We start from the raw sequence: 115,343 nt of genomic DNA on the forward strand, positions 1-115,343 counted from the left end.
TTTCGATCGATCAACCGGTAAAAATCCACACAAGTTGTTCTTCATAATCTCTTAATGATCTTCTTGCTACTTCGTCAGCAGCAAGCTAGGTCGGCTATATTACTCTCTATCTCTAGAAAGTCAACAGGTTTTATTGATTATTTTCAAACTTCTTCAAGACTTCCAGATTCAAACTCTTTAGGCTAAATCCTTGTTTCTTAACAAGTTTTAATCAACATCACCGCCGATGGATGTGCATTCTACAGTATTTCAGGCCAGGCGCAACCCCTTTTCCGCTTTATTTTAGAAATAATGCTTCAACTGTTTATTTATTCTACAGAATAAAGGGTTTTTCTTATTTTTAAAGTTAAATTCACAAAGTTTTTCAGTTTAAAACTTACAAATAGGTCAAATAACCCCCATACTATTTTAATTATTTTTACCACCTTCTATTCTCTATATTCTGCATCACTCCCTCTAATTCCTAAACCCCTATTAAATACAATATGTACAGACAATCAAAAACACACAGAACAAAAAAGAGTCGCTGGATTTAAACCAAAACACCTATCAAATAAATCAACACAAAAGAGCAATTTAAATTTTTTGGTTTTATTTTTACTCAAAGCAACTTATTCACATCTTTAATAAGTTCAACCCACCCACCCTCAATTGGTTTTATATTGCCCCATCGGTAGAGCGATCAAATTGCTTCTGATATTTAAACCGAGACCACCAAAGCCCATTCAAACCATGTTGAATGTTGAATGTTGAATGTTGAATGTTGAATGTTGAATGTTGAATGTTGAATGTTGAATGTTGAATGTTGAATGTTGAATGTTGAATGTTGAATGTTGAATGTTGAATGTTATTATTAAATTTTAGGCATAAAAAAACCGCATTTAAGCGGATTATTTATGTCATCTTTTAGAAAGATGGTCGGAGCAGTAGGATTCGAACCTACGACCCCCTGGTCCCAAACCAGGTGCGCTACCAAGCTGCGCCATGCTCCGAATTGGGGTGAATGATGGGGCTCGAACCCACGACAACCGGAATCACAATCCGGGGCTCTACCAACTGAGCTACATCCACCGTTACAACATTTTCAGATTCTAAAATATCAAGCTACCGTAAATGGTGCGCCTGACAGGATTCGAACCTGTGACCATCCGCTTAGAAGGCGGATGCTCTATCCTACTGAGCTACAGGCGCATGACCTATGATATCAAATACCATGAAACCTTCGCCTTGAAGAATTGGTCGGAGCAGTAGGATTCGAACCTACGACCCCCTGGTCCCAAACCAGGTGCGCTACCAAGCTGCGCCATGCTCCGATTCATCTTAGCTTCATACTGCACTTCATGCGGTACGGTGTGCATTCTAGGCGTGACGCTTAGCAACGTCAACACCTATAGTCAAAAAAAATCAAAAAAACGCTTCGAATGTATATTTATCAAGCACTTTAGCTATTTTATATACAATTATTAACGTTTTAAATTGGCACTGAAGTTCAACATGCGATCAAGAGGTAATTTAGCCCGTTCCGCAAGGGCTGGATCAACGTATATTTCTTGATCACCCTTTTGTAAAACCGCTAAAATTCCATCCAATTCATTCATCGCCATCCAAGGACAATGCGCACAAGATCGACAAGTTGCCCCCTCACCTGCTGTTGGAGCTTCAATCAGAATCTTGTTTGGCACAGCTTGTTGCATTTTATAGAAGATGCCACGGTCGGTTGCCACGATTAAACGCTCATTTGGCAGTGTTTGTGCCGCTTTAATCAGTTGCGAGGTACTTCCTACTGCATCTGCAATATCGACCACTGATTCTGGTGACTCTGGATGCACCAAAACGGCCGCATCTGGATAGAGTGCTTTCATATTGGCAATGCCACGTGCACGAAATTCTTCATGCACAATACAAGCGCCATCCCAAAGCAACATGTCTGCACCGGTTTTCTTCTGGATGTAACGACCGAGATGCTGATCTGGCGCCCAGATAATCTTTTCACCCAGACTATCTAAGTGTTCAATAATTTCGACTGCACAACTCGATGTCACTACCCAATCAGCTCTGGCTTTAACTGCTGCAGACGTATTGGCATACACCACAACGGTATGATCAGGATGCGCATCACAGAACGCAGTAAACTCATCGACAGGGCAACCCAAATCCAAAGAACAAGTGGCTTCTAAGGTTGGCATCAACACTGTTTTTTCAGGAGAAAGGATTTTTGCTGTTTCTCCCATGAATTTCACACCAGCAACAACCAAGGTTGAAGCTGGATGGTCACGGCCAAAACGTGCCATTTCCAATGAATCTGAAACACAACCGCCAGATAGTTCAGCTAACTCTTGAACTTCAGGATCGCAATAGTAATGAGCGACAAGGACAGCGTCGCGTTTTTTGAGTTCTGCCAGAATTTGCGTAAACTTTTCCTGTTTGACCTCATCACTCAAATGAATATCTTTAGGCTCACCTAAACGATCTAAATGCGCCTGCACAATCGATTTAGCCTCATTGGCAATTAAATTGGTCGCATCATTCATAAACGTCATCTCTATCCTTAGTGCTCGTTAGATCACAAGCAGTACACTCAATTTACTGATCAGAATGGCATCTTGCTTTTTTGACCAGTCATTAAAAACTTTGCATTATAAAAAAGCCTCACTACGGAGGCTTTTTTCATTCAACTAAACTTAAGAACGGTAATCTGCATTGATCTTGACATAGTCATAAGACAGATCACAGGTATAGACCGTGTCTTTTGCCTGACCTCGCCCTAAATCAACACGAATCGTCATTTCAGCTTGAGACATCACGCGCGCGCCAGCTTCCTCCGTATAGTCCGCTGCCGCACCACCATCTTTGCAGATCTGTACATCATCTAACCAAACCTGGATTTTTTCAACGTCTAAATTTTTAACGCCTGCATAACCAATCGCTGCAAGGATACGTCCCCAGTTTGGATCGGATGCAAAAAATGCAGTTTTCACCAAGGGTGAATGTGCAATGCTATAGGCAATATCGCAACATTCTTGGGTATCTGCACCGCCTTCAACTGCAACCGTAATGAACTTGGTTGCACCCTCACCATCGCGAACAATCAATTGTGCCAAACGTTTCATCACACGGGTTAAAACATCAAGAACCGCAGCATAACGTGCATCATCAGTCGATGTGATTTCTGCACCACCGGCTTGACCTGTCGCCACAAAAATACATGAGTCATTGGTTGAGGTATCGCCATCCACCGTAATACGGTTGAATGAAACGTTTACCGTTGTTTTTAATAGCTGCTGCACTAATTCACGGCTGATCGGTGCATCGGTAGCGACATAGCTCAGCATGGTCGCCATATTCGGGCGAATCATGCCTGCGCCTTTTGAGATACCGGTCATGGTGTAAGTTACACCATCTAGCTCAAATTGTTCAGATGCACCTTTAGGCAAAGTATCTGTGGTCATAATGCCGGTCGCTGCATCTAACCAGGAATCATCGCGTAATGAATCAAGTGCAGGTTGCAAACCATTCATCAAACGCTCAATAGGCAATTGCTCGCCAATCACTCCGGTTGAAAAGGGCAAAATTTCGTTATCTGACACACCAGCAAGTTCAGCCAGTTTCGCGCAAGTCGCTTGTGCATTTGCCATTCCGACTTTGCCGGTACCTGCATTGGCATTGCCGGTATTAATTACTAAATAGCGCGGATTACCTACCTGAAGATGCGCTTTACAGACATGCACAGGTGCAGCACAAAATGCATTTTGAGTAAATACACCAGCAACATTTGAGCCTTCAGCAAATTCAAAAATGACAAGGTCACGTCGGTTCTGATAGCGCACATAAGCTTCAGCTGAACCAATTTTTACACCTTTAACCACATGCATCTGTGGCATTGTTACGTCGCCCACCGCCATTTTTAAACTTCCAAATAAGTTCGTGATAAAAAGACAGCTTAGTAGAAATTGACTAAAAAATCGAGCAGAACACTTTGTTTGATTTATTTTTTATTGGATTGATGTTTCCAGGCACAAAAAAACCAGTCCGCAGACTGGTTTAAAAAACAACATAGCTTTAGTTTGACGCTAATTGAGTCGCTTCTGACAATAATGCCTGTTTGGCTTTTTCTTGACTTGCTGTAGATAAAGCAGGATTTGAAGCCACAATACGATTCGCATTGGCTGCATTGGCTGCAGTCACCGCTGTAGTTTTCAATACCACCGGGCGCTGATTCGGATTAGCAAAAGTATAACGAATACCAGTGCGTGGGCTTGCGACTGTAATGTTACCGTCCTGAGTAACTGCTGGAGCTGTGGTTGCGCCACGAGCAGCTTGTACTTTGTCTACGGTTGTTGTTTGATTTGCAAAAGTCAAAGTAGGAATAGCTAAAGCTGCAATCATCAATGGTTGTAATACTTTTCTCATTGTCTTTCCGCTTTTCATCAGTGTTCGATATGCAACTAAATAGCACTTAATTTGCTTCTCTGCAAACGTATTCACATCTTGAAAAACTAAATAATATATTTAGATGCAATTAAAAAAGCCACTTTAGATAGCCCCTCTCAATGAACAAGAGGAATATTTAAAGTGGCTTTACAGTCTGGGTAAAATTAAATTTTACCGTGACATTGTTTGTATTTTAGACCTGAACCACATGGGCAGGGTGCATTACGGTTTGCAGGTGGAATAATGATTTGTTCATCCACTGGAGTATATTGTGCATCTAGATCTGCAGTCATATCACCGGTTAAACCATCCACTTCAGCATGAGAAAGATTTAAATGCATCGCTTCAGCTTGCGCCTGTTTCTGTGCTTCCATTTCAGCTAATTCTTCAACTGTAGGCACATGCACACGCGAAAGATCGGTAATCACATCCGACTTAATCACTGCAAGCATATTCACGAACAAGTTAAATGCTTCTTTCTTATACTCTTGCTCTGGATTCTTTTGTGCATAACCACGCAAGTGAATGCCTTGACGCAAGTAATCCATCGCCGCCAAATGTTCTTTCCAATGACGGTCCAAAGCGCTCAACATGAAGTGACGTTCCAGCATTGCTGCAGATTCATCCCCCATTTGTTCACGACGATCACGATAGCGGTTCACGATTTCATCAGAAATACGTTCAACCAAAGCTTCTTCATCTAAACGACGGTCTTGTTCCAACCATTGATTCACCGGCAAATCGATACCCAGATCATCACGTAATGCACGTTCTAGACCATCAATATCCCATTGATCATGAATTGATTCAGGTGGAATGTAATTTGCAATCACACCCTTGATCACTTCGTGATGCATTTCTTCGATGTAATCTTGCAAAGTACTTTCAGCAAGCACTTCGTCACGTTGCGAATAAATGATCTTACGTTGTTCGTTATTCACGTCATCGTATTTCAACAAGTTCTTACGAATGTCAAAGTTACGTGCTTCTACTTTACGCTGCGCATTTTCGATTGAACGTGACACCATTTTGTGTTCAATGGCTTCATCTTCTTGCAAGCCCATTGCACGCATCATGCTGACAACACGATCACCAGCGAAAATACGCATCAAGTCATCTTCAAGCGACAAGTAGAAACGTGAAACACCCGGGTCACCTTGACGACCGGCACGACCACGTAACTGGTTATCGATACGACGTGATTCGTGACGTTCTGAACCAATAATATGTAGACCGCCAGAATTAATCACCATTTCATGGTTTTGTTCCCATTCGGCTTTTAAGCGGGCTTCATCTTCAGCGGTATAGTTTTCAATTTTCGCAAGTTTGGCTTTCCAGTTACCGCCCAGCAAAATATCGGTACCACGACCTGCCATATTGGTGGCAATGGTCACCGCATTGGGTGAACCTGCTTGCGCAATAATGTCAGCTTCGCGTTCATGTTGTTTTGCATTCAACACTTCGTGGGCAATACCGGCTTCTTTCAGTTTATCCGAAAGAATTTCACTGGCTTCAATGGTTGCAGTACCAATCAGGATAGGCGCAACACCGGCTTCATGAATATTTTGAATCTCTTGAATAATTGCGTTGTATTTACCATTACGGTTTAAATAAATTAAATCGTTTTGGTCATTACGAATCATTGGACGATGGGTTGGAATCAGCACCACATCCAGACCATAAATTTCTTTCATTTCCGCAGCTTCAGTATCAGCAGTACCTGTCATACCTGAAAGCTTTTTGTATAAACGGAAATAATTCTGGAAAGTGGTTGTTGCAAGGGTTTGGTTTTCAGGCTGGATTTCCAGACCTTCTTTTGCTTCCACTGCTTGGTGCAAGCCGTCTGACCAACGACGACCCGGCATGGTACGACCAGTATTTTCATCGACAATAATCACTTCGCCATCATTGATGATGTACTGAACGTTACGTTGATAAAGATAATGCGCACGAATGGCAGCCGTAACATGATGAACCAAGTTCAAGTTAGCCGATGAATACAAGCTCTCGCCTTCTGCGAGCAAGCCCATTTTAATCAATTCATCTTCGACTGTTTCATAACCAATTTCTGTCATTTCGACAGAACGTTGCTTTTCATCAATCCAGAAGTGACCACCATCGGCTACTTTTTCTTCTTTTTGCGGGGTCAGTTTTGGTGGAATGCTATTGATTGCAGCATACAATTGTGAAGAGTCATCACTTTGACCAGAAATGATCAATGGGGTACGTGCTTCATCGATCAAGATCGAATCAACCTCATCGATAATGGCATAAGTCAAGCCACGCTGTTTTTTCTCAGCCAGCGAAAACACCATGTTGTCACGAAGATAGTCAAAGCCGAATTCGTTGTTGGTACCGTAAGTAATATCGGCACGATAGGCTTCTGCTTTTTCGGTCGGATTTTGCATGGAGTAAATAATACCAATGCTTAAACCCAAGAATTCGAATAATGGACGGTTTAACTCGGCGTCACGTTGTGCCAAATAGTCATTCACGGTGATGACATGCACCCCTTGACCACTAATCGCATTTAGATAACAAGCCAAGGTACCCATTAAGGTTTTACCTTCACCGGTACGCATTTCCGCGATTTTACCTTCATGAAGCGTAATACCACCAATCAGCTGTACATCGTAATGACGCATCCCCATGATTCGTTTTGCCGCTTCACGACAGACAGCAAATGCTTCAGGCAATAATTTATCCAGGCTGTCGCCCTTGTTATATCGTTGTTTGAATTCTTCAGTTTTTGCAGATAAGTCTGCATCGCTTAGTGCAGATATCGTCGGCTCGAGCGCATTAATCTTATCTACGATTTTACGCATGCGTTTGAGTTCGCGCTCATTTTTGGTACCGAAGATGCCTCCGATCAGACTTGCCAACATGAATAGACTCTCTAAATCTTGCTTGTCGAATGAATAAATTTTTTCTCAGTCGTTATTATGGTGCTAGAAATTTGAAGTACAAGGGTTTTGCACAAAAGCAATAAAAAAATTCTGATCACTCGTTCTAGCACGTGACAGCTAAGGGAAATCAATGTAACAAATTTTAAACAGCCAATATAGTCATAAAATCCGTGATTTATACAGATTTTACAAATCAAACCAGCCAGGTATATTCCATTTCCTCATAAAGAAATACAAAAACGCTATTTTCCTTGGAAAAAAAATTGCGCCATATTAGACCTCATCCAAGTTTATAACAAATAATTTGAGGCTATAAAAATGACATTACGTTTAGGCGATACCGCACCGAATTTTGAGCAAGACTCAAGTGAAGGCCCAATTAACTTCTATGACTACCTCGGTGACAGTTGGGGGATTTTATTTTCCCATCCTGCTGATTACACTCCGGTATGTACCACTGAACTTGGCTATACCGCAAAGCTGAAAGATGAGTTTGCAAAACGTGGTGTAAAAGCGATTGCACTGTCTGTTGATGATGTTGAATCGCATAAAGGCTGGATTAACGACATTAACGAAACTCAAAACACTTCGGTAAATTTCCCGATTATTGCTGATAAAGATCGTAAAGTTTCTACTCTTTATGACTTTATTCATCCGAATGCCAGTGAGACCCTGACTGTTCGTTCTTTGGTGATTATTGATCCAAACAAAAAAGTTCGTTTAATTATTACTTACCCTGCATCTACGGGTCGTAACTTCAATGAAATTTTACGCGTTGTAGACTCGCTACAACTGACGGACAACCATAAAGTTGCTACGCCTGCCAACTGGCAACAAGGTGAAGATGTGGTGATTGTGCCTTCATTGAAAGATGAAGCTGAAATTGCACAGCGTTTCCCTAAAGGCTATACAGCGGTTAAACCTTACCTACGTTTAACCCCACAACCTGAGTAAAACTAAAAGCACTGCTTTTTAGTTTTTCGCAAGGCAAACGAAGTGCGTAGTAAAGGATGAGTGGAGCAGTGCTCCACTCTGAGAAACATATTCCACAAGAAGATGAAAAATAATGCTTCAAGTGTCAGGGAATAAGCGAGTGATGCTCGCTCCAAACGCAATATGAACAACAATGCTGCAAATCAGGACTAAAATGACGAGCCAGTCCTGATCTTCCTGAAAGCCTGTCTGATGACAGGCTTTTTTATTCTGCTAAACAATTGAATTACAAAATCAAGTTGGTGTTTATTTCACAGCCAGTTTATAAATACGCCTAATCATCTTAAGAATAAATATTGTGATTTATAATATTCATCATTTGCACTGCGGCACCATGTGCCCTGTTTGCGGCCCTCTGTTTGGGCAAAAAGGCTTGCATGCCAAAGTGGTTTGTCATTGCCTACTGCTTGAAACCGATCAAGGACTAGTTTTGGTAGATACCGGTTTAGGGATACAGGATTATCTGCATACCAAAGCCCGCTTAGGCAATCTCGTTTCACGACTGGGTCGGATAGAAAACAATTTAGAACTGACTGCCATTGCACAAATCCAGCGCCTAGGCTTTAGCCCTCAAGATGTCAGGCATATTCTGGTTTCACATCTGGATTTTGATCATGCTGGTGGTATTTCAGATTTTCCGCATGCCACCGTACATGTGCTTTCCAGCGAATATAATGCAACGCAAAATTTATTCTCACTGAAAAATAAAGCACGCTATAAAACCCAACAATTTAAACAGCATCGTTATTGGAACTTCATCGAACCAGAGCAAGGTGAAGCCTGGTTTAACCTGCATCAAGTGCAAGGCTTTAATTTATTTCAAGATGAAATTTTATTGATTCCGCTCTTGGGTCATAGCAAGGGGCATTGCGGGATTGCCATTAAGCAAAATGATGGTTGGCTGTTCTTCTGTGGCGATGCTTACTATTCACATCTACAGCTTGACCCTAAAAACAAACTCCGAACTTTGGATAAACTGGAACGTGTCTTTGCCGAAAATCATTCAATGCGTTTAGACAACTTGCACAAAATTCAACAGTTGGCACAGGCGGAAAAAAATATTGAAATCATCTGTGCGCATGATCCTATTGAATTGGAACGTTATCAAGCATGATTAAAAGAACCGCTCTTGCCCTTTTACTGAGTAGCTCAAGTTTGGTGGGATGCATAACCGCCCCCACAATTTCATCGCAACAGCGTCCTCAATACTGGGGAACCATGCTGAATCAAAAAGATAATTTTTATCAAATTAGTGAACATGTGTTTCGTAGCGAGCAACCCACAGCTGAACTAATTCCACAATTAAAAACACATGATATTGATGTGGTCATTAATCTAAGATCACGAAATAAGGATCTGGCTGTCCTGCCCTCCACAGATTTTAAATTGGTTCATATACCCATTCACACCTGGGCCATGTCCCGTGAAGATTTATTGCAGATCATGCGACAGATTCAACAAGCCAAAGCACTCAATCAAAAGGTCCTGATTCATTGTTATCATGGTTCAGACCGAACTGGTGCAAGTATAGCCATGTATCGAATTATTTTTGAAAACTGGAAAATTGAAGATGCACTCAGTGAAATGAAACATGGTGGTTACGGTTTTCATCCAGTATGGATTCATATTGAAAAAATATTCAGCCCTAAAAATGTAAAATGGATTCAACAGCAGCTGTCGAATCCATTTTAATTTTTGGCTTAAGCCCGATTTAGCGCTTGTCTAAAGGCACCCATTCAATCACCCACGCAGACTTCATTCCCAAGCTCTCATCATTGTTGATTTTCTTGCGCGCAGCATCTGCAGCATCTCTATTTTTCGATGGTCCAACCATAATTCGAACACCTTTCGATGTTGGACTCTTGGTGACCTTGTAGCCTTTGGCACGCAACTTAGATGCAACTGCATCTGCATTGGCTTCATTGGCTGCCAATGCCACTTGCACCATCCACTGTTTATCTCCATTTTCCAACAGATCACGTGCTTTTTCAGCCTCAGCTTTTTTAGCAGCTTCAGCTTTTTTCTTTTCCGCTAAAGCTTTCTGTTCAGCCTCTGCTTTCTTTTCTGCTTCATGCTTTTCGGCCGCTTTACGTTTTACTTCGGCATCATGTTTGGCTTTATCGTCAGCTGCTTTTTTCTCTACTGCTTTCTTTTCAGCCGCTTTCATATCCGCTAATTTTTTATCAGCTTCTGCTTTACGTTTATCTTCAACTGTTTTTTTATCAGCATCAGTTCGCTGTTGTTGAGCTTTCTGCTGATCTAACTTTTTTTGTGCAAGCAGCTTTTCATCCGCTAAACGCTTTTGTTTCACTTTTTCATCTTCCACCAGTTCAGGTGGAATATTATCCGAACTTTGCTGTGCACCGCTACGATGAGCATTTAAAGCCGCATATTCTTCTGCCGCTTTACGTGCAGCATCTGCTTCAGCCTGTTGCTGCATCACTAAAAATTCAGCGGCACGTGCTTCTTGTTCTGCAACTGCTTTTTCACGCCCACGACGTTGCTCTTCAAGTAAACGCTTTTCGGTTTCAACATCGACTGTTAAAGCCTGCAGCTGAACCATTTCGCCTTCTGGAGCCGGCTTTTGCTGCGTGACTTGAGCGGCAAGCTCGGGGGTTTTAAGTTCGTTTTGATATATTTCTTCTTTGCCTTTCAGGAGCAATGCTGCCAATAAAACACCACCACCTAATAAAACAACGCCACCCATCCAGCGTTGTTTGCTATTCATTGACATTCTTCCAAATACTCCCACACCGCTTCTAAGGTATGAAATGAACCACATACCAAGATCAGCTGATTATTTTTAGTTTCATTCAGCGCTGATTTAAAAGCCAATTGAACACTTTCGAAGTGTTGTACTGTTTCACCTTGTAACGCTTCATCGAGCTGTTCAATTACAGCTGCTCGCGGAACCGTTAATGGCGCAATTTTCCATGTTAAAACAATATCTTTCAACAACTCTGCGACGGAATTAATATCTTTATCCGCCAACATGGAAAATACAGTGATCACTTCTGTGTACTGTTTATTGTATTCCAGGAATTTTCGCAACTGATTTAACAAAAATTCTACGCCATGGGGATTATGTCCGGCATCAAAGATTACCGTTTTGCCCTGAATCTGGCGAATTTCAAAGCGACCTGGCAATTTTGCATTTTGAATGCCTTGCGCAATTGCTTGTTGAGTCACCGTTAAGCCACTCACTAAAATTGCAGCAACCGCCGTGGAAATATTTTCCAGTGCCAAAGAACCTTTCGGTAATTTTAAAGTTGTACCTGAAGATGCAAACATCCACGCCTGACCATCGTCAGTATATTGATAGAAGTAATCACGATCAGCCGCATATAAGGTCGCCTTGCATTCATCGACTTTATTTTGAATGGCTTGTGGAAGTTGCTGTAAACCACCGAAGATCACAGGAATATCCGGACGAATAATCCCGGCTTTTTCAAAGGCAATTTTCTCAATCGTGTCGCCCAGCCAATCGGTATGGTCTAAACCAATATTGGTAATCACGGCAACATCTGGCTCAATCACATTAACCACATCTAAGCGACCACCAAGACCGACTTCCAGCACCCAGACATCACATTGCTTGGTTTTAAAAATAACAAAGGCTGCCAGTGTGGTGGCTTCAAAGAAAGAAAGCGTTAAATCACAATCACGGCGGGCTTGATCCACTTGCACAAACGCATCCACCAAAGTCTGGTCATCCACTTCAATGCCGGACAATTTCACCCGTTCATTAAAACGGTAAATATGCGGTGATTGATACAATCCGACTTTATAGCCCTGCGCATTTAAAATGGCAGCTAAAGTGGTTGTGGTTGAGCCTTTACCATTGGTTCCCGCTACGGTCAGAACTTTTGCCTGTGGACGTGTCACACCCAGCTTTTCAGCCACTGGAATGACACGTTCCAGACCTAAATCAATCCCCGTAACGTGAACATGGCTCCAATAATCGAGCCATGTGTTTAAAGAGTCTGTTGCAAGTGGTGCTGTGTTCAAGGCAAATTCATCAGTTTCGCGACAATACGATATACAGTATCACGTAATGCGTGACGATGAACAATTTGATCGATTACACCATGATCAAGCAAATATTCTGCACGCTGGAACGGTTCTTCCAGTTTTTCACGTACGGTTTGCTCAATTACACGTTTACCCGCAAAACCAATCATGGCTTTAGGTTCAGCGATATGCACATCACCTAACATTGCAAGTGAAGCTGTTACACCACCGTAGACGGGATGGGTCAATACCACCAAATACGGCAAACCTGCATCTTTCATGCGTTGAATGGCTGCTGAAGTACGTGCCATTTGCATAAGCGACAACATACCTTCCTGCATACGTGCACCACCAGATGCCGCGAAGCAAACTAAAGGTTGTTTCTCTTTAATTGCACGTTCAGCCGCTTGCACAAAACGGTCACCGACCACAGTACCCATTGAACCGCCCATAAAGTCGAATTCAAATGCACATGCGATTAAAGGAATGCCTTTCAGTAAACCTTGCATCACCACTAATGCTTCAGTTTCACCGGTTTTCTTTTGCGCTTCAGACATACGGTCTGGATATGCCTTGCTGTCCACAAATTTCAGTGGATCTTTCGCAACAAATTCCTGACCCAGTTCATTTTGAACTTGATCGAAGAACCAGTTTAAACGGTCGCGTGCTTTCATACGCAAATGTTCGTCGCACTGCGGACAAACATAGGCATTAAATGACATCGCTGTACGTGTAACCAGTGCGTGACATTCAGGACACTCAATGGTTGGCTCTGTAAAGGTTGCTTTGAGTGCGGTTTGCTCATCGGGTGTGTGAATACCCGGAACATGACGTTCCGTCCACGGCGTCGCTGGGCTAAGAATTTGGCCTATTTTCACTTCTTGATTCATACTAACTCATCGAGCGCGGCTCGAAGCTCCTTGACTTTATTAACCGTTTCAACAACAGCTTGTTCTGGCGCCAGGTTCGCAAATTGTTTGACAAAAGCACTGCCCACAATGACCGCATCAGCAGCTACACCCATTGCTTTCGCAGAGGCAGCATCGCTAATACCAAAACCCACACCAACAGGAATATCAGTCACAGCTTTAATTTTCTGGATACGCGCCGCAGCTTCAGACACATCTAAAGTTGCTGCACCGGTTACCCCTTTCAAGGACACATAGTAGATAAAGCCACTGGCTTGTTTCGCCACATACTCAATACGTTGATCAGTAGAGGTCGGCGCAAGCAGGAAAATTTGATCCATGTCGAATTTTTTCAACACTTCATCTAAATCTTTTGCTTCTTCAGGCGGTAAATCCACCAGAAGTACACCATCTACACCGCATTCATTCGCATACGATACAAACTTTTCATAACCAATCACTTCAACCGGGTTTAAATAACCCATCAAAACCACTGGCGTTTCTGTATCTTTCTGGCGGAACTCTTTCACCATGTTCAAAGCATCCAGGGTATTTGTTCCACCTGCCAATGCACGTTCTGCTGCAAGGGCAATTACTGGACCATCTGCCATAGGGTCTGAAAATGGAAGACCAAGTTCAATCACATCTACACCTGCCTCAACCATTTGATGTAACAATGGAACGGTTACTTCTGGATGAGGATCACCAGCCATCACATAAGAAACTAGCGCTTTACGCTGCTGAGATTTAAGCTGTCCAAAACGAGTGGCTAAACGTGACATAAGGCTATGCTTTCCTTGAATTATTTAAAAACTGAGGAGTTGGCTTTGTAGAAATACAAGACAACGCATTGTAACGCTATTTTTTACTCATTGAATAGAGTGCAAACATTTCACGCTACATTAGACTGACAATCTCATTTTTTCAGAACAATCCGAGAACCCCATTTACTGATATTTACGATTTTTTCTCAATGATCAAAGATGCCTAATTTTGCTATTTTAAAAAATATCCAACATTAAGATAAACTTATTTTTATTAGTAAAAAAATGATAAAAATAATTGGGTTAGCTTTTACATTTAATGTTTTATCTAATAGCAAAACCTGCTCTATACTACGCACGATTTTCCTTTTTCTTATTTTATATGACTCCCGAATCCCAAGGTGAAGTGCACGCTCGCGCGCTGGCATTGCTACCTCTTATTGTATTTTTAGCCATTTTTTTAGGCAGTGGTATCTATCATTCCATCATTGGTACTGAGTTAGCTTTTTATCAGGTTAAAGCACCTGTGGCGGCTTTGCCTGCCATTATTCTTGCCGTGCTGATTTACCGTGGAAAATTAAATACAGCCATTGATGAGTTTTTAAAAGGCGCCAGTCATCCCAATTTAATTCTAATGTTTATGGTGTTTATGCTCGCAGGCGCATTCGCCAGTACCACCAGTGCTATTGGCAGTGTCGATGCAACCGTGCAATTGGGCCTCTCGATTATCCCGCCGTCCTTTGTCCTTCCGATGCTATTTATTATTTCGGCATTTATCGCAACAGCGATGGGGACCTCAATGGGCACCATTGCTGCCTGTGCGCCGATTGCCTTTGGTTTCTCCCAAGTCACCAATATTGAAGCCGTCTATGCCATCGGTGCGGTGGTTGGCGGTGCCATGTTTGGTGATAACCTGTCGATGATTTCAGACACCACCATTGCCGCAACCAGCAGTCAGAAAGTTCAGCTACGCGATAAATTCAAAGTCAATGTCTGGATTGCCGTTCCTGCCGCGATCCTCAGTATTTTGATTTATGCATTTGTCAGCCATGATTCACAAACCATTGCATACAAAACTTATGACCTATGGCTGATTTTGCCTTATGTAGCGGTGTTCTTTCTGGCTTTCTCACGCTTGCATGTACTGGCAGTTTTAACCCTAGGCGTTGTACTTTCTGGTCTGATTGGGATTATGGTCAGCCCTGATTTTGGCGTCTTAAAACTCAATAATGCCATCTATGATGGTTTTGTAGGGATGTTTGAGGTTGCGCTACTTTCGATGTTCTTGGGTGGCTTATCTGCCATTATGCAAAAAGAAGGTGGACTACAATGGCTCATCCAACGTATTTACAGTATTACCCGTTTATTTAAAGTGGGACGTCAACGTGCTGGTGAATTAGGCGTGAGTTTTCTGGTGATATTCGCGAATTTGTTCGTTGCCAACAATACCGTTGCGATTATTTTGTCTGGTGACATGGCGCGTGAAGTGGCCAAAGAATATGGCGTAGAACCGAAACGTGCTGCAGCCTTGCTGGATATTTTTTCCTGTGTCGTTCAGGGTATTATTCCCTACGGCGCTCAATTACTGCTTGCCTGCTCTATTGCGAAAATGTCCCCGGTAGAACTGATCGGTAACATTTACTATTGCTGGGTATTGGCAATCGTAGCGATATTGGCCATTGCATTTCGTTTCCCTCGATTCAATCCCGCTTAATTTTAATATCCATGTCAAAAGCGACCCAAATGGGTCGCTTTTTTTATGACTCAGGTGGAGCTTTTAACTGTTGTTTCCGGTGCAATAAGGTCTGACCAGCAAAAGCCTTATAAGCACGAGCCAAAGCAGATTGATCTGAATAGCCCAATTGCATGGCAATATCAGTCAATTGCATATCCTGCTGCAACAATTGTTCACAGCGTTTCATTCGCTCAGTCTCAACAATCTTTTTAAAAGATGAATTCAGGTCATTCAATTGCCGCTGCAATGTCCGTGCAGAGACATGCAATTCATTGGCAATCTGCTCAATTTTGGGCACGCTATTTTGCACGCGTAAATATTCAGCCACCCTCATATGAATGTGCTGATCTAAACTTTCATAACTGGGCTTGGAAGCAATCGCTTCTTCGGCTTGGCGCAGTAAAAGCTGCATTAAAGAAGGGTCAGCCAGTTCCGATTTTAAATCCAGACTGTCAGAACTAATCACAAAAGAATATTGGACATGACCAAAGCTGACTTCACAGCCAAAAAACTTTTCATAATGATAACGCGCCATCTGCGGTGCATGCGCAAACTGCATACTCAGCAATTGCAACGATGCTGGAAAAATTTGCTTGGCCAAATGTGCCATACATGCTGAAGTTAGCTCATTAATCATCGCATATCGTGCATCATGTAGCGGCCAAGAGAGATAAATCTCTTTATCCTGATGCAGCATTTGCATAGGAATGACTGCTGCGCCATCAATCACCAACCGGCTAAAGCGAATAATATTTTGCAAAGCTTCAGCCACGCTATTACTACGTGAGGCCATATAACCCAACACACCAAAATGCTCGGGTCGTATATAACGTGCCATTTCAAAAACCAGTTGCGGGCAATTGAGATGTTGCTGGGTACGCTGGATAATCTCTAAGAAAAATGTATACGGTGATTGGGTATCAATCGGCAAGTTTAAGACATGACCTAATTGCGCATGGTAATCTTGCAGAAAATCAAGTTGCAATCCATCCAGCCCCCGATCTGACAAAAACATTTGCCACAGTTGAAAGTAGCCATTGGGTATCTGCAGTTCTTGCACAATGCATCCTTGTTTTTTGACATTTTAAATTTTCATTCTGTCGTAAAATGTATAAAAAATGGCAAGTACTGTCAAAACAAAACTGAAAAAGTCCGACATACTGCAATTATCCAAGGCGATTTAAGTAAAATAAAATGAATGCTATTGCCCAATATCAAGTCGAGCCTGTGGTTCGCAGTAATCTTGATTTCAAACTGAATGAAGTGCCGCGTTTTTGGTTCGGTGGTGATCCCTTTATCACCCGGATGTTTGATGCGCTCAGCCTGACTTTTCCGGATGGTGAACGCTATTTTATTCAGTCGGTACGTTTGTTCCGCGACCAGATTACCGATCCAGACTTAAAACGGCGTGTGGCTGATTTTATTCGTCAGGAAGCGCAGCACGGTATAGCACATGACAAAATGAATCAGGTCATGAAAGAGCAAGGCATGCCGGTCGATCAATTTATTCAGCGTTTAAATAAAATTTTTAAATTCGAACTGGAAAAACGCTCCCCTCAATACAATATTGCCATGACGGCTGCCGCTGAACATTTAACAGCGCTGATGGCAGAAACTTTCTATGGTCATAAAGATACATTGCGAGATGCACATCCTTATGTCCGTGCCCTGCTAGCATGGCATGCAATTGAAGAAATGGAACACCGTGATGTGACATTTGACGTGATGAAACAGGTTGGCAATGTGCCTGAAAGCACACGCAAATTTGTACTGGCATGGACAACAGTATTAATGTTTGGCTTTACCATTTACCGCGCTAATGTGATGTTAAAGTATGATGGCTTCACACCCGTACAACGCCTGCAAATGAATATTCGCGGCCTACCGTGGTTCTTTGGTAAAAACGGCATGCTCACTAAAATGAGCAAGCAATATCGCGACTGGTTTAACAAAGACTTCCATCCTAGCCAGCATCCAGTAATTGCCCAATATGATGTCTGGGTAAAAACCCTAGAAGAAACAGGTGATCCAATCCAAGCCGGAGAAGCTTTTTGGCAAGCAGCTAAAGACTAATAATATTTATTGTATTTATCACTCACCTAGTCTGTATAAATACGGACTGGGTTTTTATTATTTTGCAATGCATCACCACTTGGCATAATGCTGTTCTAACAAGCCATATTCATTTAACAAGATAATTTCCTGATCACCTTGCTGAATGGTGCCGCTAATTTTGGCTTGCCATTGACTGAACTGGCTACCGACCAATCTTAAATTCAGATTTTCATAACGTCGCCAACCCGTCTTCACATCTAAATTGAGTTTTTCATCCAGTGAACGAATAGTCCAATGATCATCCCCCTGATGCTGAAATAAAATATCGCTTAACGGATACAAAACCCCATTAATCCACAAGCAGTTTTCATTGCCAAAACTTTCATTCACACCTGATGCCAAATTCAATCCGATACGATTATTTTGCGAATCCCAAAAATTACACGACAACCAAAACCAAGCTGTTTCAGGCCGTAAAAAACCACAGGTATCATCGAGTGAAGCAAAGGTTTTTTCATGAAACTGTATGGTTGCCCCCTGCTTATTAATAAAGAAACCTTCACAGCCCAAAGTCGTGAGCTTTTGGGTGTAGGTCCAACCATTAATCCCCGTCGGGCTACACATACTGAGTGGATCTGTACCTGCGCAAAAGATTCGCGCACTCAGCTTAATTTCACCATGTTTAGTCACATGAATATAACGCACGCCATTGGCATGTTGAATATCAATTTGAAAAGGTGACTTGGAGAAAAAACTCTGGTTATAAAGTGGCTGCTCATCAACAACGGTATGCCGCGACAAAAAGTTAATTGCATTCCACTCTAAAACTTCAGAACGCTGATGATTATAGATATAGAAAAAACCATGCCCTGCCCATGCAATATCAGCAATGGCCAGACCAATGGTGTAATGTTCATGTTGAATGCAGCAAAATTTAAATTTTTTGTATTTTAATCGCTTACGCCAACCTGTTAAGACCTCCCCATAAGGCGTCTTATATTGGTATTTATTTAAATAGATGGTCTTTGGGAGAGTACTAAAACGTCCATAATGCGGTTGTCCATTTGATTGAATCAAATCCATTTATCAAATTCCATCTAGCTAAGAGATCACAAATCCTTAATCTTATTATGCCCATATAAATTTAACTTAAAAGTATCAAAAAGCATCTTTTCATCGAAAATATACAAAAATATATATTATTTAATTTGGTTTGATATCCAATAAAGATAAGTTATTAATCAAATAGATATAAATCAACTCTCAGATAACATTAAATAGGTATTTTCCCAGTTATTTCCGCTGAATTCACCTTCCACCAATTGTACATAACGACCATGCACTTGATCGATCGCAATACAATCATCTACATCTAACACACGGTCTGTATGCTGTTTTTGCCAATGCTGTGCAAAGTAAGCTTTACCCCGTTGTTTTGCCAGCATGGCATTTTGTGCCACCACTAAAATATAACGATGCAATTCACCAAACTCACGAGCATCATAACCACCCAAATTAATTAAAAAGAGCTTTTGTTCAGATGAGTTTGGCTGTGCATTACTGAATTGAATTTGATATTTTTGCCCCTCGAATTCTACGCCATTCATTTGTGCCCAAGCATCAATGTGTAAGCCTTTTTGCTCACCAAACCATGCATTTTTCAGTTGAGGATAGACTTCTTCAAGAGAATCACCGACTGCCAGTACGACATCATGAACTTCTGTATTGGCACGTGCATGACGACCACCGAGCATGACGATAAAAAGACTGGGCATGGTTTTACTCCTTAGAACTCAGGAAAATGAATAGCTTTTAATAACTTACAACTTGTAGTCACAATATGATACGTGTTGACGACAGGGATGTCGCCCGTAAGACTGAGGTATATGGATATACCTTCAGTCTTACAAAAGATTTTTGTTACTTTTGATCTTTCAAAAGTAAATTAGAGCTAATACTAATAGATGAAAAGTTGATTTCAATTTCACTCAGAGTATTGACTGTTTTTATAAAGGATATTTCCTCCTTTTTTATATACTTCCTTACTTTTGTTTTGGCAAAAGTAACAAAACCATCTTGTTGAGCAGACATTACATCCATGTAATGCTGCTCAACTGGCGACATCCATATCGCCTTCCCGAACTGTAAATTAAGGCAATTGTCCTAAATTTAATACTGATTTAAATAATAAAAAATCGTGCTGAATTGCTTCAACACGATTTTTTATTATCCTCCCACCCCTCCTAAAAGTAAAAGGAGGACTTTCACTCTCTATAAAAGAGTGATGGATTCATTTACATCTCAACCATTTCGACACCATCAATACGTGCCACAGTCATTAAATCTTTATCACCACGACCCGAAACTGTCGCAATAATAATTTGATCTTTAGACATCGTTGGCGCAAGTTTAGTCACATAGGCCATCGCATGTGAACTTTCAAGCGCAGGAATAATGCCTTCAATCTGGGTTAAATCACGGAAACCTTGAAGCGCTTCTTGGTCATTTATGGGCACATATTCAACACGGTGCATATCTTTCAAGAAACTGTGTTCAGGACCCACACCTGGATAATCCAGACCAGCTGAAATTGAATGCGTTTCAATGATCTGACCTTGATCATCTGACATCAAGTAAGTGCGGTTACCATGCAATACACCAACATGACCCGCATTTAACGGTGCAGAATGTTTACCCGTTTCAATGCCATAACCTGCTGCTTCAACGCCGTACATTTTCACGTCTTGATCATTCAGGAATGGATAGAACAAGCCCATTGCATTTGAACCACCACCGACACATGCAACCAATGCATCAGGTAATCGACCTGCTTGCTCTTGAATTTGACGGCGCGCTTCACGACCAATAATCGACTGGAAATCACGAACCAATTGCGGATATGGATGTGGACCTGCCACCGTACCAATCACGTAATAAGTTGAATCGACATTAGTAACCCAGTCACGCATCGCTTCATTCATGGCATCTTTTAATGTTTTTGAACCGCTTTGCACAGGCACAACGGTTGCGCCTAACAAACGCATACGATACACATTCATGGCTTGACGTTTTACGTCGTCTGCACCCATGAATACCACACATTCAAGTCCTAAACGTGCAGCGATAGTTGCTGTTGCAACACCGTGCTGACCTGCACCTGTTTCGGCAATAATCCGTTTTTTACCTGAAAGTTTTGCAAGTAGGGCCTGACCAATGGTGTTATTAATTTTATGCGAACCGGTATGATTCAGGTCTTCACGTTTTAGGTAAATTTGTGCACCACCTAACTCTTTCGACCATCGTTCAGCATGATAAAGTGGACTAGGACGACCTACATAGTAGGCTAGATCACGGTCGAATTCTGCCAAAAACTGTGCATCATTTTTCATACGGAAATAGAGCTTTTCTAAATCCTCTAATGCTGCCATCAGTGTTTCTGACACAAAACGTCCGCCATGGATACCGAAATGCCCACGCTCATCGGGGAATTGGGTATAGTCAGTCACCTGATCTTTCTGATTAACAGTTTGCTGATCCACGTTGGACTCCTTGCATAAAGTGTTCAATGAGTTGTTGGTCTTTTATACCTTTTGCGGACTCTACGCCTCCGCTGACATCTACTGCATAAGCCCTAGTCGTCTTTATAGCGTCTTCAATATTTTCAGGTTTTAAACCACCTGCCAAAATTAAAGGAATATCAAGTTTCGGGAACTGCGACCAGTCAAACTGGTGCCCTGTTCCACCTTTAAGCTCAGGATGCCAAGCATCCAATAATACTGCGCTTGCACCTGCTTGTTGGTAGTTTTTTATGGTTTTTATGACATCTAGCTCAGGTTTAACCTGAATGGCTTTATACCAACGGCGTTTGGTGTGTGCTGCAATCTGCTGACATTGCTCTGAAGTTTCATCACCATGAAACTGCAAGATATCCAAAGGTACTTCTTCTAGAACCTGAGTGATTTCGTCAGCTGTTGCATTCACGAACAACCCCACGATTTGTACATAAGCAGGGACATGCTTTGCCAATTCTTTCGCTTGTTCGAGGGTTACACTTCTTGGACTGGGTCCGTAGAATACAAAGCCAATTGCATCAGCACCTGCATTCACAGCAGAATGTATATCTTCTATTCGTGTTATTCCGCAAATTTTGGCACGGGTTCGCATACACTTCGCTCTAATTCTTTGGCTTAAACTTTGCCCGACTTATAGTCAGTCTATAAATATTGGGGCAAATCATTGTAATGCAATTTTGCTGAGTTGCGTGCAAATTCAACAGGCTTTCCACAGAAACCTTATAAAACAAAAAGCCCTTATTTAAATAAGGGCTTTTCATCAAATCAATATTACTTCATGGCATAACGAAGCGTTACCCAAGCAGTACGACCATCTTGACGATACAATGAACCATCCCAATTACTGTTGGTGTAATATTCTTTATCAAACATGTTGGCTAATTTTGCTTGAATAGAAAATTCAGGGGTTGCCTGATAAGCTACACGTACATCAGCAATAGCGAAACCACCTAAAGCCTTGGTATTTGCTGCATCAGTATAGCGTTGATCTTCTGCATGGACGGATGTACCCACTGTCCATTTATCCATCGTGTAATCTACATTCGCATTAAACAATTGCTGTGCACGATATGTAATTTGCTTGCCTTTTAAACCAGTATTGCGGTTTTCAGGATCTTGATAGGTATAGTTCATATTCCAACTTAAGGCATCATGCGTTTTGCCCAATGAAACTTCGACACCCTTAATCTTCGCCTGACCATTGTTACTATTAGCAATCATGTTATCAATATCATTGATAAAACCTGCAATTTCCCAATCTAGCCATTGTGACCCTTTAAAACCCAGTTCAATATTTTCAGATTCTTCAGGAACAAGGTTTGGATTGGCCCAACCTGGGTAATATAAGTCGTTAAAAGTCGGTGAACGGAATGCTGTGCCATAAGAGACATAAGCATTGTAATGATCATTAAAGCGATAACCCAACGCAGCATTACCGGTGGTATGATCACCAAACTGTTCGTTCTCATCCAAACGTAACGCAGCTTGTACATCGAATTGACCAAATTCACCCAAATATTGTGTGTAGTAACCTAAGTTATCACGCTCTTTTTCATCGTAATTGGTTGAACCTGTCACTTTGTCATTTAAGTAATCGAAGCCCACCAACAAGGTATGATTTGGATGAAGTTTAATCGTGTTCAACCATGTAAAGGTATCTTTAGCGGTGTTAAATTCACCGGTGGATTGATCCCCATCAAAAGTTTCATATTGATCTTCTGCACGACCAATTTTAAATTTAGCTGTCCATGCTTCAACTGGACTATACGTTAAACCAATACCATAGATATTTTGCTGGATTTGATTGTATGGGTTTACACCGCCATCGTATTCAGTTTCGCCATTCACGTGTAATACATTGGCATCTACAACAACTTGGTCATTAATTTGATGACCCGCTTTTAATGAAACTGAATAGTTTTCATAACTATCCTTATCCGTTTCTGTGCTCGATGTCGTAACATCCATGCCTTGGGTCTTCAGACCGGCAAGACTGACATTGGCCCAACTGTTATCTTGTCGAATATCCACACCAACATTGGCATTATAGGTTTCATGTGAACCATATTTAAATGATGCAAATGGTTTTACACCATTTTGACTCCCTTTACGGGTATAAATCTGGATCACACCACCCACAGCTTCAGAACCATAAAGACTCGAACGTGGACCACGTACCACTTCTACTCGTTCTATCTGATCAATTGGTAAATGTTCAAACGCAGTTGTACCTAAAGTTGCCGAACCAAGTTTTTGCCCATCCACCAAAACTAAAACGGCATTAGATGCCGTACCACGGATTGAAATACCTGTGGTTTGACCTGCACCACCAGCATTGGTGTAAGCAACACTTGGAATCGTGCGCAATAATTCTTCTAAAGAATTAAATTGTTTACGCTCAATTTCTTTACGATCAATCACTGTAACAGCAGCAAGCGTTTTACTATTTTCTTGCTCAGTCAGGTTGGCAACAGTATTGATGGTTGGTAATTTGACATTACTTTCAGCAGCTATGGCTAAAGAAAGTGGAGATAAAACAAAGAAAGAACCAAGAATGGTTTTATGGATGAGATGCATGAATCTTTTCCCCACCGCACCGCCCGTGCGAGTTAAATATATGAAGAATGCATAGGCGGGTATGGGGTAAGCACAACTTTAATAAGATAAGCTATGCAATCCCAGTTATAACGCCCACCGCATTAAATTAGGTTTGCAGCAGGCCGGTCTCCGGACTTAAGTTATAACAAGATAACTATTCACCGTTGCGGGGGCAGTGTTAGCTTTAAATTCAAAAATTTAACTAACTTCCCAGTTTCACTTCTCTATGGAAGCACCTGAAGCGCACGCAGAGTAGTTTCCGAACATCCTTAAGTCAAGCTGAAATCTATTTTTAGCAGCCAAATCCACAAATAGAATATTCAACTGTTCGTAAATTTACACTTGTACGTGTATTAAATAAGTTCTTTCGAAACCTTTTCTCTCCAATTCAAGTGCTCTTTATTGTTTAGCGCTTTAGCTCTCTTTATACTGATTGATAGTTGTGACAGTTAAGGGAAGTTGAAAAACACACTGCCCCCGCAACGGTGTTTATACATGCTTTTAACCCGATGTGTATAACAGTCCGGAACCTCACTGTTACGTTCTTTCTCTCAAACATTCACGGTGGGGTGAATGCCTGGAGTTCAAGCAATGTCTCAATGCTTTCACCGTACATCTTTAGTCGGTGCAATTGCCTTTACTATGGGTGTTTCACACACTCATGCACAACCAAACAATGATTTTCAACCAACTGTTAAGACCACCTTAAATACTCTGGTTGTTACAGCAACACGTTCTGAAGAAGACATTAAAAATGTCCCTGCTCGCATTTCCATTATTGAACCGCAAATTTTAGAACAATCACCGATTGGTGAATTACCTCACTTGCTGATGAGTGATGCTTCTATCAACATGGTACAAAGTGGTGGTTTCGGACAACTAGCCTCTATTTTTACTCGTGGCACGAACTCAACCCATACATTAGTTTTACGTGATGGCGTTCGTTTAAATGGCGCATCTGCAGGTATGCCTCCATTATCATTTTTAGATACCACTGATATTAAACAAATCGAAATACTCAAAGGCCCTGCATCTGTACTTTATGGCACAGATGCTATTGGGGGCGTCGTACAACTGGTAACAAAAATACCTGAAACGAATGCAGCCTTTCTAACTACAGAAGTTGGAGAAAATCATACTTATAAAGCGGTTTTAGGTGCAGATGCCAAAGAAAATGATTTTTATGCACAGATTCGTGCTCAACGTTTAGAAACCGACGGTACTATTCTAACGAATGCAGCGAATAGTAAAAAAGCGGACTACGATCAAAAAGGTTACAGTGCAAAATTCGGTATAGATAAAGAACGCTTTGCAACATCAATTGACTACAGTACCAATCAAGGTGGTGTTGCTTATGATAATTATGGAACATTATTATTTCAGAACTTTGAAAATGAAATCATCAATTTAAAAGGTCGATTGAAATTAAATGATTCACTTGAACTCAGCACGCGCTTGTCACAGTTCAATGATGATTTAGACCAAATCAATTCAGTAAACTTTGTTCACAACACTACGCAAGAAGCTGAACTCTATGGAAAATGGCAGTTTGCCCCACAACAAAATATATTAGCAGGTGTTGCGCATAAAACTCTTGAAGGCGATGTTCTTTCTAACGGTATGCGTTACCAGAAAGATATAAATAGCACAGGTTATTTTATTCAGCATCAATACCAAACTGATGCAGTTAATACCCAACTTGGGCTTCGTGTTGAAGATAACGAACAGTTCGGAACACATACCGTTGGACAAGCTGCGATACGTTATCAGGTTCTGCCATCTACCAGTATTTATAGCAATATAGGGAGTGCATTTAGAGCACCTACAACAAATGACTTATATGCGATCGGTTGGGGAGCAAATCCAAACTTACAACCTGAAAAAAGCATGTCCTATGAATTGGGTATAGATCAAAATTTAGCATTTAACCTAAAAACAGGCGCATCTATTTTTCATACCGAAATTGAAAATCTGATTACTTCAATATGTATTGCTGACTGTGATGGCGATTTAATTACCGTGTTTCCAGTCTATGAAAACAACAATGTAGATAAAGCCTCTTTGACTGGTGGCGAGCTCTATCTCAATTGGCAACAGGATGCATTATTTCTCAATCTTTCTTATGCTTATGTGCGAGCCAAAGATGATGAAACTGGTTTAGATTTAATGCGTCGTCCGCGCCAAAGTGCAACACTAACTGCGGGCTGGCAGGATGAACAATTTGGGATCAGCACTTCTGTTTCTGCCAAATCCAGATCAAAAGATTTTGCCGACTGGCCTGACACAAAACTTAATTCAACGCCTGGTTATGTCACAACTGATTTAAATGCTTATTGGAATATTAACCCTCATCTAAAAGCTTTTACCAACATTGAAAATATTGGTGATGTGAAATACAAAACCTCCTACAACGGCTATGGCGTGCATTATGTAAATGGTGGACGATTGGCATCTGTGGGCATGACTCTCAAATACTAAGCAATATTCTTCAGATCAGATCATGTTATTTTTATGACATGCTCTGACAAATAAACCAACTCAATTTAATAAACTTCAGGAAAATCAAATGGGCCACCGTTTAAGTAAAATTTATACTCGTACCGGCGATTCAGGCACAACTGGACTAGGCGACGGTTCTCGTGTAGCCAAAGATGATTTGCGCATTGCTGCTTTAGGTGATGTTGATGAACTGAACTCTTGTATCGGTATTTTACGTTCACAAATTGCAGTCAGTTCAATTGAAGACAAAGCTGCTTGGGATAAATCGCTTAGCCTGATTCAACATTGGTTATTCGACCTTGGCGGTGAAGTCTGCATTCCAAACTACAATATGGTCTTACCTGTTTCAGTTGAATTTCTGGAAAATGAAATTGACCGTATGAATGAAGCTTTGCCGATGCTGAAAGACTTCATTTTACCTGCAGGAACACTTTCATGTAGCTATGCACATCAAGCACGTTCAGTATGTCGCCGTGCTGAACGTAGCCTGATGACCGTACAAAGTCGCGATCAAAATATTCAAGCGACTTCATTGCAACTCATAAACCGCATTTCAGACTGGTTATTTGTGGCATCACGTACTTTGCAACGTGCTGAAGGCGGATCTGAGGTGCTTTGGCAAAAGAATATTAATGAGACGATTTAAATTTTTATTCATTAAATAACAGCTCCTTAAAACCGCGGATCAACCCCTAAAGGTGTTCCGCGTAAATGCCATTCACAATTGTTCGAGGCATGAGGTGCATTGCACCGCAAGATTAAAAGTTTAATGTTTCTGCGATAAATGAATACTCTTGAGAATATTCGACGAGTTTTGTGAATGGTAAAGTTTTCGGTCACTTTTTTTTAAAAGTGACATAATGAGTTCCTGTCATTTAACACTTTAAATAGTAAGACTCCGTCGTAATAATAAAAACTCTGTATTGGAAAAGTCAGATATGAAAATTATTGGTCATCGTGGCGCACGTGGTGAAGCCCCTGAAAACACACTCGGTGGCTTTCAATATATTCATGACTTAGGCATTCGAGCAGTTGAATTCGATGTTCGCCAACTCAAAGATGGCGAACTCGTGATCATACACGATGACAATTTCCTTCGTACTACAGGTATCGATAAAAATATTTACCAATGTTCCAGTTCTGAATTACAGCCCTATAACCAAGCTTCCATTTGGCTAGACTGGAAAAACTTTGAAGTTACACCTACCCTGCAACAATCCCTTAAAATCATGCAGGACTTTGAGCACATTGAAGTTGAAGTCAAAGCGGTTGCAACTATGGCTGAAGCTGAAAAACTGGTTTTAGAATTACAAAAACAATTACATGGTTTTGAACAAACTGCCGTGATCACCAGTTTTGATTTAAAAATTCATCAAGCTTTAAAACAGCAATACTCCATTTTCAAACGTGGTTTACTGATTGAACAAGACATTCAAGAACAGGCCATTAAACAGGCTTTAGAACTAGGTTGCTGTCAAATTGGCTGGATGAACCCACTGGCAACAGATGAAATCATTCAAGCAACACAGCAAGCACATTTAAAAATAAGTGTTTGGACGGTGAATGAGGTTGAACGGGCCAAACATCTGCAAAGTTTAGGCATTGACGGATTGATTACTGATTTTCCTAAAATGATGCTAGAACACTTATTTTCATGATATAAAAAGATGGCGAGATGGCATGCTTTGACAGGGTAAAAACAACGAGATTTAATAATTCTAGGCAGAACAAGCCCTTATTCTATGGTTTAAATATCTTTTTTAAGCCCTATCGTAGATTTATAAATAAGATGTCTAAGCCTTCGATAAAATCAATCAAGACTCGCAGGTATTCTGTTACTGTTTAGTACAATACGACTGTAGAATAATGCTAGTGAAGATTTATTCGCTCATGTTAATATGGTAAGTCTTAATCCTTATAAATTGTATTGAATTAAGAATTCACTTATACCTTACCTTTACCTTTTAGAAGGTTCTAGGAGTGCTGTTGGAGATGAATGCTCCCCTACCCAAAGCCCCAATTAACTGGATTGCAGTGTTCGCATTGGTTTTTTTACCCATTGTGGCTGTAATCGCTATCCCTTTATATGCTTATCATCATGATTTTAGCTTAGGCGCATGGATCAGCTTATTTGTACTACTCGGTGTGAGTAGTTTGGGAATTACTGCGGGTTATCACCGCTTATGGGCACATCGTGCTTATGAAGCAACTTTGCCATTAAAAATTATTTTAATGCTTATGGGTACTTTTGCCGTTCAAAATAGTATTTTGTTCTGGGCTTCAGGTCACCGTACCCATCACCGTCATGTTGATGATATCGAACAAGACCCATATTCAATTAATAATGGTTTTTGGTATGCGCATATTGGATGGATGCTTCGCAACTATCCAGCAGCAGAAGCAAACTATAAAAATGCACCCGATTTGTTAAATGACAAAGTGGTGATGTTCCAAGACAAATATTACATCCCTCTTGTTGTTGCTGTACATGCCGTGATTCTCACTACTGTGGGTTGGGCTGTTGGCGATATGTGGGGCGTATTGTTATTGGGTGGTTTACTCCGTCTGATCTTGAGTCATCACGTCACCTTCTTCATTAACTCTCTCTGCCACATGTGGGGCAAACGTCCATATACGGATGAAAACACTGCGCGTGACAATTTCGTTTTAGCGATTGCAACTTGGGGTGAGGGTTATCATAACTATCATCACATCTTCCAGTATGACTACCGAAATGGTGTGAAATGGTGGCAGTATGATCCAACGAAATGGCTCATCTGGTCATGCTCAAAACTCGGTTTAGCAAAGAACTTGCGTCGTATTCCAAGCTTTAATATTAAAAAAGCAGAATTGGCGATGCGCTTTAAATATGCTGAACAAGATTTGGCGGTTTATGGCCACAATGTCAATGAAGATATGGCGACTGCAAAACTCCGTATTGCACAAGAGTATGAAGCATTTACCCAAACCTTAAATGACTGGGCAAAGCTGAAAGAACAAGAGATTCAAGCGAAGAAAGCCTCTGTTGCTGAAAAGATTCACCAAATCGACAGCAAACTTAAAGTTGATTTTCAATTGGTTGAACAGCGTCTTTCACATCATCGCAATACCTTAAATATCTTGATGCGTAATATTAAAAAGAATCCTGTGTCTGAATAAAACCGGATTCAATATAAAGCCCCATTGTTGGGGCTTTATTCATTTTGGTCGTTTAAATTTGCTATAGTGATTGCATCTCCCCCATTTTTTAGATTGTCCTATGCAATTTAATCCTCGTTATCCATCGCTCAATTCCAAGCTTTTTCACCATCAAATGCCAGTTCCTTTAAAAGGAGCAAAAGCGGGTCATTTTAATGAGACACTCGCCAATGAATTACAGTGGTCAGATGAAGACAAAGCCCAATGGGTCGAAATCTGTAGCGGGCAAAAAACCTTTGCTGAATTTGAACCACTGGCGATGGTTTATGCGGGACATCAGTTTGGGCAATGGGCAGGACAACTGGGTGATGGGCGCGGCTTATTGATCGGGCAAATTCTGGATAAAAACAATCAAACCATCGACCTACATTTAAAGGGTGCAGGTTCAACGCCTTACTCCCGTATGGGTGATGGCCGTGCCGTTTTACGCTCAGTTATTCGTGAATATTTAGCAGGTCATGCGCTAAATGCTTTGGGTATTGCATCAAGTAATGCCGTTGGGTTCACCTCTTCAACGCAAGGCATACAGCGCGAAAAAATGGAACCTGGGGCAATGATGTTGCGTACTTCAGACTGCCATATTCGCTTTGGTCATTTTGAATGGATCAATCAATATCAGCCTGAATTATTGCCTGAGTTCGTAGAAAAATGTATTGAATGGCATTATCCAGAATGCCTCGAGGCTGAACAGCCTGTTTTGGCTTTTGCAACTAAAGTCATCCAGCGTACCGCAGTAATGATTGCCAAATGGCAACTGGTTGGGTTTGCGCATGGCGTGATGAATACTGATAATCTCAATATTACAGGATCAACGCTCGACTTCGGCCCTTATGGTTTTATGGAGCGTTTCCGTCCGAACTGGATTAACAACCACTCGGATTATCAAGGACGTTATACCTATCAGCAGCAACCGAGTATTGGTCATTGGAATTTATGGACATGGTTGAATAATCTGATTCCATTCGTTAAAGATCCTGCTGAGAAAGAACAGTTCAAAGAAGATCTGTCGAAGTGCTTAGAGCATTTTGAAGCGACTTTCCTAGAACATTACACCCTTGGTTTATGTCAGAAAATGGGACTACCAAGTTTCCATAAAGACAGTTTTGATTGTGGAATGGCTTTCCTTCGAATTATGCAAGCTGAACAACTGGATTACACTGACAGCTTCATTCGTCTACAAAACAAAGCCTACACCGCCCTTCGTGATGATTGCCTAGATACCCATCAGTTCGATGCATTCCTTACACAATATCAAGCCATTCGAGCAAACCAGGAAACGGCTGAACTTGATGCTGAAATGCTTAAAGCCAATCCGCAATATATTCTACGTAACCACATGGCGCAGACAGCGATTGAACTGGCTGAACGTGATGATTATTCTGAAGTAGAACGACTTTTTAAATTACTAAGTCAGCCTTATATCAAGCAGCCTGAATTGGAAAAGCCTGAAGACTTAGCGCCATTGCCAAATGATGTACCTGAAGTGATGGTGAGTTGTTCTTCTTAAACTTTTAGCTCTGCAATAAAAAAGCTCCTTTATTAGGAGCTTTTTTTGATTAAGAAGATAGATCTTAATCCTCAGGATATTCAAAACGATAACCCACACCATAAACAGCCTGAATCCATTCATGGCGGTTACCGGTTTCTGCAGCATCTGAAATTTTACGGCGCAAGTTTTTAATATGACTGTCAATCACGCGATCTGCCACATCAAAGCTATCAGGGTTAATATGATCAAGTAATTGCGCACGTGAATAAACTTGTCCAACGTGTTCCAGGAACAACTCTAATAAACGGAATTCAGTTGGGGTTAAGTTCAAGGTTTTTTGCTGATACCAGATTCGTTGTTGTGCTTTATCCATACGAAATAAGCTGTTTTGTTCGGGTTCTGCATGACGGTCTAGGCGACGTAAAACCGCTTGTACACGCGCAACCAGTTCTTTTGGGCTAAAAGGTTTACAAATGTAGTCATCTGCACCCATGTTCAAGCCCAAGACACGGTCAATTTCTTCAGTACGTGCAGTCACCATAATAATCGGCAAATCAGACTGTTCACGCACTTTACGGCAAATGGTTAAACCATCCATACGCGGAACCATCAAGTCCAAAATCATCAAACTTGGTTTTCGCTGAATAAAGCTGTCATAGGCTTCTTGACCATCATGAAACATACTGACTTCAAAACCCGCAGCTTCCAGATAGTCTCGCACCAGTTGTGCAAGTTCCACTTCATCTTCAACCAGCATGACATGTTTCATGAATCTCATCCCTTTATTTGTTTAACTGTTTTGGAAAAGTCAGTTTGCAACGCAAACCACCTAATGGAGAGTGTTCAAAACTCAATTTTCCACCCAATGCCTGCGCAATTTTACCAGATAATGCCAAACCTAAACCTGTACCACCGGTACTACGTGTCCGTGAATCATCAACACGATAGAAACGCTCGCCTAAACGTGCCAATTGTTCATCACTCAATCCAAGCGGACTATCATCGACAATCACACTCCAGTGTGTCGCTGATTGCTCTGTATGCACACGTACTTCACCACCCGCTTCAGTATATCGAATACTGTTACCGAGTAAGTTGACCATAATTTGTTTAAAACGATCTATATCTAATTGTAAATTCGCACCTTCGCCTTGCACTGAAATAGACAACTCCGCTTGGGCAAACTTGGGTTTGAAGTTTTCCACTTCCTGTAGCACCACAGTCCAAGGATTTACCTCTGCCATATAGCATGTCAGTTGCTGTGCTTCAGCTTGAGCCAAATCTGCCAAATCTTGAGTCAGTTTTTTCAAGCTGGTGACTTGACGAAGCATCGATTCAAAATGTTCCGGCGTCGGTTTACGAATGCCATCCTGCATCGCTTCAATTTGCGCTTGCAGTACTGCCAGTGGTGTTTTTAATTCATGTGAAGTATCAGCTACCCACTGGCGACGTGATTGTTCATGTTGATCCAGAATCACTGCCAGTTGATTAATTTCATTCGACAAATCACCTAGCTCATCATTACGGTTAATTTTCACCTGATGCTGATAATGCCCTTTGGTCAATTCACGTGTCGCATTTAACAAGCGTTGAATCGGCTTCTTGAAATAGGTCGCCAACAATAACGCGGCTATTAAACTGGTTAAAAAAGTTAAGCCATAAATCAGCAGTAAATAGCGTTTTTGGTTACTAAAGAAATTAATACTTAAAGCATCATCTTTATCCAGTACCGGTTTTAAACCTAAATAGCCGACAATTTTATCATTCACCATAATCGGGCGATACGAAACAGGAATATCGGATGGCTCACCGACTACAAATTGTTTATTGGCATCATATAAGGATAATCGTGAACTTAAGCCCAAACGGTCGGGCATGGAAATAAACTGCTTTTTCTTGCCTTGATTTTGGGTTGAATCTGCTTGCGCACCATCCGCTTTTTTGTCCGTACGAAATATATTTTGATTGGAACTTAAAGGGAATTTGAGCCCTTCAAAAGGCTGATATTCAGAAGGTAAATTCAACTCCATCATCCGGAGTTCTTCTGCATCCAAGACCGGTTTGCTTTGTTCCGCCTGATTTAAACTGGGTGAAACACTGAGTAGGGTATTTTCCTGAAAATAACGCTGCTGCAAGGCAATGTCATATTGACGACGTAACCACCAGCGTGACAACCTGTCATAATCGTCGGGAGCTGCAGTGCCTTCAATCTGCAAAATCTGCGCCTGAATCGCGTTACCCCAGTCATGATAAACCGTATACACCCCTGCCAAATTGCTGATGACATGATCCAGCTTTTGCATTTCAACATCCGCCACATATCTGGCGAAGTTCTTTTGCATGGTCCAATGCAATACACCCAAACTGACAGTGGTAATCACTAAAGTCGTGAGTAATACGGTCAAAAACAGGCGTAAGGCAATCGGAACACGGCGAATATTCAAAAGCAAAATCTCAATATTTTCTTCTCAATTTATTATTGTAACCAACACTGTCTGAAAAAACTCTTCATTGTTTCTTCATCATTATTGTTTAATCTTAACCTAATAAATTGATACTATTTTTCGTTGGAGATAAAAACAATGAATTCCATGACAAAAATTGCTTTAGTTAGTGCAAGTGTTCTCAGTATCGGAGCTTTGACAGCTTGCCAATCCCCCCATTCGGTTAAAGATAAAGATGGCGACCACGCTCGCATGATACACGACGATCGTCATCAAAAGCATGATCATAAAATGACGCCAGAACAACGTGAACAGTTCAAGCAAGCACGTGCTGAACGTAAACAAGTATTTGAACAAATTCAAAAAGCATGTGACAACAAAGCTGTCGGTCAATCCGTACAAATTAAAGCCGGTGACAAAACCATTGATGGTACATGCAGTATGCGCTTCAAAGCGGACCGTCAAGATATGAAGCGCATGCATAAAGAGATGATGAGCATGCATGGCGAGATGAAAGATACGCAAATGAAAGGCGGCCATCACCCTCTGCGCGGTGAAATGAAGGCTATGCAAATGCAAGGCATGCCAATGCAATCAGCAGAACTGCTTACTGATGCAAAACGTGCAGAACTGACCAAGCAATTTGATCAGCGATTGGCTCAACATCAAGCGCATCAGCAAGCCATTTTAAAAGCCTGTCAAGGTCAAGCAAATGGCAAAGCGGTTCAAATTAAAGTTGGTACTCAAACCATCAATGGTAAATGCGAAGTTCGCTTCCAGCCTAAGGCACCCGTAGCTGCTGCACCGGCTCCAGTTAAATCTGCCGCATAAATAGTTCTACCTAAATTTAAAAAGACGCTTTCGAGCGTCTTTTTATTGGACATAAAAATGTATCTATTTGACTATTTATGACATCGAATAAAGCATAAAAACATTTACACTCAAGATACTTAGCAATTTCAAGGCAGAAATCTTTGACTTTACAGTCACTAAGAAAAAGCATGTAAACGCTTGTACCAACCCAGAAGATGTTGCACGATTAAGCCATACAAATACGTGTCATAGAAGGCACGTTCAAATGTTGATTAGGATTATAAGCTGGTTAAACCAGTATTGAGGAAACCGATATGCCACAATACAAAGCGCCCTTACGTGATATGCAATTCGTTCTCCATGAATTACTAAATTCTGAAGAACATTATGCAAAACTCCCTGCATTTCAAGAAACCGTAAGCCGTGAGTTGGTTGATCAATATTTAGAAGCTGCTGCTGACTTCTGTGAAAATGAACTTTCTCCTCTTAACCAAGTGGGCGACCGTGAAGGTTGTACTTGGAATGACGGTGTTGTAACAACGCCTACCGGCTTTAAAGAAGCATATAAAAAATATATCGAACTTGGCTTTCCATCGTTATCTGCTGAAGAGCAATATGGTGGTCAAGCTTTACCGAATTCTTTAGGTATTACCATTTCTGAAATGGTCGGTACTGCAAACTGGTCTTGGGGCATGTATCCGGGTCTTTCCCATGGTGCGGTACGTACTTTGGAACACCACGGTTCTCAAGAACAAAAAGACACTTACCTACCTAAACTTGTTTCAGGTGAATGGACAGGCACCATGTGCTTGACTGAATCTCATGCAGGTTCTGACTTGGGTATTACCCGTACCAAGGCTGAACCAAATGCTGATGGTAGCTATGCAATCTCTGGCGAGAAAATCTTTATCTCTGCTGGTGAACACGACATGGCGGATAACATCATCCATATCGTTCTTGCTCGCCTTCCTGGCGCACCAAAAGGCACGAAAGGCATCTCGTTATTCATTGTTCCTAAATTCATTGTAAATGCAGATGGTTCACTGGGTGAACGTAATCCTGTACGTTGTGGTTCAATCGAACACAAAATGGGGATCCATGGTAACGCCACGTGTGTAATCAACTTTGATAAAGCTCAAGGCTTCTTGATTGGTCCTGAAAATCGTGGCCTAAACTGCATGTTCACCTTTATGAACAGTGCACGTATTGGTACTGCTGTACAAGGTCTTGCTGCATCTGAAGCATCTTTCCAAGGTGCCCTTGCCTATGCCAAAGATCGTTTGGCAATGCGTTCACTTTCAGGTGTTAAAGCGCCAGAAAAAGAAGCAGACCCAATTATTGTTCACCCTGCTGTGCGCAACATGCTTTTAACTCAAAAAGCATATGCAGAAAGTGGTCGTGCGCTGGTCTACTTATTGGCTCAATATTCCGATGTGGTTGAACACGGTACAACTGAAGAAGAACGCAAATCTGCAGACAACATGTTGTCTCTTCTTACCCCAATCGCAAAAGCATTCTTGACTGAAACGGGTTCTGAATCTGCGAAACACGGTGTTCAAGTGTTCGGTGGTCATGGCTTTATTTCTGAACATGGCATGGAACAGATTGTTCGTGATACACGTATTGCGTGTCTTTACGAAGGTACCACTGAAATTCAGGCGCTTGACTTGTTAGGTCGTAAAGTTTTGGGTACTCAAGGTGCAATGTTGAAAGACTTCACCAAGATCATCCACAAATTTGCTGAAGCAAACAAAGACAATGCTGCAATGAAAGAATTCGTTGAACCACTTGCTGCTCTAAATAAAGAGTGGGGTGATTTAACCATGCAGATTGGTATGCGTGCAATGCAAAACCCGGATGAAGTCGGTGCAGCTGCAGTGGATTACCTCTACTTCTCTGGGTACGTAACCCTTGCTTACTTATGGGCTCGTATGGCGCTTCTCGCTCAAGAAACGCTTGCTGCTGGTACCACAGAAGTTGACTTCTACAATGCCAAAGTAACCACAGCACGTTTCTACTTCAAGAAAATCCTTCCACGTGTACGTTCACACGTAGACGTGATTGCAGGTGGTGTAGAGCCATTACTTGCTTTAGATGCTGAACACTTCGCATTTTAATTTTCATAAAGTTTTAACTTGATGAACAGGAGAAGGACAGTCATTGATTTGACAGTCCTTTTTCTTTATAAAAGATGCAAAAATTAATCTTTAGTCGTCTAACAACAATATTTTTCATCGCTTAGACTCAACTAAAACCGAACTGACTCAAACAATAAACAGGTAACACTTTATGCCAATTTATAATGCCCCTCTTGCAGATATGAAATTCATCCTGAATGATGTTTTTAATGCAGAGCAATTCTGGCAAGCCAACGAAAACCTTGCCCATGTGGATGCTGCAACAGCAGAAGCTATTCTTGAAGAAATGGCGAAGTTCGCGCAAAACGTCACTTTACCGATTAACCGTAGCGGTGATGAAGAAGGCGCTAAAATTGAAAATGGCAATGTAACAACTCCTGCTGGCTTTAAACAAGCATTCAAACAATATGCAGATGGCGGCTGGATTGGTTTAGGTGCAGACGAAGAATGGGGCGGTCAAGGCATGCCAAAAATGCTGACTGTGCTTGCGGACGAAATGCTGTTTGCAACCAATCCATCATTCCTGCTCTACCCGCTTCTTTCTGTGGGTGCAGGTATGGCGCTCAACAGTTACGCATCTCAAGAGCAAAAAGAAACTTATTTACCTAAAATTTACTCTGGCGAATGGTCAGGCACCATGTGCTTAACCGAACCTCATGCAGGTACAGACTTAGGCATTATTAAAACTAAAGCTGAACGTAACGAAGATGGTACCTACAACATTACCGGTACTAAAATCTTTATTACTGGTGGTGACCACGACTTAGCAGAAAATATCATTCATTTGGTATTGGCTAAAACGCCTGATGCACCTGCAGGTTCACGCGGGATTTCATTGTTCATCGTGCCTAAATTCATGGTCAATGAAGATGGTTCACTTGGTGAACGCAATGCGGCAGGTCCAGGTTCAATTGAACACAAAATGGGGATTAAAGCCTCTGCAACTTGTGTAATGAACTTCGACGGTGCCAAAGGTTACCTTGTAGGTAAAGAAAATGAAGGCTTAGCGGCAATGTTCGTGATGATGAACTACGAACGCCTGTCTATGGGTATTCAAGGCCTAGGTGCTTCTGAATTTGCCTACCAAAATGCAGCGCAATATGCGACTGACCGTATTCAAGGTCGTAGTGCTTCTGGTATTCAATCTCCAGCCAAAGCAGCAGACAGCATCCTTGTGCATGGTGATGTACGCCGTATGCTGTTAAATGCGCGTGCAAATAACGAAGCATCGCGTGCGTTTGCAGTTTACGTAGGTCAACAACTGGATATCACCAAATTCTCTACCGATGCTGAAGCAGTGAAAGCTGCCAACAATCGTGTTGCATTACTTACGCCAATCGCAAAAGCATATTTAACCGATACTGCTTTTGATGCAGTGATTGATGCGCAAATGGTGTTTGGTGGGCATGGTTATATTCGTGAATGGGGTATGGAACAATGCGTACGTGACTTACGTATTGCACAAATTTACGAAGGCACCAACGGTGTTCAGTCTCAAGATTTAATTGGTCGTAAAACCATTAAATGTAAGGGCGAATTCATTGCTGAATATATTCAGGAGATTCGTGACTTCGCGAACAGCCTGGATGCTGATCTTAACTTCATTAAAGATGCAACATTAGATGCAGCAACTGAAATTGAATCAGTGACTCAATACGTGATTGAAGCTGCACGTGAAAATATTGAATTCCCGAACTCTGCGGCTGTAGATTATCTACATGCGGTAGGTCTTTTAAGCTTCTCTTACATGTTCGCAAAAATTGCGAATGCAGCTAAAGCGAAAGAAGGCGAGTTCTATCAAAACAAATTGGCACTTGCTCAATACTTCGTGCAACGTATTTTGCCTGAGCTTGCACTACGCATTACCAAAGTAAAAGCAGGTCCAGAAGTGATCATGAACTTCAGTGAAGATTACTTTACTAACCAATCTTAATTTAAATCAGATATAAAAAAACGCCTGCATTGTCAGGCGTTTTTTATATCTAAAATGACTTAGATCTTTTCAACAATAATGGAATCTGAAGTTTTTTTGCTATTTTGTTCGTCTTGATGAATTTTCACAATTTTTATCACTCCCTCGGATTGTAAATTTTCACATAAGGCAATCAGCTTCTGCATTTCATCTCCCTTAATACCCGAACCTAAAATGAGTTTTTTACCATTTTGTAAACTATTAATTTTTGTTTGAATTGTTTCTAACATTTTCTTTTCCCTGATCAATGAAATAACCATTCATACAATATATCAATTCCGTATAAAAAAAATACAGTCCATTGAATTATTTATAACATTCATTTTTTTACCTTTTAATGTGCATGAAAATTGCATACTGTTTAATACCAGTTTCATACAAATGCTCATCTAATATAAAGGAGGAAAAACATGCCAAAACCTGATGCCAAAGTTGAAAAAATTGAAACCCTCCTCGACCGTTTCGGAAATATCGCTGTAGAAAGTTTTCATTATATTGCGCTATTTATTATTGGCTGTATGGTGATCTGGTCTGCAGGTCATACCGTATTCCACATACTTACAGTGAAGCAATTCGCTACCATTGACGATATTCTGCTGTTATTTATCTACCTAGAACTGGGCGCCATGGTCGGTATCTATTTCAAGACCAATCACATGCCGGTGCGTTTTCTGATTTATATCGCGATTACGGCACTCACTCGCCTACTCATTTCGGATATCCAGCACGACCATAAAGCGGATATGGACTTGGTAATTATTACCGGTTCGATTCTGATTCTGGCTTTTGCAATCTTGGTGGTGCGTTATGCATCCTGGACTTATCCATCTGTTATTCGTGACAAACATAGTGAAAAGTCATTACCCGAAGGTAAAACGCCACGTCCACAAGATGATGAGTTGGCTTAATGCTCTTTAATTCCCTCTCCTTCCAGGAGATGAGAATCCTCAGAATATATTCTGAGTTCGCAAGGGACAGGCCAAATTCCAATTTGAATATAAAGGCAAAATAAAAGCAGGCATATCGCCTGCTTTTTCACTCTTTACTCTATCGATTCGGCACCAACACATAGCGCCCATTTTCAAAGATCCAGTACGTTCCATTGGGCGGTGCAGGCAAACCTACGCGTTGCCAATCCAAAATTAAGGTATAGCTTGAACTTTTAATCCGTGCCGTGGGATCACCATTCACCCAGCTATAGCTTTGTGAGTTATGGGTGATAGTCGTGGGAGCGCTATATTGAATACTGATGCCATTTTGTATCGGTGGATAATAACCGCCATGTGGTGGACGTGATGGATAATGTTGGTCATTGGGGTGATTTTGCGGATAGTGATTATATGGATAGCTATTTCGTGGATAACTATGTTTTGAATAGCCAGGACGCTGCTGTGGATAGTTATTTTTTGGATAGCTAGTTTGAGGATAAGCAGGCCGATGCTGATACTTGCTAGTATCCAAACCACGATAATTGGACCACTTATTTTCCGCTTGCGTCGTTGCAGAAGCCCCCAAGAGCACGATGCCACCAAGAGCACAAACCACCGCTACTTTCATCAGAGCCTCCGAACGATGTTGATCGCATCATATAGTTTATAAACTCATTTTAATCCCTAGTTTAGGATAAAAAATGAATAAAAAAGCATCTAATGCAACGTTTTGTAAATTAAATTTTGCTGTAATTTCATGCTTTCGTGCATCTGGGCGCTGAATATGTTTATGCTAGGATATTATTTTTTGTTACTGGATCAAACAGAGTGGCTGATTTAAGTTTTGACCGCCTACATCAATTCTTTTGCAAAGTGCCGAGCGTACAAGAAGCATTGATTGATGCTTATGGTTCAGATGGTCAACATGCATGGTGGTTTAAATTTCAGATTAATGTCGATCACCCGCTTGCATGGCAAACCGTTCAGGAATTGGGTCATGTGCTAAATTACATTTCCAAGAATGAACGTCTTCCAACCCAGTTCTTGCCTGTTTCACCACCACCCTATATGAATGGTGAAGCGAAAGATTTTTTGGCGTGGGTAATTCAATGTAATCATCCTGACTTTCCACCCGATGTGGTGTGCGACTGGTTAGAAGCGCGTTTGCCGCAACCGGTTGAAGATGAAAGTCAGTGGAAAATTAAAACGGATTTAAAAGAACTCGACAAAATGAAAGATGCTGATTTGGATGCATTAATTCCACCGAATCCTTTATAGAATATTGATATAAAAAAGAGCGTATAAGCGCTCTTTTTTATTTTTAACAGATTTAATCTCCCTAAATCCCTCTTGAGGGAGTTTCATCCCTTTATTAAAGGTGAGAGATTGCTACAGAATAATTGCAATTGATTATTTTGTTTACCTCTCCCTAGCCCTCTCCTGAAAGGAGAGGGAACTCCTTCTCCCAGAGGGAGAAGGCTGGGATGAGGGTTATTTAAAACGTAGACAACCCACTCCATTCCATAAAGCGGTAAATGCCATATTTGAGTTTCGATTCATCTGCATATTGACTGTAATCGACACTCATATTTTTGCCATCCAGGTTTGACCAGGCTGTATCAAAATATTGCTTGGCATCGGTAAAAACTTGCGCTTTTGATGCACCCACGACACGTAAATTGGTTTCCAGATTATAATTTTTAATATTACGTGCGGTGAAATTCGCAGAACCTAAAATCAACTCTGAATTTTGTGCATTACGTTTCACAATCATCTTGCTATGGCACTGTTCTCCTTGGGTATTACACCAGCGCACAGGCACACCCGCATCATTCAATTCGGAGGCCACTTGGCGGTTAGGAATACCATTCTTTTGGCGACCAAAAGCATCTTTATTCGGATCGAGTAAGACACGAAGTTTTACCCCACGCTCATGTGCCGCAATTAAAGCTGTCACAATATGACGTTCAGAAAGATAGAACATCGCCAGATCAATCTGCTCTTGTGGCTTAGCAGTTTCAATTAATTTTATCGTTTCATCAAAAATGGCTTTTTCAGTCAGTACCTGAACTTGCGGCAAAGATTTTTCGCCTTCAAACTCACCGACAATTACCATCGGAATATCGCCTTTGGACATTCGTCCTACAGCCTGTTCGGTCTTTAACACATCAATTGCAGTATTGCCTGAAACGACCAAAGCCACGTTGGAATGACGTGAACTGCCATCATGCGGATTGGCTGAAGTCACCAAGGCTTTCCAGCCCTGTGCTGTATCTACAACCACGGTTTTGCGGTGATTGGCTCTAAAATTAAATAAATTGAAATAACTGCGTAAGGTGATTTTTTCAGGACCAAATGGATTGGCGAGCCAGCCTTTTTCAGGATTATTACCCGCATCCTGACAACAGATATACCAAAAGCCCGACCACAATGGATTGGGTGCACGTAACGGTCTTAAATCCGTTTCAATCACATCAATACCGGCAGAACGTAACTGACGATAATGCTCTGGTGCAACACCACCATAAACAGAATTAATCGGATCGGTAATCACTTTAATTTCAATATTTGGCTGTACGCCACGTTTTGAAATTAAGGCATCGGTTAACTGTTGCGCCAGTGTGCGATGCGCAAGCGTTGATTCACCGACCTCTTTATTGAATAAAAACATATCCAGCACAATGGTCGTTTGCGCTTCATCAATCATTTTTAACATTTCATTAAAAATGACCTGGTTTTGTTGTTGTTTACCACTTGCATCAATATAGGTTTGATCTGCTAGAAATTTCACCTCGGCATGACGCAATTTACCCGTAAAATCCAAGCCCTCTGGCAAGGGTTTATAAGTGTGATAAATCGCAGATGAGAGATATCCCAAAGCCAACAAACCGATCATCACGCTGACATAGCGACGGCGTGACCAATTCAATTTCTGATGAATTCGTTGAAAAATACGCATAACAAAAAACCTAGTCCAATGGCATCAGACTAGGTTTTATTGCTTTATTTTTCAAGCGGATTTCTGTGAATCCTGCCTGAATGACTTTATCTACGCTAACTTTTGCCTAGAAACCAAATTCTAAACCAACGCTAAAGTTACGTCCGACTTGCGGAATATTCGACAAGAATGAAGCATGTGAATACACTTGTTGATCCAGCAAGTTATTGGCTTTGAAATACACGCGATAATCGTTATTTTTAGCATATTGACCTGCGTAAGATACGCCAAGATTCAGCATATTGTAGCCATCGGTTTCCTGCTCATCACTTGTGATCTTGTCCTGATTAAATACATGGTAATACTCGGCTAAACCAGACCAGTGATCATCAAAATTCGCATCGACTTTGGTACCGAGACGACCTGCTGGGACACGTGGTGCATTTTCACCATCAATTTTGCCACGGACATAATCGCCAAACACGCTAAGTTTATAGGCATCAGTTAAAGCATAAGACGCTTGTGCTTCGGTACCATAAAACTTGGCTTTGTCTTGGGTGTAATCCACCAAACGGAAATTTTCAAATTTATCTGTGGTCGCCGCATAAATATAGTTGTCAAACCAGTTGTGATAGACATGCACATGGTAATCAAACTTGTCCTGCTCATAATGCAAACCAAGCTCCAGATTATTGGATTTTTCCGCACTTAAATTTTCATTGCCGCGTTCGAAAGTATTGGTCGCGAAATGCTTGCCATTGGCATACAGTTCTTGCGCCAAAGGCAGACGTTCTTGATGAGAGCCAACCAAAGACAATTTATAGCTCGGTGCAAACTCCCAGTTCACGGCGCCTGAATAAGAGAAGCCATAATCTTCAAAATCTTTTTTATTTGAATCAATTGCAATTTTTTGCTGGTCTAAACGAGCACCCAGTTCAACATGAACATCATTAAACTGCTTATGCTCTAAAGCAAATAAACTCCACTTTTGAGTTTTGGTCGGATCAAGTAAAGATTCTTCCCCGCTAATATCCAGCTTTTGCTGATTATATTGAGCACCAATCACCCCTTCCCAATTCGCAACAGGATTGTGAACCAGCTCTAAGCGTGCATCATAACCCTGACTTTTAAAATTGGTCATGACTGAATTTTCTTCAATTTCATCATGTTTATAGTCGGTATAACTGGCATGGGCGCGAAGCTTTTGAAAACCGGCAAACGGATCACTGAGTTCGGTACGGAAATCATAACGTTCTGATTTCAAATCGACCCATGGCCCAGCAGCGTGATCATGCTCTTCATCATGATCATGTCCATCATGGTTCAACGCATGACCTGTATGGTCGCCACAAAAAAGTTCATTATCATGCGGATGACAATCTTCATATTCATGACTGTGCCCTGGCAAACCATACTGGTCCTGACGATTACTATATGAAATACCGCTAAAACCGCGATCGTGAATCCAAGATAAACCGACATTCACCGTTTCACCTTCGGCAAAGGTGTTGTCTACACGACGTTCTTTTTCACCCTCATGAACATAATCAGGCGCAATATAGTTGTTGGCATCACGCTTTGAACCTTCGACACGTAATGCAACCTGATCAGCTAAAGCCACCGTTGCACCCGCACTGGCTAATTTCTCATCACTGCCAGAGTTGTAGCGCAAGCCCACTTGCCCTTCATAACCTTTTTCAGGCATTTGGGTCGGAATTTTATTGTCAGTGACATTCACCAATCCACCAACTGTGCCTGCGCTATACAGTAAAGTCGATGGGCCACGAATAATCTCAACTTGCTTGGCTAAAATAGGATCAACTGTTACCGCATGGTCTGGTGAAAGTGTTGATACATCGGCAGTTTCAGAAGCATGTTGTAAAACTTTAACGCGTGCACCATCTTGCCCGCGAATTACTGGACGACTTGAACCAGAACCATACTGGTTCGAAGATACTCCCAGTTCACCTGCCAAAGCGTCACCAATGGTCACTCCACCTTGTGCAAGCTTTTTATGATCAATTACCTGATCAGCCACTGCAAAATCTGCAGCCGACTGCACTAAGGGATGCGCTTGTAATTTGATGGTTTCTAATTGTTGGTTTGTGCGCTGCTCTTCTGCGAAAACAGCGGGTGCGATGACTGCAAAAATAGAGAGTGTAATTAAATTCTTATGAAAAGACATGGAACTGGCTCAAAACTGCGATTTTTGGATAGTGTTATAATATAACATTTCACTTTTTTTGCAATAAAAAACACTTCCTTTCTAAACTTTCGGATAAACTGATTTTTCAACTTCATTCAATGATAATTACATTTTAAAGTTTTTAGATGCCTTTTACCTTATCACATGCAGTTTTAGCTCCTCCAATTGCCAAACTCACCGGCTATCGCTTACCGATTTCAGCACTTGCGATTGGCAGTATGACACCTGATTTATATCGTTTATTCACCTCCGAAACCTATGATGCTTCCCATCAATGGCAAGGTTTAATTGTTCCCGATTTATTGATTGGTTTAGGTTTTTGCTTGCTGTGGTATGGGCTGTATCGACCGGTAATTTTTAGATGGATTGGTATGGTGAAGCCCATTGATTGTGGCTCTTTCGATAAAGTGATAGGGTTTATTCTCAGTGTCATCTTTGCTTTGATCGTTGGGATTTTTAGCCATTTGATTTGGGATGGATTGACACATTCAGATTTCAGAACATTTGCCTTTGATTCCTTCTTAAATCGACCTGTTTTACTGCTTAATCACATCTATCCGATGCACCGTGTTCTACAAATTGGGACTTCGATTATTGCCTTACCTTTTATGGCGTGGATGGGAATACACTATTATTTGAAATATAAGCAGGCAGATTTTGTTCCAACTAAAATTAAGATCTCTGGCTTATTCATTGTGCTCATCTCATTGCTCACTGCTGTTTATTATTATCTTCAATTTTTACAAACCTTTGGATCAAATCCATGGTCAGTCGACCTCTATTCATTTATTGGTCGATCGGTGAACCAATTTTCAAGCGTATTTTTAGTCACCTTTAGCTTGGGCTGTCTCCTATTCTTATTTCTGGATCGGAACTGACGTTTGGGTGGTTAAATTTCTAAAAATCGAATCAATTTAGAATCTTTTGCCCCACCTCCACCTAGAAATGATGGTGTTTATTGATCTAGTTCTTGTGACAAAATCCTCAAAGAGGCATAATTCACTATTCAAAGGCGGTACGCTGTTTACGTATTCGCTTGCCTTAACCCATATAGTTGGATTTCTAACGCTATGATGCGAACTCATTACTGCGGTACTTTAACCGAAGCCCAAATTGACCAAACCGTAACATTATGCGGTTGGGTACACCGTCGCCGTGACCACGGTGGTGTTATCTTCCTTGATATGCGTGACCGTGACGGTCTTGTTCAAGTCGTTATTGACCCAGATACTCCCGAAGCCTTCTCAACTGCTGACAAGGTACGTTCTGAATTTGTATTAAAAATTACAGGGCGTGTACGTCGTCGTTATGAAGGCACAGAAAATGCCAACATGGTGAGCGGTCAAATCGAAGTTCTAGCAAAAGACATCGAAGTTCTTGCTGCTTCTGAAACACCGCCTTTCCCTTTGAATGACGAAAACACCAATATTTCTGAAGAAATTCGTTTGAAATACCGTTTCCTGGATATCCGTCGTCCAGAAATGATCGATCGTTTACGTTTCCGTTCTAAACTCACTAACCTGATTCGTAACTATTTTGAAGAAAATGGTTTCTTGGATGTTGAAACTCCGATCTTGACTCGTGCAACACCTGAAGGCGCACGTGACTATTTAGTTCCAAGTCGTGTTTCTAACGGTAGCTTCTATGCCCTTCCACAATCACCACAATTATTCAAACAATTGTTGATGGTGGGCGGTATCGATCGTTACTACCAAATCGCAAAATGTTTCCGTGATGAAGACTTGCGTGCCGATCGTCAGCCAGAATTCACCCAGATCGACGTTGAAACATCGTTCATGAGTGACGATGACATTATGGATTTGATGGAAACTTTAACGATCAAGATGTTCAAAGAACTTCTTAATGTTGAATTCGACAAATTCCCGCGTATGACGTATGCAGACGCTATGCGTGACTATGCATCTGACAAACCAGATATGCGTATTCCTTTGAAACTTGTTGACGTTGCAGACATGATGCAAGACGTTGAGTTCAAAGTATTCGCAGGTCCTGCTAAAGATCCTAAAGGCCGTATTGTTGCACTTCGCGTACCGGGTGCAGGTTCACTTCCACGTAGCCAAATTGATGAATACACGAAATTCGTGGGTATTTATGGTGCGAAAGGTTTAGCTTACATTAAAGTCAACGAACTTGAAAAAGGTATTGAAGGTCTTCAATCTCCAATCGTTAAATTTATCGAGCCAATCGTGCTGGATCTGTTGAAACGTGTTGGCGCTGAAAATGGCGATATCGTATTCTTCGGTGCAGATAAAGCCAAAGTTGTGAATGATGCAATGGGTGCTTTACGTATCAAAGTCGGTCATGACATGAAGATGGCAACTTGCGAGTGGGCACCTCTTTGGGTGGTTGACTTCCCAATGTTCGAAGAAACTGATGATGGCAAATGGACTTCTGTACATCACCCATTCACACTACCTAAATCAAGCGTTGAAGAAGTGAAAAACAACCCAGGTGCTGCGTTGTCTGTTGCTTATGACATGGTATTGAACGGTACTGAAGTCGGTGGCGGTTCACTACGTATCTTCAACCTCGAAATGCAAAAAGCCATCTTTGAAGCTTTAGGTATTTCTGAAGAAGAAGCGGAAGAGAAATTCAGCTTCTTGTTGAATGCATTGAAATTCGGTGCACCTCCGCATGGTGGTTTGGCATTTGGTCTTGACCGTTTAGTCATGTTAATGACTGGCGCGACTTCAATTCGTGACGTAATTGCATTCCCTAAAACCAAGACTGCTGAATGTCCATTAACTCAAGCACCTGCGCCAGTTGAACCTAATCAATTGCGTGACCTAGGTATCCGTCTACGTGAAAAACCAAAAGCTGAAGTAAAAGTAGAAGTTTAACGCTTTAATTCAGTGATAAAAAACCCTGCTTATGCAGGGTTTTTTATTACATTGAGATCAAGACTTGAGAATGGCATAATAGCTGCCTATTTCTACTTTGTGGTGAACAACCTTATGGCTATGCGTCCTGCTGTCCGTCGTCGTGCACTTGTGTTAATTATATTTGCTATAGCTCAATGGTTGTTTATGCGTTATATCTTAGCCAATGGTTTGTTCAATATGGACACCAATCAACGTATTCTATATTTTTGTGTGAGCAGCTTAGGTGGGGCCTTACTTATTTTTGTGAGTTTGATTTATATGGTTTTGAAAGGTAATGCTGACAAACCTTAATCATCTTACAGTCTCCACTGGATTTATAAGATTCTTCTTCCAGTGATTTTGCCCCATTATTTATTTTGTTCTCAAGACTTTTGACCTCATTTTCTGTGGTTTAGAAATGACGCAGCATCTTTGATGCAATAAAACTCTTTCCAAAATTTTCTTTTTATAATTATCTTGGCTATAAAGAGTTGTGCGTTGTTATGTATTTTTTATTCAAAGTTGTCTCTTTACTTCCGCTCTGTGTCTTGCAATGGATTGGATCTTGGATTGCCACATTACTTAATAGCTATAATTCATCCATGAAACGGATTACCCAGATTAATCTGCAATTAGCTTATCCGCATTTAACATCCCAGCAACATCAGGCTTTAACTAAAAGCAGTTTAAAAAGCCAATGTATGACCTACCTAGAGTCGATTAAAATCTGGGGCATGCCACACAAATATAATGTTGGCTTGATCAAAAATACTTTTGGCGAACAGCATCTAACCGAAGCACTAAATAGTGAAAAAGGCACGATTGTTGTGCTGTTGCATTTAGGTAATTGGGAGTTGGTGAATGTTTGGCTAAATCAATATACCGCGCCTGTGATCATGTACAAGCCCAGTAAAAACAAGGGCATCAACCGCTTTATGTTAGAGGCGAGACAAAGCACGAGAGCAACGCTTGTACCTACAGATGAAAATGGCGTACGTGCGATTTTCAAGCACCTAAAACAAGGCGGCTTAACAATGATCTTACCTGACCATTTACCTAAAGAATCTGGTGGTATTTATGCCGATTTTTTTGGACAAAAAGCCTTATCCACCACCTTAGTTTCCAAACTTGCCAGTAAAATGCAATGTAATGTGATTGGCATAAGTTGTCTGCGTAATTCAGATACTCATTTTGATATCCAATGTACTCAATTATCCGATAATATTTTGTCTAAAGATTTACAGGTTTCAGTGAACCAGCTAAATCAAGATGTTGAAGCCATGATTAATGTCGCACCTGAACAGTATATTTGGTCTTATAAGCGGTTTAGAAAAGTAGAAGGGAATAAAAATCTTTATACATCAAGCACAATATAAATGGCCATGCGTCTTGCGCTCTAAACCGTAGGCATTAGTGATAGTGTTTTTTAGTTGTATAATCGCTATTTATACGCTATATACTTGCCAACAATCTGTTCCCGGGTAGTCTATTTTTTTGAATTAATGTTTTAGGTGTATTTATTATTTTTTTGTTTTTAATTTAGATAGTATCGATGGACAATATAAGTTTGCTAGAATGATACTAAAGTTCTAAAGAATTTTTCTATAATTTTAGAAATTAGTTCCAAATCAAAACGAATACAATTTTTCAAAGTTTTCTAAAACTTATTTTTCAACAATCTAAGGCTATACCTACTAGCTTTTTAGTTATAAAATTTAGTAAAATTGATATATATTTAGCAAAATAAAAATTGGAAAAATTAATGCAGCCTGAAACAATTGCAATAATCACACCACTATTTAATGAAGAGAAAAATATACCTAAATTCATAAAAAATTTAGATCAACAAACTAATAAAAATTTTAATGTTTATTTCATTGATGATGGTTCTACAGATTCAACATTAGAAATATTATATAAGCATTTAAGAACAGTTGACATTAACTATACTATATTAACTCAAAAAAATAGTGGTGCAGCTGAGGCTAGATATAATGGAATTAATAATGCAAAAGAAAATTACTGTTTAATTGTAGATTGTGATGATGCTATATCTAAAAATATGATTGAGAATATACTTAAAGTTATTTATACATCAGAATCCAAGATAGATACGATCATATTTGATGTTTTGATGCAGGAAGAAAATAACAAATATAAACCATTATGCTATTTTGACAACAAGAGAAACCTTTTCACTGGTTTAGAGTGTCTTGAAAATTCAATAGGTGGTTGGAAAGTTTCAGGCCTTATGTGCAGTAAAAAAGACATTTTCCTTAAAAGCTATGAGCTATATTATAATTTAAATACCAATAAAGAAAACTTTATCAATAATGATGAAATTATTACAAGATTAAATTTCCTACATTCGAAAGAAGTTCAAAAAATAAAATCTATTTACTATTATAATTACAACAACAATTCAACAACGAGAAAGATCAATACAAATAGATGCCTACTTATTAATAATGCAGTAATTCTACATAAGCTTTTAGCTAACCATTCAATTAAAGAAAAAACAAATAAAGAACTTTTTATTACACTATATTCCACAGCAAAATATTTAAAAAAGAATAAGAAACATATAACAGATAAAAACAAGTGGATATCAACGTTAAATGATGGCTGCAGATATATCTTCGAAACTAAAATTTTAAGTCAACAGTGACTTCTTAATCAAATAAGATTCATTAAAGTTTTATTTTTAATACAAATGTTTAAAAAAGGATTAATGTAAATGAAATTTAGAAAGGTATACAATAAAATAAGATGTATATTCTACAAAAAAATACTATCAACTTGTATTAAATTAAAAATAGAGAGTAAATTAACCTATCCTGTCTTATTCTTAGGTAAAGGAAATATTTACATAAAAAAATCCTACTTAGGAGTATATCCATCACCCCATTTTTTTGACACAGTAGGGTACTTAGAGGCTAGAACTTCTTCTGCTTCAATTTTAATCAAAAATAATACTATTATTAATAATAATTTCGTGATTATTGCAGATCAAACCTCAGTAACAATCGGTGAAAACTGTCTTATTGGCCCTAATGTATTTATCGCTGATTCAGACTTTCATGGTTTAAAAGTTGGAGATAGAATGAATGGAAATTACCAATGCTTTCCAATAGTCATAGAAGACAATGTTTTCATTGGCGACAATGTAAGAATATTAAAAGGTGTTACTATTGGGGAAGGTTCCGTTATTGGATGTGGCTCAGTAGTTTCTAAAAATGTTCCACCCAATAGTATTTATGCAGGAAATCCTGCCAAGTTCATTAAATTTATAGATAACATTTAATTATGATTTATTTACATTTTTAAAATATATTAGAAATAATTTTTTAATATAGGCAAATCGCAAAACCAGCATAGGGTTTCGCTTTAAAACTTCTATATAAACACTTAGTGCATTATTTAAATCATTATTATCAATATAATAACTAAAATCCATCATTTTAATTCTTTTCCATGCTTTTGCATAATAGGGGCTATTTTGATAAAGATTTATGATCTTCATTCGCTCTTGCGAAATCAAATTAAATTTCTTCATTGTATTATCTTCGTGGCTTCTATATAAAGAGAAAACCTGCGGAAGGTAATCTAATGTTCCAAATCGACTTAACTTTAACCACATATCCCAGTCTTCAATTTTTAGGTTTTCATTAAACCCCTCTGTTTTATCAAAAACACTTTTCCTAATTAATTGAGTTGGTGCTGGGAGCCTGTGTCTATGTATCAAAATATCCTTAAAATCAAATTTTTTATATTTTTTCACCCTTTGCCCTATTATTTCACCTTCATTATCAATAAACTTCATACCACCAAATACAGCCACACATTTTTTATTTTTCGTTAAGTAGTCTACTTGAATACTTATTTTATCAGGCATTATCATATCATCTGAAGCCAAAACACTGAAAAAATCACCTTTCGCCCAAGCTAAAGCCTCATTTAAAGTATTACACAATCCTTTATTTGAACGATTTCGAAATTCAAATCGAGTAAATCTATGTATACAATGCTCAATTAATTGTTCAATTTTCTTTACAGATTGATCAGTTGAACCGTCATCAATAATAATCAGCTCAATATTTTGATAATTTTGATTAATAATGCTATTTATACAATCTTGGATAAAATGCTCATGATTATAACTCGGTATTACTACTGTAACTAAAGGAGTAGTGAATAAATTACTCATTAATTTTTAAACTCATTACAAACCTGGATAATTAAATTTACATCTTCAAAATTTAAATGAGATCCTATTGGTAAACTCAATACCTCATTATGAATCTGTTCAGAAATAGGCAAACTCATGCTATTCATTTCTTTATACGCTTGTTGTTTATGTGGTGGAATTGGGTAATGAATGAGTGTTTGAATACCATGATCTGCTAAATATTTTTGTAATGCTTCACGCTGATCCGTACGAACAACAAATAAATGCCATACGTGTTGCTTATACTCGCTTGCATTTATTTTATCTAAAGGTAATTTAATATATGAGTTTCTTATTTTAGATAAATACAAATTGGCAATTTGACGGCGATGAGTAATTTCTTGATCCAGATATTTTAACTTTATATCTAACATTGCTGCTTGTATTTCATCTAAACGGCTGTTTACGCCTGGTATCAAATTTTTATATTTTTCATGCGAGCCATAATTCCTCAAGGCTTTCAACATATTTGCTAGTTCTGCATCATTGGTTGTTACTGCTCCTGCATCACCTAAAGCACCCAAGTTTTTACCTGGATAAAAGCTGAACCCTGAAGCATCACCCCAATTTCCTGCTTTTTTACCTTGTAATTGAGCGCCATGGCTTTGTGCTGAATCTTCTAAAACCAATAAATTATGTTGTTTTGCAATTTCCATAATTTTAGGCATGTCTGCAAGCTGCCCATACAAATGGACTGGTAAAATCACGCGAGTTTTAGGCGTGATTGCCTGCTGAATTTTAATTGGATCAATATTATAGGTAGTTAAATCAGGTTCAACTAATATAGGTGTTAAGTTATTGGCTGTAATTGCTAGAATACTTGCAATATAAGTATTAGCAGGCACAATAATTTCATCACCATCCTGAAGTTTGCCTAACTCTTTCCACGCACGTAAAGTAAGAATAAGTGCATCCAAACCATTTGCCACACCTATCGCAAATTGTGTGCCACAATAACGAGCAAAGTTCTGTTCAAAAGTTTCTAACTCTTTGCCACCAATATACCAACCTGAATCAATTACACGCGTACAAGCCATAATTAATTCATTACGATATTGTTGATTGATATTTTTTAAATCGAGGAAAGGAATCATTCCATATAACCTTTAATAAAAGCGGGATTACCAATGACAATTGCACTCTCTGGCACATCTTTGGTAACAACAGCACCAGCACCAACCAATGCATTTTTACCAATTTTTATACCCGGCAATATGGTTGCGTTCGCACCAATACTTGCTCCTTCTTCAATAATAGTTCTTAGAAACTCTTCTGGATATTGTTTAGAGCGAGGATGTTTATCATTAGTAAAAGTAACATTAGGGCCAATAAATACATTATCTTGAACTGTAATACCATCCCAAATGAATACGCCTGATTTCACTGTTACATTATTACCTAGCACCACGTCATTTTCAATTAAGGTATGTGCACAAATATTACAATTTTTCCCAATTTTGGCTTTTGATAAGATCACGCTATATTGCCAAATGCGCGTATCTATTCCTATATTTTTTGTTTGCACATCTGCTAAAGGATGAATAAAAGGCTTACGCACTTCTTTGAGAAAATCAGCATAATCACGAATGTAATCCGATTCGTCATAGTATTCACTAGCCAGCACAAGTAGAACACAATCCTCTGAAAAATCATGCATTTCATGCCAAATCATTGGAGGAATTTGCAATCCTTTATTGGGTTGATCAATCCATACTTCTTCTTTTACGAAACCATTATCCATCAACATTTTACATTTACCTTTGATGCAAAATGCTATTTGGTGTAGTTCTTTATGAGCATGAAACCCGCGAGGAACTTCAGGCTTTGCATCAAAAATATAATAAAGTCTCTTTAAATCAAAGGGAATATTCTTGCATGTCTCTGCAACAACTAATCCGCCCCGTTGGTCACCTAAATTAGGTAATTCAATCCACTGTATTAAACTCATCCTTATTCACTTACCAACGAAATCAAATATTGACCGTAGTCATTTTTACTCATACTTTTGCCAATATCTAAAACCTGTTCTATAGTCAACCAGCCTTGATTAAATGCAATCTCTTCAAGACATGCTACTTTGTAGCCTTGACGTTTTTCCAGTGTTTCAACAAATTGTGCCGCTTGTAGTAAACTTTCATGAGTACCGGTATCGAGCCATGCAAAACCGCGTCCCAGCAGTTCAACATTTAAATCGCCTCGCTCCAAATACATTTGGTTCACTGTAGTAATTTCCAACTCACCGCGCTCTGATGGTTTCACCTGTTTCGCAATTTGAATAACGTCATTATCATAAAAATATAAGCCAGTAACCGCAAAATTAGACTTTGGATGTTTTGGTTTTTCTTCTAATGAAACTGCACGCTTTTGATTATCAAATTCAACCACTCCAAAACGTTCAGGGTCTTTGACTTGATAACCAAATACCGTTGCACCTTTTTCACGTGCAATGGCTTGTTTCAGCATAGGTGTAAAGCCTTGACCATAAAAAATATTATCGCCAAGCACTAAACAGACATTACTGTTGCCAATAAAGTCTTCACCAATAATAAACGCTTGTGCCAAACCATCCGGACTTGGCTGAACTGCATATTTTAGATCTATGCCAAATTGAGAGCCATCTCCAAGTAGGCGTTCAAAATTTTCCTTATCTTCAGGGGTCGTAATAATCAAGACCTCCCGAATACCTGCCAGCATTAGTACCGAAAGTGGATAATAGATCATCGGTTTATCATAAATTGGTAGAAGCTGCTTCGACATACCCTTGGTAATTGGATATAAACGTGTACCGGAACCGCCAGCCAGAATAATCCCTTTAGTATGTATAGACATTATGATTGAACACCTAATCTTTCGCGCTGATAGCTGCCATCCTGCACACGGCGGCACCACTGTAAATTATTTAAATACCATTCTACTGTTTTACGCAGGCCTGTTTCAAAGGTTTCTTTAGGCCTCCAATCCAGCTCACTAGCGATTTTTGAGGCATCAATCGCATAACGTACATCATGCCCAGGACGGTCTGTTACATAAGTAATTAAAGATGTATAAGACTGCTGATCTTCTCGTGGCTTTAACTCATCGAGTAATGTACATATGGCCTTTACGACTTCGATATTCTGCTTTTCATTATGGCCGCCAATGTTATAGGTTTCCGCTATTTTGCCTTGCGATGCCACCCGATATAATGCCTTTGCATGATCTTCGACAAATAGCCAGTCACGAATTTGTTGACCATTTCCATACACAGGTAATGCCTTTCCATCTAAAGCATTCAAAATCATTAAAGGAATCAGCTTTTCTGGGAAATGATAAGGACCATAATTATTGGAACAATTGGTCACAATCGTCGGTAGACCATATGTTCTATACCAGGCCCGAACCAGATGATCTGAACTGGCTTTACTCGCAGAATAAGGTGAACTTGGTTCGTATGACGTTTTTTCTGTGAATAAATCTGTGGTTCCTTCTAAATCACCATAAACCTCATCTGTAGAGATATGGTGGAAACGAAAACTCTTATTTTTATCTGCATCTAAAGTTAACCAATATTTTCGGGCTGCTTCTAAAAGCGTATAGGTTCCCACAATATTGGTTTGAATAAATGCTGCCGGACCATCAATTGAACGATCTACATGAGATTCAGCCGCTAAATGCATGATCACATCAGGTTGAAAATCTTTTAGCGCCTGCTCCAAAGCAACAGTGTCACAAATATCTATTTGCTTAAATGAATAACGGGGATTATTTTCTATTTCTGCAAGAGATTCTAAATTACCGGCATAGGTCAGCTTATCAATATTCAAGACTTCATCCTGCGTATGATTGATAATGTAGCGCACAACCGCAGAGCCAATAAAGCCTGCGCCACCTGTAACCAGAAACTTAATCATAATACCCCCTTATATAATCGATGGATTATATTCTATTTCTCTCTAAATTCTAATAAATTTAGATACTTAATAAAAATTTATTCAGTTTTTCTGCTATTTTTGAAAATTGATATTCATCAATTACTTCAGAAAATGCTGTTTCTGCATATTTTTTAAATTTATTTGGATTTTCGATTAAAAAATAAATCTTTTCAGCTAAACTCTCAGAATCACCGCACTTCGCCATTAAGCCATTTTCACCATCACGAATAATTTGCTGTACACTAATATGATCACTAGCCACTACAGGCTTGCCCCAGGAAAAAGCATCTAAAATAGCCAAAGGTTGGGTGTCATTCATGGTGGGTACAACCGCAATATCAATGTCTTGATAAAATTTTATTTTTGCATCCCCACCAATCCAGCCTAAAAATTCAATCTGATCTTTTAAGCCCAAACGGCTAGTCTGCTCCATTAAAATATTCTTTTCTTCACCTTCACCGGCTATAAGCAACCGGACATCACATCCTTTTTGCTTTAATAGGGCAACAGCATCAATTAACAGATGAGTTCCCTTGTAATCTACTAAACGCGTCATGATGCCCAAAACAGGTGGATTTTTTAAAGATGAGGAAAATATAGGTTTTTGCTCGGGCAAATAAACCAAATTAGATATAACAGCTTGTGGTTTTTTGGATAGATCAATTCCTTTTTTACATGAAGCCTCTGCAACACATTCAGCGACATGCGGTGTAATGTGTATAAAGCCATCAGCGCGCACAGTTCGTTTGACATTATGACTGTGATTTATTGCAATGACCGGAATCTCTTTTCCGCCGAATAGCATCGCATTTTTAAAAAGGCAAACTGCTCTGCCACTATGGGCAAGAATAACGTCAGGTCGTTCCTTATCTAACCATCTTTTAATCTTATAAGCGGACCAAAAATCATAAAAACCAGAGTTTGAAAAGTATTCAATCTTTCTTCCATAGTGGTCTAATTTTTTATTGTCTTGACTGGCAACAACGATAAGCTTATGCCCTTTACTCTCTAGGGCATTACTCATATTCATCATCGCATTCCAACGCCCACCTGAGGCATCGCCAAATACACTATTTACAATTTTGAGACTTTTGGTCATAACCCTATTTTATCGTTATTACGATAAGTAAATTTAATTAAAAACTTGCTATTATATAATGAAATTCCATAAACACAATTTACCCATGCTGCCAAAACCTACATTATCCATTCTCATTGTTCATGATCAACGGGCAGGTCATCTCAATCCAAGTTTAGGTGTTTGTGATCAAATTGCAGAAAGTTTTGAAACAAAAATTAATCAAATAAGAACGCCAGATTTAAAAAAATGGTGCGTCAGCTTATTAAAAAAATTATCTTGGTATCCAGTACTGTTCGACTGCTTTGCCCGAATCATTTATAAAAATACTATAATTCAGCCGCATTACGATTTAATCATTTGTTCTGGCATGCCTAATTTACTGTATGCAATTTATTTAAGTCGCACCTATCATGTACCTATTTACTATGCCGGTGATACAAGAAAAGTGAATGATGCATTAATTCAATGCACCATTACCGCACTACCACAGAATATTCAGGCTCAACAAGTAGTCTTGGCCACCCCACCTGTAAAAAAAGAGTTTACTCAACTTCAAACCAACCCTCTTGATTTAAAGTCTGCGTTACTGGTCTTGGGTGGACCAACAACAGAACATCCTTTTCAAACCACAGACTATGAAATTATTATTTCGAAATTCTTGAAATTATGTTCAGATCATCATCTTACCGCTTACATTACCAATTCACGAAGAACACCTGACTTGGCGTTAACCTGGAATACGCTCAAAAACAATGCCAATGTTCAGCTCCAGCTTATTCATGATCCTCAATCGAAAAAATTCAGTGAACTTATACAGCTCTCCAGCTATATTTTTGTTACTGAAGACAGCACCTCCATGCTTGCTGAAGCCATTCAGTCAGGACGCTTTATCTCTTCCATTTATACGCCAAACTCTGTATTTGAACCCTTAAATAAAAAATACTTGGACGAGAGACTAATGAGCAGACAAGCTCTGAATGAGACCTTTAGCCTACCCAAACAGCGTAATTTAGCCAAATTAAACCTAAGCCAACCCCTCATCGCCGCCATTCAACATCATCTGGACGTTCACCCATGATTTCTATTGTTCTCACCCACTTTAATAAGGGGTTGCTACTTAACCGCACAATTGAGTCTTTGCAGCCTTGGGATGATATCGTACATGAAATTATTGTAGTGGATGATCATTCCAGTGATCCTGAATGGGTAAAAAATGCCGAATATATTGTGCACACCTATCCTAAAATAAAAGTGATTCAAAATATCGAGAATAAAGGGCCGGCAATTCGTTTGAATCAGGGAGGATTTGCAGCCACTGGAGATTATCTTTTTTTTATGGATTCGGATGATGTTCTGGCTCCAAATCGCCTGCATGTTTTTTTAAACGAAATGCAAAAACAACAGGCAGATCTATGTTATGCAAAAAAAGTTAAAATCCACGATCTGAATGAAATTCAAAAACACACTGCTACCGTGTGGGAAAGTAGTACCAATGTGCTTAATTACATGTTGAAAAATAATATTATGCAAATGTGTGTGATGTGTACGCGTGAGCTGTTTCTAAAAGCTGGTGGCTGTAATGAACATTTGTTTATTCAAGATGAATCTTTAGCATTAAACTTGGGTAAACATTCCAAAAAAATTATTTCCACTGACCTACACAGTGTTTTTGTAATCTTAGATAGCGAAGAAACGAAACGTGTTCGAGGTGAAAATCGCCTCTCGCGTCACCTCGAACAACAACACTTCGATATGTTTTTTACCATTCATGATTTTTTAAATAATTATCCCGAAATTGACCAAGAAAATAAAACGATTCTGGTGAAAAAAGCATTATCTACCTATTGGAAAAGTATTCGCAAGACCCCTCAGCAACGCTTTTCAGATGTACTGATTTATTTGGGTAGCCGGATGAATCCCTTAAAAACCTGGGATAAACACCATCAACATTTAATTGAATATTTTAATCAGCTCGACCATGTACGCAAAATTTCACCGTAAACAGGACAATTAAGCACGCTGACCCAATTTAAGACGTAATTTCACGGTAAACATCGAATCTTTACCACTGATTTTAATGCGCTGTAACTGCATAAAATCAGGCTGCTCTGAATCTATGCCTTCGTTTGTGGTTACAGCATTGCTATAGCCGACCTGTTTTGCGATTTCTACATCACGCCCAGAATAAATACCAAAGGGATAAGCAAAACTTCTGACAGGCATATTGGTTAATTGCTCCAATTGAATCCTGGATTCAGATAGTTCATTTAAGCATTCAACGTCATCTAATTTATCAAGATTCGCATGAGTCATAGTATGTGAGCCTATCTCTACCCAACCACTTTGTGCCAAAAACTTCACTTGCTCATCATTCAATTTAGGTTCGCGAGCCAGTTCACCACTATTATGATGGGCTTTCTTATAGGTTGACCAATCACGATCATGACGATCAACCACCACATAAATGGTCGCTTTAGCTTGGTATTTTTCTAAAATTGGATAGGCATTTTCCAGGTTATCCAGATAACCATCATCAAAGGTAATCGCGACGGTTTTTTCAGGATGCTTACCCCAATTGGCTTGTAATTCCTGCATGGTGACAAAATGAAAACCTTCGGCTTTCATCCACGCTACCTGTTTTTCAAATTCAGTCGGTTTAACACGCAATTTATTAAACTTCGCACCATCAATATGGTCTCTGACCATGTGATACATTAAAACCCGAGGACGTTTCCAATCTACTGCTGGTTTCCACCACGCATATTTGTAACTAAATGCAATCATGAGAATCAGCAATAGAAGAAAAAAATAAATCACAGTTTAAACCTAATTATTTGGCTAAGAGATATGTTGCCACACGCTCTGCTTCTTTAAAAGCATGAGGTTCAGGTAACGCTTGAATTGAAGTACTATCAGAAACCAAATTAGATTGAATAATTTGATCTACGGATTGAGTAATGCGGTCTTGTTTTAAACGATCAACTTGTATCACTCCCACCTGACATCCCGCTGTTAATGCCTCAAAAATCATCGAAACACTATCTTCAGTCACCCAAACCGCTTCCGCCTTCTGCATTTCTTCAAAAATCCAGCCTTGCGGTGTCTTTTCAACCGGAAATATTTTTAGCCTTGAAGCGAATGATTTTTCATTCAAATGATCTAAAAATTCTTTCGGTGTCCGTCGTGAAGTGGTCAGAATAATCTCAGCTTGAGGATGCAGATCGACTATTTGCTGAATTGAATCTAAAACTTTTTCTTCATTCCACTGATGGCGTTTGGATGATCCACCTAGCGCGATTAAAAATCTATTTTGCTGATGTCTCTGCTCATTCACAATTGGATTGAGTGCACCTTGTGTGGTAATCACATGCTCCGATGCCTCAACATCATCATGTTCAGGAATAATGGCATAATCAAACCAAGTTACCGGAAAATTTGGTTTCATTAAAATAATTGTTTTCGCTTGAGGATATACCCGACCAAGCAGTAAAACGCGCAACTGGGTATGACTACCTACACCAAAAATATAATCAGGCTGTTGCTGTAGTGCTGTAATGTTCTTGTTAAAAATTGCTGAAAATAAGCTAAAAATTGGCAATTGATCTATGGATACTTCTTCGAAGGTGACTTCCTCCGCAGTTTGTCTTTGCATCGCTTTATATAAGCCGACTGCTTGTGAGCGATGCCCCGCTTTGCCATCACTGACATAGACAATATGCATAAAAAGTGTCCTTAAAAGAAAATAAACTCAAATCTTAATCAATAAAAAAGGCGAAAACCGAGTTTTCGCCTTTTGATCTTAGCTGATCAACTTATTTTACGTAAGTCAACCAATGTGCATATTTAGGGTCTTTACCCTGAACTGCATCAAAGAATGCTTTTTGAATTTGTGTGGTAATTGGACCACGTGAACCAGAACCAATTTCGCGATCATCATATTCACGAATTGGCGTAACTTCAGCCGCAGTACCAGTAAAGAATGCTTCATCACCAATGTAGAATTCATCACGGGTGATACGGCGTTCAAACACTTCATAGCCCAAGTCTTTGGCAATGGTAATGATCGTTTGACGTGTAATACCGTCTAAAGCACCGCCAGCGATATCAGGTGTATGCAAAGCACCATCTTTTACCAAGAATACGTTTTCACCTGAACCCTGACATACATAGCCTTGTGGATCCATCAACATTGCTTCGTCGTAACCAGAATGTGCAACTTCTTGGTGTGCAAGAATAGACAAAGTATAGTTACCTGATGCTTTTGCCTTACACATCGTCACGTTAGGATGATGATGGGTAAATGATGAAGTTTTAACACGAATACCTTTCGCCATCGCTTCATCACCGAGGTAAGCACCCCAGCTCCATGCAGCAACAGTCGCATGAATGGTATTGTCTGTTGCAGCGATACCCAGTTTTTCAGAACCGATAAAGATAATTGGACGCAAATAGCAAGACGCTAATTTATTTTCACGTACGACATCAATTTGAGCTTGCTCTAGAGTTTTTTGATCAAATGGAACTTTCATTTGATAAATTTTTGCAGAGTTGAGCAAACGTTTTGTATGATCCTGAAGACGGAAAATCGCAGTTCCGTTAGGGGTCTCATAAGCACGGACACCTTCAAACACACCCATACTGTAATGTAATGTATGTGTTAAGACGTGGATTTTTGCCTCACGCCAATCAACCATTTGTCCATCTTGCCAAATAAAACCATCACGATCAGCCAAGTTCATGGCGCACTCTCCAAATTTTTATACACAGTCATCTTTATCCAATGCAAATATTTGCAGTTGGATCAATTAATCTTTGCCATAACTTGCAAACGATCACGCGGGTATCGTGCCAGTCCGCAGCATTCACTTGCATGGATTGATTCGCAAGGGCTAAACGGTGGCTCTCGGCTCGTTCACTGAGATAAGCTTGAATCAATGCTGTCGCGTCGTCGCTGGATAAGCAACCTGCTTTTGCGGCATCTTCAAGGATTCGTACATTGTCGGAGTAATGGGCGAGATCGGGATTCGACCCACTCCAGGCTAACACCGCATACTGTGCCATAAATTCGATATCAACGATACCACCTGCGTCCTGTTTTAAATGAAAAATTCCATCTTTTTGTTGTTCTTTCGATGAGCCCAAATGGTCTTTCATTTTTTGACGCATCTTCAAAACTTCTTCCCGAACTTTGGCTTCATCCCGTGGTTGGGTCAAAATAAGGCACCGTAATGCTTCAAATTTTTCACGTAAACTTTTTTCACCAGCAATAGATCGTGCACGAACCAAAGCCTGATGTTCCCATACCCAGGCACTTTTCAACTGATACTGCTCAAAGGCTTTTAGACTGGTCACCAATAACCCCGCCTCACCCGATGGACGCAAACGGGTATCAATTTCATAGACTCGACCATCCAGAGTTTGCGTGGTCATCAATGACATCAACTTTTGAGCAACCCGCATGGCAAACTCGAACCCACTAATCGGCTTCTGACCATCAGTATCGCCCTGTTCACTCATATAGTGAATAAACACCAGATCCAGATCCGAGCCGTAGCCCATCTCGATTCCACCCAGCTTTCCATAGCCTGCCACGACAAATGCCATGTGATCCAGCGAACAACGCTGTCCCTCAGCATCAAGCGGATAGCCATGTTTTTTCGCAGTTATTTGATAAGCCAAATGTAAAGTGGCATTGACCGAAACTTCTGCAATATCGGTCAGCGCATCGGATACTTTCATCAATGGGCTTTCGGCTAAAACATCACTGGCTGCAACCGCCAAGACATTGGATTTTTTGAATAATCTCAGAACTCGCATTTGATCTTCTACTTGATCAATCTCAATGCGAAGTAGTTGCTGACGTAAAGAATCTTCCAAATCTTGACGTTTGGGCAATTCAAAATCCATCGACAAGAATTCATCCAACAACACTGGATAATGGGTGAGTTCTTCACAAATCCACGGGCTCACGGTAGACATTTTAACCAGACGCTGCAGCGCACCTTTGCTTTCAATCAGCATTACCAGATACACCGTCCGACGCATCACCGATTCAACCAAGGGCATTAAACGCAAGAGTGCCACTTGTGGCTTATCAGACTGCAAAATGGCTTCAATCAAATGCGGCCAAAAGGTTTTTAAGCGTTGCACTGCTTTAGCCGGCAATTTCTTTAGTGCATGCCCATACCAAAATTCATGGATGAGATTTTTTGCATTGTCATCCAAAACATCATTGAGCTGTTTTTCCAGCAAGCTAAAACTCTCGATCAAAGGATCAGGTTCTTTTTCTTTAATCAGGTGTTCAAACTGAAAAATAACTTTGGCGCGTTTCTGATTCAGAAATGCGATGAAGACATCCCAATCAGCAAAGCCTAAAGTTTCAATCATACGCTGACGTAATTCAGGCTCACTCGGCAAGGACTGGGTTTGTTGATCATTCAAGGCTTGGATGGCATGTTCAACACGGCGCAGGAACAAATAAGCATCTTCCAGTTCAGCCACGGCTGGCGCATCAAGCAAACCCACTCCCCCCAAATGATGCAGGCTGACTAAACATTGACGATCCTGCAATTCAAGCTTAGATCCCCCGTAAATCAGCTGAAAAACCTGCACAATAAATTCGACTTCACGAATTCCCCCTGCGCCAAGCTTAATATCATCTTCAATATTACGGCGCAGTACTTCGCGCTCAATCATTGCCTTCATTTCACGCATGGCTTCAAAGGCAGTGTAATCAACATATTTACGGAACACGAAAGGTCGGGTCATATCCAGTAGTTCATTGCCTTCTTTTCCACCGGTCACAATACGCGCTTTAATCCAGGCATAACGCTCCCATTCACGCCCATGCTGACTTAAGTATTTTTCCAACGCAACATGACTAATCGCCAGCGCCGAACCATCACCCCATGGACGCAAACGCATATCGACACGGAACACGAATCCATCCGCAGTCATATGATCCAGCAGATAAATCAGTTTCTGTCCCCACAAAATACAGAACTGCTGCACATCAATGCATTTACGACCATTGGTTTCACCTTGCTCATCAAAGGCAAAAATAAGATCTATATCACTTGAAAGATTAAGTTCTTGAGCACCCAGTTTACCCATGGCAACCACAATTAAATCTTGTACCGTACCGTTGTAACCCATCGGCTCTCCGTGCTTTGCAACCAGAGGAATACGTGCGAATTTTTTTGCTGCACAAATAGATGCATCGGCAAAGTCTGAAAGCTCACGGGTCAAGGTGACCACATCGGTAAGTTGATTGGCATCCTGCCAGATCCAGCGAAACATCAAACGTGCGCGAAGAACACGAATGGCACGCATCCATGTGCTTTCATCGGTGATGTTGTCTAAAGCAGTATCAACAAAATTCTGGATTTGATTGGTGCTTAAAGGAACGAGAAATTGGTCAATTGCATAATCTTGTTCGAGGAGTACTGCATGATTTCCCAATACTTGTTCTGCGTATTGGCTAGCACGTAATGTTTTGTGCAATTGTTCCGCATTCATTTTCAAACCTTCAGCCGAGTTTTTTCTAGTTATATCAGCTGAAAAGAAATAGTGGAAAATAAATTTAGCATTCTGTTCTGATTTATTCAGTAATGGCTTGCTTCATACCATTCAAAGATAAAGTTTGATGCGCATTCAGGGCTGTCGGTAAAGAGACTTTAAATGTTGTCCCTGCACCTTCTTTGGATTGCACAGAAATTTTACCTTGATTCAAATCCACGAAACGTTGACATAACACCAAGCCCAATCCCATGCCTTTCTCACCGGCAGTCCCTTTAAAACTTACCGTTAAGCGGGGTTGAAAAAGCTCGTCAATCTGCTGTTGAGTCATTCCTAAACCGGTATCTTGAATGTATATATCAACATACTGTGCGGATTGTTCTGCATGAATGGTGACTTTCCCGGTACCATCGACATGGGTGAATTTCAGTGCATTTGAAACCAAGTTCTGTAAAACAGAGGTCACCATATTAATATCGGCATAGACTTTGATATCGTCAGGCACCTGATCAATCAGCTGGATATTTTTCTTAACCGCCAAGCTATTCAAGACATCAAAAACAATTTTTGAAGATTGTTTTAAATTAAAATTAATCGGGTGGTAAACAAAGCGTCCACCTTCTGCCATAGCCCAATTCAGTAAACTTTCCAAAAGATTATAGGTGGACTGTGAAGTGTCCAATAAATAATCGGCAATACTCTGAATACTAGAATCATCCAGTGTTTCTCGCTCCTGAGCCAAAACTTCCGAGAAACCGATTAAGCCATGAAATGGCGCACGCAGATCATGCGCAATAATTTGAAAAAACTTGGTTTTACTAAAATTTAAAGCAGATTGCTGTTCATATAATTCTTTGAGCTCTGCATAGTTTGAACGTAATTCAATGATATTAATCAAGCTCATGGCAAATTCATGCACCAGCTGTAAATTTGCCTCATTAAAGGCTTCAGTCTGCTCATCGAATAAAAGGACTTGTCCAATAGACTCTGTTTTATTGATTTTTAAATCGAAACCGACAATTCGGTTATGCCCAACACCCAAATCATGCACATGTTGAGAAAAAGCAGCATAGTTCTTATGTTTTGTTGTGAGAATAGTATCGCCTTCAAAAAAGGAGACTAAATTGGCTTCTTTTTGCGCATGAAACGCTTTAAACGATTCAGGTGCAGAATACCAAATATAGGGTTCATGATGAAAAGCAAGAATGCCACGCTCTGCTTGCAGAATGCCACGCGCAAACTTTAAAAAACCTTCGACACGATTTTCCGAAGTAAAAACACCAAGCAATAATGATATTCTACATGCACTGAGTTGCTCAGTTTCCGAGCCTATTTCGAGTAACTGCATTTTCATATCTGCCTCGTAAATTTGTTTTACCCCTATTGATAAAAAAAAACTAACTATTCCCCTTAACTTTATTAACAAACTTTCACATAGAACACAATGAAAAAAGACACAAACAGATCAAAAGTGACAATTTAAGGCAGATTTGCTTTTTAGTTATTCTTTATTCAAAATTTAGTCAGAAATTTTCTTTAGACAATAAAAAACCCTAAGCCTTTAGTACTGGCTTGGGGTTTTTTGAATCTGGTCCCGAGGGTCGGACTCGAACCGACACGTCATCTCTGACAGCGGATTTTGAGTCCGCCGCGTCTACCAATTTCACCACCTCGGGAAAGGGGCTACAAGCGCATTAGCTTGTGGTGGCTATATTACTATCAAACTTAGAATTGTCAATTATCTAATTGAATCAATTGATCACTTTTATAGCAAAAGCAAAAACTTTGTCTTAAAAAGCATCAGATACCCTCTCGTTTACCCTTTTCAGGACTATAATGCGGACGTTTTTCTTATTTTTATACATTGAAGATGCAACTTTCTGACTTTAACTTTGATCTCCCTGACGAACTCATTGCTCGCTACCCTCTAGATACGCGTAGTGCTTCACGTCTTTTGCACCTAGATTCACAAGGGCAATATCACGATTGTCATTTTACCGACATTCTTGATTTACTCGATTCTGGTGACTTACTGATTTTAAACGACACCAAAGTGATGAAAGCACGCCTGAAAGGTAAACGTGCCTCTGGTGGCGCTGTAGAAGTTTTAGTGGAACGGATGCAGGACAAATTTATTGCACACTGCCACATTAAAGCCAGCAACTCGCCTAAAGCAGGTGCTGAACTTTTTATTGGTGAAGATGCGGTAAAAGTAACAGTGCAAGGTCGCCACGAAAACCTGTTTATTGTCGAATTTTCACAACCGATTTTAGATGTCTTGGATCAATACGGTGCTTTACCGATTCCACCTTATTTCAACCGTGAAGCAGAAGCCATTGATACCGAACGCTATCAAACCGTATTTAATGACCCGACAAAATTGGCAAGCGTCGCAGCACCCACCGCTAGCCTGCACTTCGACCAAGACTTACTAGAAAAACTTGAAGCCAAAGGTATTCAAAAAACTTTTGTGACATTGCATGTCGGTGCAGGCACATTCTTGCCGGTACGTACTACCGACATTCAAAACCACATCATGCACAGTGAATGGTGTGATGTTCCGGAACATACCGTTGAACTGATTCGTCAAACCAAAGCCCGTGGCAATAAAGTCATTTCGGTTGGAACAACAGCAACCCGTGCCATTGAAAGTGCGGCTCAGGCTCATGGCGGTACATTAGATGCGTGGACAGGTGATACACAAATTTTCATCTATCCAGGTTATGAATTTAAAGTGGTGGATCGTTTAATTACCAACTTCCATTTACCTGAATCCACCTTATTAATGCTCGTTTCAGCATTGTCGAATCGTGATAATATTTTAAATGCCTATCATCATGCTGTAGAAGAAAAATACCGCTTCTTTAGTTATGGCGATGCCATGCTGATTGATAAAATTACGCCTTAATATTTGCCGATAAAAAGAAGCACACCATGCCGCTCGATACTGTTAAACATTCGATTCATATTCGACGTAAAAAAAATGAACGGGTTTTTCAGAATATTGCGCGGCTATGGGAGATTGGTCGTCAGGCTCAAACCCAGCAAGATATCCTAGATAGTTTGCATCCGTGGAATGCGCCGATTGTGCTCAAATTTGAAAATGTCTTACCGCTACTTTTAGCTGCGCTGGGACTTTTTTTTATGCTGCTGATTTTTATTCTCCCGACCAATATCTGGCTACAGATTTGTCTGGTGACCGGACTATTTATGATTTTCTGGGCCTATATCAGCTATGAAGATAAAAAGCCCATTGACGAGGTCATTGAGTTTTTAGAACAACAGTCCATCGCTAAAAAATACCAGTTAGCCTTCCAGCAACAACCACAACATATTTCTGTTCCGCTGCAACCGGTTTTATTCATTGCCCATTTAAAACGGCTGTTTCCGGTGTTTAATCAAGGCACCCTCTCGAATGATATTCCCTATTATGCCAGTACGGTCTGGGCAGATGAGGAAGGCAAAGAACATCAAGTCATGGTCTTTCAATACCATTATATCAATCAAGTCCGCGTCCGTGATAAAGATGGCAATGATGTCAAAGTCAAAGAAGTCCATAAAGATTTATGGGGTGTATTCGTTTTTGATGTAGAGATCCAAGGTCTTGCAGTTACAACGGCACGGAAGAACTTTTATTACCCTTATAGTTTTCCCTGGCATACCAGTGATATTCAGACCAATGAAAAATTAAACATTTTTGGCAGTGATGAAATGCAAACTGCGAAATTACTATCACCGGCATTTGTATTAAAATTGGCTGATTTTTTTGCCCAGCGTCAGGGCGATTTAATATTCCATCCCACGAGCCATACCTTATGCTTTTTAGGTCCTGCTGATTTATTTAAAATATCGACACAAGCTAAAAACATTCAAGATATTTCCGCATTACGTGGACACTTACGCACTTTTAAATTACCTTATTTAGAAAGCTTACAGCGTGACTTAACGCACTTTTTAAAATAACAAGGTTGGATGTTTTGGGGACATATAAATGGGGCTGTTAATTTTTTTGCTATTGATCATTGCCGTGGTCGTTGCATGTATCATGATTCGTAATAATATTGTTCGTCATCACAATGCTTCTGTACGCGCCTGGTCAGATGTGGCCAGCTATGAACGTCAAAAAATAAAGATTCTGGATGGCTTACAGCCTTTAGTTGAGCAATATTCAGGTTTTGAAAAAGGCACTTTAGAAAAAGTGACTGAACTGCGTCAGAATATTTTAAATCTCAATTCAAATAATACCGATGTATCTCAATTACAACGCATTGAAAGCTTAAATAAAGAATTGATGCGTAGTCTAAATGTGGTGGTTGAAAACTATCCCGAACTTAAAGCCAATGAAATTTATCTGAAAATGATGAATGAAATTGAAGAACAAAATGAAAATGTCGGCGCAGCCATTACCATTTTTAATCGTAATGTGGAACTATTTAATAACCATATTCAGGTTTTCCCCAATAACATTGTGAACACCATGACCATGGGTAAAAAAGCCATTCGTCCCTTTCGAGATCAAGCGGTCACTCAAAATTTTGACTATCGACCTAATTTTTAATACCTTGGGACTTCTTGTATTCACCCTTCATAAATAACCGCAAGAAGCCCAAAAACTATAATTTAAAAAAAATATTAACTTCATAAAAAGAATAAAGCTCATGTTAGAACACATACCATGCAAGCCACACCCAGACTTTACTTAATCATGATCACTATTCACATATACCGTGAAAAGGAAAGTATCGAGTTAAAATTCGACAACGCTGGCGTTTATGTGCGTAATCTAGGAAAATAGCCAACTTTTAGCGGCGAACTGTTTATTCGCTCTTGCACTGCACGCAGTGCTTTGCTCTTGTTCAGGATATTTTATGAAGTTTGAGAAATTAGGTCAGTCGGGTCGTGCCCGTCGTGGTCGTTTAACGCTTGAACATGGCGTGATTGAAACGCCCGTGTTTATGCCTGTTGGTACCTACGGTACTGTTAAAGGCATGCTCCCACGTGATATTGAAGATATTAAAGCTCAAATTATTTTGGGTAATACTTTCCATCTTTACTTGCGTCCAGGTTTAGACGTGATTCGTGAACATGGTGGCTTGCACGAGTTCATGAAATGGAATAAACCGATTTTAACCGATTCAGGCGGCTTCCAGGTTTTCAGCTTGGGTGCAATGCGTAAGATCAAAGAAGATGGTGTAACTTTCCGTTCGCCTATTGATGGCTCTAAAGTATTCTTATCACCTGAAATTTCAATGGATATTCAACATACCTTGAATTCAGACATCGTGATGATTTTTGACGAATGCACGCCTTATCCTGCAACCCGTGAGGAAGCGCAAAAATCATTGCAACTTTCGCTACGCTGGGCAAAACGTTGTAAAACTCAACATCATGATGTGCTCAAAAATAAAAATGCCTTGTTCGGTATTATCCAGGGTGGCATGTACGAAGATCTTCGTGATGAATCACTCAATGGTTTAAAAGAAATTGATTTTGATGGTTTTGCCATTGGTGGTCTTTCTGTGGGTGAACCGAAAGAAGAAATGATCAAGGTACTGGATTATCTTCCTGTGAAAATGCCTGAAGATAAACCGCGTTACCTGATGGGTGTCGGCAAACCGGAAGATATCGTTGAAGCGATTCGTCGCGGTGTCGACATGTTTGACTGTGTGATGCCAACACGTAATGCACGTAACGGTCATTATTTTGTGACGGATGGTTTGGTACGTATTCGTAATGCGAAATATCGTCATGACCAAAGTCCGCTTGATTCACAATGCGACTGTTACACTTGCCAGAATTTTACTCGCTCGTACTTATTCCATTTGGAAAAATGCGGTGAAATGCTCGGTTCTATGCTCGGTACAATTCATAACCTGCGTTATTACCAAAGATTTACACAAGACATCCGTGATGCGTTGGATAATGGTACTTTTGATCAATATGTCCAAGAATTTTATGCGTGTCGTGGTCTAGAAGTTCCGCCTTGTCCTGAAGATTAATCTTTCAGCATTTGCGCTGAAGAAAAAGACAGGGTAAATTGCTGAACAAGTTATTTTATTTATCATCATATTGTTGATATACAGTTTTTTATTTTAGGAAAATGAAATGAGCCTTTTTATTTCTACTGCTCACGCAGCGGGTGAAGCTGCAACCCAACCAAGTTTGGTAACTAACCTTTTGATGATTGCTGTATTTGTCGCAATTTTCTATTTCCTCATTTGGCGCCCTCAAGCAAAACGCGCTAAAGAACACCGCACCCTGGTTGAAAGCCTAGGTGTAGGTAGTGAAGTCGTTTTTGCAGGCGGTTTAATGGGTAAAATCACTAAGATTGAAGGTGATTTTGCAGTGGTTGAATTAAGCCGTGGCGTAGAAGTAAAAGTTCAGCGTGCAAGTGTGATTTCAGTTCTTCCTGAAGGCACATTAAATAATCTTTAATCAAAAAAAAGTCGTGCCCTAGCACGACTTTTTCATTTTAAGAAGAAAACAAATGCGTTACCCAGCATGGAAATATCTGCTGATCATCGTGGTTTTGATGATTAGCACATTATATGCCCTGCCTAGTTTGTATCCCGATGAACCTGCTGTTCAAATTTCGGGTGCCAAAGCCGGTACCCAAATTGATCAAAGCATCGTACAAAAAGCAGAGCAATTATTAGAAAGTGAAAAAATTCCAAGCCATGACAACAGCTTTAGCAATAATGCTGCCCTTTTGCGTCTCGATACTTCTGAAGCACAGTTAAAAGCCAAAGAAGTATTACGTCGTGGACTTGGCGATAATTATGTTGTTGCATTGAACCTTGCGCCAACCACTCCTGAATGGCTACAAAAAATTGGTGCAAAACCAATGAAATTGGGTCTGGATTTACGTGGTGGTGTGCACTTCTTGCTTGAAGTGGATATGGATAAAGCCATCAGTCAGCGTATGGAAACATCTGCGACTGATTTGCGTCGTCAACTTCGTGACAACAAGCTGAAATTCAATAGTCTTGCGTTGAATAACAACACCATTACGGTGCAGTTTGCCAATAACAGTGATCGTGATGCGGTTATGGACTTCTTGCGTCGTAATGGCAATGAATTCACTCAACAAGCGATTGCATCAGAGTCAGGTTCAACTTTACGTCTAAACTATACCGATGTCCGTAAGCAAGAAATTCAGTCTTATGCGGTAAACCAAAACTTAACCACTTTACGTAACCGTATTAACGAGTTGGGTGTAGCGGAAGCATTGGTTCAAACCCAAGGTAGCAATCGCATTGTGGTTGAACTTCCGGGTGTTCAGGATACTGCTGAAGCAAAACGTGTCTTGGGTCGTACAGCGAACCTGGAATTCCGCCTGGTTTCTGATTTGAATGACCAATATATCGATCCGTATACCGGTAAATCGACTGGAAAAGCATTACCTCCAGGTACAGAAATTTTTGCTTATGAATCACTGGATAGTGGCCGCGAATTATTATTGAACCGTAACCGTATTCTTACCGGTGAACGTGTACAAAACGCTTCAAGTGGCTTTAGCCAAGATAGCGGTGGCGCTGAAGTAAATATTACTTTAGACAGTGCTGGCGGCAAACTGATGTCAGATGCAACACGTACTGCGGTTGGTAAACGCATGGCGGTATTGTTCATCGAGAACAAGCAAAAAATCAGCTATGTACCCGATCCTGTAACTGGTGCACAAACTGAAGTGCGTACGCCTTATGCAGAATCTGTCGTGATTAATGCGGCAACCATTCAAGCTGTGTTAGGTTCTCAGTTCCGTATTACCGGTCTGGATTCTCCACAAGAAGCAGCTGAACTTGCGCTGATGCTTCGTGCAGGTGCTTTGGCTGCGCCAATGTACTTTGTTGAAGAACGTGTGGTTGGTCCAAGCCTGGGTCAAGAAAACATCGACAAAGGTGTGTTATCGACTCAAATCGGTTTCATCCTGGTTGCAATCTGGATGGTGGTATTCTTCCGTCTATTCGGTGTGATTGCTAACTTTGCCCTGCTTGCCAATTTGGCGATGATCCTGACTGTCATGTCTTGGATTGGTGCTTCACTGACCCTTCCGGGTATTGCCGGTATCGTAATTACCATTGGTATGGCAGTCGATGCCAACGTACTGATCTGTGAGCGAATAAGGGAAGAGATGAAATGGGGAGCCTCGCCCAAACAAGCGATTGTCGCGGGTTATGATCGAGCCTATAACACCATTTTTGACTCGAACTTAACCACGTTCCTGGTTGCGTTTATTCTTTTTGCCATCGGTACAGGTCCTATCAAAGGCTTCGCCGTAACCTTGATGATCGGTATTATTTGCTCGATGTTTACTGCAATTACAGTGACCCGTGCAATCGTACAGCTCATTTATGGCAAAAAACGTAACTTGAAGAAGTTGAGCATTTAAGGAGATCTATGATGACTGATATGACTCAACCGAATTCAAAAAAATACGGTCGCCCAGATGATGAACGAATAATTCCGTTTATGAAAATTGCCAAACCAGCGGCAATTTTCTCCATCATCCTGACCATTGCAAGCATCTTCTTTATTGTGACCAAAGGTCTAAACCTAGGTTTGGACTTTACTGGTGGTGTTTCTGCAGAATTAAACTATGCACAACCTGCCAACCAGAGTGAAGTGATTAAAGCGTTAAATCAAGCCGGTTTTAAAGACGCTGTGGTGCAAACCCTCGGTAGCAATAAAGACCTTTTGGTGCGTATGCCCCCTCAAGATCTTGAAGTGGAAGATCTAAGTAACGCAATTAGCAAAGCTGCCCAATTGCCGAATAATGCTGCTGAAGTCCACAAAGTGGACGCTGTCGGTGGTCAAGTCGGGAATGAGCTGTATATTCGATCTGCAGGTGCTGTCGCGCTAGCATTACTGTTAATGCTGGTATACGTCACGATTCGTTTTGAATTCAAGCTGGCTGTAGGTGCAGTGCTTTCATTATTCCATGACGTGCTTGTAACAGTGGGTATTTTTGCCCTGATGCAATGGCCTTTTGACTTAACCGTATTGGCTGCAATTCTGGCACTTTTAGGGTTCTCGTTAAACGATAACATCGTGGTATCGGATCGTATTCGTGAAAATTTCCGTAAGATCCGTGGCGCAAGCCCGCGTGAAATTATCGATATTTCTTTGACAGAAACCCTACGCCGTACCATTCATACCTCAATGACCTTATTGCTTGTAGTACTTGCAATGATGTTCCTTGGTGGTGAGGGTTTACACTGGTTCTCTGTAGCCATGTTTATTGGTGTATTTGTCGGTACTTATTCTTCAATTTATATTGGTACTGCCTTTGCCCTATGGCGTGGTCTGAATCGTCAAGACTTCATTGTGCAGGTTAAGCCTGAATTTGAAGAAGAAGAAATTCCTAAATAATTTCTCTTTAAAGCCAGATCAGCTTTAACTTGAGATAAAAAAGCCCATCTTCGGATGGGCTTTTTTATGTTGCAGCAAAAATGCGGTCGAAAATTAATTCATTTGGGTTTGCTCAAAAGCTCAATGGAATTGCCTAAACTTAGAACTTAACCAGATCCGCTTTTAAAGCAACGCTTGCAACTGCCATCCCTTTAAAGCACTGGTAGGTCGTTGAACTCTTGCTTTCATTCGCTTTGAAGTAGCTGACAATATTGGTAACAGAGTTGGCCCCTTGCGCTTTAGCAGTCTTTTGCAACTGAATCAATGCGGAACGTAATACGTGATCACAGGCTGTTTCTGCAGATTTGGCAAAACCATTGGTTTTTTTATTGGTCACTGCATCTTTTTGCACCACTTTACCGCCCGACTTGGTTCCTGCCAGATAAAATTTCACAGAACCATCCAAAGTACCATCTGCAACGGCACGTTCAACTGCACTTTTAAAATCCAGATTGTGTGCAGTATCTGCAGCCTGAGCTGAAACTGCCCCACCAAAACACAATGCTGCTGTAAGTGTTAATTTTTTCATTAACATAATTTTTACCCTCTTGTTGTTGTTAAACCCGTTTAAAAATAAGGGAGGTATTAATTCCTCCAAAAGCAAAATTATTGCTCATGATGATGTCGGCATTGATCTTTCTAGAGTCATTCACGATATAATCTAAATCGCCACATGCCGTATCTATTTCTTCTAAATTTAAAGTGGGAACAAACTGGCTACGTTGCATCATTTCAATACTTAGCCACGCTTCTATCGCGCCACACGCACCTAAAGTATGCCCGAAATAACTTTTCAGCGAGCTGATCGGTTTCTTGCCCAAAATTCTTGCGGTTGCCTGAGTTTCTGCAATATCGCCTTGATCGGTCGATGTGCCATGCGCATTCACATAATCAATTTGGTCGGCCTGGAGTTGTGCATCAGACAATGCCCATTCCATACAACGTCCCATCATTTCAGCATCTGGACGTGTCACATGCTGACCGTCGGTATTACTGCCATAACCAATGACTTCTGCATAAATTTTGGCGCCACGTGCTTTGGCATGTTCATATTCTTCTAAAATTAAACAGCCTGCACCTTCACCCACCACCAAGCCATCACGTTTAGCATCGAATGGACGCGGTGTTTTTTCTGGATGTTTATTTTGACCGCTGGTTGCCAGCAATACATCAAACACTGCCGAACCTGCGGCACTCAGTTCCTCGGCACCACCTGCCAGCATCACCGTCTGCTTGCCGTATTTAATCGCTTCATAAGCCTGACCAATTGCCATTGAACCCGAAGTACAGGCACTGGATGTCGGCAAAGTTAAGCCTTTTAAGCCAAAATACACCGTCATGTTAACCGCACTGGTATGCGACATCATGCGGATATAAGTCGTCGCATTGAGTTTGTTCATGTTGTTATCAAGCAACATGCTACTAAACTCGCCAATCGCATCGACACTGCCCGCAGATGAACCAAATGCCACACCGGTTTGACCACTGTTTAAGATCGGATCATTTAACAGAGCTGCATCTTCAAGGGCTTTTTCCGCACAAACCGTTGACATCAAGGCAACCCGGCCCATACCACGTGTCGCTTTGCGGTTAAAATGTTTGGGAATGGTATAGGATTCGACCGGACCGGCTAATTTACTGCGTAAATCGCTAAACACTTCCCATTCTGGCATGTAGCGAATGCCGCTTTTACCCTGTTCAAACTGAGTGAAAATCTGATCTGCCGTTTCACCTAAAGAAGTGATTCCCGCCATGCCTGTGACCACAACACGTTTCATCAAATCAAACCTCCATTGACTGAAATCACTTGACGCGTGATATAACTTGCATCATCACTGCATAAAAATTTCACCACTTTTGCCACTTCATCGACCTGTCCCATGCGTTGTAATGGAATCATCTTCAAGGCATGTTCTTTGACTTCTTCAGTGACCATTTCGGTTTCAATCAAACCCGGCGCCACACAGTTCACGGTAATTTTTCGTTTCGCCAGTTCCAGTGCCAAAGCTTTGGTCGCGCCAATTAAACCGGCTTTAGCCGCACTGTAATTCACCTGACCACGATTGCCCATCAAGCCTGAAACAGAAGACATCGTCACAATACGTCCGCCTTTTTTCAGGCGAATCATCGGCATAACTAAGGGCTTTAATACGTTGTAAAAACCATCCAGAGATGTAGAGATGACTTCATCCCAGTCACTGTCGGTTAAAGCCGGAAAGGCTGCATCCCGGGTTAAACCGGCATTCAGTACGACTCCATAAAATGCACCATGTTCTGCAATATCCTGTTCTAGCAATTGCATGACTTTTTCGCGGTCATTCACATCAAATAAAATGGCATGGCTGGATTGCCCCAAAGCCTGAATTTCTTGTACGACTTTCTGTGCTTCTTGTTGTCTAGATCGTGCATGTACAGTGACATCAAAACCTGATTGCGCCAATTGCAAGGCAATGGCTTTACCAATGCCACGGCTTGAGCCGGTTACTAAAATTCTTCTACTCACTCTGACTTCCCAATATTTTCTTCAATTTCTGGCGGTTCAAACACACTCAACATGGCACTAAAAAGATGTTCTTGATACTCGATTTCGCAGTTAAACTGCCCCAAGCCCTCATGCAAATAGCCTTGTTCCGCTTTAATACGCACGGTTTCACCCAAAGCAAAATAAGGCAATGGCAACTGCATTTTACGTGTACCCAATAAAAAACCAATTTTTGGCGGCAAGCCGAGCATTTGACCTTTATGTCCTGCATAGGCACTGATGGTCTGCGCCATCAATTCAATACTGGTCCAAGTCGGTAAACCTTCAGCTTCACAAAACATTAACTCAGGTCGAATTACCAATTCCGCTATGGCAAAATTTTCATTGGCTTCAATTAAGTAATCCACAAAAACCATTGGCTTTTCATGCGGGATAAACTGCACAGCATCCATCATTTCAGTTTTGTTCCAAAAATCAAACTAATATTGCTGCCGCCAAAAGCGAAAGAATTACTCATCACATAATGAATTGGCTGTTGCAACTGTGCATCCAATACATAATTCTGCTCATCCAGTTTCGGGTCAATGTTACTGGAGTGATGCAGGGGCAACCATGACTGATCAGCCAAAACCTGCTGACAAATCACCGTTTCAATCGCACCTGCTGCGCCCAGACAATGCCCTGTTTTATGTTTGGTACTGCTGATTGGAACATCATATTGCTGGAATACCGTCTGAACGGCTTTAATTTCCATGGCATCATTTTGCGGTGTTGCCGTACCGTGCATATTCAAGTAGCCAATATCACTGGCTGTTACGCCTGCCATATCTAGAGCTTTTTGCATGGCTTCGGCAGCGCCTTTTCCTTCCGGATGCGGTGCGGAAATATGCCAGGCATCCATCGATTCACCCGCTGCCATCAACATGACAGGTGCAGTCTCTTTGGACAATAAAAACAAGCCTGCTGCTTCACCAATATTAATCCCGTCACGCTGTGCACCACAGGGCTGACAAAGACCATTGGACAGGCTTTCCAGACTATTAAATCCATTCAAGGTCAGCTGACATAAAGTATCCACACCACCCACCAGAACAGCATCGGCTAGACCGGCATTAATCAAACGCTGTCCTGCCGCCATGGCTTTGGCACTTGAAGAACAGGCGGTAGAAATGGTATATGCAAGACCTTCCCAGCCCAGATACATTTGCAAGCCTTTGGCCAGACTGCCCATCTCCTGTTTGTAGTGCTGAACCTCTACATCTGCCTGATTAACAAAATATTGTTTCAACAGCTTTTCGTTGTCGGCAATCCCTGAGGTCGAAGTACCCAGAATAATCGCCAAACGTTTGCGATCGAATTGCGCCGTATAGTCACGTACTGCGGTTTCAATGGAACTTAAAGCAGTTAAGGCAAAACGTAAATTACGCGAATCCACATCCTGCAAAAATGCTGGAATATTTTCAATTAAAGGCTGCTGATAGGCACCTACCCAGACCTGTTTTTCTGGAATAAATCCTGAAACCAGGCTCAAAGTATTTTGCTGGCTAGTCAGCGCCTGTTTGATCTGTTCAGCGGTATTTCCTAATGCCGACAAACCCACGCTGAAATGAATCCCGACTGCAGGATGTTGTGTACTGATTTGATCACCCATCATCATCCCCCTTTATTCAGTGCTTTCCACATCTGTGTTTTCCAAGCTGTCACTGATAGTACTGATGACCATTTGATAAGACACTTGCAGGTTATCCAACTCAATCACATCATTTTCATGTTTGATATTTAATACATGCTGCTGGTTGATAAAAACCGACTGTACCTGAGCAGATTTTTCAATCCGAACATTCTGCTGATGTAACTGGGCAAAATTCGGATAAGTTGCATATAAAATATCACGCACCACAAACTCGAAAGGCAGTAGCTTCATTTGCTCAATCCGCTGTTCTACATGGACTTTATGACCATCAAAGCTCAGCTTGAATAATTGCTGTCCCGTCAAGGTTAATGCCAGCATCTCTAGCTTTGAACCTTTTTGTTGCTGATACAGTAGAAAACTAAAACTCTGCTCTTTCCACTGCACCTCAAGCTGATCCTGACGCTGATAACTCTGTGCAGCCCAAGTGGCAGTTGCCAAGCCTTGCGCTTTCGGCAGCATCGATTGGCAGCCACCACAGAGCAGAACCGTAGCGAGTAACATTCCTGTCCATTTCAGTTGCATATTAGACACCATTGCTTAGAATTTCAGTTTGCTGTGGATCGCGGCAATATTCCGCCAAAGTGCTTAAACGTTTTTTGGCATTTTTATGAATCGGATTCGTGGTATCCCAGGCATAACCGGCAAGCAGCGATGACACCATACGGCGAATTTTTTCATCTTGCTGAGTCGAGAACACCACATCCTGAAATTCACCCGTATACCAAGATTCCACATAGGCACGGAACACTTGAATACCTTCACGTAACGGTTTTTCATACTGTTCCATCCAGTTAACCGTCTGACCTTGCAGCACTTGATCCACCAAAGGAATTGCCAGACTTGAAGATTTCAGCGCAATCGTTACGCCTGATGAAAATACCGGATCAAGGAATTCACCAGCATTGCCCAGCAAGGCATAGTTACGGTCAGCCAGATGTTTTACATTGGCAGAATAGCCCACCAATGTACGTACTGGTGTGTCAAACGTGGCATTGCGTAATACCTGTGACAGGCTTTCGTCATCGGCCAAAATACGTTTCAACAAGGCTTCTACATCATAATCAGCACTGCCATCAAAGCCATATTGCTCAAAGAAGTCTTGCTCTGCGACCACACCAAAGGATGACCGACCATCCGCAAATGGAATCAGCCAATACCAGGCCCGATGATCTTTAGCGTGCACCGTAATCAGGATTTTTTCGCGATCAAAATCGGGATCATCCAAAATACCATCTTCAATATGGGTAAACACCGCACGACGTACTGGAAAATCAGATGGACTTTCCAAGTCTAAGAACTTCGGTAAGATCCGACCAAAACCACTGGCATCGAGTAAAAATTTAGCCTGAATTTGATAAACATTTTCCTGCTCATCTTTTACAGTCAAAATCGGTTGTTCTGGAGTAACATCTACATCAATGACTTCATGACCAAAGCGAATTTCTGCACCCTGTTTTTCAGCTTGTTGTGCTAATAAATGGTCAAAATTGGCACGGCGAACTTGCCAGGTGGTGCCCGGACCGTCAGTAAATTTCTGGGTAAAGTCATAAAAACTGCGCTGCTTGCCTCTTAGGAATGCCGCACCATTTTTAAACTGAAAGGCAAACTCGCCAACATGCTCACGTACCGTATCCAGTAGCCCTGCTTCTTCCAGGAAAACCATGGATTGGGGCAACAATGATTCACCGATCGAAAAGCGTGGGAAATATTGTTTTTCAATAATCGTGACCTGATAACCCTTTTGACGCAGCAATGCTGCTGCCGAACTGCCCGATGGTCCCGCGCCGATAATCAATACATCTGTGTGTTGCATGCTGCTCATTGCACTGTACCTCTTAGTCTCTCAGCTCTTTTGGCTGATATTGTTGAAGCACAACATGCTTGGCATCGGAAGATGTAAACAATGTTGCGTAAATAAATGAAAAAATCACCCCAAGTAAAACCGTCAAGCCAAAGCAATGAATCGCATAGGTGTGGCTAAAAGATAATAACCCGAAACCTAACAAGGTCGACATCATACATAGGAATAACGCCATGCCTACCACTTGCGGATGATCATGTCCATGCCGGTAGAAAATGGCATAGTCTACGCCAATCCCGATAATCAGGAAGGTGCCCATAATGCTGAATAAATTAATCTCAACACCTAACCATGCCTGAATCGCAAAGGTGGTCATTAAGGCTAAAGTCACGGGTAATACCAACGGCAAAATGGACTTGATGCCATAAATAATGCCCAAGCCAATGGCTAAGGTAATTAGGGCAGAAAGTAATAACCATTGCGCCTGAATACGATGCTGCTGAAATAGTTCAGACAGCTGATTCACTGGTCTTAACAGTTGCACCTGTTGGTTATTCAGTTGTTCTAAAGCGGCAACATTATGGACATTTTGTAATAGCACCAGACGCTCGGTTGGGCTCATTTGTAAAAATGCCAAGGGATGTTGTGCCATTTCAGCTGGATGCAGTAAAGGCTGCTCGTCGAGTTTTTTTTGCCAAGCCAATACATCTGCCGAGTTAAGCTGTAAGGCTGTGGCATAGTCTTGTAAGGCACTGGCTGGAATAGCCTGCAATAATTGAATATTGTGCTGTTGTTGCGCTTCAGATGGCAACCATTGTCCTAAAGCCTGAACGGTCTCTAAAGCCCCTTCATTTTGTAATACTTGCAATTTTTGCAGCAGTTGCTGTTCGTTTCGCTCAAGCTCTGCGGCAGTCTTGCCATGCACAACAAAGTATTCACTGCTTTGTTGCTGCATAAAGCGTTCACGTACGTATTGATCTTCCTGCTTGAGCTGCTGATCCATACTTTGTAAATTACGGATATCATCATTGCTTTGCAGCAACATTAAGCTGCTGCCTGCGACCACAGCAATCACCACAATCAAGCCGTAACGCAGACCATTTTTAGCTTGGACAAAGGTACGTGCTTTGCCAATAAAACTTAAGCTGCGAATAGCAGGTTCGGCATTTAAAGGAGGTAATCTTGGCAGTAATAAAACACTGGTGATCCATGCTGCAGCCAGACCGACCATGGAGAATACTGCAATCTGTTTAAAGCCTGGAAATGGGGTGAAACTTAAGAATATGTACGCGACCAAGGTGGTCATCAAGCCCATAAACAGGCTCGGCAACAGCGGTTTTAATACCGCAAAACCATTGAGATGTCGATGCTGCGATTGCATCGCCATAAAGTAAAATGAAAAATCGACACAGACCCCGACCAAGCTAGCCCCAAACACCAAAGTCATCAGGTGAATTTCACCGAATACCCAATGGGTGATGGCAAATGCCACCAGACATCCGGTACCAACTGCAATCATTTCAGTCAGCATTGGACGAACCGAGCGGAAACCAAACAGCACTAAAAGGAAAATTCCCAACGTTGAACCTAGGCCAATGGTGGAAATTTCTTTTTCAGCCGAGGTCGTGCCAAATTGGGCAAATAACAACGTTCCTGTCCAATGGGGTTGAACCTTCATTTGACGTAATTGTGAATCGAGCTGTTCAATCCAGATGGCAGTTTTTTGCTGATAATCAATATTGTAAGGACTGTTTTTTAGCTCTAAGACCAATAAACGTGAAATACCTTTATCATCTCGAATGGTGGCAAAGCCCTCTTCCAAAGCAATATCAGGATTGCTCTGTAAACTGGATAAGCCCATGGCATAACGCGGAAATAACAGCAGCGGATCTTGTTGTAATAGCTCTGCTGTCACCGGCATGCCCGGACTCATGATTTGCAATAAACCTTGTTCGGTCAGGGAGACATAATCTTGTTGTTCCAGCAGCTTTTGATCATCAACAGTGAGCAAGCCAGCACGATGCTGATATAGCACCTGTGCAAACTTGTCACTGTCTAGCTGTGCATTTAAGGGCTGCCACAAATCAGTTGCTGCCACGCTTTGTTTAAAGGTCGTGGTGGCTTTGGCTAAGGCCACATCATCTTTGGCATTCAGTACCACAAACACTTTGTCATTCAATTGCTGACTGACATATTGCTGTGCCCGTTCCAGCCTTGGGTCTTGGGTCGCTTCCGGCAACAATGCAAAAATATTGGTCTGAAGATGAATATCTTTTTTCAGCCACGCGGTACCCAGCGTGATTGCAAGCACGCTGAGCACAATCAGCCACAGTACGGTAAATTTATTTTGCCAGTTGGAAAAGCGCATTTTCCTCAGCCGTTAAAGTTTGGGGTTGAGTGGTTTGTTGACTAAAGCGAATGGTGGTGCTGTTATTGGCTTTCTCACGAATTACGATGCGATCGACATAACGCTGCCCTTGCGCATCAACCCGAACAAATAATTTTTTAAATAAACTGCTTTTCGGGGTTAAAGCGACATTCCATTGCGCTGGCGTATAACTAGCAGAAATGATATTAAAGTTTTTGGCAATCGCGGCTTCATTACCCGACATCAGCTGCAAGAACATGGTTGCCACCGAGCCATATGGTGATTTATCAATTTCAATCTGACTATGCGTGCGCTGGGTTTTTTGCACCAGTTTACGTGGAGTCACAATCAAATCGGCTTTGACTGGATTTTGAATTTTCCAGATGACACCTTGCGATTTTGAAAATGAAACCGTGCCTTTAGAGACAAAGGTTTTATTCATTGAAGCCAGTTTTTTTTGCTGTTCAAAATTGGCACGTACAGTTGGAGTCTCGGAGAGCTGTCCAAAAATTTGTCTGAGCTGCGGGTTTTGTGCATGTACAGGCTGTGGCAACATGAATGTGATACACAGCATACTCGCTAAAAACAGCCATACTGCACGTTGTAGATTGATCGATGTCATCTGCTTTACTCCGACTTAAACTCAGACCAAGCGTTTAAACGCTCCAATAAAATTTGCGGTGACTGGAAACACATTTCACGACTTTCAATGTGTACCGCCACTTGAGTGGTATAGCCTTTGGTGAGTCTTTTTCCAGTTTCCGCATCAAAAATTTGATACTCAATTTTCAGGCGGTTTTCCCATTCTTTTAAAATGGCACGCACCCGAATTTTCTGTTCAAACAAGATGCCATGTGCATAGCGCACGTGGCTTTCAATCACAGGCCATGCATAGCCAGAGTCACGCATCTGGATATAGTTATATTGAAATTGATCCAGCAACTTACAGCGTGCAATTTCAAAATATTTTAGATAATGCCCATGCCACACCACGTTCATGGCATCCACATCATGAAATGGCACTTCAATCATCACATCGGCATGCATAGTCTGTTTCCTGAAATGTTTAGCGAACAAGGTCACTGCTTAATAATTCTAGATTTTCGAAACGATCCACCAGCTGCTGCAACTCGTGTTGCAATGGTCGATCTTCCACCACGTAGTCAAATGTTTGCAACACCCAGACCTTAAATGCAGCCAACACTTCAGCCAGTTGGCCATCTAAACCTTTTAAGTGAATGGCTTGGACACTGGCACAGCACAGTGCTGCAATCACCTGCTCAGTCAATACAATCACACGGCTGGCATCGCGAGCTGCAATGGTTCCCATACTGACCTTGTCCTGGTTATGACATTCGGTCGAACGGGAAAAAATTGAAGCCGATAAGGTTTGTTTTAAGGCTTCTGCCGTCCATGCCGACACACCAATTTGTACGGCTTTAAAGCCATGATTCAGCGGTAAACGTTCTGCTGTTGCCCCGGTCAGATTACGTGGCAAACCATTATTCATTTTATAGTCAACAAGCTGTGCAAATTGGCGATCCATTAAATCGGCAATATTGGCAATCATGATTTTCAGACTGTCCATGGCTTGGGCAATATGTCCGCCATAGAAGTGACCACCGTGCAACACGCGTAAATTGACCGGATCAATCAGCGGATTGTCATTACTGGAGTTCAATTCATTTTCAATAAACTGGCGTAACCACGGTTTAGAATCTTCCAATACGCCAATAATATGTGGCGCACAGCGTAAGGAATAACGGTCTTGTAAGCGTGAACTTTGATGTTCAGTTTGCACTTCACTGTTCAGCCAATCACGCAATTGCGCGGCAATATTTTGCTGACCCGGATGGGGCTTTTGGGCAAACAACACTTCATCAAAATGGCTCGGATTGCCTTCTAAAGCGAGAACATTCAGTGCGGTAATGCAGGTGCTGGCTAAACTGATTTGTTCGGCTTTTTTATAATTTAAACAGGCTATTGCAGTCATCACAGCAGTACCATTCATCAATGCCAGTCCCTCTTTAGGACGTAACACCAAAGGCTGCATGCCTTTTTCTGCATATACGCTACTTACCGGAGCAATTTGACCTTGGTAATAAACATCACGTTCACCAACCAAAGCCCCAGCAATATAGGACAATGGAGTTAAATCACCACTCGCCCCGACTGAACCTTCCGAAGGAATCACCGGGATGACATTTTCATTCAGCATCCACACCAGACGTTCAAGCAAGGCATGCGAAACGCCTGAATAACCGCGTGCCAGCGAACATAGACGTGTCACCACCACAGCACGCGCCGTGATTAAATCCAGATTCTGCCCTAAGCCACAGCCATGAAAACGGGATAAATGCAAAGGCAGTTCATTGACTTGATGGGCTGGAATTTCCACCAGACAGGAATCTCCATAGCCTGTGGTCACGCCATAAATCACGCCTTCGTCTTGTAACAGTTGATCCAGAAAATCTGCACCGCGTTGAATTAAATCACGCCATTCGATAGATGCGGGCAAAGCCACTGATTTTTCCTGACGTGCAACCGCAACCACATCTTCAATCGAGAGTGGTGTTTCCCCAACAACTAACACTTGCATTAATCTTTGTTCCAGAAATTATAGAAGTTAAACCATTGATATGGCGCACGAATACAGTGCTGCTCAAGTAGGCTGACATATTGGCGTGTGATGTTTTGAATAGCTTGCAGGCGGTTTTTTCGAGGAAAATTCAGTTGCTCGGCAATCGCGTGAATATGCACTTCAAAATTATTTGCAACGCGATAACAAAACACTGCAAATACCGGCACTTTCAGCAAGCTCGCTAAAATCCACGCTCCTTGCGGCCAGTTTGCTTCCTCACCCAAAAATGAAATCGGCTGTACCCGATCCGATTGAATCGGAACGCGATCTGCTGCAACAATGACCCATTCACCCTGATCAAGTTTTTCTTGCAGGATCAGCGCGGTTTCAATACCCAATTCATCTACCGAAACCAGATTGACATCGGCTTGATCATTGAGCTTTTTTAGAAACTGGTTAAATTTGGTGGCATGCTTTTGATAGACCAAGACATTAATTTTTTGTGGATGTTCCGACTTAATCGCCCGCAGCAATTCAATATTGCCAAAATGCGACACCACAATCACCGCACCCTTTTGATAATGGTTACGCAAATGTTCATGGCCCTGTAAAATCAGTTGCTGTTCCGGAATTTTACCGAGCCAGCCTTCAATTTTGTCCAGAATACATTCGCCAAATTGCATTAAATGCATATAACTATGACTTAAACCCGGTGAGCTTTTAAACGGGGAATTCGGTCCTGCAAAATGATGCAACTTGGTTAAATAGAGTTGTGAAGCCTGACGTGCAGTGCCTGAAAAAATCCAGAACCACAGAATGATAAAATACATCAATACACGGCAAAGCCAGCGACCACCTAAACGATAGAAAGCTAACACCAAAGTCAGTGAAAACATCCCACCCCGTTCTCTAATGTCATTCCATTGCGTTGGGTTCAGCTCAGCCACTCAATTAACCTTTTACTTTCTGTGACAGCAATTTAGGCAAACGCCGCAGCATTCCACCAAATAAACGCAGATGTGCCTGACTCATGCCCATGTTGTCACGCCATAGATTGAAATGCGAAATACCATTTTCAGGGTAAACTACTTTGGTCGGCACATTAATAAAAGGCACATCTGCCCATTTTAAACGCACCAAAATTTCACTATCAAAGCCCATACGCGGCTGAAATTTTGCTGAATCCAATACCTGAATCGTACTGGCTAGAGGATAAACACGGAAACCGCACATACTGTCTTTAATGTCAAAAGACAGGCTGTTAATCCATACCCAGATATGGGTGGCATAACGACCATAAAGCCGTTTTTTAGGAACCGATTCATCAAAGATCGGCTGACCGATGACCATCGCTTCCGGATTTTGTCTAGATATTTCTAAAAATTTTGCCACATCCTGCCAGTCGTGCTGACCGTCAGAATCGAGCTGCAAGGCATGACTAAAACCCAGAGCATGGGCATGACGTAAACCTGTAATCACGGCCTGTCCTTTGCCCTGATTATGGCTATGCTCAACCAGCTCGACCAATGGATGTTGTGCTGCAATGTCATGTAAAAGTGCTGTACACGCGGCATCACTGCCATCATTCACCAGAATAATGGGCATCTGAAACTGATCCAAATGAGCAACCAAGGCCTCAATATAATGCGGATGGTTATAAACTGGAATCACAAAACAATGCTGCATATACATCCTCTTCTAAGCCTGTTCAGTTTGTGTTTTAAACAACAAACGTCCAGATGCCAGTGTCTGATCTGCATGACTTAATACAAAACTCACTTTATGCAGTTTTCTCGACAATTTCAGCTGTAACACCATATAAGGCTGGATCAAATCTTGAAACTTGAGCTGTTCAAAACCATTACACCACTCAAGGTCTGCCCAGCTTTGACGGGAAAAATGCTGAATAAATCCAATCTGTCCCACACCGGGGAAAATTGGATAATCTGGAAAATGCCCTTTAAAGCATTCCAGTTCGGGAGAAAACTCTAGACGATATAGTGCCTGATCTGACTCATTTTGTTGTTCCAATACAATAGGCAATAACATAGGTTGAAATAAGGATTTCATGTATTGTTTATTCAGCTTAGATTGGGCATTTTGCGGTAATTGTGTCAAAAACCGCCACTGTCTTGGGATGGCGATGCTTTCCAGCTTGGCTTTCAATTGCGCTTTTAAGGCTGCAACATATTGGGCTTTGTTCATACTTTGCAGTAGTTGTCTGGCTTGCTCCGACAATACCGCAACGCAGGCTAAAATCTGACGATGTTCCCGTTCCAGAATCAATACATGACATTGCACAATCTCATCCAGCTCGACAATCTTCTGTTCAATCGCATCCAGACTCAGGCGTTTCTCTTCCAGTTTGACAATCCGGTCTAGTCGTCCTAATAAACGGAATGGACTTTTTGGATTTGCGGCATCAATCACTTCAACTTTATCGCCCGTGAAAATCCAGTCTTCACTAAAAGCATGATTGGTTCTAACTTCCAGTTCCTGTTGCTCACCGGCCTGGATATCGACATTGGCAAAGGGTATCCATAAGGCATTATCCTGTTGTCGATGCGCGATCCCACCAGTTTCCGAACTACCAAAAACTTCGGTAATGGGTCGGTTCAAATAAGGTCGTACACCAGATTCCAGTTTTCCACCGGATGAATATACGGTTAGGCAATCTTGCAACAAGACATCCTGAGTCCAGCGTTTTAATAAGGCGGGACTGGAAATCACATAATTATCTATCTTGAAAGCGGCTAATTTTTTTTGAATATCGGCCACATCTTCCGGGAAAACCAACTGCGCTTGATAAAAACAGCGACCACTTGCGAGTGGCCATAATAACTTAAACAGCAAGCCATAAATATGCTGATGACTGACCGTGGCAATGGCAATCGCCTGTTCAGGTAACTGAAAACTGGCATCCAGTCCCTGCACTTCATTCAGCAATTGACGCAAGGTACGAGGAATTTTCTTTGGCTGCCCGGTTGAACCGGAAGTATAAAAATAGATTTGTGTCTGATTCAAAAAAGCATCATCCAGATTCAGTTCAATCGGCTGGTTTTGGGTCATAGATACAGGCTGACGCTGTAAAAAATAAATGTTTTGTTCAGCCAGTTCTTTTTCTAAATCACTGACACGATTGGGAGGAAATAACACCTGTTTTTTTGCTAAAAGTGCCGCAAACAACAACACTAAAAATTGGTAACTGTCAGATTCCCATAAAGCCCAGCTATCATGTGGCAACGACTGAATTTCATGACTTTGCTGTATCACATCCTGCCAGAAATTCTGAAAACAGATTTGGCTTAAATCAGGCTGAATACACAGCGCTTTCAGTGAATGAAGATGATTTTGAAAATGACACAACATAATAATCTGTTTTATTCCTGAAGTTGATTTAAGCGCTGCTGTCGCTTACGCAATATAAATTCGCCCAATAGTAATAGTCCCATCAGTACATAGGAAATAAAACCGTTATACAGCACCCAAACCTGCATCGGAGCAAACAACACGGTCGCCAACGCAATCAGGGCATTCAGCACAAAAAAACCACACCACACGATGGTGACTTTACGGGTCCAGATCACCCCGGCTTCGGGTAAATTCGGTTCTGCCAATCGGGCAAAACGCTCAATCATGGAAGGTGGTTTAATTAAAGTAGAGGCAAAAATGCTGAGCGCACCGACACTCATAAATACCGGATACAGTTTCAGCCAGGCATGATCTTTTAAAATCAAACTCAAGCTGCCACATAAAATGGCAAACCCGGTTAAAGGCCACAGTAAGGTATTACCCTTGCTAAATAGACGCAATACACCCAGTACAATCAGCAAACTGCTGACCCAGATATACTGCCCATGTGCCAAGCTATAACCCACTAAAAAAGGATAGAGAATCAAGCCGATTACCACTATCCCTTTGAAGATCAATTTCATGCAGCAGACATATTCTGAATAACTGTCACAACATCCTGCACTGTGCGTACACTTTTAAAGTCTTCAGGATTTACTTGCTTGCCGGTCAGTTCTTTAATTTTGACCACAAGATCAATCGCATCAATACTGTCTACATCCAAATCATTGGCTAAATTCGCATCCAGCTGAACATCTTCAGGTGTAATTTCGAACAGATCTTCCATCCATTCTCTTAATTTTTCAAGTACTTGTTCCTGAGTTAACATACAACCTCTTACGCCTTTTGCTGTGCTTCAACCAAAGCCACCAAGCTTTGAATTGATTTAAAATGTTGTTTAGTTTCTGCCGATTCAGCATTCAAATGAATGTTGTAACGTTTTTTCAGCGCTAAACCTAGTTCCAAGGCATCAATGGAATCTAGACCCAAGCCATCACCAAATAAAGGTGCTTCGGTTTCAATATCATCTATGCTGATGTCCTCAAGGGCCAGAACATCGATAATCATTTGCTTTAATTCATCAGCAAGATTGCTCATTTTTCAGATAACTCTTGGTTAAAAAACTGGTGTAATTGATGATTCAGATGACGCACATTTTTCGGACTAACCGTTGCATCATCTATAAGATCATCGACATGAATGGCATCCAGCACCTTCACATGAATATGAAATGGCCGTGAAGGAACGTGATACCACTTTTCATTCTTGGTTAAGGTTGAAGGCGTACAGGTAATCAGAACTGGACGAATCGGCACATTGGCACGAATCGCAATATTGGCAGCCCCGCGCTGAAACTCATTCAGCAGCTCGCCTTTTGCCGTACGTGTTCCTTCAGGGAAAATCAGCAAAGATGCAGCTTGATCGGTCGTTAATTTTGCAACGCAGTCCTGAATAAACTGTTCAGAACCTGCATTTAAAATATAACCGGCACTTTGCACGGGGCCTTTGGTAAATGGATTTGACCACAAGGTTTGCTTCACCACACAGTTGGCTTGTTCCATCAGACCAATCAGCACCACCACATCAACCAGTGTAGGATGGTTGGCAATGACCAGTTCCTGCCTACTCTGCTGTAATTTTTCCAGACCTTCAATGTCATAGGTCATAATTCCAAGCTTGACCATCATTTCGGTAAAGCCCTTGAAACTATGCTTAATCACTTTTTGCGTGCGCTGCTGACGCAAGCTCGGATTCTGGGTGGATAGATTGACCAATGGTGCAATCAAACCACCAATCGCAACACCACCGATCCCGAAACTGGCAAAACTAAAACCCGTGGCGCCAACACGCCACAGATAATTGGCTTTTTGTTTAATTTGATCGCGTTTTAACATTTTTGCCATGCCTGAGTCGGAAGATGCTCCTGATTCTGTTCAGATTGCTGCCAAAAATCATAAAATTTTTGTGCATCTAAATATTTATGGCGATGATGTGTTAATGCGTTTACATCCAGTTGCAGATTTGGCGCCTCTAAACTAATGATTGCCGACATGGCAAAACCACTGAAGGGCTGAAATTCCTGATAAATTTCAGGTAAAGCTTCATCGTAATAAACCACCAGCACGCGTGCATTGGGTTTTGGTGTAGTTTTCAGCCAAGCATAGGCTTCAATCAGTGCTTCACTCCATGATGCTGCCAAACTGGTCGATGGTGTCGCATCCTGACATAAAATCGAATACAGCCCGGCAATGGCATTATGCACAGAGGTCGAAAATTGCGTCGGCGATGGAGTTTGATCTTGTAGAACATCTGCCAGAATTTTCAGCGTTTTATGTTCATCACCATATTGTGATGCCCAAACAATATAGTCCACCGATTCTGCATTCAGCGATTGAATCGCACTATTTAAAGCCAATTTTGCAATTCCGGATAATCGTCTACGCTGCATGGCAGGAATCTGTTCTAAGGCAGGAACGGTCTCTTCGGCACGACTCATATATAGTGGTGATACATTTATTTGAATCATTGCCGAATTTTTCCATACCCTAATAATAGTTTAGCTTGGGGGCCATTTTATTCGCCGGATTATAGCATTTGTCATAAAAATTACACAAAAAAATATCCTTTATACTTTCAATAACATAAATGTATTACCTTGATTTATTTATACATTTTAAGTCTAAGTCGCATAGTCATTTTTTCCTTGCATAAAAAAACCAGCAACACAAGTTGCTGGTTTTTCGGTAGTAATTTACAGGTTTGGATTAATTACCTTGTACCAAACGACGTGCGCTAATAATCCCCGGTTGTTGCTCTAAACGTGCCAACAAGCGTGATAACTGTGCCAAGCCTTTCACTTCAATTAGCAACTTCATATTGGCAATACCATCTGTTTCTGAAATGGTATTCACCTGACGAATATTGATTTGATCTGAAAAAATCACTTGAGTTAAGTCTTTTAACAAACCACGGCGGTCGTATGCTTCCACTACAATCTGCACACTTTGGCCACGGGTTGGCTGCATTTCCCAATCTGCTTCAACCGCACGCTCAGGTTCTTGTGAAATCATCCGGATATAATCCGAACACACAACCTTGTGAATACTGACGCCACGATTCAGCGTGATATACCCACCAATTGATTCGCCATGTACCGGCTGACAGCATTGCGCAATATGCAATTCCACATTGTCCAAACCGTCAATTAAAATGCCATGCGCAGACAAGGTATGACTTGCACGCGGATTTAATGTCGGCTTGAGTACCAATTCAGGTTCATCTTGACCGATATGCATATGACGATTGACCTGATTGATCAAGGCATGCAGACTAATATCACCATTCACCAAACCAATCAGAATGTCCTCACCCAACTTGACATTGAAGTGATTGCAATAATCATTTAAATCAATGCTTTTTGGATGAATCGCCAAACGTAAAAGTTCTTTATTTAGAATTTCACGGCCAACTTCCAGGTTTTTACTGCGGTCTTGCTGTCTAAACCAGTGACGCAATTTGTCGCGTGCACGGGAGGTCTTAATATAACCAAGCGAGTTTACCAACCAGTCACGATTCGGCTCGCGATCTTTTTTGGTTAAAATCTCAACCTGTTCACCGGTTTTTAAAGTATAGGTTAAAGGCACATAGCGCTGGTTGACCCGCGCTGCATAACACTTGTTCCCCACTTCAGTATGCACATGATAGGCAAAGTCTAAAACAGTTGAACCACGTGGTAACTCTTTAATGTCCCCATCACGGCTAAACACATAGATCTTTTCAAATCCTTCGAAATCTTGAACGTGTTCAAAATTCTCGGAATCATCATCTGATTTATGCGCGCTGGAATCATTACGTTCTTGATAATGCTCAAGTACTGCACGCAATGAATGTAAACGATGATTAAAAGAATGATCGGTATTTTTTGCGCCTTCTTTATAATTGAAGTGCGAACATACCCCAAGCTCTGCCTCTTTATGCATATCCTTGGTCCGGATTTGCACTTCAAGTGACTTGTTCTCTGCAATGACCGCAGTGTGCAAGGAACGATAGCCATTGGCTTTAGGATTGGTAATGTAATCATCAAATTGATGCGGAATATGACGCCAAATTTGATGCACAATTCCCAGTGAGTGATAACACTCAGGTACGTTTTTTACCAACACCCGAACCGCGCGAATATCGTAAAGCTGATCAAAACTCAGGTTCTTACTTTTCATTTTTCGATAAATCGAATAAATGTGTTTAACCCGTCCGCTAATCTCGGCTTCAATACCGTAGCTCGCCAGTTCATTTTTCAGTTTATCAATGACAAACTGAATATATTGCTCGCGCTCCAAACGTTTTTCATTCAGTAACGTTGCAATTTCTTTATAGCGTTCTGGGGCTAAATAACGAAAAGCTAAATCTTCAAGTTCCCACTTTAACTGCGCAATCCCTAAACGGTGCGCCAAGGGTGAGTAAATGGTCAGAATTTCTCGAGCAACACGTTCTTGACGCTCGCGTGAGGCTTGGGTCAATTCCCGCAAAGCATAGGTACGCTCTGCAAGCTTGATCAATACCACACGAACATCTTCGGTCACAGAAATCAGCATTTTATAAATGCCGCTTAAATGCTCTCTTTGATTATTATTAAAATGGTCTTCTAGACGCTTGTTCTTCTCAATCAGTTCAGAAAGTTTACCCATAGCCAGGGTTCCTTGGACCAGACTATGCACTTGCTCGCCAAAATGTTCACGAACTTCTTCAAGCGTCATGACGCCTTCACGCACACTTCGGTACAGCATCGCTGCGGATAAAGTATCTTCATCCACATGTAAATGCGCCAAAATATCCGCCATCTCAATACCGGTATAAAAGGTATTGGAACGATGATTAACCGTGGTTTGCAACTCTTTCTGCAAAGTTAAATGGGCAACTTCTTCGAGTTGTTTAAGCGCTGCGTCATCTAATATGCCACGAACCCGATCCAGCCATTCCGCCAAATCATGTCGAGCTTGTTCGGCATGCTCTACAGTCGCTTCCTCAGACAGCTCATTGAGACGCCCAGGAAGTTGTTCACGTACTGTGACCATACCCTTCTCCTACCTCTTTACTTATCATATTCTAAATCGTTTATTTCTTTGTTTTTCTCGAATAAGGCAATAGATTCAACATGTCCAGTGTGAGTAAACATATCCATTACCCCAGCCTTTTTTAATCGATAGCCATGTTTCACCAACACACCGGCATCGCGTGCTAATGTTGCAGGATTACATGACACATAAACGATTCTTTTTGCACCAAATTTTGGCACATAATGCATTATCTCCTCTGCACCGGAGCGTGGAGGGTCAATCAATAATGCATCAAATCCCTGTTTTGCCCAAGAATGATGCGAAAAATCTTTTGTTAAGTCTTGTGAATAAAAATGTACGTGAGTCATCGCGTTATTTTTAGCATTTTCTGCACCACGTTGAACCATTTCTTCACTTCCTTCAACAGCCACCACTTGCCCTGTTTCACCGACACAACGAGCAAGAGGTAAAGAAAAGTTTCCTAGACCACAAAATAAATCTAGAACGCGTTCACCTTGCTGCAACTGAAGCAAATCACATGCCAGCTTCAACATTTGCGGATTAATCGTTGAATTCACTTGGGTAAAATCCAGCGGATTAAAGCCAAATTTCACATCAAATTCATCCACAGCATAATGCAAACGCATTGCAGCAGTTGGGTCATCGACACGGTGTAAACTTTCGCTACCTGCAGGTTGTAAATACAATTGCCATTGCTTGTTTAACGTAAACTGTTTTAATTGGTTGACATCATCTGCTGATAATTTTTCAGTATGACGGACCACCAGTGCAATATCTTCATCACCCATGGCCAATTCTATATGACCAATGGCGGCTTTGGCTTTTAGACTTTCGAGTAACTGTTTCAGCGCAGAGATCGATCCAAATTCACGATCAAGCACCATACAGCGGTCGATGGAAATCAATTTATTACTTTGACGTTCACGGAAACCCACCACCAGTTTGTCTTTAGCTGGAATATAGCGTACTCCAATACGGGCTTTACGACGGTAGTCTTCACGTTGCGAACGTAAAGGTTCTAACCATTGTTCTGGTTGAATTCCGGCAAAATGTTCTAAATGCGATTTTAGAACATCCTGTTTTAAGCGAATTTGTTCATCTTGCTGAATGTGCTGCATATTACAACCGCCACACACGGTAAAATGTGGACATTTCGGTTCAATACGTGTTGCAGCAGGTGCGCTTAACAGCTCAATACTGTCCGCTTCTTCTAAACGTTTGACCACATTGGTAATTTGCGCTTTAACAGTCTCGCCAGGCAAGGCATAACTGATAAATACTTTTTTACCCTGCTTCTCACTTGGATGATCAGGATGTGCTCCATAGTGCGCTATCCCCCGTCCCTCGTGTGAAAGTGACTCAACCTGAAAAGTGTAAATCGGCTGTTGAGCTGGACGTGGCTTAGTTCTATGTTTCATGAATACCTAGAGTGTGGGAGATAAAAAGTCTGTAGCGGTAAATTCAGTACGTTGTGAGGTTTCACGCCATACTGCTAAAAATTCTGCATGTTGCGGTTGAGTCGATAAAAATTGGATGGTGCGCTGAACTGCATCACGATAATCATTAAGTAAAAGCTGACCTTTTAATAATGACCAACGCAGGTAAATCAACCAGGTATTGAGCACATCACCTTCGCAATAACTGGTGAGTTTTTGCCATTCTTGCTGACGTACATATTCAGGGACATGGTAGGCTCCATCACCACGCTTACCCGGATAACCAAGTAAATGTGCAACATCATCTAACTTCTGAAATTGACGACCATTGAACATCGCAATCACATCCATCAAATCGACATGACGATGGTGATAACGATTCTGATAGTTATTATAGCGCTTTTGCTGATCAATTTCGCCCTGATCGAATAAACTTGGTGCAGATAAACCATGATACATGGCGCGAAACAGAATTACCGGCAAATCAAATTGCGAGCCATTCCAACTGACTAAAGTCGGATGACGCTTGTCAAAAATCGAGAGAAATTTCGTTAAAATTTCCGCTTCAGTATTCTGCTCCCGGCTAAACGAGAACATTTTCATGTTGCCTTGCTCATCGAGCCATAGGCCAGAAATACAGACAATTTCATGCAAGGCCATGCGTTGAAAGTCCATACCGGATTCTTGACGACGCAATTTAATCAACGCCTGTTCCAGATCTGCTTCTGGCAAATCTAGACCATACAAATGCGCTCCCGATTTTAAATCGGTCAAGGTTTCTATATCGAAAATTAAAACAGGTAAGCGCATCTTAACTCACAAAAATTGCAGATTTATTCAGGATCTTTTACAGAGAACAAACCTGTAGAAAGATAACGGTCACCACGGTCACAGATGATACATACAATCACTGCACCCGGGTTTTCTTGCGCCAATTGAATTGAAGCCCAAACAGCGCCACCGGAAGACGTACCGGCACTGATGCCTTCTTTGCGCGCCAATTGACGTGCCATTTTTTCCGCTTCAATTTGCGGAATATCCATAATGCGGTCAACGCGCTTAGGGTCAAAAATAGTGGGAAGATATTCTTGTGGCCAACGACGAATACCTGCAATATTTGAACCTTCAGAAGGTTGTAAACCCACAATTTGAATATCAGGATTTTGTTCTTTCAGGTATTTGGAAATCCCCATAATCGTGCCTGTCGTTCCCATGGAACTGACGAAATGGGTAATTTTACCACCAGTTTGTTGCCAGATTTCAGGACCGGTGGTCAGGTAATGTGCTTCAACATTGTCCGGGTTACCAAATTGGTTAAGGACTAAACCTTTACCCTCTTTTTCCATTTGCAGCGCCATATCACGCGCTTCTTCCATGCTTGAAGATTCAATCAGTTCAGCACCGTAAGCACGCATCGCGTCTTTACGTTCCTGACTTGAACCTGCAGGCATAATGAGTTTCATTTTATAGCCACGCATTGCTGCAACCATGGCCAAGGCAATCCCTGTATTTCCGCTTGTCGCTTCAATTAACGTATCGCCTGGTTTAATTTGACCACGTTTTTCAGCTTGCATAATCATGTTATACGCTGGACGGTCTTTTACCGAACCTGCAGGATTATTTCCTTCAAGTTTAGCCAATACTGTTGCTTGAGTGTGACTTGCCAGACGTTGCAAACGCACCAAAGGCGTTTTACCTACGTAGTGGTCTAACAAAAATTCGTCTGCTTGAAAATCAGGGGTGGTATTACTCATTATTTGTACCTATATCGAGGTGCGCCTATTGTATGAAAAAATGCTCCTCCCTGCACCCATTTAGCAGGCTTTTTATTGAAAGTGATTAAAGCGCAGTCAGTTTTAAATAAAGCATGCTAATATTCCGTGCATAGAAAATAAATTGCTTTAACCATGTCAAATATCAATAAAAAGTTATTTAAACGTCTACACTTAAATCATGCTTATGGACAACTCATTGCACTGATTTTTGTGCCGATTATGATTTTGGCATGTGTCGGGGCCTTGCTGGTTTTATCCGAAACCTCCAATGCATCACGTGCGCAACAACGTCAAATGGCAATTGCCATTGTGACCCGTTATCAGCTCACATCAGAAGCAGCAATCGACTTATTAAATAGTTATCCATGGCAATATGATCAGGCACGCAATGCTATGCAGGTCATGCTGAATGAAAAATATTTAATTCGTGCCGCCATCATTGATCAAAATGGTAGAAACCGTTTAAGTATTGGTTTTCAGGATCAGGAACCTTGGCCAAAGATTGACTCTACAGCCTCTTTTGTCGGCCCTATTCCATATAATAACAATAATATTTATGCGCTAAAGATTAATGACCATACTGGAACTCCTGCACGACTGGTCATTGAACTGGATAACCAACCGCTTGAAATTGCGCGTTATCGGGTCATGGTCGTGCTGATTGCAACCGGCTTACTAACTTTATTGCTACTTTTATTGTGCCTGAATTTCTATTCGCGTCGCTGGATTGCACCGATGTACGAAATCCGTATGCAATTACAACGCCTAAATGCTGATACCCTTGATCAGCACATGGTGATTAACAGTACCGGTGAATTACGTTTGTTGCAGCGCGATATTGCCAATGTGGTCAAACGCCTGCACTTCAGTTTTTTAGAACTGAAAGAACATACCGAACAAACTGAAGATGATTTACGTCGCACCTTAGATACATTAGAAGTTCAAAACATTACCTATCGTCAAGCACGTGACCAAGCGATTTCAGCCAACCAGTCCAAATCGGTATTTTTGGCCAATATCAGTCATGAATTGCGTACTCCCCTGAATAGTATTGATGGCTTTATTCATTTATTGCTGCGTCAAGGCAACTTGAGCAACGAGCAAAACCTGTATCTGCAAACCATTCGTAAATCATCGGCGCATCTTTTAGCACTGATTAACGATGTACTGGATTTCTCGAAAATTGATGCTGGCAAACTAGAACTGGAAACCGCACCGTTTGATCTAGAAGAAGCCATTTTCGATGTGATGGATATGTTGTCCCCACTAGCGGCTCAAAAGCATATCGATATGGCGTTTTATTATGCTGACAATGTACCGACACAAGTGATTGGTGATGCGCTACGCTTCAAACAGATTCTGACCAATCTTATTTCCAATGCGATTAAATTCACCCCGGATGGTGAAATTATTGTCCGTGCCCGCATGGAACACGACGATATTGGACAATGTTTATTACACTTTAGTGTGCAGGACAGCGGGATTGGTCTCAGTGGTACAGACCGTAAAAAACTGTTTGAATCCTTCTCGCAAGGCGATGCTTCGGTAACCCGTCAATTTGGTGGTACAGGACTTGGCTTGGCCATTTCCAAACAGCTGGTGCATTTAATGCAAGGTCAAATTGGCTTTGAAGACAATCAGGAACGTGCACCGACTGAAAAAGGTTCGACCTTCTGGTTTACCGCCATGTTTACTGTGAATGACGAAATTGAAATTATTCATCCACACTTCAACAACATGCAGGTGGTGTCTTATTTAGCCCATCCTGCGACTGCCAATATCTTGCGTCATTATCTTGAAAATTATGGTGTGCATCATGTCGAAACCAGCTCGATTCTGGATTTATTCAGTCAGCTGAATCAATTCTCGGAAAGTGATGAAAATACCTGGTTGATCGTGGATCATAGCGGCGATGGCAAAGCTTTGCTGAAAGAAATTCGTAACCGTTATCATGGCAATATTGCGGTTTACGGTTATCAAATGGTACTCGATCCAAACATGCTGAATGAGTATCGCGCGCGTCCACTGTATCAACCGTTGAGTCGTAGCGCCTTAATTCAGCTACTCAGCAATCAGCCGATTTTCGATCAAGATGTACATCAAGAATTTAATGGACAAGGTCTGCATATCCTCGCTGTCGATGATCATTTACCGAATCTGATTGTTTTAGAAGCTCTGTTGGGTGAACTCAATGTCAAGACCACCAAGGCGTTAAGCGGTCAAGAAGCCCTGGAAATCATTCAAAACCGGATTGAACAGGATCTGCCTGCATTTGATGTGGTATTTATGGACATTCAAATGCCGGTAATGTCAGGTATTGATACTACACGTGCCATCCGTTCTCTGGAATCGACTTTAGAGAACCGTAAACGCTTGCCGATTATTGCCCTGACGGCGCATGCTCTGGCCGATGAGAAACAAAAGTTGTTGCAGGTTGGCATGGATGATTACGTCACCAAACCAATTCAAATGGATCAGATTATTCAAATTCTGACCCAGTTGACCTCAGAAACTTTTAAAAAGGCTAAGAGTGTCGATAAAAGCATGCTGATTGAAGCCCTTGATCCAAACATTTTAGATTGGCAACAAAGCTTACAACTGGCGGCCAATAAAGAAGATCTGGCGATCGATCTACTTAAAATGCTGGTCGACAGTTTCCCTACAGAACTTGCTGAAATGCAGCAGTTGATTGAAATGGAAGATTTCCCGCAACTGGAACATGTGCTGCATCGTTTATATGGTGCAACCCGCTATGTCGGTGCACCTACTCTACAAGAAGCAACCGGTGGATTTGAGCAGTTTGTTTCCTCTTTACGTAAAGAACGTCGTAAAGCAGATGAAGGCTTTATTCAAGAAACTGTAAAACGTCTTGATGAATTACAGTCGGTCATTCAGCAAGTTGAACAGGCAGCCCAGCAAATCTTAAACAAACAGAATACTTAAACGGCCTTATTCGAATTTTGATAGTAGCGTCCATCTTTAGATGTGACTCTACTGTCATGTATCGTGGCATGTATCAGAGAAATGCCCGTGTTATGCTCAAAACAATGGAAAAAATTACAGGTTTATACAACATGGCGTTACTTCGCATAGAAAAAAATAATGGCATCGCAACCGTTTCTTTAAACCGTCCAGAAAAACGCAATGCCATGAGCTTTGCCTTGTTACGAGAACTGGTCAATGCAGCCAATCAAATTAAAAAAGACCGTTCGATTCGTTGTGTCATTTTAACTGGCGAAGCCCATGTCTTTAGCGCCGGGATTGACCTTGCCGATTTAAATTCACCGAAAAATACGGCTTATGCGGCTTGGGAACTGATTAAACCGGGACAAAGCCTATTCCAAAAAGCTTTTCTGATTTGGCAGGAACTTCCTGTTCCAGTCATTGCTGCAATTGAAGGTTATTGCTTAGGAGCAGGAATGCAATTGGCACTAGCTGCGGATATTCGTATTGCACATCCAAATACCAAAATGTCGATTATGGAAAGCCGTTGGGGACTGGTTCCAGACATGGGACTAACACGTTCAATTAAAGGCATTATTAATGTCGATCTTGCCAAAGAGCTAACCTTAACTGGACGTATTTTCGATGCTAATTATGCCAAAGAAATTGGTCTGGTGACGCATTTAGATGAATCACCAATCAGCAGAGCCCAAGCACTTGCTGAAGAAATGCTGCAACGTTCTCCTGATGCACTGACTGCAGCCAAACGCGTACTCGATGCCATGGAACATGAACCGAAAAAATCTTTACGCCTAGAGAAAATTTGGCAGCTGAAATTACTGTTGGGTAAAAACAGTAAATTGGCCCGTAAAAAAGATAAGAACCCGGAAGTTCAGTTTTTACCACGCCAATATAAGTAAAATATCCAGATAACAGGATTGTGCAGAGAAAAACACATGAGTTTTGATCGTAATACAAAAATTGCATTTTTAGGCATGGGGCTGATGGGTAGCCGCATGGCCACCCGACTCATTCAAGCCGGTTTTGAAGTGGCAGTTTGGAATAGAACAGCATCAGCTTGTGATGTGCTGATTGATATGGGTGCGACTGCATTAGACTTGCAAAACATTGGACAATATCCTGTTATTTTGACCTGTTTAGCCGATGATGCTGCAGTGCAAGCAGTTTATGATCAGATTCAGAACCAGTTACAGGCTGGACAAGTGATTGTGGATTTCTCAAGTTTATCTGTGGATAAAACCAAGACTTTGGCACAACAAGCTCAAACTCGCCAAGTCCAGTGGATTGATTCTCCTGTATCGGGGGGAACGGCAGGTGCTGAACAAGGAACTCTGGTGATTTTTGCCGGTGGTGATCTGCAAACCATCCAGAATTTATCGCTAATTTATAATGTGCTTTCGCAACGTGTGACCCGTATGGGCGAAACTGGAACTGGGCAAGCCACCAAAATTTGCAATCAGCTGATTGTGGCTGCCAACAGTACTTTAATTGCGGAAGCGGTGGCATTGGCTCGACAAGCCGGTGTGGATACCACTTTACTCGCCCCTGCGCTTGCCGGTGGTTTTGCCGACTCGAAACCTTTTCAGATTTTAACCCCGCGTATGGCAACCCATACTTTTGAACCGGTGCAATGGAAAGTACAAACCCTGTCTAAAGACTTAAATAATGCAGTTCTGCTGGCTGAACAATTCAATTTAAATATTCCTGTTGCAAAACAAGCACTATCACAATTGAAAACCCACCAAAATAAAGGCTATGCTGAAGCTGATCTTGCTACTGTGATTCAACTTGTTGAATCTTAAGCATCTCATTTTCTAACGCGCAAGGAGTAAAGCATGATTAAGCTGGCTGTAAATTTATCGATGATTTTTACTGAGGTTCCTTTGATTGAGCGCTTTGCTCTAGCGCGTGCACAGGGTTTTCAGCATGTGGAAATTCAGTTTCCCTATGAACTCAGCATTGAACAAATTCAAACCCAGCTGACCATTCATGACTTAAGCCTTTGCCTGATCAATGTACCTGCGGGTGATTTAATGCAAGGTGGCAATGGTCTTGCCGGTGTCCCAGGGATGGAACTTGAATTTCATCGCGGTTTAGAACAAGCCATTCAATATGCCACAGCACTAAATGTGCCGAGTGTGAACATTTTAGCGGGCAAGCAACCACTCGATGCAGACCTATTGCCTTGTTTAAATACTTTGGCGAAAAATTTGAAACTTTCCTGCTCAATGTTGGGCGAACATCAGATTCAGCCGGTATTTGAAATGATTAATGGCACAGACATGCCGCGCTTTCTGGTTCAGAACATTGCTCAAGCGCAAGAAATGCTTGAAGCCGTGCAAAACCCTGCCCTAAAAATGCAATATGACTGTTATCACATGGCGATGATGGGTGAAGATGTTTTTGAAGCCTTAAAAGAAAATATTCACGATATTGGTCATATTCAATTTGCTGACTGCCCGGGACGTCATGAACCCGATACTGCACAAATTAATTTTGCAGAAATATTTCAATGGCTTAATCAGAGTACATACACGGGTTATACAGCGGCAGAATATCGCCCACAGGCACATTCCAACCATTCGTTTGCATGGAAAGATAAATATTTTGTAAAATATCCGCAAAGTTAAAGTATGAACGGATTTGAAATTTAGCACTAAAACCGCTATATTACACGATGAGTTATTGTCCGGAAATAAAACCCTTTATGAATTTAGAACCATCGCCCAGCGCTTCTAATTCTCTCGATCTAGCAATGAATTCTCAAGCTAAAGATGTACAAGCTTGCTTAAAAGTTGTACATGAAGCCCTATTAGATGTAAAAGCAAAAGATATTCTTGAACTTAATGTTGGTGCTATTAGCAATGTAGCAGACTATATGGTCATTGCGAGTGGTACATCATCCCGTCACATTAAAGCCCTCGCAGATAACGTTGCTGAAGAAGCACGTAAAGCGGGTTTCCGCCCGATCGGCGTTGAAGGTGAACGTGATGCGGAATGGATCTTAATCGATCTTGGTTTTGTGGTTGTCCACGTTATGCTTCCAACGGCGCGTAAATTTTACGACCTTGAAAGCTTATGGCGTGCCACTCCAGAATCTGCTTAAAGCAAGAAAAAGCGACCATAAGGTCGCTTTTTTCATCTTGGATGTTCTATTTTAGATGCAACCATTTCACATGACTGAACCTTTATAAGATTAACAATATTTATAATAGTTGATGCAAATCTACATCAGGATATTTCGCCTTAATGTTATTTTTTACACGTGCATAGACTTGATCTGCTTTTACTGGTCCATAGAATTCGCAATAACATTCATAGCTTGCAGTTGTTTTTGAATTCATCATTAAAGTCTCATTCAGATCAGCCTATACAACTGCCAGCAGTGTATCATTCCCCCTTGTTTTATACTTTTAAAAATCATGCATTCTAAAAACAAAAAACCACCCGAAGGTGGTTTTTTGATACTCAACTTTAAGAATTAGTGACCGCCGCCATTAATCGCTTTGGTCATATCTTCCACGACTTTCTTGGCATCCCCAAAGATCATCATGGTCTTATCATTATAGAACAAGTCATTATCCAGACCTGCATAACCTGTTGCCATAGAACGTTTGATTACCATGATGGTACGCGCTTTATGCGCTTCCAGAATCGGCATACCGTAAATTGGTGAAGTTGGATCATCTTTTGCCGCAGGGTTCACCACGTCATTTGCACCAATCACCAGAACTACGTCAGTTGCAGGGAAATCTGTGTTGATTTCATCCATTTCCAAGATGTCTTCATAGGCCACATCAGCTTCTGCAAGCAGTACATTCATATGACCCGGCATACGACCTGCCACTGGGTGAATCGCAAAACGGACTTTTACGCCCTGTTCTTTCAACAAGTTAGCCAGTTCTTTCACCGCATTTTGTGCACGACCTTGCGCCATACCATAACCGGGTACAATCACAACACTGTCGGCATTCGACATCAAGAAGCCGGCGTCATCTGCTGAACCTGAACGGTGGTTACGCTGAACTTTTTCACCATTATCTGCTGCTGCAACTGCTGCACCGCCCATCGCACCACCAAACAAAACATTGATGATCGAACGGTTCATTGCTTTACACATGATGTAAGACAAAATTGCACCCGATGAACCCACCAGCGAACCTGCAACAATCAACATGTTATTTTCAAGCGTGAAACCAATACCTGCGGCTGCCCAACCTGAGAACGAGTTCAGTAGCGATACCACAACTGGCATATCACCACCACCGACGGGTGCAATCCATACCCAACCGAATACCAGCGCTAGAGCGGTCATTGCCCAGAACGCTTGCATATTGCCTGTTGAGAAGAACACAAAGCCAGATGCTAACATCGCAAGGAAAATGATCGCTTGTACAGGTTTAACCCATGCACCCGAAATCGTTTTTGCCCATTTTTTCGCAGCCAATTTACCATAGGCAAATACAGAGGCTGTAAAGGTAATCGCACCCACAAAGCAACCGACAAACAATTCAAATAAATGAACTTTGCTCATGTGTACATGCTGAACACCAGCTGCTTCCAAAGCAGTCTGATTTTGAACAAACGATGCCGTCAGTTGGTTATTATGCAAAATTGCAGCAATCGCAATTAAAACGGCAGCCAAACCGACCAATGAGTGCATCAGTGCAACAGTTTCAGGCATTTGCGTCATCGGAACAGTACGTGCACGTGCAATACCGACCACACCACCGAGTACCATCGCGCCAATAATCATCCAGACCACAGGATGTTCAGCAACAAAAAATGTGGTGATCACAGCAATCGCCATCGCGATCATGCCGTAACGGTTACCTTGAATAGCTGTCTTAGGACCAGACAAGCCACGAAGCGTTAAGATAAAAAGAACGGCGCCTACCAAGTAGAACCAATCCGCATAGTCTCGAATAAATTCCATTTATGAACCCTCTTTTTTCTTTTGCTTCGGCTTAAACATTTCAAGCATACGTGCAGTCACGGCAAAGCCACCGAAAATGTTGATACTGGCCAAGAACACTGCTACCGCACCCAAAATGCTCACGATGTTCACGCTTTGGAAAGCGACGTTGGCATCGACACCAATCACCGGCAAGCCGACAGTTTGAATCATTGCACCGACCACAATAATGGAAGACAGTGCATTGGTAACAGCCATAAGTGGCGTGTGTAAAGCTGGTGTTACGCCCCAAACCACGTAGTAACCTACGAAGATGGCAAGGACGAAAATTGTAATCGTTTCAACCATGATCTATCTCCTTAACCACGCTTTAACAGCACTTGGCCGCCATGAGCGACGAGTAGCGCTTTTTGAATTTCTTCTTCTGGATTAAGGACAAAGTTTTTGTCTTGATCAAAAAGAGTTTCCAGGAAATTAAAGACATTACGTGCATAAAGTGCCGAAGCTTCAGTCGCAACTGTTGCCGGAATATTTGGAATGCCTAAAATGGTCACGCCATTATCAGTCACTACATTTTCACCACACTTAGAACCTTCGACGTTACCGCCTGATTCAACCGCCATATCGAGGATGATTGAACCAGGTTTCATTTTGGCAACGGTTTCAGCACGAATTAAACGCGGTGCATCACGGCCTGGTAACAGTGCAGTGGTAATTACGATATCTGCATTGGAAACGGCTTTATCGACAATTGCTGCCTGGTCTTTGATGTATTGCTCACCTGGCATCCATCCATAACCGTTTTTAGCAGCATCGGCAGCTTTCTGCTTTTCTTCTTCAGACATGGGTACGTCTAACCATTTACCGCCTAAAGACTCAACCTGATCGCGAGCTGTTGGACGTAAATCTGTTGCCTCAACTACAGCACCCAAGCGCTTCGCAGTTGCAATCGCTTGCAAGCCTGCAACACCGACACCCATAATGACTACACGGGCAGGTTTAACCGTACCTGCAGCGGTCATAAGCATCGGGAACATGCGCTGGTATTCTGCCGCTGCCAAAAGCACCGATTTATAACCGGCCAAGTTGGCTTGCGAAGACAATACATCCATGTTTTGTGCGCGGGAAAGCGTCCGGGGTAAAAGCTCTAAAGCAAATGCAGACACCTGCGCGGATGCAAATTGGTCAAGTTCAGTATTGCGGTACGGATCAAACATCGCAATAACTGCGGTATTTGGAGCAAGTTTTTGAATTTCTTCACCTTTAGGCGCACGAACTTTCAAAATAATTTGACTGCCGGTATAGGCATCATCCGTAATTTTGGCACCGACTTGTTCATATGCACTGTCAATATAAGCGGCTTTAACACCTGCTCTACGTTCAATGACCACTGTATGACCAGCACTGATCAACTTCTTTACTGTTTCTGGCGTTGCTGCCACACGATTTTCACCGACAACAGTTTCGGTTGGGATTCCGATCTGCATGAGCCTTCCTCAAGCTAATTTTTCTTAAGTAAACATTGCGGTTAGCAATGTTTCCCCCTGGATGCATTTTTGTTGAATTTCTGGATTCTAATTGAACTTTTTTAAATTACCACCCAATATTTATTTAATAAATACCCATATTCTGAACTGGTGATTCATAAAAATAATCATACGATATAGCATTTATTGGTTTCGCTTTAATTAAAATTGCTTTTATCCGCTTAAATGTCATCGCAACACTTTTTAATTTTTTGTATTTAAGCGCTGATGGTGATTTTTTAGCATGATTTTAAAAATTTGAATTGATCATTCTGACAATTCCAGCTTTTAGCATAAATAAAACGCCAACTTAAAGATGCCCCTATTTAGGGCTTAACTAACCTGTTTAGGTGCTACTTTTAATCAGACTGACTAAAGTGACATTATAAACAGCCTGATTCAGCAGAAAATTTGTCTCTTTTCTAAAAGCTCATTTCTAAAAATGGGCTGTAAAGTAAATAGTATCTGATCTCTGTTGTTCTCAATTTCAATTGTTATTTTTATCCACCCTGTCTTATTCACCATAAGTCTAATGAGCTCAAAAAAATAGTTAATTTTTTTTGCTAACCATTTCGCTTGATGATGATTTGATCGTATCTCTCCCTAACTGACTGTTTTTCGCACCACTTTAGGGCAAACATCAAGTATTCACCTCAATATCGCTATTTTTACTGATTAAAACCATCCATTTTTGGCGTTTTATCTTTTTTCTCCGGCACATTCAGCTCATTCATTGGATCTTTGCAAAGAATCTTCATTCAATTGAGTCTTGCCTTTATTTTAGCGCTGCTTTCTTGAAATAAATGAAACCCATAAAAAAGGATTCATTCCGAATTGGAATCTTAACCATCATATTTTTGCATTTCACCTCGTCTCCTAAAAACTTTATAATTCACATTTCCACGCCTTATATTTCATACTTAAAGCATGTCCCAAGTAGGTAAAATGAAACTGAGTCTAACAAGAACACAATTAGGTTCATTATTCGCTGTTTGTGCCGCTTTTTTGTTTAGTACCAAAGCTATTTTTATTAAACAAACCTATGCGCTATCCCCGCTGGTCGATGGCACCGTTCTCATGGCTTTAAGAATGGCCAGTGCGCTGCCTTTCTTCCTTCTCATTTGTTGGTTCAGCCGACATCAGAGTCAAAACCTGAGCAATAAAGACTGGGGCTTACTGATCCTTGCAGGCTTGATTGGTTATTATCTTGCAAGCTGGCTAGATTTCGCCGGACTCATGTATATCAGTGCCTCACTGGAACGAATTATTTTATTTTTATACCCGACGATGACGGTTCTGGCTTCAAGCATCATCTATAAACAACGCTTAAGCTTTAAAAGTCTGTTTGCGATTTTGCTCAGTTATGGCGGTACAGTCATCGTGATGTTACAGGAACAAAGCAATGTTCCGCATCAAAGTGATTTTTGGTTGGGTGCGAGTTTGGTTTTTGCTAGTGCTGTGGCATTTGCAAGCTATCTGTTATTGACTCCGCGCCTGATTCAAAAATTCGGTTCATGGAATTTTACCGGTCTTGCGCTGAGCATTGCCTGTATTGGCACACTGACCCATTATCTGATTGCCATCCCGAATCCGATTGGCTTACTCGCGCAGTTGCCCAGTTCCGTAATTTGGTATGGTGTTGGACTGGGCTTTATGGTCACGGTTTTACCTACGGTATTATTGATGCAGAGTATTGAGCGCTTAGGTGCTTCACAATCTGCCATGATTGCATCGATTGGCCCTATTCTGACCATTATTTTGGCCACCTTTTTCTTAGGTGAAAAAATGAATGCGATTCAATGGTTCGGCTGTGCCTTGAATATTGTCGGTGTGATGATGATTACCTTATCGAAAAAGAAACTCGCCCACTAAACGTCTTCATCAAAATACTGTGGATACGACAATTTTAAGAATTTTTAGGGAGATATTTATAATCTCTCCCCAAAATAACAATTTTGAATTCAGGCAATCTCAAAACGTGGGAAAGATCTGTTTTCGCCTGCCTGTGTGCCAATTCCTGTTCCGTGTCTTGCTATACTCGATCTACACATTGAAATGAAGCAACTGCTGATTGCCGCTAAAACCTTAAGCAAGGGACTTTTATGAACACTTCTCTCGACATTAGCCAAGATAAATCTTTGTTATGGCTAATGGCTATTGCGTGTGGTTTATGTGCGGGAGCAAATTATTACTGCCAGCCTTTGATTTCATCCATTCAGCAGTATTATCAGGTTCCTGAATCGCAAGTGGCACTGACCGTTACCTTTGCCCAGATCTCCTATGCATTGGGTTTACTGTTTATTGTGCCTTTGGGCGACATGCTGAATAAAAGCAAACTCATTCCCTTCCTCATGCTAGGCGCAGCCGTAGGCTTATTTATTTGTGCCAGTGCCGTGAATCTGCCGATGCTCTGGATTGGAACCATCATTGCGGGACTTTTTTCTGTGGCTGCACAGATCTTGATTCCCTTGGCCACCATGGCGGTGAAACCGGAAAAAACCGGAGAAGTGGTCGGCTTCCTGATGAGCGGTTTGCTGGTCGGTATTCTGCTCTCGACCAGTATTGCAGGATTACTTTCCGACCTGTTTCACTGGAAAATGATCTATGTGGTCAGTGGCATCGCCATGCTGGGCTTAAGTTTCTATTTGAAAGGTAAATTGCCGAGTCTGCCACGTCTAAGAATAAGCTATGCGGCAATTTTTAAATCCATGGCGATATTATTAAAACAGGAACCACGCCTGATGTTGCGCTCGCTTACAGGAGCGTTCGCCTTTGCCGCCATGAGTATGCTGTTCTCTACCATTGCCCTGTTGCTCACCCAAAAACCCTTTCAGCTTTCTGATGTCATGGTCGGTCTGGTCACGCTGGTCGGTGTGTTTGGCGCGCTTTCGACTCAGCTGATTGGTAAATGGGCTGATCGTGGCCATATCAAAATACTGAGCTGGATCGGTTGTTCTATCCTGATCGGTAGCTGGCTGTTTCTATATTTCGGTGCCGTATCTTTACTGAGCTATATTCTGGGCTATGGGCTGATTAATTTAGGCTTGGCGATCACGCATAGCTGTAACCAGAACGTGATTTTTCGCTTACGCCCGGATGCCAAATCCCGGGTCAATTCACTTTATATGACCCTGTATTTTATTGGCGGTGCCTGTGGTTCTGCACTCGGCGTTTATTCATGGCACCATGGTGGGTGGAGCATGACCTGTCTCGCAGGACTTAGCCTAGCTCTTTGTGCCAGCGTATTTGCTTTAGTGGATCAATGGCATCATGCGCGAACACCTGCATGATGGTAAAGCATACATTTAGCTGACTTGAGCTACAGGATAGAAAGGCTTATTCAGATCAAGAGCTTTAGCATTTTCCAGTAAAATGCAGATAAATACGGGCAATAAAACTGCCAAAATCCGGCAGCTTTCCTCAAATGACTTGTGATTAAGCGAACTGTGATAAGTGATCCCGCCCTGCATGAGCTGATGATGTAATGTATATAAACGATGAAATATCATCTTTAAAATTTCGACAGAATTTCGCTCCTGCAAGGCATCCTGTATTCGTTTTTTCTGACTTTCTAGGGCTGCCTGACAGCTTTCCAGGCTAATTTTCTGATTGCGATAATCCCAAAAGCTCTGATCTACATATGAATTATCCAATAGCGACCGGATCGGCTGGCTGTATTTTCCCCATACAATATGATTAATTTTCTGATCCAGATCCTTTTGGCAGAGGGTTTCTAGAAACTGATGCAACTTTGCTGGAGCTAAAATGATGTCTCCGTCATCTGCATAAATGGCATGAAAGCTGATCCACAGACTGATAAATTTAAAATCCAGGTCCTGATCCAGCTCCAAGGCTTTTTTAAACCAGCCTAAGCCACGATGAATTCTTAAATTAAAATGTGCTGAATTTTGTGCTTTATGGCTTTTAAAAATTTCCTCCAATAACAGCATAATTGTTCTCCTTATTTCTATCGTTTTTTATCTATCTTTTAACTATCAAAATATACCATTCAGAAATGACTGGGAATTCCAATTTTATTTTTTATCTCATATCATTGGTTTGAACAGCGAGCTAATGACTAGCTTATTTTTTTTTGATTTAAGCTCGTATGACACCCTCTTTTTACAGTGTCATCCAATTCGGCTTTAGTAAAATAACTTCATATCAAAGCAGTAAGGGCATCGCTCGCTCCTGCTTTCTTGCATTGTGTTAATGGAGTAGCTTCTGAAGAATTGATCAAAATATATTTTCGAAAATAGACTTTGATTACCAATCAGTGAGGCATCAATAACGGATGGGATATTAAAAATAAATTATTATTTTCAATTACTTATATAAACAGGTAGTTTATTCAAAGGAAAATGTTGTTTTGTGTTTCGTAAAGCTCGCGATATTGCTGTCTACTTACTTAAATATATAGCTTGGAGATTTAGGTTTTTTATATGCTTATTAAGTTGGTCATCCGAAAAAAGCTCATCATTCAAACTACAGGATTCTCAGCTTAAGCTAATGCTAAATTAATTTTATATTTAATCATTTTTTTAGTATTAAAATATATGTATTTAGAAGATTAATAACCAATATTCCTCACCAATTAAAAAAAATAACTAAAGATTTAAAAATTCAACCTCACATATTAATCAACACACTCAACCACCAATTAAAACCAAATAAATTTAATGAATATTTTATTTAAAATTCAATAAAATTAACAGTCTCAAAAGCATCAAAAAAAACCTATTAAACATATAGTAACAATTAGGTCATAATACTTGAAAATTAATATATTATTTTTCTAAACATCTATTTTAAAAATACAATAATTACAATGTCTTAGGAATTATATATAAAAAAGTTTTTATTTAAAAACAGCATATCATCAAATAAAACATATATTTAAATAAAAATCATGTTTTGTTCTAAAATGTAATCCAATATAAAAAAATTACTTTTAAAAAATATATAAATTACCAACCTACTGATTAATATGAATTGAAATAAAAACTCATTTATTTGCATTATTACAATTCAACATAGTACTTTAAAAAAGTAAAAAATAAATTTCAAATCAAGAATAGATTAAATAATAACAGTGAGTCCATGAAATGATTGAATGGCTACAAGGTGAATTAAAACATAGTCCTGAAATTCTATTGTTTTTATCTTTAGCAATAGGTTTTTGGATTGGCAAATTTCAATTTGGTAAATTCCAACTCGGCGGTGTTGCTGGTTCATTACTTGCCGCTGTTGTTCTCAGTCTTATTGGTGTACCGGTCGACAATGGCGTTAAGGCCATACTTTTCGCTCTGTTTATTTATGCAGTTGGTTTCGAAAGCGGTCCCCAATTTTTTAAATCACTTGGACCGAAATCTCTCAAAGAAATTCTATTAGCGGTATTTATGGCAGTTTGTGGACTCATTACCGTTTTAGTGATGGCGAAGGTTTTCCAGCTGGATAAAGGACTAGCAGCAGGGCTTGCAGCAGGCGGGATGACTCAATCTGCAATTATTGGTACAGCAGGCGATGCGATTTCCCGGCTAGACTTACCTGCTGCTGAGATTCAGAGGCTTCAAGCTAATGTCGCGATTGGATATGCCGTAACCTATATTTTCGGCTCTCTGGGTGCAATTATTATCTGTGTGAATATCTTGCCAAAGTTTATGGGCCGAGAAATTCATGACGATGCATTAAAGGCGCAAGCTGAACAGCTAAAAGGCGCTTTTCAACTGGCACCAAGTCAAGAACTTGCCATGCCTGAAATTGTTGGTCGTATTTATAAAATCCAGCAGGCCTCAGGACAAACCCTTGCAGAACTTGAGTCAAAGGTACCTATTACCATTGAACGGCTTAAACGTAACGGTGAACTAATCGATGCAACTCCAGAAACTACGCTCCAGACAGATGATGTCATTCTTGTGGTCGGTCGTAGAGCCGGTATCGTTTCCATTGCTGACAATATTGGTCCAGAACTGGAATCTTCCCAGGGCATGGAAATGGTCATGGATACCACCGATGTGGTTCTCAGAAATTCTAAATACCTCAATCGCACCCTTGGAGACATTAAAGCCAATACGCCTGATTATTTGAAACATGGCATTTATGTACTCTCGATTAAGCGTGGTAATGAAGTACAAACCTTAGATGATAATACGGTTCTCCATCAAGGCGATGTCGTCACTGTCTACGGCACAAAAAATGATCTTGACCGGCTGGTTAAAGAAGCGGGTCGAGCTATCCCCCAAAGCTTAAAAACAGATTGGGTGTTCCACGGAGCAGGGTTAGTAGTCGGTTTGCTAATAGGCTTAGTGGTTGTTCGTATTAGCGATATCCCTCTGACTCTTGGTGCTGGTGGGGGGGCCCTCTTATCTGGTCTGTTATTCGGCTGGCTGCATAGCCGAAACCAAGTGAATGGCAATATGCCTTTAGCTGCCTCGCAGCTTCTCAGAGATTTAGGCTTAGCAGGATTTGTTGCTGCCGTTGGTCTGCAATCTGGATTACAAGCCATTCAAACCATTAAACAAAGTGGCCTGTCCCTCTTTCTGATCGGGGTGGTGGTAACAGTCGTACCCCTCATTCTCTCCATGCTCTTTGCACGCTACGTGCTCCGTTATGACAATGTCGCAGTTATGGCCGGTGCATTAGCAGGTGCCCGAAGTGCCAATCCTGCTTTTGGTGGTGTCCTAGATAAAGCCGGAAACTCTATTCCAACAGTTCCATTTGCCATTACTTATGCATTAGCAAATGTATTTTTGACTTTGCTTGGTCCATTCATTGTGGGTCTTGCATAAATAAATCTATAAATTTCAAATTTATCCGGTTCACAATAATTTTGGAGATTTCCCATGGGAAACACTGATTACTCAAAATATTCAAAACTCAGTCCCTTTGAACTCAAAGATGAACTGATTACTTTGGCAACAAGCCGTACTGATCGCATGATGCTGAATGCAGGCCGCGGAAATCCAAACTTTCTTGCCACTATTCCACGTCGTGCCTTTTTTCAACTCGGTTTATTTGCTGCTACTGAATCAGAATTCTCGTTTTCGTATATGCCTGAAGGTCTAGGCGGATTTCCCCGTTCACAAGGATTGCAATCGCGCTTTGAGCAATTTATTTTAGGAAATCGCGATAAGCCCGGTGTCGTTTTTCTGGGTAAAGTAATTTCATATATACGTGATCAGTTGGGACTAGACCCTGACGCTTTCTTGCTTGAAATGGTCGAAGGTATTCTAGGGTGTAATTATCCTGTTCCTGACCGAATGCTCATAATTAGTGAAAAAATTATTAAAGAATATGTACTGCGTGAAATGGGCGTACAAAATATGTCTAAAGAAGGACTAGACCTGTTTGCAGTTGAGGGTGGTACTGCTGCAATGGCCTATATCTTTAACTCATTAAAAGAAAATAAGATCATTTCAAATGGTGATCGCATTGCCCTAGGTACCCCTATTTTTACCCCCTATATTGAAATTCCTAAACTCAATGATTATCAGCTTGAAGAAGTCATGATTCAAGCCGATGCAAATCTTGACTGGCAATATCCGGAATCTGAATTGCGTAAATTAGAAGATCCGTCTATTAAAGCATTCTTTCTGGTCAATCCGAGTAATCCACCTTCAGTGAAAATAAATGATGAGAGCCTGGCCATCATCGCAGATATTGTCAAAAAACGTCCTGACCTGATTATTTTGACCGATGATGTGTATGGAACATTTGCGGATAATTTTACCTCATTATTTGCAATGTGCCCCGACAACACCATTCTGGTCTATTCTTTCTCGAAATATTTTGGAGCTACAGGTTGGCGTCTTGGCGTCATTGCGCTCTCCAAAAACAATATTCTGGATCAAAAAATTGCGGCACTTTCCAATAAGGATAAAAAAGAACTTGAAGAACGTTATTCATCACTTACAACCGACCCCTCAAGTATCAAATTTATCGACCGAATGGTTGCCGATAGTCGAAATGTAGCATTAAATCACACTGCAGGATTATCCACACCTCAGCAAGTACAGATGGTACTTTTTGCCTTATTTAATATGATGGATTCTCGTCAAAGCTATAAAAAAGCAGTTAAATCGGTAATACGTGAACGGGATGCAGCACTGTATCGACAATTGGGTGTAGATATTCCCCAAGACCCAAATACTGTTAATTACTACACCTTGGTAAATCTAGAAAATACGGCGCGTACTTTATATGGTGATGAGTTTGCAGACTGGATTATGAAAAACAAAAATCCAACTGAGCTGTTATTCCGCATCGCTGATGAAACTGGTGTGGTGCTCTTGCCTGGTTCAGGTTTCGGGGTTCAACATCCTTCGGCCCGTGCATCATTGGCAAATTTGAATGAATATCAATATGCCGCGATAGGAATGTCTTTGCGTAATCTGGCTGCTGAAGCCTATGAGGAATACAAAAAAGAGGGCAAAAAGAAAAAATAATATTCAGATGAATTGTATCTAGATCAAATCTAAGCTCCTGATTTTAACTTAGTCACGTGTCTGATTCTTTAGTAAATAACTGATCGCTCCTCCAAGGAAACTAAAATTGTGATCAGAAACCATCAAAAATGAAATACTTTAGACATCTCCCCTAAAAAAGATCTCATTGATCTTTTTTAGGAGGTAATAATTGCCAAAGAATTTTTTTAGCTTTCCCTTTCTCAGCGATTTTCTAAATACAGTCAACCCAGGAAATAATTGATATCCTTGACGACCTATAACCCGTACAAGTAAATCAATTTATTACAATATTGATATTAAAAAACATTTTTATTCAAATGCCATATTGTTCTTCATTTAGAAGGTGCAGCGGCACAGCTTAAAGAAGAGTAAAAGTTAGCATCTCCCTTCGCTTCAATCATTGTACTCAATCAAATCTACTGGTTTTATTTTTATAATAATATTGCATCTGAGGGGTGACTTCTTGATTGAGAGCAGCATATGCCATTGTTTTGTTCTTCGGTCATAACTCCCTCTCTTCACTCCTATACTTATCCATGCGTTTGACAGGTTAAGTCTATTGGGCTTTACTTTCCTGTTAAAATATCAGGATTTTCTTGAATTTTGGCTGCTCTTTTAAGTCAATTCCCCTTCTCTTTTTGAAGGAAATGCTGTTCTGTCAAAGTAAGTGGAGAAGCCTTTTCGATTGATTTAAACGCTGCATGACAGTTAACTAACGCTTCCAGGTGCTTCTTTCCTAGCCCTAATAATCTTGATAATTTATAGCATGAATTATTTTTTAATTATGGTGTAAAATTTGGCGCTAAATGCAAAATGTTTCATCTACCTAAATATAGGTTTTCGCAGGTTGCACAACAATGATTAAAGGCATGATTTTTTAATGACTCTCACCAAAACCATTGAAACTACTCAATCTCCACGAATCAGTGTAGCACCGATGATGGATTGGACAACTCGTGACTATCGTTTTTTTGCCCGCCTGTTTAATCCAAACATCATTATGTACACCGAAATGGTGACGACGGGTGCCATCATTCATGGCGATGCCAAACGTCATTTGGACTTTAATCATGAAGAACACCCGATTGTGTTACAGCTTGGCGGTTCAAATCCGAACGATTTAGCGACCTGTAGCAAGATGGCACAAGACTGGGGTTATGATGAAGTTAACCTGAATGTCGGCTGCCCAAGCGACCGCGTACAAAACAATAAAATTGGCGCGTGTTTAATGGCAGAGCCTGACCTGGTTGCTGAATGTATTGCTGAAATGCGTAATGTGGTAGA

General features: G+C 41.0%; 100 protein-coding genes, 5 tRNA genes and 1 riboswitch (1 of these 106 running past the window's edge). Of the genes, 40 read left to right on the top strand and 65 right to left on the bottom strand.

Translation table 11 applies throughout. From position 1 onward, the window contains the following. Positions 1 to 915: 915 nt before the first annotated feature. From HLH14_RS07125 to secA, 8 genes are all read right to left on the bottom strand, one after another. Positions 916 to 992, bottom strand: a tRNA-Pro gene (locus HLH14_RS07125). Between the two features lie 3 nt (positions 993 to 995). After that, positions 996 to 1,071: transfer RNA gene (locus HLH14_RS07130), tRNA-His, on the bottom strand. A 43-nt stretch (positions 1,072 to 1,114) separates the two neighbouring features. Further along, positions 1,115 to 1,191 (bottom strand) — tRNA-Arg (locus tag HLH14_RS07135). 45 nt (positions 1,192 to 1,236) lie between these two features. Further along, positions 1,237 to 1,313: transfer RNA gene (locus tag HLH14_RS07140), tRNA-Pro, on the bottom strand. Positions 1,314 to 1,463: 150 nt separating this feature from the next. Then, positions 1,464 to 2,531, bottom strand: a complete 1,068-nt coding sequence (gene nadA / locus HLH14_RS07145) for a quinolinate synthase NadA (RefSeq protein ID WP_067722835.1) — start codon at positions 2,529 to 2,531, stop codon at positions 1,464 to 1,466. A gap of 150 nt (positions 2,532 to 2,681) precedes the next feature. Next, positions 2,682 to 3,902, bottom strand: a complete 1,221-nt coding sequence (argJ, locus tag HLH14_RS07150; protein ID WP_067722837.1) for a bifunctional glutamate N-acetyltransferase/amino-acid acetyltransferase ArgJ — start codon at positions 3,900 to 3,902, stop codon at positions 2,682 to 2,684. Between the two features lie 157 nt (positions 3,903 to 4,059). After that, on the bottom strand, positions 4,060 to 4,410 hold the full coding sequence (locus HLH14_RS07155) for a hypothetical protein (protein ID WP_171532803.1): 351 nt from the start codon (positions 4,408 to 4,410) through the stop codon (positions 4,060 to 4,062). Between the two features lie 185 nt (positions 4,411 to 4,595). Continuing rightward, a complete protein-coding gene (gene secA, locus HLH14_RS07160) occupies positions 4,596 to 7,316 on the bottom strand; it encodes a preprotein translocase subunit SecA (RefSeq protein WP_171532804.1) in 2,721 nt (906 codons plus the stop codon). Positions 7,317 to 7,655: 339 nt separating this feature from the next. Here secA and HLH14_RS07165 point away from each other — a divergent pair, with 339 nt between their 5' ends. The 3 genes from HLH14_RS07165 (at position 7,656) to HLH14_RS07175 (ending at position 10,022) form a co-directional block, all read left to right on the top strand. After that, the gene (locus HLH14_RS07165) at positions 7,656 to 8,291 is read left to right on the top strand and encodes a peroxiredoxin (RefSeq protein ID WP_171532805.1); all 636 of its coding nucleotides are present in this window, start codon (positions 7,656 to 7,658) and stop codon (positions 8,289 to 8,291) included. A gap of 337 nt (positions 8,292 to 8,628) precedes the next feature. Next, on the top strand, positions 8,629 to 9,444 hold the full coding sequence (locus tag HLH14_RS07170; RefSeq protein WP_171532806.1) for an MBL fold metallo-hydrolase: 816 nt from the start codon (positions 8,629 to 8,631) through the stop codon (positions 9,442 to 9,444). Continuing rightward, positions 9,441 to 10,022 carry a dual specificity protein phosphatase family protein gene (locus HLH14_RS07175; protein WP_171532807.1) on the top strand — a complete coding sequence of 194 codons (582 nt, stop codon included), beginning with the start codon at positions 9,441 to 9,443 and terminating at the stop codon, positions 10,020 to 10,022. Before HLH14_RS07170 ends, HLH14_RS07175 begins: the two co-directional genes overlap by 4 nt. A 19-nt stretch (positions 10,023 to 10,041) precedes the next feature. Here the strand turns inward: HLH14_RS07175 and HLH14_RS07180 are convergent, their stop codons facing one another. The 4 genes from HLH14_RS07180 to trpA are packed head-to-tail and all read right to left on the bottom strand — an operon-like array spanning position 10,042 to position 14,031. Continuing rightward, entirely contained in the window at positions 10,042 to 11,064 is a 1,023-nt protein-coding gene (locus HLH14_RS07180; protein ID WP_378321007.1) for an SPOR domain-containing protein, read from the bottom strand. Beyond that, positions 11,055 to 12,338, bottom strand: coding sequence for a bifunctional tetrahydrofolate synthase/dihydrofolate synthase (gene folC / locus HLH14_RS07185; RefSeq protein WP_171532809.1), 1,284 nt, complete (start codon positions 12,336 to 12,338; stop codon positions 11,055 to 11,057). Before folC ends, HLH14_RS07180 begins: the two co-directional genes overlap by 10 nt. After that, the gene (gene accD / locus HLH14_RS07190; RefSeq protein ID WP_131271149.1) at positions 12,335 to 13,231 is read right to left on the bottom strand and encodes an acetyl-CoA carboxylase, carboxyltransferase subunit beta; all 897 of its coding nucleotides are present in this window, start codon (positions 13,229 to 13,231) and stop codon (positions 12,335 to 12,337) included. Before accD ends, folC begins: the two co-directional genes overlap by 4 nt. Beyond that, positions 13,228 to 14,031, bottom strand: a complete 804-nt coding sequence (gene trpA / locus HLH14_RS07195) for a tryptophan synthase subunit alpha (protein ID WP_171532810.1) — start codon at positions 14,029 to 14,031, stop codon at positions 13,228 to 13,230. The genes accD and trpA overlap by 4 nt, the downstream gene beginning before the upstream one ends. A gap of 364 nt (positions 14,032 to 14,395) precedes the next feature. On the opposite strand from trpA, the gene HLH14_RS07200 reads away from it, so the two are divergent. After that, positions 14,396 to 15,727, top strand: coding sequence for a Na+/H+ antiporter NhaC family protein (locus HLH14_RS07200; protein ID WP_067722857.1), 1,332 nt, complete (start codon positions 14,396 to 14,398; stop codon positions 15,725 to 15,727). Between the two features lie 43 nt (positions 15,728 to 15,770). On the opposite strand, the gene HLH14_RS07205 is transcribed toward HLH14_RS07200, so the two are convergent. Beyond that, positions 15,771 to 16,808 (bottom strand): AraC family transcriptional regulator, encoded by a 1,038-nt coding sequence (locus tag HLH14_RS07205; RefSeq protein WP_067722859.1) that lies wholly within the window; start codon positions 16,806 to 16,808, stop codon positions 15,771 to 15,773. Positions 16,809 to 16,942: 134 nt separating this feature from the next. Here HLH14_RS07205 and HLH14_RS07210 point away from each other — a divergent pair, with 134 nt between their 5' ends. Beyond that, positions 16,943 to 17,821 (top strand): metal-dependent hydrolase, encoded by an 879-nt coding sequence (locus tag HLH14_RS07210; protein ID WP_067722861.1) that lies wholly within the window; start codon positions 16,943 to 16,945, stop codon positions 17,819 to 17,821. A gap of 72 nt (positions 17,822 to 17,893) precedes the next feature. On the opposite strand, the gene HLH14_RS07215 is transcribed toward HLH14_RS07210, so the two are convergent. The 6 genes from HLH14_RS07215 to HLH14_RS07240 form a co-directional block, all read right to left on the bottom strand. Beyond that, complete coding sequence (locus HLH14_RS07215; protein ID WP_171532811.1) at positions 17,894 to 18,886, bottom strand: DUF2804 domain-containing protein; 993 nt, start codon at positions 18,884 to 18,886, stop codon at positions 17,894 to 17,896. Between the two features lie 173 nt (positions 18,887 to 19,059). Then, complete coding sequence (locus tag HLH14_RS07220) at positions 19,060 to 19,578, bottom strand: DUF1543 domain-containing protein (RefSeq protein ID WP_067722865.1); 519 nt, start codon at positions 19,576 to 19,578, stop codon at positions 19,060 to 19,062. 145 nt (positions 19,579 to 19,723) lie between these two features. Further along, positions 19,724 to 19,927: a hypothetical protein gene (locus HLH14_RS07225; RefSeq protein ID WP_067722867.1), complete on the bottom strand. Its 204-nt coding sequence runs from the start codon at positions 19,925 to 19,927 to the stop codon at positions 19,724 to 19,726. Positions 19,928 to 20,097: 170 nt separating this feature from the next. Further along, positions 20,098 to 21,342, bottom strand: a complete 1,245-nt coding sequence (trpB, locus tag HLH14_RS07230) for a tryptophan synthase subunit beta (protein ID WP_067722869.1) — start codon at positions 21,340 to 21,342, stop codon at positions 20,098 to 20,100. After that, a complete protein-coding gene (locus tag HLH14_RS07235) occupies positions 21,323 to 21,967 on the bottom strand; it encodes a phosphoribosylanthranilate isomerase (protein ID WP_067722871.1) in 645 nt (214 codons plus the stop codon). The genes trpB and HLH14_RS07235 overlap by 20 nt, the downstream gene beginning before the upstream one ends. Before the next feature lie 179 nt (positions 21,968 to 22,146). Continuing rightward, the gene (locus tag HLH14_RS07240) at positions 22,147 to 23,952 is read right to left on the bottom strand and encodes a TonB-dependent receptor domain-containing protein (protein ID WP_067722875.1); all 1,806 of its coding nucleotides are present in this window, start codon (positions 23,950 to 23,952) and stop codon (positions 22,147 to 22,149) included. 124 nt (positions 23,953 to 24,076) lie between these two features. Continuing rightward, positions 24,077 to 24,228, bottom strand: a riboswitch (cobalamin riboswitch). A gap of 336 nt (positions 24,229 to 24,564) precedes the next feature. Here HLH14_RS07240 and HLH14_RS07245 point away from each other — a divergent pair. The 5 genes from HLH14_RS07245 (at position 24,565) to HLH14_RS07265 (ending at position 31,177) form a co-directional block, all read left to right on the top strand. Continuing rightward, a complete protein-coding gene (locus tag HLH14_RS07245) occupies positions 24,565 to 26,451 on the top strand; it encodes a TonB-dependent receptor plug domain-containing protein (protein ID WP_067722877.1) in 1,887 nt (628 codons plus the stop codon). An 88-nt stretch (positions 26,452 to 26,539) separates the two neighbouring features. Continuing rightward, positions 26,540 to 27,118: a cob(I)yrinic acid a,c-diamide adenosyltransferase gene (locus HLH14_RS07250; RefSeq protein ID WP_067722879.1), complete on the top strand. Its 579-nt coding sequence runs from the start codon at positions 26,540 to 26,542 to the stop codon at positions 27,116 to 27,118. Between the two features lie 292 nt (positions 27,119 to 27,410). Beyond that, positions 27,411 to 28,130, top strand: coding sequence for a glycerophosphodiester phosphodiesterase (locus HLH14_RS07255; RefSeq protein ID WP_067722881.1), 720 nt, complete (start codon positions 27,411 to 27,413; stop codon positions 28,128 to 28,130). 334 nt (positions 28,131 to 28,464) lie between these two features. Then, positions 28,465 to 29,631, top strand: coding sequence for an acyl-CoA desaturase (locus HLH14_RS07260; RefSeq protein ID WP_067722883.1), 1,167 nt, complete (start codon positions 28,465 to 28,467; stop codon positions 29,629 to 29,631). Positions 29,632 to 29,731: 100 nt separating this feature from the next. After that, positions 29,732 to 31,177 (top strand): protein adenylyltransferase SelO, encoded by a 1,446-nt coding sequence (locus tag HLH14_RS07265; protein ID WP_067722885.1) that lies wholly within the window; start codon positions 29,732 to 29,734, stop codon positions 31,175 to 31,177. 64 nt (positions 31,178 to 31,241) lie between these two features. On the opposite strand, the gene HLH14_RS07270 is transcribed toward HLH14_RS07265, so the two are convergent. Together HLH14_RS07270 and baeS are read right to left on the bottom strand one after the other, a co-directional pair. Next, positions 31,242 to 31,928, bottom strand: coding sequence for a response regulator (locus tag HLH14_RS07270; protein ID WP_081406183.1), 687 nt, complete (start codon positions 31,926 to 31,928; stop codon positions 31,242 to 31,244). Positions 31,929 to 31,941: 13 nt separating this feature from the next. After that, entirely contained in the window at positions 31,942 to 33,603 is a 1,662-nt protein-coding gene (gene baeS / locus HLH14_RS07275) for a sensor histidine kinase efflux regulator BaeS (RefSeq protein WP_067722890.1), read from the bottom strand. 138 nt (positions 33,604 to 33,741) lie between these two features. On the opposite strand from baeS, the gene HLH14_RS07280 reads away from it, so the two are divergent. The 3 genes from HLH14_RS07280 to HLH14_RS07290 all read left to right on the top strand — a co-directional run bounded on the left by HLH14_RS07280 (position 33,742) and on the right by HLH14_RS07290 (position 38,487). Further along, entirely contained in the window at positions 33,742 to 34,434 is a 693-nt protein-coding gene (locus HLH14_RS07280) for a hypothetical protein (protein WP_067722892.1), read from the top strand. 296 nt (positions 34,435 to 34,730) lie between these two features. Then, positions 34,731 to 36,533, top strand: coding sequence for an acyl-CoA dehydrogenase C-terminal domain-containing protein (locus HLH14_RS07285; protein WP_171532812.1), 1,803 nt, complete (start codon positions 34,731 to 34,733; stop codon positions 36,531 to 36,533). A gap of 172 nt (positions 36,534 to 36,705) precedes the next feature. Next, positions 36,706 to 38,487 (top strand): acyl-CoA dehydrogenase C-terminal domain-containing protein, encoded by a 1,782-nt coding sequence (locus HLH14_RS07290; protein WP_171532813.1) that lies wholly within the window; start codon positions 36,706 to 36,708, stop codon positions 38,485 to 38,487. A gap of 59 nt (positions 38,488 to 38,546) precedes the next feature. On the opposite strand, the gene HLH14_RS07295 is transcribed toward HLH14_RS07290, so the two are convergent. Next, entirely contained in the window at positions 38,547 to 38,756 is a 210-nt protein-coding gene (locus HLH14_RS07295) for a hypothetical protein (RefSeq protein WP_171532814.1), read from the bottom strand. Between the two features lie 180 nt (positions 38,757 to 38,936). Between HLH14_RS07295 and HLH14_RS07300 the strand changes: the two genes are divergently transcribed. Continuing rightward, positions 38,937 to 39,434: a phosphate-starvation-inducible protein PsiE gene (locus HLH14_RS07300; RefSeq protein WP_067722900.1), complete on the top strand. Its 498-nt coding sequence runs from the start codon at positions 38,937 to 38,939 to the stop codon at positions 39,432 to 39,434. A 139-nt stretch (positions 39,435 to 39,573) separates the two neighbouring features. Here the strand turns inward: HLH14_RS07300 and HLH14_RS07305 are convergent, their stop codons facing one another. After that, positions 39,574 to 40,083, bottom strand: coding sequence for an RcnB family protein (locus HLH14_RS07305; RefSeq protein ID WP_171532815.1), 510 nt, complete (start codon positions 40,081 to 40,083; stop codon positions 39,574 to 39,576). 200 nt (positions 40,084 to 40,283) lie between these two features. On the opposite strand from HLH14_RS07305, the gene HLH14_RS07310 reads away from it, so the two are divergent. Next, complete coding sequence (locus HLH14_RS07310; RefSeq protein WP_086194016.1) at positions 40,284 to 40,733, top strand: hypothetical protein; 450 nt, start codon at positions 40,284 to 40,286, stop codon at positions 40,731 to 40,733. Positions 40,734 to 40,950: 217 nt separating this feature from the next. Here the strand turns inward: HLH14_RS07310 and HLH14_RS07315 are convergent, their stop codons facing one another. Both HLH14_RS07315 and znuD read right to left on the bottom strand, forming a co-directional pair. Further along, positions 40,951 to 42,414 (bottom strand): phospholipase D family protein, encoded by a 1,464-nt coding sequence (locus tag HLH14_RS07315; RefSeq protein WP_171532816.1) that lies wholly within the window; start codon positions 42,412 to 42,414, stop codon positions 40,951 to 40,953. 106 nt (positions 42,415 to 42,520) lie between these two features. Beyond that, positions 42,521 to 44,578 carry a zinc piracy TonB-dependent receptor ZnuD gene (znuD, locus tag HLH14_RS07320; protein ID WP_171532817.1) on the bottom strand — a complete coding sequence of 686 codons (2,058 nt, stop codon included), beginning with the start codon at positions 44,576 to 44,578 and terminating at the stop codon, positions 42,521 to 42,523. Between the two features lie 146 nt (positions 44,579 to 44,724). Here znuD and HLH14_RS07325 point away from each other — a divergent pair, with 146 nt between their 5' ends. From HLH14_RS07325 to HLH14_RS07350, 6 genes are all read left to right on the top strand, one after another. Beyond that, on the top strand, positions 44,725 to 45,477 hold the full coding sequence (locus HLH14_RS07325) for a DUF4184 family protein (protein WP_171532818.1): 753 nt from the start codon (positions 44,725 to 44,727) through the stop codon (positions 45,475 to 45,477). 192 nt (positions 45,478 to 45,669) lie between these two features. Beyond that, the gene (gene aspS, locus HLH14_RS07330; RefSeq protein ID WP_171532819.1) at positions 45,670 to 47,460 is read left to right on the top strand and encodes an aspartate--tRNA ligase; all 1,791 of its coding nucleotides are present in this window, start codon (positions 45,670 to 45,672) and stop codon (positions 47,458 to 47,460) included. Positions 47,461 to 47,574: 114 nt separating this feature from the next. Further along, the gene (locus tag HLH14_RS07335; protein WP_067722914.1) at positions 47,575 to 47,793 is read left to right on the top strand and encodes a hypothetical protein; all 219 of its coding nucleotides are present in this window, start codon (positions 47,575 to 47,577) and stop codon (positions 47,791 to 47,793) included. 191 nt (positions 47,794 to 47,984) lie between these two features. Further along, positions 47,985 to 48,857 (top strand): lysophospholipid acyltransferase family protein, encoded by an 873-nt coding sequence (locus HLH14_RS07340; protein ID WP_171532820.1) that lies wholly within the window; start codon positions 47,985 to 47,987, stop codon positions 48,855 to 48,857. A 386-nt stretch (positions 48,858 to 49,243) separates the two neighbouring features. Beyond that, positions 49,244 to 50,149, top strand: coding sequence for a glycosyltransferase family A protein (locus HLH14_RS07345; RefSeq protein ID WP_171532821.1), 906 nt, complete (start codon positions 49,244 to 49,246; stop codon positions 50,147 to 50,149). Between the two features lie 69 nt (positions 50,150 to 50,218). Then, positions 50,219 to 50,785 (top strand): acyltransferase, encoded by a 567-nt coding sequence (locus HLH14_RS07350; protein WP_171532822.1) that lies wholly within the window; start codon positions 50,219 to 50,221, stop codon positions 50,783 to 50,785. Here the strand turns inward: HLH14_RS07350 and HLH14_RS07355 are convergent, their stop codons facing one another. The 6 genes from HLH14_RS07355 to HLH14_RS07380 all read right to left on the bottom strand — a co-directional run bounded on the left by HLH14_RS07355 (position 50,786) and on the right by HLH14_RS07380 (position 56,719). Continuing rightward, on the bottom strand, positions 50,786 to 51,688 hold the full coding sequence (locus tag HLH14_RS07355) for a glycosyltransferase (RefSeq protein ID WP_171532823.1): 903 nt from the start codon (positions 51,686 to 51,688) through the stop codon (positions 50,786 to 50,788). After that, on the bottom strand, positions 51,688 to 52,803 hold the full coding sequence (locus tag HLH14_RS07360) for a DegT/DnrJ/EryC1/StrS family aminotransferase (RefSeq protein WP_171532824.1): 1,116 nt from the start codon (positions 52,801 to 52,803) through the stop codon (positions 51,688 to 51,690). The genes HLH14_RS07355 and HLH14_RS07360 overlap by 1 nt, the downstream gene beginning before the upstream one ends. Further along, positions 52,800 to 53,657: a WxcM-like domain-containing protein gene (locus HLH14_RS07365; protein WP_171532825.1), complete on the bottom strand. Its 858-nt coding sequence runs from the start codon at positions 53,655 to 53,657 to the stop codon at positions 52,800 to 52,802. Before HLH14_RS07365 ends, HLH14_RS07360 begins: the two co-directional genes overlap by 4 nt. 2 nt (positions 53,658 to 53,659) lie before the next feature. Continuing rightward, complete coding sequence (gene rfbA / locus HLH14_RS07370) at positions 53,660 to 54,538, bottom strand: glucose-1-phosphate thymidylyltransferase RfbA (RefSeq protein WP_171532826.1); 879 nt, start codon at positions 54,536 to 54,538, stop codon at positions 53,660 to 53,662. Continuing rightward, entirely contained in the window at positions 54,538 to 55,596 is a 1,059-nt protein-coding gene (gene rfbB / locus HLH14_RS07375; protein WP_171532868.1) for a dTDP-glucose 4,6-dehydratase, read from the bottom strand. The genes rfbA and rfbB overlap by 1 nt, the downstream gene beginning before the upstream one ends. Before the next feature lie 61 nt (positions 55,597 to 55,657). Further along, the gene (locus tag HLH14_RS07380; protein ID WP_171532827.1) at positions 55,658 to 56,719 is read right to left on the bottom strand and encodes a glycosyltransferase family 4 protein; all 1,062 of its coding nucleotides are present in this window, start codon (positions 56,717 to 56,719) and stop codon (positions 55,658 to 55,660) included. A 58-nt stretch (positions 56,720 to 56,777) separates the two neighbouring features. Here HLH14_RS07380 and HLH14_RS07385 point away from each other — a divergent pair, with 58 nt between their 5' ends. Together HLH14_RS07385 and HLH14_RS07390 are read left to right on the top strand one after the other, a co-directional pair. Next, positions 56,778 to 57,779 carry an ELM1/GtrOC1 family putative glycosyltransferase gene (locus HLH14_RS07385; RefSeq protein ID WP_171532828.1) on the top strand — a complete coding sequence of 334 codons (1,002 nt, stop codon included), beginning with the start codon at positions 56,778 to 56,780 and terminating at the stop codon, positions 57,777 to 57,779. Continuing rightward, the gene (locus tag HLH14_RS07390) at positions 57,776 to 58,702 is read left to right on the top strand and encodes a glycosyltransferase family 2 protein (RefSeq protein WP_171532829.1); all 927 of its coding nucleotides are present in this window, start codon (positions 57,776 to 57,778) and stop codon (positions 58,700 to 58,702) included. The genes HLH14_RS07385 and HLH14_RS07390 overlap by 4 nt, the downstream gene beginning before the upstream one ends. Positions 58,703 to 58,711: 9 nt before the next feature. Here the strand turns inward: HLH14_RS07390 and HLH14_RS07395 are convergent, their stop codons facing one another. The 6 genes from HLH14_RS07395 to HLH14_RS07420 all read right to left on the bottom strand — a co-directional run bounded on the left by HLH14_RS07395 (position 58,712) and on the right by HLH14_RS07420 (position 65,895). Continuing rightward, on the bottom strand, positions 58,712 to 59,485 hold the full coding sequence (locus HLH14_RS07395; RefSeq protein ID WP_214645379.1) for a polysaccharide deacetylase family protein: 774 nt from the start codon (positions 59,483 to 59,485) through the stop codon (positions 58,712 to 58,714). A gap of 46 nt (positions 59,486 to 59,531) precedes the next feature. Next, positions 59,532 to 60,422 (bottom strand): ELM1/GtrOC1 family putative glycosyltransferase, encoded by an 891-nt coding sequence (locus HLH14_RS07400; protein ID WP_171532831.1) that lies wholly within the window; start codon positions 60,420 to 60,422, stop codon positions 59,532 to 59,534. Positions 60,423 to 60,513: 91 nt separating this feature from the next. Next, entirely contained in the window at positions 60,514 to 61,440 is a 927-nt protein-coding gene (locus HLH14_RS07405; RefSeq protein WP_171532832.1) for a branched-chain amino acid transaminase, read from the bottom strand. Between the two features lie 34 nt (positions 61,441 to 61,474). Beyond that, on the bottom strand, positions 61,475 to 64,219 hold the full coding sequence (gene glnE, locus HLH14_RS07410) for a bifunctional [glutamate--ammonia ligase]-adenylyl-L-tyrosine phosphorylase/[glutamate--ammonia-ligase] adenylyltransferase (protein ID WP_171532833.1): 2,745 nt from the start codon (positions 64,217 to 64,219) through the stop codon (positions 61,475 to 61,477). Between the two features lie 82 nt (positions 64,220 to 64,301). Beyond that, complete coding sequence (locus HLH14_RS07415; protein ID WP_171532834.1) at positions 64,302 to 65,573, bottom strand: sensor histidine kinase; 1,272 nt, start codon at positions 65,571 to 65,573, stop codon at positions 64,302 to 64,304. 235 nt (positions 65,574 to 65,808) lie between these two features. Then, positions 65,809 to 65,895, bottom strand: a tRNA-Leu gene (locus tag HLH14_RS07420). A 194-nt stretch (positions 65,896 to 66,089) separates the two neighbouring features. Between HLH14_RS07420 and queA the strand changes: the two genes are divergently transcribed. The 7 genes from queA (at position 66,090) to secF (ending at position 73,588) form a co-directional block, all read left to right on the top strand. Beyond that, entirely contained in the window at positions 66,090 to 67,127 is a 1,038-nt protein-coding gene (queA, locus tag HLH14_RS07425; protein WP_171532835.1) for a tRNA preQ1(34) S-adenosylmethionine ribosyltransferase-isomerase QueA, read from the top strand. 26 nt (positions 67,128 to 67,153) lie between these two features. Then, the gene (locus HLH14_RS07430; RefSeq protein ID WP_171532836.1) at positions 67,154 to 68,182 is read left to right on the top strand and encodes a hypothetical protein; all 1,029 of its coding nucleotides are present in this window, start codon (positions 67,154 to 67,156) and stop codon (positions 68,180 to 68,182) included. 28 nt (positions 68,183 to 68,210) lie between these two features. Beyond that, entirely contained in the window at positions 68,211 to 68,777 is a 567-nt protein-coding gene (locus HLH14_RS07435; protein WP_067722944.1) for a LemA family protein, read from the top strand. Positions 68,778 to 69,087: 310 nt separating this feature from the next. Further along, positions 69,088 to 70,218, top strand: a complete 1,131-nt coding sequence (gene tgt / locus HLH14_RS07440) for a tRNA guanosine(34) transglycosylase Tgt (protein ID WP_131271182.1) — start codon at positions 69,088 to 69,090, stop codon at positions 70,216 to 70,218. A gap of 106 nt (positions 70,219 to 70,324) precedes the next feature. Then, positions 70,325 to 70,654, top strand: a complete 330-nt coding sequence (yajC, locus tag HLH14_RS07445; RefSeq protein WP_067722948.1) for a preprotein translocase subunit YajC — start codon at positions 70,325 to 70,327, stop codon at positions 70,652 to 70,654. A 52-nt stretch (positions 70,655 to 70,706) separates the two neighbouring features. Continuing rightward, the gene (secD, locus tag HLH14_RS07450; RefSeq protein ID WP_131271183.1) at positions 70,707 to 72,608 is read left to right on the top strand and encodes a protein translocase subunit SecD; all 1,902 of its coding nucleotides are present in this window, start codon (positions 70,707 to 70,709) and stop codon (positions 72,606 to 72,608) included. An 8-nt stretch (positions 72,609 to 72,616) separates the two neighbouring features. Further along, positions 72,617 to 73,588 (top strand): protein translocase subunit SecF, encoded by a 972-nt coding sequence (gene secF, locus HLH14_RS07455; protein WP_171532837.1) that lies wholly within the window; start codon positions 72,617 to 72,619, stop codon positions 73,586 to 73,588. 139 nt (positions 73,589 to 73,727) lie between these two features. Here secF and HLH14_RS07460 read toward each other — a convergent pair whose 3' ends face one another. The 23 genes from HLH14_RS07460 to cysM form a co-directional block, all read right to left on the bottom strand. After that, the gene (locus HLH14_RS07460; protein ID WP_171532838.1) at positions 73,728 to 74,162 is read right to left on the bottom strand and encodes an excinuclease; all 435 of its coding nucleotides are present in this window, start codon (positions 74,160 to 74,162) and stop codon (positions 73,728 to 73,730) included. A 22-nt stretch (positions 74,163 to 74,184) separates the two neighbouring features. Then, entirely contained in the window at positions 74,185 to 75,405 is a 1,221-nt protein-coding gene (locus HLH14_RS07465; RefSeq protein ID WP_171532839.1) for a beta-ketoacyl-ACP synthase, read from the bottom strand. Continuing rightward, positions 75,405 to 76,130: a 3-ketoacyl-ACP reductase FabG2 gene (locus HLH14_RS07470; RefSeq protein WP_171532840.1), complete on the bottom strand. Its 726-nt coding sequence runs from the start codon at positions 76,128 to 76,130 to the stop codon at positions 75,405 to 75,407. The genes HLH14_RS07465 and HLH14_RS07470 overlap by 1 nt, the downstream gene beginning before the upstream one ends. Then, positions 76,127 to 76,564: an ApeP family dehydratase gene (locus tag HLH14_RS07475; protein WP_171532841.1), complete on the bottom strand. Its 438-nt coding sequence runs from the start codon at positions 76,562 to 76,564 to the stop codon at positions 76,127 to 76,129. Before HLH14_RS07475 ends, HLH14_RS07470 begins: the two co-directional genes overlap by 4 nt. After that, the gene (locus HLH14_RS07480; protein WP_171532842.1) at positions 76,561 to 77,760 is read right to left on the bottom strand and encodes a beta-ketoacyl-[acyl-carrier-protein] synthase family protein; all 1,200 of its coding nucleotides are present in this window, start codon (positions 77,758 to 77,760) and stop codon (positions 76,561 to 76,563) included. The genes HLH14_RS07475 and HLH14_RS07480 overlap by 4 nt, the downstream gene beginning before the upstream one ends. A gap of 12 nt (positions 77,761 to 77,772) precedes the next feature. Further along, the gene (locus HLH14_RS07485; protein WP_171532843.1) at positions 77,773 to 78,324 is read right to left on the bottom strand and encodes a DUF3261 domain-containing protein; all 552 of its coding nucleotides are present in this window, start codon (positions 78,322 to 78,324) and stop codon (positions 77,773 to 77,775) included. 1 nt (position 78,325) lies between these two features. Beyond that, positions 78,326 to 79,624, bottom strand: coding sequence for an NAD(P)/FAD-dependent oxidoreductase (locus tag HLH14_RS07490; protein ID WP_171532844.1), 1,299 nt, complete (start codon positions 79,622 to 79,624; stop codon positions 78,326 to 78,328). 13 nt (positions 79,625 to 79,637) lie between these two features. Then, entirely contained in the window at positions 79,638 to 81,971 is a 2,334-nt protein-coding gene (locus HLH14_RS07495; protein WP_171532845.1) for an MMPL family transporter, read from the bottom strand. Beyond that, positions 81,946 to 82,545, bottom strand: coding sequence for a LolA family protein (locus HLH14_RS07500; protein ID WP_235940475.1), 600 nt, complete (start codon positions 82,543 to 82,545; stop codon positions 81,946 to 81,948). The genes HLH14_RS07495 and HLH14_RS07500 overlap by 26 nt, the downstream gene beginning before the upstream one ends. A gap of 53 nt (positions 82,546 to 82,598) precedes the next feature. After that, positions 82,599 to 83,018 carry an acyl-CoA thioesterase gene (locus HLH14_RS07505; RefSeq protein ID WP_086194046.1) on the bottom strand — a complete coding sequence of 140 codons (420 nt, stop codon included), beginning with the start codon at positions 83,016 to 83,018 and terminating at the stop codon, positions 82,599 to 82,601. 19 nt (positions 83,019 to 83,037) lie between these two features. Then, positions 83,038 to 84,570, bottom strand: a complete 1,533-nt coding sequence (locus HLH14_RS07510) for an HAL/PAL/TAL family ammonia-lyase (RefSeq protein ID WP_171532847.1) — start codon at positions 84,568 to 84,570, stop codon at positions 83,038 to 83,040. Further along, the gene (locus HLH14_RS07515; RefSeq protein ID WP_171532869.1) at positions 84,570 to 85,448 is read right to left on the bottom strand and encodes an LpxL/LpxP family acyltransferase; all 879 of its coding nucleotides are present in this window, start codon (positions 85,446 to 85,448) and stop codon (positions 84,570 to 84,572) included. The genes HLH14_RS07510 and HLH14_RS07515 overlap by 1 nt, the downstream gene beginning before the upstream one ends. Positions 85,449 to 85,503: 55 nt before the next feature. After that, positions 85,504 to 86,238 carry a glycosyltransferase family 2 protein gene (locus HLH14_RS07520; RefSeq protein ID WP_378321029.1) on the bottom strand — a complete coding sequence of 245 codons (735 nt, stop codon included), beginning with the start codon at positions 86,236 to 86,238 and terminating at the stop codon, positions 85,504 to 85,506. Positions 86,239 to 86,250: 12 nt separating this feature from the next. Then, positions 86,251 to 87,921 carry an AMP-binding protein gene (locus tag HLH14_RS07525; protein WP_171532849.1) on the bottom strand — a complete coding sequence of 557 codons (1,671 nt, stop codon included), beginning with the start codon at positions 87,919 to 87,921 and terminating at the stop codon, positions 86,251 to 86,253. 11 nt (positions 87,922 to 87,932) lie between these two features. Beyond that, positions 87,933 to 88,487, bottom strand: coding sequence for a COG4648 family protein (locus HLH14_RS07530; RefSeq protein WP_171532850.1), 555 nt, complete (start codon positions 88,485 to 88,487; stop codon positions 87,933 to 87,935). Then, positions 88,484 to 88,732, bottom strand: a complete 249-nt coding sequence (locus HLH14_RS07535; RefSeq protein ID WP_086194052.1) for an acyl carrier protein — start codon at positions 88,730 to 88,732, stop codon at positions 88,484 to 88,486. The genes HLH14_RS07530 and HLH14_RS07535 overlap by 4 nt, the downstream gene beginning before the upstream one ends. Before the next feature lie 8 nt (positions 88,733 to 88,740). Beyond that, positions 88,741 to 89,001: a phosphopantetheine-binding protein gene (locus HLH14_RS07540; protein WP_067722984.1), complete on the bottom strand. Its 261-nt coding sequence runs from the start codon at positions 88,999 to 89,001 to the stop codon at positions 88,741 to 88,743. After that, positions 88,998 to 89,807 carry a lysophospholipid acyltransferase family protein gene (locus tag HLH14_RS07545; RefSeq protein ID WP_171532851.1) on the bottom strand — a complete coding sequence of 270 codons (810 nt, stop codon included), beginning with the start codon at positions 89,805 to 89,807 and terminating at the stop codon, positions 88,998 to 89,000. Before HLH14_RS07545 ends, HLH14_RS07540 begins: the two co-directional genes overlap by 4 nt. Then, complete coding sequence (locus HLH14_RS07550) at positions 89,792 to 90,430, bottom strand: beta-ketoacyl synthase chain length factor (RefSeq protein ID WP_171532852.1); 639 nt, start codon at positions 90,428 to 90,430, stop codon at positions 89,792 to 89,794. The genes HLH14_RS07545 and HLH14_RS07550 overlap by 16 nt, the downstream gene beginning before the upstream one ends. 238 nt (positions 90,431 to 90,668) lie before the next feature. Further along, positions 90,669 to 92,975, bottom strand: coding sequence for a RelA/SpoT family protein (locus tag HLH14_RS07555; RefSeq protein ID WP_171532853.1), 2,307 nt, complete (start codon positions 92,973 to 92,975; stop codon positions 90,669 to 90,671). 17 nt (positions 92,976 to 92,992) lie between these two features. Next, positions 92,993 to 94,396 (bottom strand): 23S rRNA (uracil(1939)-C(5))-methyltransferase RlmD, encoded by a 1,404-nt coding sequence (gene rlmD / locus HLH14_RS07560; RefSeq protein WP_171532854.1) that lies wholly within the window; start codon positions 94,394 to 94,396, stop codon positions 92,993 to 92,995. A gap of 6 nt (positions 94,397 to 94,402) precedes the next feature. Continuing rightward, the gene (locus tag HLH14_RS07565) at positions 94,403 to 95,224 is read right to left on the bottom strand and encodes a 3'-5' exonuclease (RefSeq protein ID WP_171532855.1); all 822 of its coding nucleotides are present in this window, start codon (positions 95,222 to 95,224) and stop codon (positions 94,403 to 94,405) included. 23 nt (positions 95,225 to 95,247) lie between these two features. After that, a complete protein-coding gene (cysM, locus tag HLH14_RS07570; RefSeq protein WP_067722994.1) occupies positions 95,248 to 96,168 on the bottom strand; it encodes a cysteine synthase CysM in 921 nt (306 codons plus the stop codon). 153 nt (positions 96,169 to 96,321) lie between these two features. Here cysM and HLH14_RS07575 point away from each other — a divergent pair, with 153 nt between their 5' ends. The 5 genes from HLH14_RS07575 to rsfS all read left to right on the top strand — a co-directional run bounded on the left by HLH14_RS07575 (position 96,322) and on the right by rsfS (position 102,259). Continuing rightward, on the top strand, positions 96,322 to 99,132 hold the full coding sequence (locus HLH14_RS07575; protein WP_171532856.1) for a GacS-like sensor histidine kinase: 2,811 nt from the start codon (positions 96,322 to 96,324) through the stop codon (positions 99,130 to 99,132). 131 nt (positions 99,133 to 99,263) lie between these two features. Next, positions 99,264 to 100,052: a crotonase/enoyl-CoA hydratase family protein gene (locus tag HLH14_RS07580; RefSeq protein WP_067723074.1), complete on the top strand. Its 789-nt coding sequence runs from the start codon at positions 99,264 to 99,266 to the stop codon at positions 100,050 to 100,052. 36 nt (positions 100,053 to 100,088) lie between these two features. Further along, a complete protein-coding gene (locus HLH14_RS07585) occupies positions 100,089 to 100,955 on the top strand; it encodes an NAD(P)-dependent oxidoreductase (RefSeq protein ID WP_171532857.1) in 867 nt (288 codons plus the stop codon). 33 nt (positions 100,956 to 100,988) lie between these two features. After that, entirely contained in the window at positions 100,989 to 101,783 is a 795-nt protein-coding gene (locus HLH14_RS07590) for a hydroxypyruvate isomerase family protein (protein ID WP_171532858.1), read from the top strand. Positions 101,784 to 101,860: 77 nt separating this feature from the next. After that, positions 101,861 to 102,259, top strand: coding sequence for a ribosome silencing factor (rsfS, locus tag HLH14_RS07595; protein WP_067723009.1), 399 nt, complete (start codon positions 101,861 to 101,863; stop codon positions 102,257 to 102,259). 100 nt (positions 102,260 to 102,359) lie between these two features. Here rsfS and HLH14_RS07600 read toward each other — a convergent pair whose 3' ends face one another. From HLH14_RS07600 to HLH14_RS07615, 4 genes are all read right to left on the bottom strand, one after another. Beyond that, positions 102,360 to 102,500: a hypothetical protein gene (locus HLH14_RS07600; protein ID WP_171532802.1), complete on the bottom strand. Its 141-nt coding sequence runs from the start codon at positions 102,498 to 102,500 to the stop codon at positions 102,360 to 102,362. A 134-nt stretch (positions 102,501 to 102,634) separates the two neighbouring features. Next, positions 102,635 to 104,089: an NAD(P)(+) transhydrogenase (Re/Si-specific) subunit beta gene (locus tag HLH14_RS07605; RefSeq protein ID WP_171532859.1), complete on the bottom strand. Its 1,455-nt coding sequence runs from the start codon at positions 104,087 to 104,089 to the stop codon at positions 102,635 to 102,637. After that, entirely contained in the window at positions 104,090 to 104,416 is a 327-nt protein-coding gene (locus HLH14_RS07610; RefSeq protein ID WP_067723013.1) for a proton-translocating transhydrogenase family protein, read from the bottom strand. An 11-nt stretch (positions 104,417 to 104,427) separates the two neighbouring features. Next, on the bottom strand, positions 104,428 to 105,555 hold the full coding sequence (locus HLH14_RS07615) for a Re/Si-specific NAD(P)(+) transhydrogenase subunit alpha (protein WP_171532860.1): 1,128 nt from the start codon (positions 105,553 to 105,555) through the stop codon (positions 104,428 to 104,430). A 984-nt stretch (positions 105,556 to 106,539) separates the two neighbouring features. Between HLH14_RS07615 and HLH14_RS07620 the strand changes: the two genes are divergently transcribed. Next, positions 106,540 to 107,466 (top strand): DMT family transporter, encoded by a 927-nt coding sequence (locus HLH14_RS07620; RefSeq protein WP_171532861.1) that lies wholly within the window; start codon positions 106,540 to 106,542, stop codon positions 107,464 to 107,466. Between the two features lie 230 nt (positions 107,467 to 107,696). After that, a complete protein-coding gene (locus HLH14_RS07625; RefSeq protein ID WP_171532862.1) occupies positions 107,697 to 108,884 on the top strand; it encodes an MFS transporter in 1,188 nt (395 codons plus the stop codon). A 15-nt stretch (positions 108,885 to 108,899) separates the two neighbouring features. Here the strand turns inward: HLH14_RS07625 and HLH14_RS07630 are convergent, their stop codons facing one another. Further along, positions 108,900 to 109,544, bottom strand: a complete 645-nt coding sequence (locus HLH14_RS07630; RefSeq protein ID WP_171532863.1) for a hypothetical protein — start codon at positions 109,542 to 109,544, stop codon at positions 108,900 to 108,902. A 1,155-nt stretch (positions 109,545 to 110,699) separates the two neighbouring features. Between HLH14_RS07630 and aspT the strand changes: the two genes are divergently transcribed. From aspT to dusA, 3 genes are all read left to right on the top strand, one after another. Further along, on the top strand, positions 110,700 to 112,382 hold the full coding sequence (gene aspT / locus HLH14_RS07635; protein ID WP_171532864.1) for an aspartate-alanine antiporter: 1,683 nt from the start codon (positions 110,700 to 110,702) through the stop codon (positions 112,380 to 112,382). 54 nt (positions 112,383 to 112,436) lie between these two features. Continuing rightward, on the top strand, positions 112,437 to 114,038 hold the full coding sequence (locus HLH14_RS07640; RefSeq protein ID WP_171532865.1) for a bifunctional aspartate transaminase/aspartate 4-decarboxylase: 1,602 nt from the start codon (positions 112,437 to 112,439) through the stop codon (positions 114,036 to 114,038). Between the two features lie 901 nt (positions 114,039 to 114,939). Further along, positions 114,940 to 115,343 carry the 5' end (the start) of a tRNA dihydrouridine(20/20a) synthase DusA gene (gene dusA / locus HLH14_RS07645; RefSeq protein WP_067723031.1) on the top strand. 628 nt of this gene lie beyond the right edge of the window, so only the first 404 of its 1,032 coding nucleotides appear in the window; its start codon is at positions 114,940 to 114,942; its stop codon lies off the right edge, out of view.

Origin of the sequence: Acinetobacter terrae (genome assembly GCF_013004375.1) — a bacterium.
In the GTDB taxonomy this organism is placed as follows: Bacteria; Pseudomonadota; Gammaproteobacteria; order Pseudomonadales; family Moraxellaceae; genus Acinetobacter; species Acinetobacter terrae.

Coding starts and splice junctions, on each gene's coding strand:
- nadA (WP_067722835.1), bottom strand. CDS start 2,531: ATGAATGATGCGACCAATTTAATTGCCAATGAGGCTAAATCGATTGTG.
- argJ (WP_067722837.1), bottom strand. CDS start 3,902: ATGGCGGTGGGCGACGTAACAATGCCACAGATGCATGTGGTTAAAGGT.
- HLH14_RS07155 (WP_171532803.1), bottom strand. CDS start 4,410: ATGAGAAAAGTATTACAACCATTGATGATTGCAGCTTTAGCTATTCCT.
- secA (WP_171532804.1), bottom strand. CDS start 7,316: ATGTTGGCAAGTCTGATCGGAGGCATCTTCGGTACCAAAAATGAGCGC.
- HLH14_RS07165 (WP_171532805.1), top strand. CDS start 7,656: ATGACATTACGTTTAGGCGATACCGCACCGAATTTTGAGCAAGACTCA.
- HLH14_RS07175 (WP_171532807.1), top strand. CDS start 9,441: ATGATTAAAAGAACCGCTCTTGCCCTTTTACTGAGTAGCTCAAGTTTG.
- HLH14_RS07180 (WP_378321007.1), bottom strand. CDS start 11,064: ATGTCAATGAATAGCAAACAACGCTGGATGGGTGGCGTTGTTTTATTA.
- accD (WP_131271149.1), bottom strand. CDS start 13,231: ATGAATCAAGAAGTGAAAATAGGCCAAATTCTTAGCCCAGCGACGCCG.
- trpA (WP_171532810.1), bottom strand. CDS start 14,031: ATGTCACGTTTAGCCACTCGTTTTGGACAGCTTAAATCTCAGCAGCGT.
- HLH14_RS07200 (WP_067722857.1), top strand. CDS start 14,396: ATGACTCCCGAATCCCAAGGTGAAGTGCACGCTCGCGCGCTGGCATTG.
- HLH14_RS07210 (WP_067722861.1), top strand. CDS start 16,943: ATGAATGCTATTGCCCAATATCAAGTCGAGCCTGTGGTTCGCAGTAAT.
- HLH14_RS07215 (WP_171532811.1), bottom strand. CDS start 18,886: ATGGATTTGATTCAATCAAATGGACAACCGCATTATGGACGTTTTAGT.
- HLH14_RS07220 (WP_067722865.1), bottom strand. CDS start 19,578: ATGCCCAGTCTTTTTATCGTCATGCTCGGTGGTCGTCATGCACGTGCC.
- HLH14_RS07225 (WP_067722867.1), bottom strand. CDS start 19,927: ATGTCGCCAGTTGAGCAGCATTACATGGATGTAATGTCTGCTCAACAA.
- HLH14_RS07235 (WP_067722871.1), bottom strand. CDS start 21,967: ATGCGAACCCGTGCCAAAATTTGCGGAATAACACGAATAGAAGATATA.
- HLH14_RS07240 (WP_067722875.1), bottom strand. CDS start 23,952: ATGCATCTCATCCATAAAACCATTCTTGGTTCTTTCTTTGTTTTATCT.
- HLH14_RS07245 (WP_067722877.1), top strand. CDS start 24,565: ATGTCTCAATGCTTTCACCGTACATCTTTAGTCGGTGCAATTGCCTTT.
- HLH14_RS07250 (WP_067722879.1), top strand. CDS start 26,540: ATGGGCCACCGTTTAAGTAAAATTTATACTCGTACCGGCGATTCAGGC.
- HLH14_RS07255 (WP_067722881.1), top strand. CDS start 27,411: ATGAAAATTATTGGTCATCGTGGCGCACGTGGTGAAGCCCCTGAAAAC.
- HLH14_RS07260 (WP_067722883.1), top strand. CDS start 28,465: ATGAATGCTCCCCTACCCAAAGCCCCAATTAACTGGATTGCAGTGTTC.
- HLH14_RS07265 (WP_067722885.1), top strand. CDS start 29,732: ATGCAATTTAATCCTCGTTATCCATCGCTCAATTCCAAGCTTTTTCAC.
- HLH14_RS07270 (WP_081406183.1), bottom strand. CDS start 31,928: ATGAAACATGTCATGCTGGTTGAAGATGAAGTGGAACTTGCACAACTG.
- HLH14_RS07280 (WP_067722892.1), top strand. CDS start 33,742: ATGAATTCCATGACAAAAATTGCTTTAGTTAGTGCAAGTGTTCTCAGT.
- HLH14_RS07285 (WP_171532812.1), top strand. CDS start 34,731: ATGCCACAATACAAAGCGCCCTTACGTGATATGCAATTCGTTCTCCAT.
- HLH14_RS07290 (WP_171532813.1), top strand. CDS start 36,706: ATGCCAATTTATAATGCCCCTCTTGCAGATATGAAATTCATCCTGAAT.
- HLH14_RS07295 (WP_171532814.1), bottom strand. CDS start 38,756: ATGTTAGAAACAATTCAAACAAAAATTAATAGTTTACAAAATGGTAAA.
- HLH14_RS07300 (WP_067722900.1), top strand. CDS start 38,937: ATGCCAAAACCTGATGCCAAAGTTGAAAAAATTGAAACCCTCCTCGAC.
- HLH14_RS07305 (WP_171532815.1), bottom strand. CDS start 40,083: ATGAAAGTAGCGGTGGTTTGTGCTCTTGGTGGCATCGTGCTCTTGGGG.
- HLH14_RS07315 (WP_171532816.1), bottom strand. CDS start 42,414: ATGCGTATTTTTCAACGAATTCATCAGAAATTGAATTGGTCACGCCGT.
- znuD (WP_171532817.1), bottom strand. CDS start 44,578: ATGTCTTTTCATAAGAATTTAATTACACTCTCTATTTTTGCAGTCATC.
- HLH14_RS07325 (WP_171532818.1), top strand. CDS start 44,725: ATGCCTTTTACCTTATCACATGCAGTTTTAGCTCCTCCAATTGCCAAA.
- aspS (WP_171532819.1), top strand. CDS start 45,670: ATGATGCGAACTCATTACTGCGGTACTTTAACCGAAGCCCAAATTGAC.
- HLH14_RS07335 (WP_067722914.1), top strand. CDS start 47,575: ATGGCTATGCGTCCTGCTGTCCGTCGTCGTGCACTTGTGTTAATTATA.
- HLH14_RS07340 (WP_171532820.1), top strand. CDS start 47,985: ATGTATTTTTTATTCAAAGTTGTCTCTTTACTTCCGCTCTGTGTCTTG.
- HLH14_RS07345 (WP_171532821.1), top strand. CDS start 49,244: ATGCAGCCTGAAACAATTGCAATAATCACACCACTATTTAATGAAGAG.
- HLH14_RS07350 (WP_171532822.1), top strand. CDS start 50,219: ATGAAATTTAGAAAGGTATACAATAAAATAAGATGTATATTCTACAAA.
- HLH14_RS07355 (WP_171532823.1), bottom strand. CDS start 51,688: ATGAGTAATTTATTCACTACTCCTTTAGTTACAGTAGTAATACCGAGT.
- HLH14_RS07360 (WP_171532824.1), bottom strand. CDS start 52,803: ATGATTCCTTTCCTCGATTTAAAAAATATCAATCAACAATATCGTAAT.
- HLH14_RS07365 (WP_171532825.1), bottom strand. CDS start 53,657: ATGAGTTTAATACAGTGGATTGAATTACCTAATTTAGGTGACCAACGG.
- rfbA (WP_171532826.1), bottom strand. CDS start 54,538: ATGTCTATACATACTAAAGGGATTATTCTGGCTGGCGGTTCCGGTACA.
- HLH14_RS07380 (WP_171532827.1), bottom strand. CDS start 56,719: ATGACCAAAAGTCTCAAAATTGTAAATAGTGTATTTGGCGATGCCTCA.
- HLH14_RS07385 (WP_171532828.1), top strand. CDS start 56,778: ATGAAATTCCATAAACACAATTTACCCATGCTGCCAAAACCTACATTA.
- HLH14_RS07390 (WP_171532829.1), top strand. CDS start 57,776: ATGATTTCTATTGTTCTCACCCACTTTAATAAGGGGTTGCTACTTAAC.
- HLH14_RS07395 (WP_214645379.1), bottom strand. CDS start 59,485: ATGATTGCATTTAGTTACAAATATGCGTGGTGGAAACCAGCAGTAGAT.
- HLH14_RS07400 (WP_171532831.1), bottom strand. CDS start 60,422: ATGCATATTGTCTATGTCAGTGATGGCAAAGCGGGGCATCGCTCACAA.
- HLH14_RS07405 (WP_171532832.1), bottom strand. CDS start 61,440: ATGAACTTGGCTGATCGTGATGGTTTTATTTGGCAAGATGGACAAATG.
- glnE (WP_171532833.1), bottom strand. CDS start 64,219: ATGAATGCGGAACAATTGCACAAAACATTACGTGCTAGCCAATACGCA.
- HLH14_RS07415 (WP_171532834.1), bottom strand. CDS start 65,573: ATGAAAATGCAGTTACTCGAAATAGGCTCGGAAACTGAGCAACTCAGT.
- queA (WP_171532835.1), top strand. CDS start 66,090: ATGCAACTTTCTGACTTTAACTTTGATCTCCCTGACGAACTCATTGCT.
- HLH14_RS07430 (WP_171532836.1), top strand. CDS start 67,154: ATGCCGCTCGATACTGTTAAACATTCGATTCATATTCGACGTAAAAAA.
- HLH14_RS07435 (WP_067722944.1), top strand. CDS start 68,211: ATGGGGCTGTTAATTTTTTTGCTATTGATCATTGCCGTGGTCGTTGCA.
- tgt (WP_131271182.1), top strand. CDS start 69,088: ATGAAGTTTGAGAAATTAGGTCAGTCGGGTCGTGCCCGTCGTGGTCGT.
- yajC (WP_067722948.1), top strand. CDS start 70,325: ATGAGCCTTTTTATTTCTACTGCTCACGCAGCGGGTGAAGCTGCAACC.
- secD (WP_131271183.1), top strand. CDS start 70,707: ATGCGTTACCCAGCATGGAAATATCTGCTGATCATCGTGGTTTTGATG.
- secF (WP_171532837.1), top strand. CDS start 72,617: ATGATGACTGATATGACTCAACCGAATTCAAAAAAATACGGTCGCCCA.
- HLH14_RS07460 (WP_171532838.1), bottom strand. CDS start 74,162: ATGTTAATGAAAAAATTAACACTTACAGCAGCATTGTGTTTTGGTGGG.
- HLH14_RS07465 (WP_171532839.1), bottom strand. CDS start 75,405: ATGAAACGTGTTGTGGTCACAGGCATGGCGGGAATCACTTCTTTAGGT.
- HLH14_RS07475 (WP_171532841.1), bottom strand. CDS start 76,564: ATGATGGATGCTGTGCAGTTTATCCCGCATGAAAAGCCAATGGTTTTT.
- HLH14_RS07480 (WP_171532842.1), bottom strand. CDS start 77,760: ATGGGTGATCAAATCAGTACACAACATCCTGCAGTCGGGATTCATTTC.
- HLH14_RS07485 (WP_171532843.1), bottom strand. CDS start 78,324: ATGCAACTGAAATGGACAGGAATGTTACTCGCTACGGTTCTGCTCTGT.
- HLH14_RS07490 (WP_171532844.1), bottom strand. CDS start 79,624: ATGAGCAGCATGCAACACACAGATGTATTGATTATCGGCGCGGGACCA.
- HLH14_RS07495 (WP_171532845.1), bottom strand. CDS start 81,971: ATGCGCTTTTCCAACTGGCAAAATAAATTTACCGTACTGTGGCTGATT.
- HLH14_RS07500 (WP_235940475.1), bottom strand. CDS start 82,545: ATGCTGTGTATCACATTCATGTTGCCACAGCCTGTACATGCACAAAAC.
- HLH14_RS07505 (WP_086194046.1), bottom strand. CDS start 83,018: ATGCATGCCGATGTGATGATTGAAGTGCCATTTCATGATGTGGATGCC.
- HLH14_RS07510 (WP_171532847.1), bottom strand. CDS start 84,570: ATGCAAGTGTTAGTTGTTGGGGAAACACCACTCTCGATTGAAGATGTG.
- HLH14_RS07515 (WP_171532869.1), bottom strand. CDS start 85,448: ATGTTTTCACTGACTTTGGTGTTAGCTTTCTATCGTTTAGGTGGTCGC.
- HLH14_RS07520 (WP_378321029.1), bottom strand. CDS start 86,238: ATGCAGCATTGTTTTGTGATTCCAGTTTATAACCATCCGCATTATATT.
- HLH14_RS07525 (WP_171532849.1), bottom strand. CDS start 87,921: ATGTTGTGTCATTTTCAAAATCATCTTCATTCACTGAAAGCGCTGTGT.
- HLH14_RS07530 (WP_171532850.1), bottom strand. CDS start 88,487: ATGAAATTGATCTTCAAAGGGATAGTGGTAATCGGCTTGATTCTCTAT.
- HLH14_RS07535 (WP_086194052.1), bottom strand. CDS start 88,732: ATGTTAACTCAGGAACAAGTACTTGAAAAATTAAGAGAATGGATGGAA.
- HLH14_RS07540 (WP_067722984.1), bottom strand. CDS start 89,001: ATGAGCAATCTTGCTGATGAATTAAAGCAAATGATTATCGATGTTCTG.
- HLH14_RS07545 (WP_171532851.1), bottom strand. CDS start 89,807: ATGGCAAAAATGTTAAAACGCGATCAAATTAAACAAAAAGCCAATTAT.
- HLH14_RS07550 (WP_171532852.1), bottom strand. CDS start 90,430: ATGATTCAAATAAATGTATCACCACTATATATGAGTCGTGCCGAAGAG.
- HLH14_RS07555 (WP_171532853.1), bottom strand. CDS start 92,975: ATGGTCACAGTACGTGAACAACTTCCTGGGCGTCTCAATGAGCTGTCT.
- rlmD (WP_171532854.1), bottom strand. CDS start 94,396: ATGAAACATAGAACTAAGCCACGTCCAGCTCAACAGCCGATTTACACT.
- HLH14_RS07565 (WP_171532855.1), bottom strand. CDS start 95,224: ATGCGCTTACCTGTTTTAATTTTCGATATAGAAACCTTGACCGATTTA.
- cysM (WP_067722994.1), bottom strand. CDS start 96,168: ATGAGTAATACCACCCCTGATTTTCAAGCAGACGAATTTTTGTTAGAC.
- HLH14_RS07575 (WP_171532856.1), top strand. CDS start 96,322: ATGTCAAATATCAATAAAAAGTTATTTAAACGTCTACACTTAAATCAT.
- HLH14_RS07580 (WP_067723074.1), top strand. CDS start 99,264: ATGGCGTTACTTCGCATAGAAAAAAATAATGGCATCGCAACCGTTTCT.
- HLH14_RS07585 (WP_171532857.1), top strand. CDS start 100,089: ATGAGTTTTGATCGTAATACAAAAATTGCATTTTTAGGCATGGGGCTG.
- HLH14_RS07590 (WP_171532858.1), top strand. CDS start 100,989: ATGATTAAGCTGGCTGTAAATTTATCGATGATTTTTACTGAGGTTCCT.
- rsfS (WP_067723009.1), top strand. CDS start 101,861: ATGAATTTAGAACCATCGCCCAGCGCTTCTAATTCTCTCGATCTAGCA.
- HLH14_RS07600 (WP_171532802.1), bottom strand. CDS start 102,500: ATGATGAATTCAAAAACAACTGCAAGCTATGAATGTTATTGCGAATTC.
- HLH14_RS07605 (WP_171532859.1), bottom strand. CDS start 104,089: ATGGAATTTATTCGAGACTATGCGGATTGGTTCTACTTGGTAGGCGCC.
- HLH14_RS07610 (WP_067723013.1), bottom strand. CDS start 104,416: ATGGTTGAAACGATTACAATTTTCGTCCTTGCCATCTTCGTAGGTTAC.
- HLH14_RS07615 (WP_171532860.1), bottom strand. CDS start 105,555: ATGCAGATCGGAATCCCAACCGAAACTGTTGTCGGTGAAAATCGTGTG.
- HLH14_RS07620 (WP_171532861.1), top strand. CDS start 106,540: ATGAAACTGAGTCTAACAAGAACACAATTAGGTTCATTATTCGCTGTT.
- HLH14_RS07625 (WP_171532862.1), top strand. CDS start 107,697: ATGAACACTTCTCTCGACATTAGCCAAGATAAATCTTTGTTATGGCTA.
- HLH14_RS07630 (WP_171532863.1), bottom strand. CDS start 109,544: ATGCTGTTATTGGAGGAAATTTTTAAAAGCCATAAAGCACAAAATTCA.
- aspT (WP_171532864.1), top strand. CDS start 110,700: ATGATTGAATGGCTACAAGGTGAATTAAAACATAGTCCTGAAATTCTA.
- HLH14_RS07640 (WP_171532865.1), top strand. CDS start 112,437: ATGGGAAACACTGATTACTCAAAATATTCAAAACTCAGTCCCTTTGAA.